Source organism: Pantoea alhagi (assembly GCF_002101395.1).
Classification (GTDB): Bacteria; Pseudomonadota; Gammaproteobacteria; order Enterobacterales; family Enterobacteriaceae; genus Mixta; species Mixta alhagi.
On sequence record NZ_CP019706.1, the window covers coordinates 2,527,977 to 2,640,088 of the forward strand.

The following is a 112,112-nucleotide window of genomic DNA, read 5'->3' on the forward strand; positions in this document are numbered from 1 at the left end:
ACCATATGCATAAAGGCGGTTACCGTGCCTTCGGGCGTACGATAGGTGGGGATTGCCGCATCGCTGAACGCCCGACGCGCTTCCAGTGAAGAGTATTCGCCGCACCAGTTGGTCAATAGCGTCAGGCTTTTGCCGCGCGGGTGCTGTTTAATCAGCTCTATCAGCCGAAGTGCGGTTTCGGTAGCGGGCGCGACAGCGCTGGGAGCATGAATAATCATCAGCGCATCCAGCTCATGACAGTCAAGCAGGGCGGCAACCGCCTGCAGATAGCGTTCCGGCGTGGCATCATCTTTCAAATCGAGCGGATTATCCGGGACGATTTCCACAGGAAGCTGAGCGCGTAGCGTTGCCTGCGTCGCGTCATCAAGCTGGGCCAGTTTGCCGCTGCGCAGCTGTAACGCATCCAGCGCCAGCGCAGCGGGTGCCGCACCATTGCTGACGATCATTAACCGCTCGCCGCGCAGCGGACGCATATGACTTAAGGTTTCCACCGCTGAGAACAGCTCATGCGTATCCTGCACCCGCAGCAGACCCGCTCGCTGAATAGCCGCATCCCAGGCGGCGTCCAGCCCGGCATGCGTTTTCAGTAACGCCTGCGCCTGCGGGCTACGGCCACTTTTAATCACCAGAATGGGTTTATTGCGCGAGGCGCTACGGGCGGCGGAAACAAACCGGCGCGCATCGCTGAGATGCTCCAGATAAAGCAGAATTGCGCTGGTTTTGCCGTCACGCGCCAGGAAGTCGAGCAGATCGTCAATATCGGTATCCAGGCTATCACCCAGGGCGATAAACCAGGAGAAGCCGAGCTGTCGCTGCTGCGCCCAGTCAAGAATGGTATTGGAAACGGCCGCCGACTGGGAAACAAAGGCCAGCTTGCCTTTTAAGATGGGAACCGGGGAGAAACTGGCATTCAGTCCCTGCCACGGGGCAAGCAGACCAAGACTGTTGGGGCCAAGCAGCCGAATTTGCCAGCGGCTGGCACAGGCTTTCAGTTCCGGCAGCTGGCTTTCCGGGGCGGAAAGAATAATACAGGCTTTACAGCCTTTTTCACCCAGCTGCTGTAGCAGAGCAAGATTACGGCTGGCATTGGTACAGATCACCGCCAGCTCAGGCGCAAAGGGCAAACTGGCAACATCTGGCCAGGCGAGCACACCCGATACAGCCTTATATTTTGGCGTAACGGGCAGAACCGGGCCGCTAAAACCGCCGGCCAGCAGGTTACGCATCATCAGATAACCTGCCCGCCCGGGTTTTATTGAGGCACCAATAACGGCAATAGATTTAGGGCGTAACAGCGCTTCCAGTCCACGTTGACTCATTTCCTGTCCCTCAGGCGATAGTTAAGCTGAGTCTAAACGCTTTCTGTTTCATCTGCCGTGAGATGAACCGGATGATGAGGTTTTCCTGCCAGATAGCGCTGGCGAAACAGCGTAAAGTGGGCGCTGAGCGCCTGAGCGGCCGCTTCATCGCCTGCCTGGCGCAGCAGTTCTGCCGCCACCTCGGCGGTACAGTGTTGTCCCGCACCGTGCGCCTCACGCAGCGTATAGCCGGAAGGCGTGGTCAGGCGTAACGACATCACCGGCAAGGCATCCAGCCACGGGCTTTTGCGAAACATTTTCCGCGCCTCAGTCCAGGTGCCGTCCAGCATAATAAACAGCGGCGGCTTGCCGCTTAACGGCGGACTATTTAACACCGGGCGATCGCTATCGGCATAGGATTCCGGAAACACCACCATCGGCTGATAGTCACTATTTGCTACAGCAGCCAGCAATGCCGGATCAGGTTCAGTGCGTGACCAGCCGAAAGCCTGTGTTTCAGGAAGAATATCGGCAATCAGACGGCCAGTATTGCTTGGCTTCATGGGTTCGGTATCAAACATGACCAGGCAGAAACGGCTGCGTGCGGACTGCACGGCAATTTCACTGCACAGGCAGAGCTTTTGCGGCAGCAGGCAGCCCTGGCAGCGTTGAACACGATTGCCACGAGCGAGAAAAGGACGGGTAGCGCGCGCCAGGCGCTCGGCGCGCAGGCGTAAAACGGCGTTATGGATCATTACATTGAACTGGCAAAAACGCCATTGTAGCGGGAAGTGGGCAGGAAGCGTAGCGCGGCTGACAGGGTCAGCCGCTATTATTACAGCGCTTCGTCCAGCCACTCATTAAATGGCGCTTTTGGCATCGCGCCGTTCAGCATATCGGCCAGTTCGCCCTGCCTGAACAACATAATGGTAGGAATGCTGCGAATGCGGAAACGGGCGCTGAGCGCGGGCTCGGCTTCGGTATTTACTTTTAAAAAGCGCACCTTACCGCTGCGTTCGCTGGCCACATCTTCATAAATGGGGGCGAAGTTAACGCAGGGACCGCACCACGGCGCCCAGAAATCAACCACTACCGGCAGGTCGTCCTGCAGATATTTATCCAGCGTGTTGGCGGTGGCATTGATGACTTCACCATCAAACAGCTCGTTACCGCAGCGACCACACCTGGCTCCATCGGCAATGCGCTCTTCCGGAACGCGGTTCGTTGCCTGACAGGATGCACATACCGTATTCATTTATCACCTCAGGGTTTAATCGTTAACAACGCATTAAACTGTTAATTTTATGCGTAAGCTTAATTATCAATCTGCTGCTATCAGGCAACAACATGGAATAGTCAATGAATATAATAGTTGGCGGCTTTTAGCGGAAGTTGATGGCATACAACCTGTGCTTCAGGTAATCTTCGCGCTTCGCGCTCAGCAGGTGGAGGAACAGATGAACGACGAATTCAAAGGTAAAAGCGGCAAAGTCAAAGTGATGTATGTTCGCGGTGATGATAACAATGATAAACGCGGACAAAATCCCCGTACGGGCAAAGGCAGCAGGCCCGGCGCAGACCGTCAGGAAGGAAGCCGTCGTCCATCGCGTCAGTCTGAAAGCCCGGCACGCGGCGGACGCGACGGTAAGTTCCGTGGTGACCGCGAGCGCGATCGTGAAGAGCTGCCCCGTGGCGAGTCGCCGTGGCGCACCGTTTCTCGCGCGCCGAATGAAGAGGCTAAACCCGATCATGGCGGCATCAGCGGCAAAAGTTTTATCGATCCGGGTCAGCTGCGTCGTCAGCGTCTGGAAGAGACCCGCGTCTATGGGGAAAACGCCTGTCAGGCGCTGTTTCTGAGCCGTCCGGAATGCATCGTGCGTGCCTGGTTCGTTCAGAGCGTTACGCCGCGTTTCCGCGAGGCGCTGCGTTGGCTGGCAGCTAACCGCAAAGCCTATCATGTAGTGGATGAAGCCGAACTGGAGAAAGCCTCCGGGACTGAGCATCATGGTGGCGTCTGCTTCCTGATTAAAAAACGCGTTGGCACACCGGTCAGCGACTGGCTGGCAACGGAACGTGAGCAGGATTGCGTACTGGCGCTGGAAAATGTCGGCAACCCGCACAATATCGGCGGCATTATGCGCAGCAGCGCGCATTTTGGCGTGAAAGGTTTGCTGGTGGATGATGCGGCAGTGCTGGAGTCGGGCGCGGCGGTACGTACCGCTGAAGGCGGCGCCGAGCATGTACAGGCATTGAGCGCGAAAAGCTTTGTTGCGGGTCTGGAAGCATTTCGCAATGCGGGTTACACCATTGTCACCACCTCCAGCCACAAAGGCAGCACGCCGTTAACGCAGGCAAAACTGCCGGCGAAAATGGTGCTGGTGCTGGGGCAGGAGAGCGATGGCCTGACTGAGTCTGCGCTGCAGCAGGGTGACCTGAGCGTGTCGATTGACGGTACCGGCAAAGTAGAAAGCCTGAACGTGTCGGTTGCGACCGGCATTCTGCTGGCGGAGTGGTGGCGTCAGAACCACTAAGCCGCACGCGGGCAGGTAATCAAGAAAAACGGACATCAGGCCCGTAATGCCAGACAGTTAAGGACCGGTTGAACGATCCCGGGGCTGTATATGAATCCGGAGACATTTCTGTTTCCGGATTTTTTTTTCAGAGTGCCAGGGCGATTTACGGTAGTGCTTTTATTACTCTCCCTAATAGCGTCCGCAGCCACTTCAGCGGCATATCGTTATCGGAACATTTATGCCACAGCAGCGAGAGCGTAATCTCCGGCGTCTCTACCGGAACGGGGCTACATCGTAATCCGTAATGAGAAACCCAGTCGGCAGCCAGCCCAGAGGGGACGGTCGCTAACGCGGGTATGCGTTTCAAAAGAGGTGGTAAAGAGGAAAAGTGCGGCGTAACGTAACGAACCCTTCGTGATTTTCCCTGCAATGCTAATTGCTCATCCACAGCGCTCCACGTTGATCCACGATACGAAACCAGTACGTGATCATGCTCCACATAATTTCCCACTGTCAGCGGCGCTTCCAGCGAAAGCTGTGCAGGGTGCCAGAGCGTACAAAAGTTGAGGGAGCGGATATTTTCACGCCTTAACGTGGCGGCAGTGCTCTGACCAACCGAAATAGCCAGATCTATCTCCCTTTGGAGAACGTGCTCACTGTCCCGGAAAGGATCGCTGGCCTTCACCTGCAGAGTTATTCCCGGAGCCTCACGTATTACACATGCCTGCAATTCTGGCATCAGCCAACGTTCAACCCAGTCGCTCATACCAAGACGAAAAACATGGGTTGCATTCGCAGGCGTAAATGAGGGTGGCTGAAACAGAATATGCTGCATCTGTTCCATTGATGGTCCGAGTGCAGCAATAAGCGCTTCGGCACGCGGCGTCGGTATCATCCCTCCTGCAGTGCGAACAAACAGAGGATCGTCAAACATTTCACGCAATCTGGCCAGCGCATTACTGACCGCCGGCTGCCCGAGATGCAGTTTTTCAGCTGTACGTGACACGCTGCCTTCCCGCTGCAGCACGAACAGCACCGTCAGCAAATTCAGATCGATACGATGAAAATCATTTTCTCTGATAGTGAACATTATATTAATCAATTTGAATGATAGTGACTTACTGAGGATACTGCCGATCACCTTCAAATGACATTTTAGTGGGGACTTTAATGAAAATTATACTGACGCTGATCGCGACACTTATCTTTTCCAGCCAGCTCCTGGCTGCCGAGCAGACCAGTGCACTGGATGAACAGGCTCCCGGTTACTATCGTATGAAACTGGGAAAACTGCGCATTACCGCCGTATCTGACGGCACGGTAACGATACCGTTGAATACATTGCTGACTAACATTTCACCGGAAAAATTACGTCAGGCGATGGCCAGAGATGCAATGACGCCGCAAGCAGAGACGTCGATTAACGCCTATGTAATAGACGATGGCAAAAAGCGCATTTTAGTGGATACAGGTGCAGGAGAGCTGTTCGGAAACAGGGGAGGGCATCTGCTGGCAAACCTTGCAGCAGCAGGTTATCCATCTGAATCCATAGATGCCGTCTTGCTTACTCATATTCACGCAGATCACTCCGCTGGCGTGTCACGCTCGGGCAAGCCCGCGTTCCCAAATGCTGACGTGTATGTGGATAAACGAGATGTAGACTTCTGGCTTAACCCCTCTAACGTAAATCAGGTTGAGGCGGGTGAGGCACACACTTTTGCTGAAAGTGAACGAACCCTTCGCCCGGTTATCAATGCCGGCCGGTTAAAAACATTTCTGGCCCCTGCAACACTGGTAAACGGAATACGTGCTGAGTCCGCTGCTGGTCATACGCCGGGAAGTGTGCTGTATCGTGTGGAAAGTGAAGGTCAGACACTGGTGTTATGGGGAGATATTATCCACGCCAAAGCGGTACAGATGTCAGATCCACACGTTGCAATCCATTTTGACGTAAACCGCCAGCAGGCAATTAAAACGCGGGAACGGGTACTCAAACAGGCTGCGGAACAGGGTTATTGGGTAGCTGCCGCACATATTTCGTTTCCGGGGCTTGGTCACGTAAAACGTGAGGGTAGCGGTTATCGCTGGGTGGAAAGTAATTATACGACCCAGCTAAGTCAATAGCGTTTCAGTTCCGTTTCGAATACTTACGCATTCTGAATACCTGCATCAAGCCGGGCCTCAACCACGGCGTCTGAATTTGCAGCGGTGCGGCTGTTACGAGAGTTATCAATGGCCGTAGTTATGCCTGCGTGAATATTTGAGTCAATTGAACTCTGAATGTATTAGGGCTGTAACAGCAGCCCTGTGCCAGCGGTGGGCATTCACACTTACCTGCTCTGTTGTCCGCTTCGTGCCAGAAGCGGGCATCTAACATTTTGTTGAATGAGTTAATGGGGAGCAGGTCAATGCCGCTGTAAGCCGCAGCATACGCCTGATAATGCGCATCTGTCCGGGCGCATACATAAATGAACGTGAATTTGAGCACAGCCATTCAGGTTAACAGTCACATTAAAGATAAAACCGGGTAGTAGCCCGGTTCGTCTCTCACTTAGCATTTCTCTGATCTTAGTGAAACTGAACGACATTCATCATACTTGTGTCATCCCACCATCCACACAGATTTCTGCTCCGGCTATATAACTGCTTTCATCACTTGCGAGGAATAGTGCAGCATTGGCAACTTCTTCAGGTCTGCCCATTCTTGATAACGGAATGGTGCTGATTATCCTATTACGTAGCTCTTCAGAGGCTGCAAGCATCATCTCCGTATCGACAGGGCCAGGGGCAACAACATTAATGCGAATGCCACGGGCGGAGAGTTCATGTGTCCATGTGCGGGCAAAAGAACGAAGCGCTGCTTTACTGGCGCCGTATACGCCATATCCCGGCGTGCCAATCACATCGGCAATCGAACCTATTAAAACGACGCTCGCTCCCTTCTTCATCAGGGGAAGCGCTGCCTGCATAGCAAAAAGCGGTGAGCGCACATTCAGGCCGAAAATAGAATCAAAATGTGCCGGAGTGACGTCATCAATCGTTGAGTATTCTGCCATGCCGGCGTTGATGACCAGCACATCTATCTGGCCGGACTCTGTCTTGATTAAATCAACTATCCGCGTCAGTTCGCTTATCTGACTGACATCAGCACGTATTGGCCTGGCGGTGCCCTTTATGGTGTGGCTGGCTGCTTCTAACTCTTCATTTCGGCGCGAGGTCAACCAGGTTGTTGCACCTTCACTGGCAAATCGCTGGCTGATAGCCAGACCAATGCCTTTTGCACCGCCGAGTATCAGGGCAACTTTATTCTCTAATCTACTCATCTGCTCACTCCTGTCAGGATGGAAAACAGATGATATAATTTCTATACTTAATAACAATTACGCACTTTGTTTATACCAGGTATCGAGGAATATATCGCCATGTCTCAAATTGATAGTAATGACCTGAGAGAAATAGGGAAAACCCGACCGGTCCTGGAGAACATAACCAATAAATGGTCAATTTTAATTCTCACCGTACTTTGTAGTGAACCCGTGCGCTTCAATGAACTCCGTCGCCGCCTGGATGGGATTACGCACAAAGCATTGTCTGATGCGCTTAAGCGGCTTGAGCGCAATGGGTTGGTGCATCGAAAAGTACTGCCTACTTCGCCGGTGAGTGTGGAGTACAGTCTTACATTACTGGCACAGACGCTTCAGGAGCCTTTTAGTGCGCTGTATGGATGGGCGTTAAAACATGGAGCGGAAATGGAACGGGCCCAGTTGATGTATGATACCAGGCATGCGGAAGAGATTTGCTGAATAATCGTAATTCAGCGTATTGTCACTGAAGGCGGCCATGTAGCCATTACGGGGCTTAATGAAGAAAGGCTGGAACATGCACGCAGCCTGCTTCCTGTGACATCGCTTATTGTGAAAAGCGATGCTACAGCTGGCAGCTCTCTCTAAATCACTAAATTCAGGCGCATCCGTTCTGGTTACTTCGTCCTCCTCTGTATATGAAGGTGCAGCCATGACAAGCCTGTATGCAGCGACGAAAGGCGCCCTTATCGCTATGGTTAAAAGCTGGGCATCTGCGCTGGCTGAACGCGGTATCCGCGCCAACACTTTGGTGCCAGGTCCGATTGAAACCAACTTCAGGCATTTTATGCCAGAGGAGTCGCGTCAGCAGTTTGAAGATTTTGTGGTAAGCCAGGTTCCTTAGGGTCGCGCAGGAATTGCAGAAGAGGCCGCTGCAGTTGCACTTTTCCTCCTTTCCGATGATGCATCCTATGTTACCGGCAGCCAGTATGCTGTAGACGGCGGGCTGGTACATTACTGATCGTTTACCAGGGCTCACGAAAGCAAATGAAATTAATCCAGTAAAGTCCGCTCCTCGCTCATAGCTAACCTTGCGCCCGCGTAAAACAGTTTTTTGCCAATAGCGGACCCTGGCCTGCACGCATGTCCGCTTTGTGCCAGAAGCGGACATTGAGAATGATTTTTTCGCCAGTCCGCGAGCGAAAGATAAATCCCGCGTTAGCAGGATTTATCTCAATAAAACGGCAATTTTTATTCAGCAAATTTCAGCAGTGCTTCACCATCGAGACGATAGCGAACCCATTCAGATTGCGGCAACGCGCCAATACTAAGGTAAAAATCAATCGCTGGCTGGTTCCAGTCAAGCACACTCCATTCAAGTCGGCCGCATTGTCGTTTGACTGCGGATTGCGCGATATTTTTCAACAGTGCCTTTCCCGCGCCATTTCCCCGATAATCAGGAGTAATGTATAAATCCTCCATGTAAATACCGTTACGTCCAAGCCACGTGGAATAGCTGGTGAAGAAAACAGCATACCCAATGGTTTTACCTTCACTTTCACAGATCAATGCTTCGGTTTTACTGCCTGCGCTAAACAGTGTTTCCCGGATCTCGTCTGGTGTGGTGATTACTTCTTCTGGCGCCTTTTCATACATAGCCAGCTCATAGATCATCTCGTAAATTGCCGTTGCGTCTTCCGGTCGGGCTGGGCGGATCGTGATACTCATTAGTTTTCCTGTGTTCTCTGGATAGTATCGATATTGATGGTGCCAAGCATAAGCGTTATTTTTAGAGGAATTAAGTGCAATGAAATCAGCCAATGATGAATATTATGCATTCGGCGCTAAGGCGTCTTGATTTAAATCTTCTGCCAATTTTTGACGCGATTTATCGCCACCGTTCTGTTCGTTTGGCGGCGGATGAATTGGCGATGAGCACATCGGCGATGAGCCATGCGCTTTCACGGCTACGCATCACTCTTAACGACCCATTATTTTTTCGGGAAGGTCATCGTATGTGTCCCAGCGTGTATGCTACCCAGCTGGCACCTTCTATTGCTTCAGCGCTGAACTACCTCAATCAAGAGCTGACTCCGCAGCCGAAGTTTGAAACTTCCACGAGTACGGAGCGTTTTCAGATTGCGATAACAGATTTTACTGCATTTTGTATTTTCCCTGCCCTGATGCATAAACTGCAGCAGGAAGCCCCCGGTTTACACTTCGAGTTACTTTATTTGCCACACAGTCCGGCGCTGACGGAATTGCTGGCGGGCGAAGTAGATTTGGCACTTGGATTCAGCACACCAGATGAGGCCCGACATCCTGAACTGGAAGAAATTACCTGGCTCGAAAATGAATATGTCGTTATCAGCAACCAAAACCGAACACAGCTAACACTAGAAGATTATCTCGCCGCCCGGCACCTGGTTGTGACACCCTGGAATGAAAAGCGAAGTGTCCTGGATCTACAACTTGAGTTGATGGGTTTTATACGGCAGATAGCGATCAAAACGCCGTCCATGCTTAGCGCGCCGTTTATTGTTGCGGAAAGCGACCTGCTGATGGCTATTCCCCGTCTTGCCGCAGAGAAATTGCTCCCGGCAATGAATATCAAAATTTTTGCGCTACCGTTCGAGATACCCTCCTTTGAAGTGAAGATTTATTCACATATACGGAGTGGTAAACGAGATGCAACTAACTGGCTGAAGTCGGTATTGCAACAACTGGCGAAAGAGATTAATTCAGAGCAATGAATGCGAAAAACCGAAATTGTGAGGTGTCTTATTTTTTAAGTGGAAGTACTTGCAGATTACAAAGTCTGAACTTCCGCTCTTCGCTCATAGCTAACCTTGCGCCCGCGTAAAACAGTTTTTTGCCAATAGCGGACCTGGCCTGCACACATGTCCGCTTTGTGTCAGGAGCAGACATTTCATTAATCGCATTGCCTGAAGTTTAGTAAGATGCCAAAAAAAACTTCATCATGAAATTAGCTAATGGGAAAAGTATGGAAGCGCTGATCAAAACGTATATAGAAATTCTTAAAAGTCTTAATGCTCAATCGTTTGCACTCATGGAAGATAAATATTCAGGTGTATTTCTTCCTGTTCCCTCTGAAGAGTACTGGCGCTCACCGGTAAAAATCATGTTGGTTGGGCGTGAAACGGCGGGATGGAATACCGGAAATCATAAAAATAAAATTGCCCGGGTTCTGGGCCTGATGCCCGATATTACTGTCGAACAGGTAGTTGAAGAAGCGGTAACTCGCTACAAAGAGCATCAGGATAAGTGGACTCCTAATACGAAATCACGAAGCCGTTTTACGCAGTATCATTTCTTGCTGGCGCGGAAGCTGGAATTACCCCCTAAGGCGATATGTAGTGGTTTACTGAATTTGGCCACCTGAACAGAGGTGATATGCTCGCCTCAGAACAATACAGGTGCCCCAATGAAAAAAAGAAATTTCAGTGCAGAGTTCAAACGCGAATCAGCCCAGCTTGTCGTCGATCAGAATTACACCGTTGCTGAAGCGGCTGAAGCGATGGATATAGGGCTTTCTACCATGACGCGCTGGGTTAAACAGTTGCGTGATGAACGTCAGGGCAAAACGCCAAAAGCCTCGCCGATAACGCCGGAACAAATTGAAATTCGTGAGCTGAAGAAAAAACTTCAACGTATTGAAATGGAAAATGACATATTAAAAAAGGCTACCGCGCTCTTGATGTCAGACTCCCTGAACAGTTCTCGTTAATCGGGAAGCTCAGAGCGCGTTATCCCGTGGCGATACTGTGCCATGTGTTTGGGGTTCACCGTAGCAGCTACAAATACTGGAAAAGTCGTCCTGATGAACCGGATATCAGGCGGACAGCGTTGCGTAGCCAGGTGCAGGAGTTACACAGCATCAGTCATGGCTCAGCGGGCGCAAGAAGCATTGCCACTATGGCAACACTTAAAGGCTTCCGTATGGGGCGCTGGCTTGCTGGCAAACTCATGAAAGAGCTGGGACTTGTAAGCTGCCAGCAGCCAACACACCGGTATAAGCGCGGTGGACAGGAACACATCGCTATACCGAACCACCTTGATCGTCAGTTCGCGGTCATCGAGCCCAACCAGGTATGGTGCGGCGACGTGACTTATATCTGGACAGGAAAACGTTGGGCATATCTTGCTGTTGTTCTCGACCTGTTCGCCAGAAAACCCGTGGGCTGGGCAATGTCATTCTCACCGGACAGCAAACTCACTATGAAAGCGCTGGAAATGGCCTGGGAGCGTCGGGGAAAGCCAGGCGGAGTGATGTTCCATAGCGATCAGGGTAGCCACTACACAAGCCGGCAGTTCAGGCAGTTACTGTGGCGTTGCAGGATAAAGCAGAGCATGAGTCGGCGGGGAAATTGCTGGGATAACAGCCCAATGGAGCGGTTCTTCCGGAGCCTGAAAAATGAATGGGTTCCCGTGATGGGATACATGAACTTCAGTGAAGCCTCTCATGCGATCACAGATTACATCGTGGGTTACTACAGCACGCTCAGGCCGCATGAATATAACGGTGGATTACCACCAAACGAATCGGAAAGTCGATACTGGAAAAACTCTAAAGCGGTGACCAGTTTTTGTTGACCACTACAATAGTGTATGCAAATTTATTTGCATGGGATTATGACCGAGAGAGCCCACTGCTCCGCCCTGAAAACGAACTTCAGGAAATAGCGTCTGTTTCATTAAGACTTTTGGCAACCCAGATAGGGCATTTAAAACCTGATTTTGTGATATTTGCATGTGGTTCACGAACTGACCGTTTTATAAAGTGTTTATCGAATAAATATTTGGGTGGCTCTAAAACTTTATCAGTCACTCCTAAAAAATTATGGAAGTTTGAGTCAGGGAATGCGACCTGTTTCAGGATTGCTCATCCCAGAGCAACCTATGGGCATCAGGAGTTCAGGGCTGAGGTGATCGAACAGATTAAACAAGCGGTTGTACGCTTATCCTGTCATCAGAAGCAACTTTGCGAGTCTGAATGAGCTTAGAGAACTGGAAAGCAGTCAGTCCTCATTTCTAATCCCGACATTTCATACCCGCTACAGGTAAATGTAAGCATTTCGCTCATGGCAGATATTGGCTTATGCGTTCGCTTTGTGCCAGAAGTTATCTGCTTTTTGCACAAAGCGAACCTGGCTTCACCCATGTCCGCTTTGTGCCAAAAGCGGACGCTTCAGGTTTAAACATGGGCAGGTAAGCGTCATTACTTATTAATCTGGTATACACACCCGTATGCGGTGCCCGTCAGGATCTAGCGCAACGAACGTCTTGCCAAAAACAGCCTGTCTGGGCTCCTGTTCTATCTGCACACCGCTGTCTGACCACTGCTGATAAAGTGTATCAACCTCCTGAGTATCTTTAACCATAAAACTCAACTCAGTTCGGTTACCTTCACCGCACGATACAAAGTCCTTCGCCGTTGTTGACCATAGTCCCAGGTTCAGGCCGTTATTGAAGGAAAAAGCCGCCCACGTCGGAAGCATCACGTCTGGTTCTGTATTGAATAGCTTCTGGTAAAATCTGCTGCTGGCAATCGGGTTATCAACATAAAGAATAATCAGGTTAGGTATCATGAGTCTTTCTCGTCAAAAAGAATGAGACTTCACTATCGCAGGGAGCATTGACAGAACATGTCAGCATCGGGACCGAAGCGTGCAGAGCGCTTACTTAATCTTCTGCAGATTTTATATCAGCATCGCTATCCGGTAAGCGGACACTGGCTTGCACAAGAACTTTCCGTCAGCCTTCGCACGCTTTACCGTGATATTTGCGCTCTGCGTGTTCAGGGGGCAGACATTCAGGGAGAAGCCGGCACGGGATTTATCCTCTCACGGAGCCATCATTTGCCGCCTGTGATGTTTACCCCTGAGCAGCTCGACGCACTGGCACTCGGCTTGCGCTGGGTAGCCGCATATGGTGATGCGGGTATTGCAAAAGCGGCTTCTGAGGTAACGGGTAAGATCCGGCAAGGTCTGCCCCCACAGTTAAAGACGCTGTTTGATGACTCGACACTATTAGTTGGAAAGACCCAGGTTGCCCATCACAATCCTGAAAATCTGAACTCTCTTCGAAGCGCCATCAGGCGGAGACAGAAAATCCGGACAGGTTATACAGACAGGTCAGGTAATGTGAGTGAAAGAACGATATGGCCTTTCGCTTTAGGTTATTTCTCAGGAGATATTGTGCTTGCGGCATGGTGTGAAAAACGTAATGCCTTCCGCCATTTCGACGTAACGCGACTAACATCACTTCAGCTTGTGCAGGAAGGATATCCCCATTCCCGGTATCGCTTACTCCGCATGTGGCGCAATGCGGGTCTGGATAACACAATCCCTGGGCGTAGCTGAACTGAATCTCAGTGTTCCAGAATATTCAGTCCTTCCCATATCTATTAATATGTCCGCTTCTCGCTCAAAGCGGACATTGACCTACGTATCAGTCCGCTTTGTGCCAGAAGCGGACGTTATTGACGTTGGTTTATGCCAATCAATAGAGGCAGGTCACTTCATCAGCGGGAAAAATACTCATTATCGGTTTCGGTTAGTGACGGATCTTTCAAAGAGTACTGTCGTGGCGAGCATCCAATGAGTCGTCGAAACGCCGTACTGAATGCAGCTTCTGATTCATAGCCTAGTGAGTGCGCGATTCTTGAGACAGGTTCAGTGCCACTGGTGAGCCGGTGGCATGCAATCATCATCCTCCATCGTGTCAGATACTCGATTGGCGACGCTCCGGATATGCTTTTAAACTTGAGAGCGAACTTGGATCGAGACATCTCGGCCTTCTGCGCAAGTTCCGGCAAGGTCCATCTTCTGCCCGGGCTTGCATGAATTGCGCCAATGGCAGCCGCGATCCGCTCATCACCAAGTGCAAACAGCCAGCCGACTTCTCTTCCCACGCCGTGAGCGAGATAAAGCCGCAGCGCCTGGACCAGCATCAAATGAGCGAGATGCTGCACTATAAGCCTGGCACCCGGCTGTGCTCCGAACAGTTCCTGGCGCATACGGTCGAGGGCCCATCGCAGACCTGTCTTGTCGTCTTCGTCGCGGAGCCGAATGATGGCAGGCATTGATCCGAGAAGGATATCGACATGTTCGCCGGCGAATCCGAAATGGCCGCCGAGCATTGTCGTTTCTCCGCCGCCGTTCACCGTCGCGATACCGCCGTTCCAGTCATCTTCAGGTAGGGTGGCAATGCCGACCGGTTTGAAGGCAAGGTCTCGTGCGATCAGGAACCGACGTCCGTTCGGTAACAGGACGCAATCACCCGTCTTAAGCTTTATCGGATCTTGCCCACCATCGACGGCGAGCCAGGCGCTCCCCGATACGAGCGCAAAATACTTGAGGCCAGAATGCTTCTCGAACTGAAGCGCCCATTTCCCCCCGAAATCAAATCCACCCGCGATGTAGGTTTTCGGCGTTAATAGCGTGAGAACATCGGATAAAGGATCAACCATCATGGGGACAATCTCGAAAGTAATATGGATATTCAAGCATAGTTTGTTTCGACTTTCATGGTTATCCTTATTTTAAAGCAGACGCACCGACTGCTCACTGCCAAAGGATATTTTCATGATCAAAGTCGTCATCAGCTTCAAGCGCCGGCAAGGTATGGGTATACAGGAATTCAGGGATTATCGTCGCGACGTTCATGCACCAATGCTTTTTGCCATTCCCGAAGCAAAGAAGATCCGCCGCTTTGTTATTTCATACCCCACGGATTATGCGTCTTCAGAGGAACCACGGTTCGACGCCATGGTAGAGGCATGGTTCGACAACAGTGACGACATGAACCAACTCTTCCTGTCAGACAACTTTGCAACCAAGGTGGATCCGGACCACGTAAACTTCATTGACTTGACTTCCGTAGTCCGGCTCGTGACCGAAGAACTCATCGTCATTGAATAACGAGCCCGCCGGGGGCGCAGGGCGAAGAGCATTGCCTGAAACGGCGAGCCCCGGCCTTCTTCAGGATAAATCCCGTTCGCTCGTAAAAGTCAGCCGCCTCTTTTCACCTGACCTCCCAATAGAAATTGAGACTCTATTCGGTCTTTAATTCATTGCTTATAGCCGCAATTGACAACTGTTCGGCTCTGGCGCTGTTTTACCAGCCCGGCGCCAGAGTCATAATGCCCGCTTCCCGCTCACAGCGGACTGTGTGTCGGTCCACTATGTGACAAAAGTGGTCGTTAATGACATTGCACCTATTAGCCAAAGAGCTGGTTAAAAAAGCCTGATGCTAAACGCTTCAATTCAGAAGCGTCAGATTTATGCCTGCAGGGGAGGCAGCAAGCCTGCCTGTGAATACCCCTCAATAAGCTCGTCAAAGAGGTGAATATCGTTTCGGCTCCTGGCCATTAACTGGGCACCGGCAATGGCAGAAAAAATAGCACGTGCCCGTTTTTCGCCATCTTCTGGACTGATTAAACCTGCGTCCTGAAGCTGCGTGTTCAGCCATGCAACATTTACGTCTAACAAACCCAGACGTTAATGCCATTGTGACGCTGGCAGATGATGCAATGAAACATGCCGTTGCGGCGGAAGCGGCAGTGATGAGAGGAGACGATCTCCGTCCTCTGCATGGTGTGCCCTTTACGGTAAAAGATTCGATAGATACCGCTGGCGTACTGACGCAGCGCGGCTCACCCATTTTCAAAAACCGTCTTCCTGCGGAGGACGCAACCAGCGTGGCGCGCCTCAAAAATGCAGGTGGCATTCTGCTGGCAAAAACTAACCTGCCGGAATTCTCATACTGGATTGAGAGCGATAACCTGCTTTCCGGGCGTTCCAATAATCCCTGGGATCTGACCCGCACGCCCGGCGGCTCCAGCGGTGGCGAATCAGCAGCTATTGCCGCGGGAATGTCTCCGCTTGGCCTGGGAACCGATCTGGCCATTTCAGTGCGCGGACCGGCTGCACAGACAGGTATCACCTCTATGAAAGCAACGCACGGCAGCGTGCCCATGACAGGAATCTGGCCACGCGCACCCCGCCGGTTCTGGCATGTGGGTCCTATGGCGCGTTCTGTACGCGACATTGCCCTGGCCTTCTCTCAGCTGTCAGGACCGGACGGGCACGATGCCTTTTCCAGCAGCGCGCCGGTTTACCCGGATGGACTGTCGTTCGCCTTATCGCGTCCGCTTCGCATTGGCTGGATGACCGGCCCGGGCTTTGGACCGGTTGACCCGGAGGTGGCAGCGGTAGTGAAGTCAGCGGCTGAGGCGCTGCAGGGTACCGGCGCTGTTGTGGAGCACGTAGGTATACCGGCGCTGGAGCAGGATTTTGCCCTGGATGTTTTCAACCGGATCCACGTTATGGAAATGAAGCCAGCATTTGCGGCAGCTACCGCAGGCAGGCGTCCTGATGAGCTCTATAAAATGGCCAGGACCATGCTGTCACTGCCGGACACCTCTGTGTCTGACTTTATTGATGCGGAGCAGGCAGCAGAAAGGCTGCGGGATGGTTTTGAAGAATATTTTTCGCAATATGATGCGCTTATTACGCATGTCCTTCCCATTCCGGCACACAAGCACGGCGTTGAACAGTTCGTCATTGATGGGCAGAAAGTGGATGCAACTTATCTTCAGGGGGCCACGGTCCCGCTGAACGTGACCGGGTTACCTGGCATAGCGCTTCCCTTTGGAAAAAGCCGTGAGGGAATGCCGGTAAACGTTCAGATTGTCGGCAAATGGCATGCAGAGAGCACTATTCTGCATATCGCTTCACTGCTTGAAGCTGCCAGCCCGGTAAAAGGGTTACATCCTTTGCTTTAAAATTGAAAAAGGCCTCGCACAGGGGCGTGAGGCCTAATCGGTTTTTAATGCCAAAAATGTGGCGTGCAACGGTTCTGTTTCAGACAGAATAATCGTCTTGCTGCAAAACACTGGTATTGCTGGTCAGTTTGAATGGATGCTCAGGAGATGGTTAAACGCTGAAGAATATCGGGCGTTGCGTTTCAACCAAAGTCATTTTTTTGTCATAACTGGCTCACCCTTATGTCAGAGCCCGTTTCATATCCTGTAGGCGAACCTTCCCAATCAGGAGCATTAAAATGAAATTAAACAAAGTCACCCTTGCAGTGGGTATTCTGCTGGCGACGGCAGGGGGCGCGGCGCAGGCTCAGGCGCAGCCGGTACAGAATATTGTACTGGTGCATGGCGCTTTCGTTGGCGGTGCGGGCTGGCGTCCGGTATACGATCAACTGACGCACGATGGCTATAACGTCACGCTGGTACAGGAACCGCTAACCAGCTTTTCGCAAGATGTAGCGGCGACGCGACGCGTTATTGAGCAGCAAAATGGCCCGGTGATTTTGGTCGGTCACAGCTACGGCGGCGCGATCATCAGTGAAGCCGGTAACGACAGTAAAGTCACTGGCCTGGTGTACATTGCCGCGCATGCGCTGGATAACGGCGAAACTGAAGCCAGTAATGGCAAAAAGTATCCCAATAGCGCGCATCCGTTTATAAAGTCGGGCGACGGCTATCTGACTATCGCGCCAGAATATTATCACAGCGATTTCGCTGCCGACTTGCCTGCTGCACAGGCCGATTTTGAAGCGCATGCGCAGATGCCGACTAACGCGGCGGTGTTCACCGCTAACATTCCCCATCCGGCGTGGAAAAGCAAGCCCAGCTGGTACATGGTGGCGAAAGCTGACAAAATTATCAGTCCCGATCTGGAGCGCATGTACGCCAGGCGCGCGCGCAGCCATATGGTGGAAATTGCCGGTGCCAGCCACTCCGTGTATCAGTCGCATCCTGATGATGTTGCGAAGTTGATCGAGCAAGCCGCACAAAACGCACAGCCTTAAAACCTATCCCGGGGAGATGCGCATGAAAATTTTGGTTATTGAAGATGAAGCCAAAGCACGCGATTACATGCGCAAAGGATTGACGGAAGCGGGATTCATCGTGGATGTGGCGGAAAATGGCCAGGATGGTTTGTTCTGTGCGCAGGAGCATTATTACGATTTGATTTTACTGGACGTTATGATGCCCGGCATGGATGGATGGCAAGTGATGGCGGCAATGGATAAACAGATTCACACGCCAGTGATCTTCCTTACCGCTAAAGGCACGGTGGAAGATCGCATTAAAGGGCTGGAACTGGGGGCAGATGATTATCTGGTCAAGCCATTTTCGTTCGCCGAACTGCTGGCGCGCGTCCGTACGCAATTACGACGCGGTGTCCAGCAGAAACTGCCTGATATTCTGACGCTTGCCGATTTACAGCTCGATATTCTTAAACGACGCGTAGAGCGCGGTGGTCAGCGAATCGATCTCACTAACAAAGAGTTCAATTTGCTGCATCTGTTCCTGCTACACCCAGGCGAAGTGCTGACGCGCACCGTGATTGCTTCACGCGTATGGGACATGAATTTTGATAGCGACACCAATGTGGTAGACGTGGCGGTTAAGCGCCTGCGGCAGAAAATTGATGCCCCATTTGCCCAACCGCTGATTCACACCGTGCACGGTGTGGGTTATCGCTGTGAAGCCGAATCGTGAAGAAATTTTCTCTCGCGGCGCGCCTGTCGCTAATGCTAAGCGCCACGGTGATCGTCATTTTCTCATTCAGTGGCATCGCGCTTTATCACTCTCTGGCAGTGCAGATTGGGCTGCGCGACGATGCAGCTCTGCTGACGCGCATCGATCAAATCCGCACGCTATTACGCGATGAAGATGCCATTACGCTGATTCAACAGAAACCGCGTTTGTTTGCCAATATGCTGGGCAATACCGAATCTTTGCTGGTGCTGCGTTTTCCCGGCCGGCCACCGCTGATTGTGGTCAATCCTGGCCAGCGTCCTCTCCCGGCCATTACCCCTGTTGCGGCTGACCAGCCACTAACGCTGTCGTCGGTACATCATCTCGCTATCAATGACGGCACACCGTTTATTTCGGCGGCGGCGCTCACGCCAACACGCGATGGCAGCGGGCAGATTGAGATCATCACAGGCCGCCTGATGAGCGAGCGCACGCAAACGATGAACAGCTATTGTAATCAAATCATCCTGGCTACATCGCTGGCCGCATTACTGGTGGCAGCGATGAGTGTTTGGCTGGTGCGACGAAGTTTATCCCCGCTACGCAGCCTGGCGACTGAAGCAAACTCAATTGATGTACGACATTTGTCACGCCGCATGCCCGATCAGGCTCCGGCTGAATTGCAGCCGCTGATCGCCGCCTTTAATCAGATGCTGAGCCGTCTTGAAATGGGTTATCAGCAGTTAAGTCAGGTTTCTGCGGATATGGCGCATGAATTACGTACACCCGTCGGGACGCTGCTCGGTCAGACTGAAGTAGCGCTGAGCCAGACGCGCAGCGTCAGCGATTATCAGGCGTTGCTGGGATCTAACTATGAAGAGCTGGAACGTCTCTCAAAGATGATCGACAACATGCTGTTTCTCGCCAGAGCGGAAGATGCCAGCCAGGCGATAGATATACAGTGCATCGATCTGGTGCAGCTCGGCGAGAAATTGCAGGACTATTTTGACAATATGGCGGAAGAAAAGGGGATGCGGCTGGAGATGGAGATGCACGGCGAACTGCACGCCGATCCGCAGTTGCTGCAGCGCGCGCTGGCGAATCTGATGGCTAACGCGCTGCGCTACGGCGATCGTGACACCACGATTCGTGTTTATAGCACGGCGCAGCCGCACGGCATCGAATTGGTAGTGGAAAACCACGGTCCCGTGCTGAGCGCCGAACAACAGACGCGCATTTTTGATCGTTTCTGGCGCGCTGATACGTCTCGCCATCAGGGCAGCAGTGGATTGGGACTGTCGATTGTGCGCGGTATTATGCGATTACATCAGGGAAGTTGTGAAGTGAAGAGCGAGCATGGCGTAAATCGGTTTACGCTGCGATTTCCATAAATTAGAGCGGCGGCTTTCGTTACCTGATTCCCACCCGGCTCGCATTGGTAGTATGAGTCAGAACAACGAACCTCCGCTTTTCGCTTAAAGCAGCCAGAAGCTTTGTAAACGAACGCATTCCACGTTCCAGTAAAAAAGGCTGCTATCTCAGATGAAATAGCAGCCTTGATCCATTGTTAATCTTAACTGACCAGCATCGGGCATTAGGCCCATTTTTTATGGCTGAATATCAGTGCGCGCCACCGCCGCCACCGCCAGAGGTGAAAGGCGGGCGGGCAAACCAAATCAGCGCCAGCAGGATCAGGAAGATCCCGGCAGAGGCCCAAAATATCTCGTTAGCAGAGATAATCAGCCCCTGATTAGTGATCTGCTGAGCGATATAGCCAGAGGCCTGCTGCTGGGTCATGCCCAACTGTTCCAGCTGGCGATAGGTTTCCTGCGCATTAGGGTTATAAGGATTAACCGACTCGGCGAAATAGCTGTGATGCATCGATTCGCGATTGGTCCACATAGTGGTGGTAATCGACGTACCAATCGAACCGGCCAGGGTACGCAAAAAGTTCGACAGGCTGGATGCAGCAGCCAGACGTTCCGGCGGCAGTCCCGATAGCGTAATGGTGGTCAGCGGCATAAAGAAACAGGCTACCGCCAGCCCCTGGATAAACTGCGGCCAGGCAGCTGCGCCGAAATCCATTCCCGGCTCGAAAGTGTAGGCGCGCCAGTAAAAACAGACGGCATACATAATAAAGCTGAAGGCAACCAGGCGGCGCATATCGATCTTATGGGCAAAACGGCCAATAATCGGCGACAGCAGCACCGGGAAAATGCCCACCGGCGCAGAAGCCAGTCCGGCCCAGGTTGCCGTATAGCCATACACTTCCTGCAGCAGCTGCGGCAGCAGCACGATAGAGCCAAAATAGAGCATATAGGCCAGGCTTATCGATAAACAGCCAATGGTGAAGTTACGCGATTTAAATAGCGTCAGATCCACCACAGGATGATCGTCAGTCATCTCCCAGACGAACAGCACCGCCAGCGCCACCACTGCCACTACCGTAAGCACGATAATTTCAGTAGAGCTAAACCAGTCCAGCTCACGCCCGCGATCCAGCATGATTTGCAGCGCACCGATACCCACCACCAGCAAAACCAGACCCACCGTATCGATTGGCCGAATTTCAGTTTTGGTTTCACGGTTACGCAGCGTTTGCAGCGTCAGGATCGTGACCACAATGCCGATGGGCACGTTAATAAAGAAGATCCATCCCCAGTGGTAGTTATCGCTGATCCAGCCGCCAAGGATTGGACCGCAGATCGGTGCCACCACCACCGTCATCGCCCACAACGACAGGGCGATACTGCGCTTAGCGGGCGGATAGTTGCTTAGCAACAAACTCTGCGATAATGGGATCAGCGGGCCGGCAACCAGCCCCTGAAGCACGCGGAACAGGATCAGCATCGTCAGGCTATCCGCCACTCCGCACAGAAAGGAGGCGGCGGCAAAGGCCACGGTTGACCAGAGAAACAGTTTTACCTCGCCGATGCGTTTCGCCAGCCAGCCGGTAATCGGAATGGAGATCGCATTCGCCACGCCAAACGAGGTGATGACCCAGGTTCCCTGGGAGTTCGACGCGCCGAGGTTACCGGCGATGGTTGGAATGGCAACGTTGGCGATGGTGGAATCCAGCACCTGCATAAAGGTCGCCAGCGACAGCGCGATGGTCATCAGAACCAGCGGAGCGCCTTCAAGCGGCTTTTGCGCCATAACTGCCTCCCGGATTATTCGCCCGCATTGGCGCGAATAATCTCGCTGATTAACTGATTCACCGGCGCCAGATCGATCGCCAGCGCGTCGCTCTGATAAGCGGGCGTCTGACGCACCTGGGAAGCCAGCATGCTGCCTTCTTTACTGGAGGTATCCACTTTCACCAGCGTGGAAAGACCAATGCGCAGCGGATGCTCGGCCACTTCGTTGGCATCCAGCTCAATACGTACCGGTAAACGCTGAACCACTTTAATCCAGTTACCGGTGGCGTTTTGCGCAGGCAGCAACGAGAAGGCGCTGCCGGTGCCCATATCCAGGCCGACCACTTTGCCGTGATAGACCACGTCGTCGCCATAAATATCGCTGACCACCGTAGCAGGCTGACCAATGCGCACGCCCGCGAGCTGTGTTTCCTTGAAGTTGGCATCAACCCAAATGCCGGTGGCCGGCACAACGGCCATCAATGGTGTAGAGGTGGAGATTTGTGCGCCGACCTGCACGCTGCGGCGAGAGACATAACCATCGATAGGGCTGCGGATTTCGGTGCGTTGTAAGGCCAGCCAGGCATCACGCAGCGCGGCGGCGTTCTGCTTCACCGCCGGCTGGTTTTCCAGCGAGGTATTCAGAATCGCGGCCTGGTTTGCATTATATTGCTGTACCGCCACATCCAGTTGCGCTTTCGCGGTAGCGACCGCATCGCGCGCATGTTGCAGCTCTTCACGACCAATCAGGTTAGAGGCACCCAGCGGCTCGCGGCGTTTCAGATCCGCTTCGGCCTGCGCCAGCGCGGTTTTTTGCAGCTCGATTGTTGCCTGATACTGTTTACTGTTGATCATCTGCTGATGCGTCTGACGCACGCTGGTGGCCAGAGCGGTCTGCGCTTTTTCAAACGCCTGTTCGGCATCGGTTTTATCCAGCGTTATCAGCACATCGCCTTTCTTCACAAAGTCGGTGTTATCAAAGCCAATTTTGTTCACGCTGCCAGCGACCTGAGCCATGATCTGCACCTGATTGCCTGCCACATAGGCATCATCGGTCTCTTCAAAATGGCGCAGCACCAGAGACCAGTAAATCAAATAAGCAACGCCAACCAGAACCAACAAAACAGCCAGAAAAATCAACGCACCTTTACGCTTTTTCTTTTTATTGGCTGGCTGTTGCGGTTGTTGCGTTTCCGCATTCGCACTCATGCTTCTCTCCACATTTTCCACGTATACACGTATTTCGGGGTGCGCCTTTCCATGTGTGCAGGGGCCCGAGCCTAAAATGCCAGCGTTAGCGCTGGCATGGATAAAAGGGGATCAAAATAACGGTTTCTGAGAGTGATTGTGTCGCAGGAATTGCTATTGGTGGGAGAGGGAAGAAATAACTTCCTCTTCATCCATCTGGTCAAGACGGTTCAATAATTTACGTGTCAGGCTTTCCAGCTGCGCTTTTTCACTGCTGCTCAGTGAGGACCACAGATATTGCAGGCTCTGGTGCTGCGGAGGAAGAACCTGACGCAGGAAAGCGTTGCCTTTTTCTGTCAGATGCAGATGCAGGCAGCGGCGATCGTTATCGCTTTCACGGCGTTCAATCCAGCCGCGTTTCTCCAGCTCATCGGCGATGCGCGTGGCATTGGTACGGGAAGAACCCAGCGCGGCGCTCAGTTCAGAAGGCTGAATACTGTGGTTTTCCTGCGCATCCAGCGTAATCAATGCCATAAACAGTGTCTCGTTAATCCCCTGAGCTTTCAGCATCTTGTTGCGATTATCCAGCAACTTGCTCTGCATGTGCATACACAGACGCGTCAGGACGATTTCCTGGAGCGGAAAATCTTTATGACGTGTAGCACGAATATTCAGCATCTGTTCAATGGGAGTAAACGAACTTTCCATCTTAAAGGAACCTCATTAGTTGCAACTGGTAGAGTAGTGGTGATGACGAAACAGACATGAACATCTTTACCAGTAGCGATGGCTCATACGATCGCAACGTCATCATCTAAAGTTTCGGCTCACTCCATAAACCGAAGGTTAGGCAGCATAGCTGTTCGGCAGATCGTACAGGAGTGCCGAACCAGCCGGGCAAAATAAACCTTAAACGCACCGCTTTTAACGACTAAACATGCTTGTTTCTAATGTAACAAGCGGGTGGCTGTCGCCAGTTTTGCGCACGCTTAATGCCATCTGACAGCGATATCCTTTCTCTGAGCTGAATAATTTCTTACGAAAAAATAACTAACATGAATAAATTTACTGCTAACCATACCAGAGTGGGTTACGGCTTTATACCCTGTCGGTACTGAAAAAAATGGCTCTTTACACTTTAATGGTTAATTATTGTGATCTTCGTAGCGGTAGCCTTGCCACCAGCTCAACAGATTAAGCAAAGTTAATAACACCCCGGCGATACAGACACCGTACCAGCCAGCAAAATGATAAGCGCTGGCAGAGATAAGCGAGCCGGCGGCACCGCCGATAAAATAGCTGGTCATGTAGCCAGCCGTGAGCCGGTTGCGCGCTTCGGGCATGCGCCGATAGATGACGCTCTGGTTAGTGATATGAACGCCCTGTACCGCCAGATCCAGCAGAATAATGCCAGCAATCAGGGCCAGCAGTGAATGCGCGCCCAGGGCGGTCAGGCCCCATGAAACCAGCATTATCAGCAGCCCCAGCGTGGTGGTCAGGCGAGCTTTGCCCTGATCCGCCAGTGAGCCAGCCTGACGCGCAGCCAGCGCACCCGCCGCGCCGGCCAGGCCCAACAGGCCGATTTCTCCTTCCGAATAGCCATAGGGCGGAGCAGCAAGTAAAAAGGCCATTGAGGTCCAGAGCACGCTGAAGTTGGCGAAGGAGAGACAACCAATAATGGCGCGCGTGCGGATAACGCGTGACTGAGCATAAAGACGAAAGATAGAACCAAGCAGCTGGGGATAGCCAAGCTCTACCGTTTGACGATAGCGTGGCAACCCGCGCCACAGCGCCAGCGCCATTAATACCATGAGCAGGCTGGCGACCCAGAATACGGCGCGCCAGCCGCCCAGTTGCGCCAGCGCACCGGCAACGGTACGTGCCAGCAGAATCCCAAGCAGCAGGCCGCTCATGACGGTACCTACCACTTTGCCACGCTTTTCCGGCGCAGCGAGCGTGGCGGCCAACGGCACCAGCAGCTGAGCAACAACCGAAAACAGGCCGGTCAGCGCGGTACCAAGCAGCATCATGCCGAGATTGTCAGAAAGAGCGGTTATCACCATGCCGCCCGCCGCCAGCAGACTCATGCCGACAATCAGTCCGCGTCGTTCCAGGCGATCGCCAAGCGGCACCAGTAGCAACAGACCGGCGGCATAGCCGAGCTGAGCGGTGGTGATAATGAAACCGGCCTGATTAACCGACAGATTAAAGCTGCGGGCAATAGTATCCAGCAGAGGCTGCGCGTAATAGTTACTGGCCACCGCCAGCCCCGTGGCGATAGACATCAGGGCCACCAGCGCCGGACTAAGTCCCTGAGATTTTGAATTCATAAGCAATAAGCATGGTTGATAAATCGTCGCCGCTAATAGTAACCCAAAAAACTATTTCATTGTTGGTTGTGTTTAACAGGACATACCAGTTTTGTTTACGTTAAACAGCGCTATCGTAACCTTTAACCGATGAAATGAAAGGATAAATAAAAAACGGGCAACATTTGTTGCCCGTCAGACAGCTGACTAACTGCCGGTGCCGGAAGCCGAAACAATCACGCTCGCGGACCGCACTGTTAACCAGATGTGCTCTTATTTTGCTGCAGCTTTTGCACTGTCTATCCAGCGATCGAACTGTGCCTGATGCGCTTTAATCCAGCCATCAACATGCGCGTTAATCGCCTGCTCAGAAGACTGCCCCTGATGCATACGCGAGTTTTGTGCGTTGATATCGGCAATCGGCAGTTTCATCTCAGCAAACAGCCGTGCCGCCGCCGGGTTTTTCCCGGCCCAGGCTTTATTGGCGACAATATGCATGGTGTTAACCGGGAAACCGTAGTTAGCGCCGTTTGGCAATTGGGTGTTCACCTCTTTCTGCGCGCCCGGCATTGAAGAGAAGGGCACCTGCAGCCAAACTACATCGCGTCCCGGTACCAGAACATCGCTGATCCAGTAAGGGGTCCAGGTATAATAAAGGATCGGTTTGCCTTGCTTATAGCGGGCGAGGGTATCAGCCATCATCGCAGCATAATTTCCCATATTGGGCTCAACGGTTTTGCTCAGGTCAAAGGCCTGGTTCTGATGCAGGATCACCGCCTCGCAACCCCAGCCAGGCGCGCAGCCGGTCATATCCGCTTTGCCGTCACCGTTGGTATCAAACAGCCGCGCCAGCTTCTCATCTTTTAGCTGATCGATGCGGGTAATATGATACTTCTCGGCGGTTTTCTTATCGATCAGGTAGCCCTGTGCGGCACCGGTAACGTAGGTTCCCTGACGATAAAAGACCTTATCGCCGCCAGCGGCGCGATACATATCGTCGTGCAGCGGTTGCCAGTTAACGGCGGTAAAGGTGGCATCGCCGGATGCGATCGAGGTATAGCCCACGTTGTAATCCACTTCGCTCGGCTTCTCAACGCGGTAACCCAGCTTTTCCAGCGCGCGGCTAACCAGCAGCGTTTGAAAGCTCTCTTCAGAAATGGTGCTTTGGATCGGTTTAACAGTGATCCCTTTACCCGGTAAATCGGCGGCGAAAGTCGGCAGGGCAGCCAGCGATGTCAAAGCGGCGGCCAGAAGGGCTATTTTGCGCATAGTGATTCCTTATTAATTGTTATCAGACAGTAACGTGACGGCGTACAGCGACGCCGCCAGCGCGTTACTTGATCAGGCGGGTCAGTAAACCCAGCGGACCGGTGGCGTACCAGCGTTGGTTGCCACGGCTTCGGCTGTTGCGACCAAAGGATTGCGTCAGGCGATCGAGGATAATAGCGAGAATAACAATACCGACGCCGCCTACGGTGGCCAGCCCCATATCAAGACGGCCAATGCCGCGTAGCACCATCTGCCCCAGGCCGCCGACCGCTATCATCGAAGCGATAACCACCATCGACAGCGCCAGCATCAGCGTCTGATTCACGCCAGCCATGATGGTTGGCATCGCCAGCGGCAGTTGAACTTTAAACAGCATTTGCCGTGGGTTCGCGCCAAACGACTCCGCCGCCTCGATCAGATCCGCCGGTACCTGCTTAATGCCAAGAACGGTCAGACGCACAATTGGCGGCAGGGCAAAGATAATGGTCACCACCACGCCCGGCACATTGCCGATACCAAACAGCATCACAATCGGTACCAGATAGACGAAGGCGGGCGTAGTTTGCATCGCATCCAGCAGCGGGCGAATAATACGCCCGGCGCGTTCGCTGCGCGCCAGCCAGATCCCCAGCGGCAGGCCGATAACAATACAGAACAGCAGGGCGGTTAAAACCAACGCCAGCGTAACCATCGCCTGCGACCAGGCACCGATAGCACCAATCAACACCAGGGAAATCAGGGTTGCGATGCCCATGCTGACGCTGGAGAGCTGCCAGGCGATAAGCGCAAACAGCACGATAGCAACCGGCGCAGGCATGCCCAGCAGCAGTTGCTGAAAAGCGCTCAGGATATAATCTACCGGAATACGGATCCCCTGAAACAGCGGCCGGAAATGGCTGACGATCCAGTCGATCCCATGCGTAACCCAGCTATCAAGCGGGATCAGGGTGTGATGAAAAGGATCCAGTATATTGAAGTGTTCCGCCTGCGGCGCGGGTGCGCTGTTCAGCCAGTCGCTGTTGCTGGCAACGGCGTCGTGGCCATCAGCCGCTCCGGAGGGCGAACCCCAGGCGTCGCCGCTGTTGGGCTGGGCTGCGCCGTTGTCAACAGATGTGCCGCCGCTGGGCTGGGCTGCGCCGTTATCAGCAGGCGTGCCGCCCCAGGGATCGCTGGCCGTATCGGTTGCCGCTGGCTGTGATGATGCATTTTCCCACGGATTGTTGTTTGGCTGACTCATTGCTGGCTCCCCTCGCGATCTAATGCCTGTAACAGCGTGCCTTTGGAAATAACCCCGATATACTGATCTTCGTCGCCGATAATCGGCACGGCGCACGGCGCCTGCGCCACATGCGACAGCAGCTCATTCAGGGACATATCGCCAGGCACTGCGGCGGGCGCAGAAAGGATTGCGGCGTCAATGCCTGCTCCAGCCGCCAGCGCTGCCTTCAGCGAATCGGTGGAAACCACGCCAACAAACTTTTGTTTTTCCAGCACGTAGCCATATTCCCGATCTTCATCCTGCAGCAGCTTGATTGCCGAGCGTGGACCAAAGCCGGGAGATTTGCGGATCAGCGCACTGGCGCCGCGACGGGCAATATCTTTGGCGCTAAACACATGGCTAATGTCAACGCCACGGAAAAAGGTGCGCACGTAGTCATTAGCGGGATTATTTAAAATTTCATCCGGCGTTCCGACCTGCACCACTTCACCGCCCTGCATAATGGCAATGCGATCGCCAATGCGCATCGCTTCATCAAGATCATGGGAAATAAAAATAATCGTGCGTTGATGTTTCGCCTGTAGCTTTACCAGCTCATCCTGCATTTCCGTGCGAATTAAGGGATCGAGCGCGGAAAAAGCCTCGTCCATTAATAAAATGTCGGGATTAATCGCCAGCGCGCGTGCTAATCCAACGCGCTGTCGCATACCGCCAGATAATTCATCGGGCCAGGCATGCGCATAATTTTCCAGTCCGACCTGACGCAGCGCTTCCAGCGCTTTTTCCTGACGCTCCTGCTGTGGAACGCCCGCTAATTCCATACCAAAGGCGGTGTTATTCAGCACATTCATATGCGGCATCAGGGCGAATGACTGAAATACCATACTGATTTTATTTCGCCGTACTTCACGCAGCTCACTGTCAGATATTTTGGCAATATCGACGCCATCAATAATGACCTGGCCGCGTGTCGGCTCTATCAGACGATTGAGAAGGCGAACCATAGTGGATTTTCCTGAACCGGAAAGCCCCATGATGACAAATATCTCGCCTTCTTCAATGGCCAGACTGGCATTCTTAACGCCTAAAGAGAGTCCGGTTTTTTCCAGTAACGCTTCTTTACTGATGCCCTTATCAATATATTTAAAAGCACGCTCGGGATTCTCGCCGAATACTTTATAAAGATTCTTTGCTTCTAATTTAATTGCCATGCAATTTGAATATCCTGGTTGGTTAATTATTTTCGCTAATACTTGTCCTGGTGAAATTAAAGCGGCCTATACCCTAACATACTCAGAATCTCAGGCAACCCTTTGCGTGGCGCTGAGTGTCATGCTTTGAGATGCTCATCTCGCGTCAGGTCAGAAGGGGCAGGGGCTACGGGGAAATAATTGCAGGCCAAAAAAAGATGAAATAAGTGAGCAGAGACGCGCTTTTTTACCACAATTTTCTGCTGGAAGCCGGTAGTAAATTGCAGGCGCAGAAATGGAAAATAGCCATTATTTATAGCGAAAGTTTGCAGGGAAATAAGCGTTATTTTAATGGCTGAAGCATTAAAGAAGAAAAGGGCGCGAAGGTGCGCCCAAACGTTATTTAAAAGTCCCAGTCTTCATCTTCGGTATCCACCGCTTTGCCCATTACATATGAGGAGCCGGAGCCGGAAAAGAAATCGTGATTCTCATCAGCATTTGGTGACAGCGCGCTTAAAATCGCCGGGTTAACCTGGGTCATTTCTGCCGGGAACAGCGCCTCATAACCCAAATTCATTAGCGCCTTATTGGCGTTATAGTGCAGGAAGGCTTTGACCTCCTCCAGCCACGGCGTTTCGCCATATAACGCCTCGGTGTAAGCCAGCTCGTTGTCATACAGCGCCATCAGCAGCTCAACGGCGAACTGCTGCAGCGCATCACGGCGGACCGGATCGACTTTTTCCAGTGCTTTCTGGTACTTATAGCCAATATAGTAGCCATGCACCGCTTCATCACGAATAATCAGGCGGATAAGGTCGGCGGTATTCGTGAGCTTGCCACGGCTTGACCAGTACATCGGCAGCCAGAAACCGGAATAGAAAAGAAACGACTCAAGAAAGACGCTGGCGATCTTCTTTTTCAGCGGATCGTCGGCGCAGTAGTGCTGGTGGATCAGATCGGCTTTATTCTGCAACGGGCCGCAGCTTTCGCTCCAGCTATAGGCGGCATCCACTTCGTTAACCGGACAAAGCGTAGAGAAAATCGAGCTGTAAGAGCGCGCATGTACCGCTTCCATAAAGCTGATATTGGACATCACCGCCTCTTCGTGCGGCGTTAGCGCATCAACCATCAACGCAGGCGCGCCGACGCTGTTTTGCAGGGTGTCCAGTAGCGTCAGGCCGGTAAAAACGCGGATAGTCAGCTGCTGCTCCGTTTTGCTCAGGCTATTCCATGCCTGTAAGTCGTTAGAAAGCGGCACCTTTTCCGGCAGCCAGAAATTGCTGGTCAGGCGGTTCCAGACCTCCAAATCTTTCTCATCTTCGATGCGGTTCCAGTTTATCGCCTGGATGCGCTTAAGGTTTTGCATAACTCGATCCATCAATTCAGTTTATAGCGAGCAGGAAACGCAACCCTGCACCTCAGTGCCTTCCAGCGCCATCTGCCGCAGGCGAATGTAATAAAGGGTTTTAATCCCTTTCTTCCATGCGTAGATCTGGGCGCGGTTAATATCGCGCGTGGTAACGTTATCGCGGAAGAACAGCGTCAGCGACAGCCCCTGATCGACATGGCGGGTCGCTTCCGCGTAGGTATCGATAATCGCCTCCGGGCCAATCTCATACGCATCCTGCCATTGCGCGAAATTTTCATTGGTCAGGAAGGGAGCCGGATAGTAAACGCGTCCGGTCTTGCCCTCCTTACGGATTTCGATGCGCGAGACGATGGGATGAATGCTCGACGTGGCGTGATTGATATAAGAGATCGATCCGGTTGGCGGGATCGCCTGCAGATTTTGGTTGTAGAGGCCGTCGCGCATCACCGCTTCCCGCAATGCTATCCAGTCCGCCTGGGTCGGCAGGGCGATGCCCGCCCCGGCAAACAGCCGGGCAATGCGCCCGGTACGCGGTAGCCAGGCCTGCTCAGTGTAGCGGGTAAAATAGTCGCCGCTGGCGTAGCGCGACTGTTCAAAACCGGCAAAGCGCTGCTTTCTCTCCCGCGCCAGCTGGTTTGACGTGCGCAACGCATGGTAAGTGATGCAGTAAAAATAGAGGTTGGTAAAATCCAGCGCCTCCGGCGAACCGTAAGCGATCCCTTCCCGCGCCAGATAACCGTGCAGGTTCATCTGTCCAAGGCCAATGGCATGTGATTGTGCGTTGCCATGCTCTATTGAAGGCACCGAGTGAATATGGCTCATATCGGATACGGCGCTCAGGCCGCGCACCGCGATCTCAACGGTACGCGCCAGATTGCCGGAATCCATCGCGTGGGCAATATTTAACGAGCCGAGATTACAGGAGATATCCTTCCCGATATGGCGATAGCTGAGATCGTCATGGTAGCTGGAAGGGCTATTCACCTGCAGGATCTCCGAGCAGAGATTGCTCATATTGATGCGGCCCTGCACCGGGTTGGCGCGGTTAACCGTATCCTCGAACATCAGATAGGGATAACCTGATTCGAACTGGATTTCCGCCAGCGTCTGAAAAAACTCGCGCGCATCGATAAAGGTTTTACGGATACGCTCGTCCGCCAGCATCTCATCATATTTCTCGCTGACGCTGATATCGGCAAACGCCTGACCATACAAGCGCTCCACGTCATACGGCGAGAAAAGGGCCATAGGTTGATTCTCTTTCGCCAGACGGAAGGTAACATCCGGGATCACCACGCCGAGCGACAACGTTTTGATACGGATCTTCTCATCCGCATTTTCCCGTTTGGTATCAAGAAAGCGCAAAATATCGGGATGATGGGCATGCAGATAAACTGCACCTGCACCCTGGCGCGCTCCCAGCTGATTGGCGTAGGAAAAGGCATCTTCCAGCATTTTCATTACCGGGATCACGCCGGAAGACTGATTTTCAATACGCTTGATCGGCGCGCCCGCTTCACGCAGGTTAGAGAGCAGGAAAGACACGCCGCCGCCGCGTTTTGACAGCTGCAGCGCGGAATTTACCGCGCGACCAATCGACTCCATATTGTCTTCGATGCGCAATAAAAAGCAGGAGACCAGCTCGCCGCGCTGCTGCTTGCCGCAGTTAAGAAACGTTGGCGTTGCCGGTTGAAAGCGGCCGGAAAGCATCTCTTCCATCAGCGCCGTGGCTAATTCGCTGTCGCCCTGCGCCAGCGTCAGCGCCACCATACAGACGCGATCGGGAAAATCTTCGAGGTAGCGTTTGCCGTCGAACGTTTTGAGCGCATAGCTGGTAAAAAATTTCCAGGCGCCTAAAAAGGTGTCAAAGCGAAAGCCCCAACCCGCCGCCCGCTCAAACAGCTGGCAGACAAATTCAAAGGGATAAGCGTTCAGCACGTCCGCTTCGTAGTAGCCTTCCGCCACCAGATACTGCAGCCGTGCCTTCAGCGAGTCAAAAGACACGCTGTTGGGGATCACCTGCTGCAGCCAGAACTGGCGCGCCGCCTCACGATCTTTATCAAACTGGATATTTCCCTGCTCATCATAAAGATTGAGCATGGCGTTCAGCGCATGATAATCGGGTGCTAGCTGTGGGCTGTCTGTTGTTGCCAAAATTGAGTCACTCCCGCTTTAACGTTGGCGATATCGTCAGGGGTTCCCATTAGCTCGAAGCGGTAAAGGTAGGGAACCTGACATTTTTGCGCAATGATGTCGCCGGCCAGGCAAAAGCCCGCGCCGAAGTTGCGGTTGCCTGCGGCAATCACGCCGCGCAACAGCCGACGATTGGCGGCATCATTAAGAAACTGAATAACCTGAGCGGGTACCGCGCCGCGCGCGCTGCCGCCGCCGTAGCTGGGCACCACCAGAATAAAAGGCCGATCTACCTGCAGGCGTTGCGCTTTATCTAACGGAATGCGGCGCGACGGCAGGCCAAGCCGGGTAACGAACCGGTGGGTGTTTTCCGACTGGCTGGAGAAGTAGACCAGCATGCGATCACCCCAGCGCCTGCTGCGGCTGCGCCAGCCGCATCAACTTATCGGGGCGGAAACCGCTCCAGTGTTCACCATCGGCCATCACAACCGGTAGTTGACGGTAGCCCAGCGCTTTCAGGTTCTCGATAGCGTTAGGCTCGTCGTCCAGATTAATCAACTGCCAGGTCAACCCCAGTTTATCCATCATGTTTTTGGTGGCGGTGCACTGCATGCAGTTGTTTTTGGTGTAAATAGTAATGAGCATGATTCGTATTTCCTTTATGCGTCCTGAAACCCTGTGCTACATTATGCGCCACACGACAAGCCTGCTGCGTCGCAATTACAAGGTATTGTGTTTATCTGGTGATCTGAATACTAGATGTAGCGTTTTTGATTTTCAACCATGGAGATTTCAGGCCTAACGGCAAATCGTGGCGCAGGGCGCGTCAGCGCTGGAAAAAAATTTTCAGACAAAAAAATCCCCGCACGTGGCGGGGAGAGAATGCAGAGCGGGGTGGTTAGCGACGGGAAGCCAGCAGCGCGCCGATAAAGATACCGATAGCCGCACCAACGCCTGCACCGTGCCAGGGCTTATCATGAATCCAGGTATCAACCTGCTGGCCTGCGTCGCGCGCAGCCTGACGTACGCGGCTACGCCCATGAATTTTAGCGCGGGTCTCTTTCAGCAGCGCTTCTGCTTTGCTACGCGCCTCCTCAATATCCTCTTTGGTTTTGCTGCCGTAGGATTTGAGTAAATCGTCCAGCGCATCCGCCAGTACAGAAACATCCTGATGCACGTCTAATTCGTCATTTTTTACCGTTTGTTTAGACATTTTTCCTCTCCCTTTGCTGAATAACGTAATACTTAGTGTAGACCATTCCCTGTAAGCGCAGCGCTAATGGTCTGCGGCAGCGGACTTTCTGGATAATTCTGAATGTCCCTGGCTGCTGCGCTGATGTAAGGTTGCGAAGCTTTATAAGATTGAGAGGATCAAGCATGTATTTACGACCAGATGAGGTGGCACGCGTTCTGGAAAAAGCTGGCTTTGAAATGGATACCGTGACGCCGAAAACCTATGGCTACCGTCGTGGCGAAAACTATGTTTACGTCAACCGCGAAGCGCGCCTGGGGCGAACCGCACTGGTCATTCATCCGACGCTGAAAGAAAAAAGCCTGAATTATGCGGACCCGGCGTCAGATATCAAGACCTGCGATCACTACACGCGCTTCCCGATGTACCTTGTGGGTGATACTCAGGATCACTACGGCATTCCGCACGGTTTTAGCTCGCGCGCCGCGCTGGAACGCTATTTACAGAGTATGTTCGATTAACGTCTTTCCGTCAGGGCGTTAAGCTATCGCGTTTGCTACGTTGCATTCTGCTGCATGGACAGGTATAAACTTTGCCACATTTAGAAGTTTAGACGTCCATATGGATAAGAGACCATGCAGTCAGAACAGCCGCAAGGCGGACAATTTAAACGCAGTATGAAAGCGCGCCATCTGGTGATGCTTTCCCTGGGCGGTGTGATTGGCACCGGTCTGTTTTTCAATACCGGCTATATCATTTCCACTACCGGTGCGGCAGGAACGCTACTGGCGTACCTGATCGGCGCGCTGGTGGTCTGGCTGGTGATGCAGTCGCTGGGCGAGCTCTCAGTGGCGATGCCGGAAACCGGCGCTTTCCACGTTTATGCTTCCCGCTACCTGAGTCCTGCTACCGGTTATACCGTCGCCTGGCTCTACTGGCTGACCTGGACCGTCGCGCTGGGTTCCAGCCTGACGGCGGCTGGCTTCTGTATGCAGTACTGGTTTCCACAAACGCCGGTCTGGCTCTGGTGCCTGGTTTTTTGTCTGGCGATCTTTCTGCTGAATGTCATTTCTACCCGCTTCTTCGCTGAAGGGGAGTTCTGGTTCTCGCTGATCAAAGTGATCACCATTCTGGCATTTATTGTTCTTGGCGGCGGCGCGGTATTTGGCCTGATCCCGCTAAAAGATGGTACGCCCGCGCCGTTTTTCCATAATCTCACCGCCTCCGGCTGGCTGCCGCACGGCGCGTTGCCGATCCTGATGACCATGGTGGCGGTTAATTTCGCCTTTTCCGGCACCGAGCTGATTGGCATTGCCGCCGGTGAAACGGAAAACCCGCAAAAAGTGCTGCCGCTGGCGATTCGCACTACCGTTGCGCGGCTGATTATTTTCTTTATCGGTACCGTACTGATTCTGGCAGCGCTGATCCCGATGGAGCAGGCGGGCATCGTGAAAAGCCCGTTTGTTCTGGTGTTTGAAAAGATTGGTCTCCCCTGGGCGGCGGATATTTTTAACTTTGTTATCCTGACGGCAATCCTCTCGGCGGCCAACTCCGGCCTCTATGCCTCAGGGCGCATGCTGTGGTCATTGTCTAATGAAGGCACGCTGCCGCGCTGTTTTTCGCGCCTGACGCGGCGGGGTATTCCGCTGGTAGCGATCAGCGCCAGTATGCTGGGCGGTCTGCTGGCGCTGTTCTCCAGCGTGGTAGCTGCCGATACCGTTTATGTGGCGCTTTCCGCTATCTCCGGCTTTGCCGTGGTAGCGGTCTGGCTCAGCATCTGTGCATCCCATTACGCTTTCCGGCGTCAATACCTGCGCGAAGGGCGACCGCTCTCCGGGCTGCAATTTCGCGCGCCCTGGTTTCCGCTGACGCCGATTCTGGGCTTTGCGCTCTGTCTGCTGGCCTGTGTCGGTCTGGCTTTCGATCCGGAACAGCGCATCGCGCTATGGTGTGGTTTGCCTTTTGTGGCGATCTGCTATGGTGCTTACTGGCTAACAAAACGTAACAAGCGGGAAAGCGCTAAGGAAACGGAACATGCTATTTGATCCCATTGCCGATCTTCTCCAGCGTCGCGATACGCTGATCCTGGATGGCGCGCTGGCAACGGAGCTGGAGGCGCGCGGATGCCAGCTGGCCGATGCGCTGTGGTCAGCCAAAGTGCTAATGGAAGATCCGCAGCTGATTTATCAGGTGCACTACGACTATTTTGCCGCCGGGGCGCAGTGCGCCATCACCGCCAGCTATCAGGCGACGCCGCAGGGCTTTGCCGCACGCGGCCTGAGCGAGCTACAGTCACGTGAGCTGATTATCCGCAGCGCTGAGCTGGCACTGCGCGCGCGCAACGATTACCTGGCGCAGCAACCGCAGGCGGCACCGCTGCTGGTGGCGGGGTCGGTAGGGCCTTACGGCGCTTTTCTCGCCAACGGCGCGGAATATCGCGGCGACTATGCGTTGCCGCAAGAAGAGATGATGGCGTTTCATCGTCCGCGCGTCGAGGCGTTGGCCGGTTCCGGCATCGATCTGCTGGCCTGTGAAACGCTGCCTTCTTACGCCGAGCTTGAGGCGCTGGTGGCGCTGCTGGCGGAATTCCCCACCATGCCCGCCTGGTTCTCATTTACCCTGCGCGACAGTGAACATCTGTCCGACGGTACGCCGTTAACGGCGGTGGCAGCATTACTCAATGATTGTCCGCAGGCGGTGGCGCTGGGCATTAACTGCATTGCGCTGGAAAAGGTGACGCCAGCGCTCGTTACGCTGCGCCGTTTAACCCCGAAGCCGCTACTGGTTTATCCCAATTCCGGCGAGCAGTACGATGCGGTCAGCAAAAGCTGGCACAGCGCCCCTGCAGGCTGTTCGTTGCAGGATAAGCTGAGCGAATGGCAGCACGCAGGCGCACAGATTATCGGCGGCTGTTGCCGTACCACGCCGCAGGATATCGCCGCGCTGGCGCGTGGCTGCTCACATCAATAACGCTCTTTGCCATTCTGGTGCCTGGAAAGGAATTCGGGCACTAAGGAAAAGTGACGCGTTGCCGATTAAACTAGTACCAAACCGTAAAATTCAGGAAAGCGTATGAAACGCCTGTTAATGGCGCTGGCGGCGGCAACGCTGCTCAGCGGCTGCGCCACTATTGTCGGCTCGGAAACGCAAAGCGTGCGAATCGATTCGATTCCGCAGGGGGCAACCTTTGTCGTACAGGATGAAACCGGACGTGCAGTGGCGGAGGGGGTGACCCCGAAAACCGTGGTGCTGGAGAAGTCTAACGGCCGCTATTTCGGTAAGAAGAGCTATCTGGTGATGATGGAGCGTCCCGGTTACGTTCCGCTAACGCTGCCGTTAAGAGAGAAGGCGAACCTGTGGTATATCCTGGGCAATATTCCGCTGGGCGGCTTCCCTGGCTGGCTGCTGGTAGATCCGTTTTACGGCGGCATGTATAACATTGTCCCCGACCAGATCCAGCCGGTGATCAACCCGGTCGGCGCACGCGCCGGCTGATAAATCGCTAACGGTTGCAGCGTGCAGGCTTAACCAGCACGCTGCTTATCTTTTACTGGGCGGTGGGTTTTACCATCGCACCGGGATGAGTTTTATGCCTTTCCAGATACTGATGCTGGAAAATACACATGCGAATAGTGTTGCGGTATTCACCATTAATAAAAAATTCGTGCCGTAGTACGCCTTCGATCTCAAAACCCAGCTTGCTGTAAATATGGATCGCCTTTTCATTCTCCTGATCAACAATCAGGTAGAGTTTATACAGATTCAGCACGGAAAAGCCGTAGTCCATTGCCAGCTTCGCCGCCTGGCTTGCCAGCCCTTTGCCCTGATGCAGGGGATCGATAATGATCTGGAACTCGGCGCGCCGATGCACATGATTGATCTCTACCAGCTCAACCAGTCCCACTTTTTCGCCGCCGTTTTCCACCACAAAGCGGCGCTCGCTCTGATCGTGAATATGTTTGTTATAGAGATCAGAGAGCTCAACAAACGCCTCGTACGGCTCCTCGAACCAGTAACGCATCACGCTGGCGTTGTTATCCAGCTGATGCACAAAGTGCAGATCCTCCCGCTCAAGCGGACGTAATTTCACGCTCATACCCACATCCTGGTAAAAAAGTTTTTTTATTTTAACGTCGCGGCACGGCGCTAAGAAGGCAGCCCGTTATCGTTCAGGCTGCCGGATAGTCAGCACACGCCGAAGTCGCCATCTTCATGATAAGGATTAACCGAACTGGCTGGGATCTCGATCTCTTTTTTATCCGCATCGTCAATGCGGGCGCACCAGAGCATTTCGCCTTCAACACGCATTACCTGCATTTTGGGGCCGCCGGTTTTCGCCTGGACAAAATCATCTTTCTGAAACATGTTATCCCTCCGTCATTCTTTGTTAGTTACATTTTTTCTGCCGTCCGTCAGGCCCGCTGCACGCGGGTTAGCACCGCATGGCAAGGCAGTAGCGCCGCCGTCAACAGGCGATACGCAGCGGGTTAACTATACTGATAGTACATTTCAGTAAAACCGGAGGAAAAATGACGATTCATAAGAAGGGTCAGGCACACTGGGAAGGCGATCTAAAACGCGGTAAAGGCACAGTCTCTACTGAAAGCGGCGCGCTGAGCCAGCAACCGTACGGTTTTAATACCCGCTTTGAAGATCAACCGGGCACTAACCCGGAAGAGCTGATTGGCGCAGCGCATGCCGCCTGCTTCTCAATGGCGCTCTCTATGATGCTGGGCCAGGCGGGCCATACGCCGCAGAGTATTGATACCACGGCGGATGTTTCGCTGGATAAGCAGGGCGAAGGCTTTGCCATCACCAAAATTGCTCTCGACAGCCATATTAAGCTACCAGGAATTGATAACGCCGCCTTTGATGACATCATCAATAAGGCCAAAGCGGGCTGCCCGGTTTCACAGGTGCTGAACGCCGAAATCACCCTGAACTACAAGCTGGAAAACTAATCCTTTTCCCTGGCCGCGCCTGTATCCGCAGGGCGGCTGTTTTACCCTGCCAGCCCGCACAAATCCCTGCTGTTACCCACGTTCTTTGAGAGCAAAAGCGTGTAGTTTTACTCGTCATCAGCGCAGAGATCGCTATACTGCCCGCTTTAAATGCCGCAAGGGTAAGGAATCATCGCGATGATAAATAATGACGTACTGCGTAGCCTGCGCTACATGCTAAAGCTCAACAATAATGACATGGTCGCGATCCTGGCGCTGGCCGATATGGCGATTCCCGTTGAGCAGATGGCCAGCTATATGCTGAAAGAGGAAGAAGAGGGCTTTGTTGTGTGTCCCGACGTGCTGATGAGCGGCTTCCTGAACGGTCTGATTTATCATAAGCGCGGCAAAGATGAGAGTATGACGCCGCTGAAAGTTGAGCGCCGCATGAATAACAACATTATTCTTAAAAAGCTGCGCATCGCCTTCGCATTGAAAACTGACGATATTCTGGACATTCTCACTTCTCAGCAGTTCCGCATCTCCATGCCGGAAATTACCGCCATGATGCGGACGCCGGATCACAAAAACTACCGCGAATGCGGCGATCAGTTTCTGCGTTATTTCCTGCGCGGCTTAACCGCACGCCAGCGTCCAGCTTCAGACGCCCGGTAAAAAGCGGTTTCAGCCCAGTCTAATAAGGTTTCCCCGGTGATTATCGGGGAACAACGTTTCCCCCACGAAATCCGCCCCCTTTACCTTTTGCTGTTACTAATCCGCTTCTCTCCAGACAATTCTGTAATACACATTTACATCCGTAATGAAAATGATTAAATTTCTCATTCTCATTGCTGGTGGTGAAATGATTTTTTACGTGTTCATTGGATCCGCTAAGCCAACAGGGATTGATATTGCGCCAGACATTTACTGGCTCAGGGAAAACTGCCTTAGCGTAGGCCTTATTCAGATTGAGAAAGCGCATACGGCCGGGCAAACGGAAAAAATAAAAACTCTCGAAGGTAAAAAATGTGTCTGATTTCAGTTAATAACGGGGAAAGCCGCCTTAGCGGAAACATGAAAGCCAAACGGGCTATCACTTTTCTGGCCGCGTTGATCGCTATCGCACTGCACGGTAACGCGGCGTATGCGGCTGCGCAGGAAGAGACGCTGGTGGTGGATGCCGCTGCCGAAAGCGAAGATAGCCCAACGCAAAGCGATTACAGCGTGCCGGTCACCCAGGCGGGCACCAAAATGACCTTAACCGCACGCGATATTCCGCAATCGGTTAGCATTGTCAGCAAACAGCGCATGCAGGATCAGCAACTACAGTCGCTGGGCGATGTGCTGAATAACACGACCGGCGTCACGGAAAAGGTCGCCGATCTCGATCGCAGCACCTTCTATTCGCGCGGATTTATGATCGATAACTACATGGTTGATGATATTCCAACCGTGTTTGAAGAGCGCTGGAACCTGGGCGATGCCATCTCGGATACGGCAATGTATGACCGTATCGAAGTGGTGCGTGGCGCGACCGGCCTGATGAGCGGCACCGGTAACCCGTCCGCCTCGGTGAATATGGTGCGTAAACACGCCGACAGCCGTGAGTTTGTCGGTAATGTCTCTGCCAGCTACGGCAGCTGGGATAAGCAACGTTATGTTCTCGATCTTTCTGCCCCGCTGACCGATTCAGGCAACGTACGCGGACGCGTGGTCGCCGGCTATCAGGACCGAAACAGCTATCTCGATCGCTACAGCAATGACAGAAAATTTATCTATGGCGTAGTGGATGCGGATCTGACCGATTCCACTACTTTATCAGTGGGCTACGACTACCAGGAAAATCATGCTGACAGCCCAACCTGGGGCGGTTTACCGCGCTGGTATACCGATGGCAGCCAGATCGGCTACGATCGCAGCGACAATACAGCGCCTGACTGGGCCTACAGCAATACGGAATCCAGGAGAGTGTTCGCCACGCTGAAACAGCGCTTCGATAACGGCTGGCAGTTCACCCTGAACGGCACCCACGCGGAAACCAAACTCGACAGCAAAATGCTTTATATCGACAGCTTCGTGGATAAAAACAGCGGACGGCTCATTGGCCCTTATGCAGGCTATCCGGATTTGATCGGCGGCACCGGCTATAACACCGGCACGCGCAAGGTGCATGCGCTCGACGCCTTTACCAGCGGGCCTTATCAGCTGTTTGGCCGTCAGCATGAGCTGATGACGGGCGTAAGCTACAGCCGTCAAAACAATCGCTATATGAACGCGTTCGGCAACCTCTCTCCGGAAGAGATCGGCAATTACAATAACTGGGACGGCAATATCCCTGAAACCAACTGGGGAGATCTCAGCCTGGCGCAGGCAGATACGGTTCATCAGAAATCAGCCTATCTGGCAACGCGTATTTCGCTGGCCGATCCGCTGAACCTGATTGTGGGCGCGCGCTATACCAAATGGAGCACCAGCACACTGACGCAGGAACTGGCGAAGAATCGCGTTACGCCTTACGCTGGTCTGGTTTATGACATCAATGATACCTGGTCCGCTTACGCCAGCTACACCTCGATCTTTAATCCGCAGACCAACCGCGATATTAACGGCAACTATCTGGCACCGGTGACCGGCAAAAACTACGAAACCGGGGTAAAAGCGGACTGGCTGAACAGCCGCCTGACCACCTCAGTGGCGCTGTTCCGCATTGAGCAGGATAACGTCGCGCAGACTACCGGCCTGATGATCCCGAACACTAACAATGAACAGGCTTATTACGCCGCGCAGGGCACCGTCAGTAAAGGCATTGAGTTTGAAGTTAACGGCGCGGTCACGGATAACCTGCAAATGACCTTCGGCGCAACGCGTTACGTGGCAGAAGATGGCGACGGCACAGCCGTTAATCCGATGCTGCCGCGCACCAGCCTGAAGCTGTTTGCCGCTTATAATGTGCCAGCCTTAAGAGAGCTAACGCTGGGCGGCGGTGTTAACTGGCAGACACACGTCTGGCAGGATGTTTCCGGGCCGCAGGGCAACGGCACCTGGCGGGCAGAGCAGGGCAGCTATGCGCTGGTGAATCTGTTTGGTCGCTATCAGGTCACTAAGCAGCTGTCAGTGCAGGCCAATCTGAACAATCTGTTCGATAAATCTTACGACACCTATGTGGGTCAATATCTGGTTTACGGCGCGCCGCGTAACTTCTCAGTAAGCGCTAACTACAGCTTCTGATGCAGACCACAATGGCTCCGTTCCGGAGCCATTGTTATTTAGCCTGCTGCTGCGTTAGCCTGCGCGCCCGGCAAATTGCTGCATGATTTTTATCCACCCATTCAACACGTTTCTGCATCGGCTCAGGGAAGAGTTACCCAGATCCGTTAAAACCGATACCCATATTTCGTTCACCGGCGAAGCATACTGCCTGCGCCTGCGGCACTCTGGATCACCAAACCAGAAGGAGTCGACCATGTTTGCTGTGATTTTTGAAGCCGAACCTTATCCATCCCAAAGACAGCGCTATCTTGATCTGGCAGCAGATCTTAAGCCGTTGCTCACGCATATCGATGGATTCATCGCTATCGAACGTTTTCAAAGCCTGACCCGGCCAGAGAAGATCTTATCTCTCTCCTGGTGGCGGGATGAGGAGGCAATTCTCGCCTGGCGGCGTCAGGAAGAGCACCGGGCGGCGCAGCAGGCGGGGCGCGTTGATATTTTCAACCATTACCGGCTACGGGTTGCAGCTGTAATGCGTGATTATGGTAAAAACGAGCGCGGGCAGGCACCGCATCCGGGGAAGGAACCGCATAATGGAGTTTAATTTCGCCACGCTGCTGCTGGCTGGTACAACCTTTCTGTTAGCGGGTCTGGTTAAGGGCGTAACCGGCATGGGCCTGCCGACGGTAGCGATGGGCGTGCTGGGATCGTTGCTTTCTCCGGCCACTGCCGCCGCGATGCTGCTGTTACCTTCATTTATTACCAATATTTTTCAGCTAAGCGGCGGCGATCATTGCGGCGCGCTTATCCGGCGGCTGTGGCCGATGCAGTTGGCGATCGTTAGCGCCACACTGTTGAGCAGCGGATGGCTGGCTAAAGGGCAGAGTGATTATACGCAACTGGCATTAGGCGTGGCGCTGGTGGTTTATGCGCTCTGGACGCTGACCGGGCGCAGCCTTACCGTTTCGCCGCGAGGTGAATATCTTTTTTCGCTGCCGGTGGGCATCATGACCGGTCTGTTGACCGGTGCCACCGGCGTTTTTGTTATGCCCGCCGTGCCCTGGCTACAGGCGCTGGGGCTGGAAAAAGATGAGCTGGTACAGGCGCTGGGGATCTCTTTCACCAGTTCGACGCTGGCTCTGGCCGCTGGGCTATGGTGGCATGGGGCATTGCCCTCTGCCTCTTTAGGTATATCAGGCTTAGCGGTGATCCCGGCGCTGGTCGGGCTGTTTGCCGGGCAGCGTTTGCGTCGCTTTATTTCTCCGGCAGTGTTTAAACGCTATTTTTTGATTTGCCTGCTGGCGTTGGGGTTTGAGATGGTGGTGCGGGCCCTCTGAAAGTAATGTATCAGCTCGCGTCACGGTAAAAGGTGAAAACAATATGGCATTACGCAGCGAAAAGAATGCGGACACGCAGGATCTCTGTCAGCCGGAAGATCTGTTGGCAGCAACGGCGGCCGTTATGGCAGATAAGTCGCGCGCCCGTATGCTGTGCGTATTGATGGATGGACGCGCCTGGACGGCAACTGAACTGAGCGCCGCGGCGGATATTTCCCCTTCAACGGCCAGCGCTCATCTGGCGAAACTCACCGCGCAACGGTTTGTGGTTTGCCTGGCACAGGGGAGGCATCGCTACTACCGCTTAAGCAGCGTGGCCGTTGCCGATCTGTTAGAAAGATTGATGGAAATCTCCTGGAGCGGCCAGGCCGCGCCGCGTATTACCACGCCTGATTACCTGCGCCGTGCCCGAACCTGTTATGACCATTTGGCCGGTGAGGTGGCGGTTAGTCTGTATCAGGGTCTAACCGAGCGCGGCTGGCTCACGGTAGATGGCAACAGACTCACCGGGACAGGGAATAGAGAGCTGACAACGTTGGGATTAGCGATGCCGCCCTCTGGTTTGCGCCGAAAATTCAGCTGTGCCTGTCTGGACTGGAGCGAACGCCGCTATCATCTCGGCGGAGCGCTGGGCGCTGCTTTGCTCAGCTGGTTTGAACAGCAGCGCTGGATAGAAAAGGATGTTGGCAGCCGCTGCGTACATATCACTGCCAAAGGTGCAGCGGGCTTAAAGCGACATTTCGGCGTCAATGCTGTTTAGCGCCGCAACCGCCGGCGCGCTCTGCTGAGCGTTATGCTAACGGCGCTCCACGGTTACTTGCCGGCAAGCTGGCATCCATGATCCTGAATCTCTTCCGCTGAGACCCCGGTCGTCTGGGTTCCTGCACTGCTATGGATTTAAAAAGATTTTTACTGCTTAGCTCATTCAGGGTTACTTTTCTGTAATAGTAAGAATAAGGCGGGATAGTTAACTTTTCACCTTATTCCATAAAGCATTTCTGTCAGCGTAGGCGGCATTGGTGGTGAGCAGTAACGCCATCAGCGAAACCGATAAAGATATTAAACGTTTCATTGATTATTCACTCTGTTTTTACTGACGTTAAGGTGGTCAGGCGGAACTACTCGCCTGCAATAACCCGCATTTAATAAATTAACAGTACGATATGGCAACTATTTTTTGAAAACACAGGGCGGTTCATTAGCGCGATGGATTCGCTGGCTGGCGGTATTTTACCGGTGTGGCCACTGGCCCCCAGCCAGAGCCATCAGCAAAAGCGCCATGCACCAGAACAATATTTTTTACCTGCTCAGCCAAAGCGTTCTGCGCGGAGACAGACAGAACAACACTTAATGCCAGAGCCGCATATGTTTTCTTCATCATAATCTTCTTCCTTAATCGCCTGATTTTTGAAAAAGGGTGGTGACAGCACTGGCCTGTTGATCAGCCTGTGCCGCAGAGTGGGCATTCAGCTGCCCGCATGTTTAATCAGCACGTCATAAAATCTGCTCTGACCGCTGCGGCAATTCTGTTTTAGGGCCGCGTAGTTCCTGCCCTGGGATGAAAGGGCAGGTGGCTCTCCCTTATGAACAGGGAGGACGCCTCAACTTCAGCAAAGAGGAACAAATGCAGAAAGCTGTCACAGCAATGATATTGTCGGTTAGCGAGTAAACTGCCCGATAAGCAGGGCAGCCGTCTCTGCTGAGGATGTTGGATTCTGGCCGGTAATCAGCAGGCCATCGCTGACCACATAAGAGCTCCAGTCTTCACCTTTAGAGTAAATACCGCCTTTAGCGATCAGCTCATCTTCAACCAGGAAAGGAACAACATTCGTCAGCCCTACCGCCTCTTCCTCAGTATTGGTAAAGCCTGTGACTTTTTTACCTTCGACCAGCGGCCTGCCAGCAGGCGTTTTCACATGACGCAGCACGCCTGGCGCATGACAGACAAGGGCAACCGGCTTGTTTGCGGCGATAAATGATTCAATCAGAGCGATTGAATGAGGATCCTCTGCCAGATCCCACAGCGGGCCGTGGCCTCCCGGATAAAAAACGGTGTCGTAATCCGCTTGCGATACGCTGTCAAGACGGATCGTCCCGGCCAGTTGGGCGGTAGCGGCTGCATCGGCTTCAAAGCGGCGGGTGAGTTCCGTCTGAAACATAGGCTCGTTGCTTTTTGGATCCAGCGGCGGGTTACCACCTTTTGGTGAAGCCAAAGTGATCTCGGCACCGGCCTCTTTAAAGGCGTAGTAAGGCGCCGCCAGCTCTTCCAGCCAGAAACCTGTTTTACGTCCGGTATTGCCCAGCTGGTCATGTGAAGTCAGTACGATTAATACTTTCATGATGTATCTCCTGATTTAGGATGGATAAGCTAACATTTTTAAGTAGACCGGTCGTCTTAAAGACTGGCCTGAAAAAACGCCACGAAGGCGCTTTTTATCTGCCTGCCCGGGTTAAAGGGCAGGGTGAAGTAATTTTTGCGTGGCTGACAGGGCTGCATCAAACGGCTGTACATCACGCATAATTTTTACCATGACGCTGGTCCCGAGCCAGAGTTGATAGAGGCTTTGGGCCAGCTCTGCAGGATCGCCTTTTGTATCAAGCGAACCGTCAGCAAGACCTGCTTTTATCGCTCCCGCCAGATGCTGCGTAATGGCAGCAGTACCGCGCCTGAGCGATTCGCGCATCGCTTCCGATAAATCGGCAACCTCGGCACCAAGCTTGACCGCCAGACACTTTCCCTGACAATCTTCAAATGACTGGTTGTTGCGCCACTGATGAAAATATTCCATTAACCGTTGCGCTGCTGTAAGGTCCTGTCGGGAAAAAAGCACGCTCATCTCCGACAAGTAGTCTTCAAAATAGTAGTCAAGCAACGCTTCACCAAAAGCTTCTTTTGAACTGAAATAGTTATAGAAAGAGCCTTTCGGGACAGAAGCCGCCGTCAGGATTTCATTCAGCCCTACGGCAGAAAAACCTTTTGCGGCCATAATACGGTAGCCGGCATCAAGAATGTTCTGTCGGGTGCCTGCATTTTTTTGTGCTGTGGTTTTGTTCATGAATTAACCTTAGACCTAATTAGACCGGTCGTCTACATAAATTTTACTTTTTTATTTTTAGCAGGCGAAAAGCTGGCGCGCCAGCATGAGTATCAGGTATTCCGGCGCGTTCGGTCAGGCTTTGATTACCGTAATGCCTTTCGCGATAAAGGGCGACAGCAAATGCTCTGCGGTATTCTCTTCCACCACCATGGTATTAATCAGCGAAATATCGCCGATAACCCAGGCAGAAGCACTGTTCAGTTTTTCCGGCGAGGCCAGCACGATGGTTTCCGCCGCCTTCTGTGAAAACGCGCGCTTGATGCATGACTCTTCATAGTCGCCGGTACTCAGTCCGGCATCGGCATGAATGCCGGTTACGCCCATAAAGAAAATATCCGCGCGCACGTTAGCGACATTTTCAATGGCTGCCGCGCCTACGGCAACCAGCGAATGTTTAAATAGCCGACCGCCGATCATAATGACATCAATGAGCGGATGATCCGCCAGGCCAAGCGCAATGCTGGGGCTATGGGTAACCACGGTAATTTGCAGGCTGTGCGGTAAAAAGGTAATCAGCTCGGCGGTGGTGGTACCGCCATCAATCATTACTACCTGTCCTGGCTCAATCAGCTCCGCTCCCCTTTTCGCAATAACACGCTTCGCATCCAGCCGCAGATTTTTACGTTCGGCAAAGGTCACGGTTGCGGCGGAGGCGGGCAGTGCCCCGCCGTGAACCCGCTGTAACAGGCCTTCGGCAGAAAGCTCGCGTAAATCGCGGCGGATGGTGTCCTCTGACACATTGAAGGCTTCGCTAAGATCTTTAGAGAGCACCTGCCCCTCAGCGGCGAGTTTTTGCAGGATAAGTTGTTTACGTTGTGACGTGAGCATCTGGCCTTTTTCCTGATTGCACGAATTAACTTGAATGTGCATGTTTGTGCACGCTAATATGCTGATCTTACCGACGGAGGAGCAATTATGCCAGCTAAACATGCAGAAGTGCGCATTCTTGACAGCAAAATCTTATCGGATGACTGGTATTTACTGAAAAAATATACCTTTGAGCTACAGCGCCGTGACGGCGAGTGGCAGCGGCAAAGCCGTGAGGTTTACGACCGGGGCAACGGGGCGGTGATCCTGCTTTATAACCGCAGCAGGCAAACCGTTATTTTGACGCGTCAGTTTCGTTTTCCCGTTTACGTTAACGATCATCCCGGCCTGCTGCTGGAAGCGCCAGCAGGATTACTGGATAACCTCGATCCTGAAAAGCGTATTAAAGCCGAAGCGGAAGAAGAGACCGGTTATAAAGTTGAACAGGTGCAAAAGGTATTTGAAGCCTTTATGAGTCCAGGGTCGGTCACGGAAAAACTTTATTTCTTTATCGCCGAGTATAACGCCGAACAGCTTTCCGGCGCAGGCGGCGGCATTAAAGAGGAGGGCGAAGATATTGAAGTGATCGAAATGAATTTTCAGCAGGCAATGGAAGCAATTGATAACGGTGAAATAGCAGATGCCAAAACCATTATGTTACTCCAGTACCTTGCCCTGAAGGGCATCATGTGAGGTAAGTATGGCTGCAGAATTAATCCTTATTGCCGGACCGTACCGTAGCGGAACGCAGGGCGATGAAACCCTGATCGCCAGGAATCTTCATCGGCTGGAAGCGGCAGCATTGCAGGTTTATCAACGTGGGCACGTTCCTGTTATTGGCGAATGGCTTGCGCTTCCTTTAGCCAAAGCGGCGGGTTCAAAATATCTGGGTGATGAAATTAGTGAATCAATGCTTTATCCGGTAGCTCACCGCTTAATTGCACAGTGCGATGCGATATATCGTATTGAGGGGGAGTCAAAGGGGGCGGATAAAGATATTGAAGTGGCAGAAAAACGGGGCTTAAAGATCTATCGCTCCCTTGCAGAAATAGAACCGGTATAAAAACGTGCGCTGTTACCAACAGATTTCTCAGCCTTGAGCCGGAAAGGTACGTTTTTAAAAAAGCCGGTCTGTCAGGAAAGACTTTTCTGCCTGGTTACCATCAGCCTCTATTTCTGATGCAAACAGGTTTTTTATTTGAAGAGGATGCCACGCATCCTCTTTTTCGCTTAGTGCGCCTGCAGGAACGCCAGCAGATCGTTGTTCAGCTGATCCTGGTGTGTTACCGCAAAGCCATGCGGTCCGTTCTCATAGACTTTCAGTTCGGCATTCGCGATCATCTCTGCCGCCACTTTACCGGTGGTTTCAAACGGCACCACCTGATCGTTGCTGCCGTGGATCACCAGTGTCGGCACATCAATTTTCGCCATATCTGGCCGGAAATCCGTTTCCGAGAAGGCGGTTACGCAGTCCAGCGTGCTTTTCAGCGATGCCAGCAGCGCAATATTTAATGTCTGTGTCAGCACGCCGTCAGAAACCGTTTGTCCGGCATTAATACCATAGAAAGTCGGTGAGAACTCGCTAATGAACTGGGCACGATCTTTTAGCAATGCGCCACGAATTTCGCTGAAAAGGCTTAGATCAACGCCTTGCGGATAATCCTCCGCTTTCCCGAAAATTGGCGTAACCGCGCCCAGCAGCACCAGACCCGCCACGCGTGACGTGCCGTAACGGCCGATATAACGCGCCACGTCGCCGCCGCCCATTGAAAAACCAACCAGCGTCACCTCTTGCAGATCAAGGCTGGTAATTAAGTCATTAATATCCGAGGCAAAGGTATCGTAATCGTAGCCCTGCCACGGCTGATCCGAGCGGCCAAAACCCCGACGGTCAAAGGCAATAACGCGATAGCCGCGTTCGGCAAGAAAATTGAGCTGGCTATCCCACATATCTGCATCCAGCGGCCAACCGTGACTGAACAGTACCGGTTTACCTGTACCCCAGTCTTTGTAATAGATCTGGGTGCCATCCTGGGTTCTGAAAGTACTCATAACAATCCTCATTTTGGTTATTTAACAAAAACGGGCTAATGATCGTTTGCCAGGCGCGACCAGATAACGGACAACGGGCAGCTTTCGCCGCGACAAGGCAGCTGGCTTACCTTCTGAATAGAGCCGGTAAAGGCGTGGGCGTCAACAGAATTGATGTAATAATCATCAATCCGGAATGGATAACTTATTGATTTTAGGTATTTACTTTACCGGGTTAGCCGCAAATTTTCAGGAAAATGCGAGATAAAAATGGGAGTAACGCAAAATTGATCGCCGCAGCTTATCCATTTTCATCATGAAACAGGTTTAATTGATCTGCCGCAAGTTCAGTCTTTTCTTACTCTGCCAAATTATGGCGCAGAGGATGTTAAAAACCTTAGCAAGGGTGAGAAAATATTATGACAATGAAAATGAGCTTAACTGGATTGTTGCTGGTGTGGTTGGTCTACGTAGGCTGGATGGTCAGTTATTACAGCAGCACCTTCAGCCTGTTCCAGTACTAAGGCAACAACGGCCTGCGTAGACAGGCCGTTTTGCTTCCCTTCTTTCCGGGCAGGCGCGCATGCACCTCTTCCTTCTGCTTCGGATCAAGAACAATCCGCAATACATTCAGCAAAAAATACCTGTACAGCTTTTGTTTTTTTGTATAGTTTAGCCTGCATCAACGCTAGCTTATTTTATAATCTGACCATGAGGCGCCAATGATGCAGCAGCAACGATGGACACCTGGAACCAACAAGGCACTTGCTCCGCGTTTTGAAATGGCAGATATGGATATCCCAACTCAGCAGGAAACGCTGGGACAGATCGTCGCTGATATTTTAAGAGCGGGACAGAGTGTCAATCGCAAAGCGATTTGCGCCAGGCTGCTAACGAAACTGGATGGCGTATCCAGCAAAGAAATGGAAAAGCACTATCATGGGCTGTTGGCTCTGGTGCTGGGGCGAGAGTAATGTTCCGACTTAGGCGCGCTCTCCGATCTGTTTTTTTGTATCAATAATCTGTTTTCACGCTATGCATAGCTGCACTAAAACTCTCCTGATTCTGGCGTAGTTGTTACCGTAAGGAACAGCTGGCGTCTGAAAAGCGCACCCGGTTATTCCGTATCGCCTGAATAACCGGTTTCCTTTAACATCAGCACAGGAGAGAGTTTGGATAAAGACGATTTTAAGAATGTGCATGTAGCCCTTGGCGAAGCGGTGATGTCGATTCTGGACAACCAGAGTGCTTTAAGTAATCACGCCATTATGGATAAATTACAGCAGCTTGCCGAAAGCGAGACTGATGAAGAAAAAGTCATGTCTTACCGGGAGGCAAGAAAAGCATTCAGACACATCCCGCGGTCAGTGACGGGGCTCCGTCGAAAAGACGCCGGTAACGCTGACGCAAAAATGGTTAAAATTCCGCAGAACCGCCTCGTGCTCCGAAGAGCGCGTGGTGAGAATCGCGAGGATAGAGACTAAATAAAATACCGGCAGGCTGCATAGTAGCCTGCCGGTATTTTTTATTAACCGATTGGCTTTTTCCCTGCTGCCATCGGCACCACTGAATTTTCTGACAAAGATTTCCTGCTGGCGAAAAAATGGATAAGGTGAATACCGGACCTGGCACTCAGCCAGACGATTTAATCCTCCTGGCGGAATGAAAAATGCCAAAATCCGTAAACAGCGACTGGATAAATTTGCAGCGGGAGCCTGAAACCGGCATCGAAAGCGTACATGCGCATTTCTATGGTCATGCTTACGATCCGCACGATCATGATGAGATGCTGGTGGGCGTGACGCAAACGGGGCTGCAGCGCTTTAACTGCCATCGTACGCTGCATACCAGCAGTCCCGGTCGGGTGATCCTGATTGAGCCGGGCGCGGTGCATGACGGCCACGCGCCAAATGCAGAAGGCTTTGCTTATACCATGCTCTATCTGCCGCAGGCGTGGCTGGCTGCCATGCTGCAACGCCGTGGGCTGGGCGATATTTCCACGCTTCAGGCCGCTTTTCGCCATACGCTTACTGACGATCCCTTACTGAATAATGCCATACAACAAGCCTTCCATGCCGTTCACTATAACGAAGGCAGGCTGGCGCGCGATCAAAGCCTGGATCGCTTGATCGATCTGCTCTCCCGTCATCTTTCTCTGCGTCCTTCGCTGGCGTCGGGAGAGGCGTTTCAGCAGATGTGTCGGGTCAGGGATTACATGCATGACGGAATGGCGCAGGATATGGGGCTGGATGAGCTGGCCCGCTATGCCGGTATCGATCGTTTTCGTCTGACGCGCCAGTTTCAGAAGGCATTTGGCCAGTCGCCCCATGCTTATCTGGTGCGGCTGCGGCTACGTACCGCCCGCATGCTGTTAACGCAGGGATTCAATCCGGCAGAGGCTGCGGCGCAGGTAGGCTTCGCCGATCAAAGCCACTTTGGCCGCTGGTTCCGGCGCGCCTACCGCATTACCCCAGCCCAGTATCAGCATCAGTGCACAAACGTTCTATACGCGCGAACACCACTTCTCTGATGATGGCTTCTGTTGTTAATCACCGGAGAGCCTGATTGATGTTTGATACCAAAGTCGCACTTATTGTTCGTCACGATCTGGCGATATGGCAGCGCCTGAACGTGGTGGCATTCCTTGCCAGCGGCGTGGCTTCCGCCGCGCCGGAAATGATGGGTGAACCCTATATTGATGCGCACGGCAATCGCTACGGCAATATGCTGGGTCAGCCGATGCTGATTTTTGAAGCCGATCTTAACGGCCTGCAGAGTGCTCATCGTAAAGGGCTGGAAAGAGAGCTAACGCTGATCCCCTATGTACACGCGATGTTTTCCACCGGGCATGATCATGCTAACCGCGAGGTTTTTCTGGCGGAGGATGCGGATAACCTGGATCTGGTTGGCCTGGCGCTACGCGGCCCTAAAAAGGCAGTAGATAAAGCGATAAAAGGGCTGGCGCTGCATAAGTAAGCGCGCAGGCGGGTTAAGGCATCGTGGCGTTATCGCTGTTGGCAAACACTTATCGGCAGCAGCCTGTGTTATTCCGAACAGCAAAAGCAGATGGATAATGGAGCCTCAGGCAGAGGCCTGAAGATTAAAAGGCCGCAAAGGCGGCCTTTTATTAACAGGGTGCCGGGCGTTATTCGCTGACTTTATTTTTCAGATCGCTGGCGCCTTCTTTGGTCTTATTCCAGCCTTTCTCGGTGCCTTCTTTTGTGGCATTCCAGCCTTTTTCGCTACCTTCTTTGGTTTTATCCCATGCTTTCTGGGTGCCTTCGCTGGCTTTGCTGCTCAGGTTATCGCTTTTCCCTTCTGCCGCATGCTCTGACTTCAGCTTCATCTCTTCGCCCTGATGCTGCGTCTGATGCAGCTTTTCTTTTGCGGTATGCGCGCCTTCGTGCGCGGTAGCAACGGTGTCATCCGTTGCGTGGGTGGTTGCCGCGAAAACCGGAGAAGCCAGCAGCAGTGCAGATAGTGCCATGATTGTTTTTTTCATCTTTCCCTCACCAAATAAAAGTTATCAATCTAAAATTATAGTTAACAATGGCACGATAAAACGGTTTTCGCCTTCAGAATAACCTGTAAAAAACAGATCGCTATTTCTTTGACGGTCATAAAAACAGGCACTGTTTACGCTGATAATCGCTTGCTGCTGGCCTCTTCTTACCGTCCGGCATCGCTTTGTTCACCCGGACACGCAACCAGCAGTTCCCGCAGCAGCGTTTCCAGCGCTTTTTGCTGCTCAGGGCTTAACGGAGCGAGCAGCGCCTGTTGCGTGGCGGTGTGTACGTAAAGCGCCTGCTCAATCTGCTCTGCGCCACGCACAGTAAGGCCCACCAGCAGGCTTCGGCCATCGGCCGGATCGGCGATGCGCTCGATCAATCCATCCTGTTCCAGCCTGCTCAACCTGTTGGTCATGGTGCCAGAGGTTACCAGCAATGATTTATACAGCTGGGTTGGTGAAAGGCGGTAAGGTTCTCCGGCTCGCCTGAGCGTAGCCAGCACGTCAAATTCGCCTTCGTGGAAGCCGAATGACTCCAGTGCGTTGGCCCGTGCCTTGCCGAGATGTTTTAACAGGCGCAGCATCCGGCCAAAAATTTTCATGGAAGAGATGTCCAGCTCCGGCATTTTTTCTTCCCACTGCTTAGTCACAAAATCAATGTGGTCCTGCATTTTTCACCTGCTGATCGTTGGGGCTATTTGTTGACGAATGCGGCACGGCTTTTATTATCCAGGCATTTATCTTAACGTTAAGATAAATCTTCGGCGCGTTTTCTGCCGGGTCGGTACCTACCCATGAGCCCTGTTGAGAGGCCACTAATGAAAACTTCTTCACCGCTTCCCGTTATATTTGCTTTAACCGCTTTTCTTGTCGGGCTGAATTTAAGACCCGTACTTTCCGCCGTTGGTCCGCTTTTCCCTCAGCTAAAGAGCGAGTTCGGGCTGTCGGGCATCCAGTTTAGTTTACTTACCACCTTACCCGTTATCATGATGGGGCTGGCGGCGCTTGGCGGCCCTGTACTGCAGCGCCGAACCGGTAGCGTACGTGGTGTTGTCGTCGGGTTAGCGCTAATGGCGCTGGCCTGTCTGTTGAGAAAGTTCAGTCTCTCTTCATCATGGCTGATCGCTACCGCCTTACTCGCCGGAACCGGTATTGGCATGGTTCAGGCGTTACTGCCTGCGCTGATTAAGCAAGATTATGCCAGGTATTCCGCTACGTTAATGTCTTTATTTTCGACCGGCATTATGGCCGGTGCCGCCGTCGCTGCTGCGACCGCCGTGCCGCTATCTAGCGCAATCGGTATCGAAAATACGTTTGCCGTCGCCGGTCTGCCGGCGCTGCTGGCATTAGGCGTTTGGGGAGTGCAAATCAGACGTTCCGCCGCACAGCCGATGAGGCAACATCGTGCCGCCCGTCTGTCGGGACACGCATGGTTGTTAATGCTGTTTTTTGGCATCGGGACCGGTGCCTATACGCTGGTGCTGGCATGGCTACCGCCTCTTTATATTCAGGCTGGCTGGAGCGCCCGCAGTAGCGGTTATATCCTGGCGGGATTAACGCTGACGGAAGTTGTGGCGGGTTTTATGGTGACGGCGCTTGTCCATCGTTTCCCGGATCGGCGCGGGCTGCTGATTATGGTTCTGATGTTACTGCTAGCCGGGCTGGTCAGTTTGATCGTTGCGCCTGGCACCACGCCGATTCTTTCAACATTACTTCTTGGCGCAGGTATTGGCGCACTGTTTCCACTTTCGTTAACAGTTACGCTGGACCATGCCGCTACTCCGTCGGAAGCGGGACGTTTGCTGGCCTTCGTGCAGGGCGGCGGCTATCTGCTGGCTGCTCTGATGCCTTTTATCGCGGGTGTAGTGCAGGACCAGACTGATTCTTTATCTACCGCATGGGGAATCATGAGCGTCGGCGTTATCGTGCTGATCGCTATCGCGTTACGCCTCCGGCCCTTAAATAAATAGTGCTCAGAAAGTAAGGCATTGGCGTACGACTCAGGGCTGCAGGGGAGATAATAAGGGGGGCGTCAATTTTCAGAAGAGAGGTCAAACTATTGCATCCCGTTCCGGCTTACTATTTGCGGTTCCATGGCATCGGACGGAAAGCATTCACTGGCGGACCCCACTGGAAGCTTTTATCTGCTATCCCTGTCATATTGCTTTTTTAAATTCAGAGGCGTCTTTTAATGTTCTCCCGCTTTTTTATTTATCGCCCGGTATTCGCCTGGGTTATTGCCATTTTGATTATGCTTCTTGGGGCGCTCTCTATCACTCAGCTACCGGTGGAGCAGTATCCCGATGTCGCTCCGCCCTCCGTCAATATCAGCGCCACCTATACCGGCGCATCGGCCGAGACGCTGGAAAACAGCGTGACGCAGGTTATTGAGCAGCAGTTAACTGGCCTGGATAATTTGCTCTATTTCACCTCCAGCAGCAGCTCGCGCGGGAGCGTCACCGTCACGGTCACCTTCAGCCAGGGAACCGATCCCGATACTGCTCAGGTGCAGGTGCAGAATAAGGTGCAACAGGCGCTGTCGCGTTTGCCCAGCGAAGTGCAACAGCTTGGCGTAACCGTCACTAAATCGCAGTCCAACTTTCTGTTGGTCATGGGGCTGTATGACACCAGCAATAAGAGCAGCAGTAATGATATTGGTGACTGGCTGGTCAGTAACATGCAGGAGCCGCTCGCCCGTACGGAAGGAGTAGGAAATATTCAGGTATTTGGCGGCCAGTATGCCATGCGCATCTGGCTTGACCCTTACAAGCTGGCCTCTTTTTCACTACAGCCTTCGGATGTCTCCGCCGCGATTCAGTCGCAAAATATTCAAATTTCCGCAGGTAAAATCGGCGGGCTTCCTTCGCCGGATAATCAGCAGCTGACCGCGACCGTACGCGCGCAGTCACGCCTGCAAACGCCGGAGCAGTTTCGCAATATCATTGTAAAAAGCGATCGGAACGGTGCGATTGTGCGCGTGGGAGATGTGGCGCGGGTTGAGTTGGGCAGTGAATCTTATGATATGTCCACCCGCCTGAATGGTTATCCCGCTGCGGGTATTGGCGTGATGCTGGCGCCGGGCGCTAACGCGCTTGATACTGCCACGCTGGTCAAACAGAAGGTGGAAGAGTATCGGCATTCGATGCCAGCCGGTTATGAAGTAGCTTACGCGCTGGACAGTACCGACTTTATTAAAATCTCTGTTAAGGATGTGGTGGTTACCCTGATTGAAGCGATCGTGCTGGTGATCGTGGTGATGTATCTGTTTTTGCAGAATATCCGGGCAACCATTATTCCTGCGCTGGCGGTGCCGGTGGTGCTGTTGGGGACGTTCGGCGTACTGGCGATTTCTGGCTATACCATCAATACCCTGACGCTGTTTGCTATGGTGCTGGCTATCGGGTTGCTGGTGGACGATGCCATTGTGGTGGTAGAAAACGTCGAGCGTATTATGCATGACGAAGGGCTACCGGCGCGGGAAGCCACTGAAAAGTCGATGGGAGAGATCTCCGGCGCGCTGGTTGCCATCGCGTTGGTGCTTTCTGCCGTGTTTCTGCCGATGGCGTTTTTTGCCGGTTCGACCGGTGTTATCTACCGTCAGTTTTCTGTCACCATTATTGCCGCCATGACCCTTTCCGTGGTGGTAGCGCTGACGCTGACGCCTGCGCTTTGCGGCATGCTGCTCAAGCCGGTAAAACCGCACCGGCGAGGCTTTTTTGGCGGATTTAACCGTTTTTATCAGGCTACCGAACGTAAATATCGCCATAAAATTCTGGGGACGTTACGTCGTCCGCTTATCATGATGGCGCTGTATGGTGCGATGGGGCTGGTGCTCTTTGTGCTGTTTACCCGCCTGCCGGGAAGCTTCCTGCCCACGGAGGATCAGGGCAGCATTATGTTGCAGGCAACGTTGCCGGCTGGCGCAACCTCGAACCGTACTGAAGCAGTTAATCAGCAGATTATCGACTGGTTCCTCAAGGAAGAAAAAGAGAATGTTGATGTGATATTTACCATTAACGGCTTTAACTTCAGCGGCGCGGCGCAAAATGCCGGAATGGCTTTTATCAAATTAAAAAACTGGGAAGAGCGAGAAGGGGCGGCTAACTCCGCCGAGGCGATTGCCGGCCGCGCCACGGCAGCACTCTCATCGATTCGTGATGCTCAGGTGTTTGCCCTGACTCCGCCTTCCGTACCGGGGATGGGGCAAAACAACGGTTTCACCTATGAGCTGCTGGCCAGCGGTGGAACCACCCGCAGTGAACTGGAATCGCTACGCGACCAGCTACTGCAAAAAGCGGCACAAAGCCCGGAGCTGATTGCCGTCAGGGCGAATATTCTGCCGCAGACGCCGCAGTTGCAGATTGATATTGATACCAGTAAAGCGGTGGCGCTGGGCCTGCAACTGGATGATGTGACCAGCACCCTTACCAGCGCCTGGGGCGGCGCCTATATCAATGACTTTATTGACCGGGGACGGGTAAAGCGGGTTTACCTGCAGGCCGACGCGCCTTATCGCTCTTCGCCTTCCGATTTAAACAACTGGTATATCCGCAATGCGGATAACGGTATGACACCTTTCTCCGCTATCGCTTCGACGCGCTGGACCATGGGGCCGGAAGCCCTTAATCGTTATAACGGTTCCGCCTCGTTTGAAATCCAGGGGCAGAACGCCGAAGGTTACAGTTCCGGTGATGCGATGGATACCATGGAGCGGCTGGCACGTGAGCTGCCTTCTGGCACCACAGGCGCCTGGAGCGGCCTTTCGCTGCAGGAGAAGCAGGCGGGCGGGCAATCAACCGCGCTGTACGCTATCTCTGTTCTGGTGGTATTCCTTTGCCTTGCGGCGCTGTATGAGAGCTGGTCTATTCCGTTTTCTGTGCTGCTGGCGGTGCCGCTGGGCGTTCTGGGCACTTTGCTGGCCGTGTCGCTGCGCGGGCTGAGCAACGATATCTATTTTCAGGTTGCGCTGTTGACCACGGTTGGCCTTACCTCCAAAAACGCAATTTTGATCATCGAGTTTGCTGAAGATGCGGTAAAACAGGGACGCTCGCTGAGCGCGGCGGCGTTGCAGGCGGCACGCACCCGTCTGCGCCCGATTATCATGACTTCACTGGCCTTTATTGCAGGCGTGACGCCGCTGGCGGTTGCGACCGGAGCAGGGGCCAACAGCCGTATCGCGATTGGTACCGGTATTATCGGCGGCACGCTGGCAGGCACGGTGCTGGCGCTGTTTTTTGTACCGTTGTTTTTCGTGCTGGTGAAGCGGTATCTGACAAGTCATCGTTCTGCGAATAAGCAGAGCACCAAATCCTCTTCCCGTCATTAAGCTGTTTTCACTGCCCGTGGCCTGGCGCCCGGGCGGTAACAAGCGCGTAAGGTTAAGGCTGCGTCGGGTTGGTATGGACTGAGCAAGAAAAAAGGCTACGCTTTGGCGTAGCCTGAATCACTAATCCTAACCACTATCAAAGCGTTTTAATGATCCTGCGTTTATTCTTCATCGCGCTCTTTGGTTGCTCTTTGACGCGCATAAAACTCATCTTCTGCCGCAATAATTTCGTCCATCAGTGAGTCCACATCTACTGTATGCGTTTCTTCAACGAAGAGACCGGTTAGCGGCGTATCTGGTGTCAATTTACCGTCTTCATATAACATCCAGATCTCTTTTGCATAACGTGTTTGCAGGAGATGTGGAGCAAACTGACCGTAGTAAGCGGTTATATTATTAACGTCACGTTCAAACATCGATTGAGCATGATTGTTTGCGGCGGCGTCTACTGCTTGCGGCAGGTCAATAATTACTGGCCCCTGGGCATCAAGCAAGACATTAAACTCTGATAAATCACCATGAACGATGCCTGCACATAACATGCGGACAATATTGCGGATCATGGTATTAAAATCAGCAATCGCATTTTCTTCTGTCAGCCTTACATCGCTAAGACGTGGAGCAACCCTTCCGTCATCATCCGTGATCAGTTCCATCAGTAACACACCGTCAATACAAATATGGGGTTGTGGTACACGTACCCCAGCATTAGCAAGACGGAACAACGCATCGACCTCTGCCGTTTGCCAGGTCTCTTCCTGTTGCTTACGTCCGAACTTTGACCCTTTTTGCATTGCACGGGTATTACGTGTATTACGGACTTTGCGCCCTTCCTGGTATTGCACGGCCTGCTTAAAACTACGTTGCGTTGCTTCTTTGTACACTTTGGCGCAATGGATCTTGCCGCCACATAAGACCGTGTAAACGTCTGCTTCCTTGCCGCTTTTCAGCCGTTGGAGCACTTCGTCTATGAGTCCATCATCAACCAGGGGTTGGATTCTGTTTGGGATTTTCATGCGGCTTTATACCTTATTTCAGCCTTTTTCGTATCAATAACACCGACGGCAATACTGGGAAAAATGGGCAGAGTTTGAATAAATGTTTGAATTTTAGCGGAAAAACCTTCCTGAGTTATCTTTCATGCTGTTCACTTTTCCTGTTTGACACGTAGTACAGCCGGTTAATCGGTGAAGGGCAGGTATAAGGTTAAGTATAACATTCATCGTCGGCGAAGCGTGGCCGTTAAATGAAGCGCGGTATCAGCTGACGCGCAATAATGACCAGTATCGGGAGGCGGATGTTCGATAAAATGAACTAAAGGCTGCTTATGTGTCCGCGTCCGGAACCTGACAGTAAAATAGAGAAACGGACCTTTAATTTGAAGCGAAGAATATCGAAGTCAGTTGTTGGATGTCAGTTCCGGAGTTATCGGTTAGAAACTAAGGGTGATAAAAAGCCCGGAAAATTTCCAGGCTGCACCTAACTCATTTATAAATGCTGCGGTAAAGATTACTCGACGATCACGACGATTTTGCCTACCTGACCATTTGCTTCCATATGGCGCTGTGCGTCTGCAATCTCTTCGAGCGGGAACGTTTTATCGATGACCGGCTTCAGTTTTCCGGCTCGTAAACCTTCAGTGACGAAGGATTTTGCGCGCGCCATTTTTTCAGAGTCCGTCGTGATTTCAAACAGCTCATACCCACGCAGAGTGAGATGCTTACCGAGAATATCAAATACAGGCACAAGCATGTCACGGCTGTCGAGCGCGCCATACTGGAAGAACATGCCCTGCGGTGCCATCACCTGAGTCAGTTTTGCCACGTCCGGGCCGCCGACGGGGTCAAAAACAATATGAGCGCCCGCGCCATCTGTTGCACGATTGATTTCAGCAACCATATCCTGCTCCGCAGTAGCAATGACGGCGGCTGCACCGGCTTTCAGGAGCATTTCGCTTTTTTCAGCGGTGCGCGTAAGCGCGATGGGTTTTGCACCCAGCATGTTAGCTATCTGTATGGCAGCCAGGCCCACGCTGCTTGATGCTGCACGGATCACGACATTCTGACCAGCCTGAAGGTTGCCATATTCAACCAGCGCACCATAAGCGGTGACATACATCATCCAGCTTGCGGCAGCTTCCTCGAAAGAAAGGTTTTCAGGATGCTTCACGACAGCGTGCACCGGTGCGTTGACCAGTTCGCCATACATGCCATATTCATTAAACATAAATGAAGGTATCACGCTTACCAGATCTCCACTGGCAAACTCTTCAACATCCTCACCTACAGCCTGAACAACGCCAGCCGCTTCATAACCAAGACGTGCCGGAAATTCCGGCTCAATAACATACTGGCCGTTGCGGTACATGATTTCTGCACGGTTGAGACCAATCGCATGTACGCGAATCTGCACTTCACCCGCTGCCGGCGCGGGCACCTGTATATCAACAATTTCCAGCACTTCCGGACCACCGGTGCGGTTAAAGGTAACAACTTTAGACATATTCAGCTCTCGTCAGTTAACGGCACTCCTTCAGAATAATGTCGAAGGGACGCCCGAATCATTTGTGAATAATCTACGTTGTTATCAACGCATCAGAAATAGCCGACAGGGAACTTCAGTATTAATTATCCATTAACAATCCGTCTGCTTCAGCGGAGTTGCGTGGCCAGAACCTCACTGAACCAGTCGATAAAGACACGCACTTTTGGAGAAAGGTAGCGCCTGTCCGGATACATCACTGACACCGGCTTTGATACCGATGGGTATTGCGTCAGAATCTCTTCAAGAGCGCCGGAAGCAATATGGGGCGCAACGGCATCAAAGGTGGCCTGGATAATGCCTAAACCAGCCAGGCCACAGGAAAGCAGAATATCGGAATTATCAACCAGCAGGCTGCTCGCAGGACGCAGCGAAACAATGCTCCCGTCTTCGATAAACTTCCATTCCATGACGTCACGACTGTGGTCGCTAAAAAAGTTGATTGCCCGATGCTTATCCAGATCCGCAAGTGTTTCCGGCTGACCGTGCTGCTGCAGATAAGACGGGGCTGCACAGGTAACCATTCTGATGTTACCAAGACGTTTGGATATAAAACTTGAATCCTGAAGCGCGCCCAGGCGGACAAGGCAATCTACGCCTTCCGTAATCAAATCAGTTTTTTTATCCGATGAAACCAGCACGACCTCAATACCTGGGTACAGTGCCTGAAAATGCCTGAGATTAGGGATCAATATGGCATGCGCCAGCGCCAGGGGCACATCAAGTCTCAGACGTCCTTGCGGTGGAAGAGTCGGTGAAAAACTGGCCATCATATCATCAACTTCGGCCAGAACATGCCTGGCATGATGATAGAACTCATCCCCTTCAGCAGTAACGCTCAGCTTTCGGGTTGTGCGATGAATGAGTTTTACACCCAGATCATTCTCTATCTGCTGTATGGCTTTGCTCACGGTGGGGCGATGGATCTGAAGTACATCAGCGGCTTTTGTGAAGCTACCCTGCTCAACAACCTGTATGAAAATATTAAGGTATTCAATCATGTTGCTATGCACGTGGTCACCTGTTTTTTAGGCTGTTTAAAACTGGCATTGTAAAGTAAACCATAGCTCTGTTTGGTTCGCTGCTTTGTCGGAGGCCGATAGTAACGGAACTGCCAAAGTTTACTACCGCTGGATTTGATTAGCAGAGTAAGCCCGTCACTATCATACAGTTGGTAATCACCGATGGAGAATTTTGGTGGCTGGCGGAGTCTGAATTATCTATTTGGTTAATTTTATTTGTTTTTATCTAATTCATATTTTATTGATATACCTGAGCGTATACCAATAACGTAACGCGTTACCTTTATTTTGATGATGCTGGAATGGGGCCTGCCATGATTGTCATATAGGTTTTTAAGCCTGATGTTCTCTTAACACCGCGTGGATCTGAGAAGAAGGGAAGGCGTAAACGCGGTGAATCGGCAACCTTTATCGTCCAGACTGCATCACCAATAAAGCGAAAGTGAACGCTTTCACGGCTTGTACTGAGCTTTTCAAAAACACCGGAGGAATATTCGTTTCCTAACTGCAAAGATTCAAGAACGCCATCATTGAGGCTAATCAGCGTTACAGTAAGGAATTCTTCATAAATCACATCGTCTGTAGTGAAAATAAGGTAGCGGTCATCATCAACCTGAACTGCCGCCTCCAGTACATGGCCGGAAACAATAACGCCGGTTGCTTTTCCTGCAACAATCACTTCTGACTTCGCTTGTTTAAATTCAGTCGCCGGACTGTTTTCAATCAAAGCCACCGTATTAACCGGCTGCATATTTATCTCCATATACGTCCCATCTCTCACGCGGCGAGTGCGCCTCCCACGTTCCGGGCAGGGGGTGTTATTTAAACTCGAATTCATCTGTGAACTTAACTATATCGCCGTTTTTTTGTAGCTGATATTTTCCATCATATGTTGTGAAGATTACACCCAAATTCTTGCTATTGCTGACAGAGAAAACAGCATCTTTATCGATACAGTTTAGCGGTGGCGGCATATCATCAAAGCATAGTCTGTCATAACCATCAGTTTCTTTATATCCCTCACCAAATAGCCAAAAAATAATAGTAAAAGAACCAGAGGATGATGGTTTAGGGATATTATATTTCTTTTTCAGGATAGAGTTATTTTCAAGCCACCAGTTAATTTTTCCTTTATCTGTTGGCGGGAAACTCCTGACTAAAACATAGCTATGATTACCATTGTCATGAACTGCGACGATCTCCACCGGACGTAGTGATAGCCAAAGCCAGTAACCAGCCAATACGCAGCCAGCCAACATGATAAAAGCAATAATTTTCTTAGTTTTTGCTTTCATTACGACCTCCGATAATCTCTACAGTGGCTTCCATATTGGTCATAAAAGGTTTAAAACCAAACTGATTGTAACGCTGGAGGACAAACCAGATACGGAAAAATCGGAACTGGTTAAACTTAAACTTTGAAATATCATCAACAATTGCATTTTGTCGCGCTGGGATCGGACTGGAAAAGTTTGGGTGCTACGTTTTGCTACCTTTTTTAGCGGGTGTAACCGGACGCCGTCCGAAAGATGTTGAGACTGGCAACGCCCCTTCCCGGTAATGCTCAGATCCAACATTTTCCTGTGTGCATTTTGCACCTCAACATTTTGGTATGGCACAATGCGCGATTGCGCTGGGATGTGGAAGACGGCAAATCGAAGATTTTAAAGGGAATAGCGTTACCAAAAGATGTTAGGCAGGGGATAAGGCATCGTCGCTTTTCTCCCTGTTAGGATTCCCTCTTTGGCATCTTGCTACTTCCGCCTTCCACCTAGTTGGGCAAGTCGTGGAAGCGGATGATTTTGTTGCTGTTTCTACGCGAGAGGAACAATTATTTATATCTGGTTTTTACCATCTCGCCACTTTTTTTTACTCGATATATTCCATCATCGACCCAAAAAGCCATTCCGGTATTTTTACCGTTTTTAACAAACATGAAAGAGTTTTTATCAATACAGTTTTTTGGTGGTTTCATATCTTTAAAACAAAGCCTGTCGTAACCATCAGTTTCTTTGTAGCCATCTCCGAAATCCCAAAAAATGACAGTAAAAGATCCATCTGAATCTGGTCTAGGGATACCATATTTTTCTTTTAACATATCCTTGTTTTTGAGCCACCAGTCTATTTTCCTTTTATCAGTGAAAGGAAACGTTTTAACTAAAACAGAACTAAAATTTCCTTCTTCATGAACCGCAACGATTTCCACTGGGCGTAGATATATCCGGATAACGTAAGCGAGCAGAGCACAGCCAACCAGAAGAAGGACGAAGAGCTTCTTTTTATTTCTGATCATCATTACGTTCCCCGGAAATTTCAATTGTGGCTTCAATATTTGTCATGAAGGGCTTGAAACTAAACTGATTGAATCGCTGGAGTACAAACCAGATACGGAAAAAACGGAACTGGTTGAACTTGAATTTTGAAATGTCGTCAACATCAAGGCCAAAATGATCCTGAACTTTGTAATGTAAAACTGCATGGTAGCGATTATTATCAATCTGTAAGGACTTTATGGTGATATGCGTCGCCCAGGTATCGTGAACGGTTATCCCCATACCGTTAAAGTTATCCTGGAATCTATCGAATTTTGGTAATTTACCTTGGAGGATAGCCGCTCTTAGAGCATCTTTTTTATCCGTTGGAATGTATTGTTGTTCCCAGTTAATGCTGTTTTTAAGTACATTTTCCAGCAAAAGACGTGTGCTGTTTCTCGAACTGTCATAGAGAATATGATCTTTTAAAGCCCTGTCCAGCGATATATTCCGGAAGGGCTTACCGTTGCCATTCTGCATATGGCCGATCATCTTCTCGATCAGATGGTTGTAAGGTCCATATACCGAGAACAGGCGGGAGAGCAGGCGGAACTCATCAAACAGGATAGCCGCGCACTGCTGACGGGTAATTTTTTCCCCCTCTCCACGGGAGCCGTAAAACATAGACTGTGGCTGATTAAACGGAGTGATTTTCGTCAGGGTATAAGGATTGGCCCTTGTGGAAACATCTACCAGATGATAATGCGTTTTCAGTTGTGCTTCGGTCAGATCGCCACAGCGCATATCTTTAGCGCTGTAGTCGTCCATACGATTTTGGGTAGTGAATATGGTGCAGGGAAACTGTAGTGCGGCCATCGTGACACATTCCTTGTGTTGTCGTCCGTGGAGGTCTTCACAGGGAATAATATGTGATGACAGGTTGGGGTGTAAATCCTGCCCGTAAAATTTTACATATTGCGGGCAGGGGGTTGGGCACTTTACGCTCAATACATTGTTTTACGAACAAAAACAGACAAAATGGTAAGTAAAATTTAATCAGGCACTACGATACCAGCCCATCAATTTGATAAATGCGTTGACTACAGTAAATGCTGCGTTTGAGCCAGCGTTTGCCGTAGTTCCTGAAACAGAGTGCGTATGCGCGCCAATGGCTGTTGTATGTGTATGCGCCCCATTACTATTAGATGTTTTCGTACCATAATTAAACGAACTGGTATTGGCCGAACACGTATGGTTATGTATGAGTAAATTTCCTGTAGTCAGCATGACTATGTTGGAGCCACCTGTGGTCATAACATCGCCGCCCTTGGCGCTGGCCAGTTTTAGTTGACCACTACAGTATTGGTAATGGGCGTGTAGTCCTTGCCATGCCTGTGTTTCCTGCCTGAATTGGTATACGTTGTAGGCATAGATTCTAACGTATACCAATTATCACTGGATTTAGGTGGATTTACTCGGACGATTACAGACACAAAAAAGCCCGCAGGGCTTGCGCCGTGCGGGCTTTCAGGACTTCATCGAATGGTTCTGGTAGCCATCGACCAAGAATTTGGTGGAGCTGGCGGGAGTTGAACCCGCGTCCGAAATTCCTACATCCTCGGTACTACATGCTTAGTCCAGTCTTTACATTCGCTTGTTAGCTGCGGACGGACACGCCACTAACAAACTAGCCTGATTAGTTTTAACGCTTCAACCCCAGGCAGGGTATCCACGCGATCTCTTTTAGGTTTGACCTCTCTTGATCCCCGTCCTAAGAGCGGAGGCTAGGGAGAGAGGGCTCTAAGCAGGTTATTAAGCTGCTAGTGCGTAGTTTTCGTCGTTTGCGACTATTTTTTTGCGGCTTTTAACGAGGCCAACCGCCCCTCGGCATGCACCTTGGGTTTCGCGAATCCCGTCGAATCCAGAATCAGCCCCAAGAATTAAAGAGTATAGCAAAAAAGGTTTGGTCAATCCAGCGCTTAGCGATGGGCATTCTTCATAATGCGTGCTTTATCCAGCTGCCATTCGCGGCTTTTCACATCTTCACGCTTGTCATGCTGTTTCTTACCGCGCGCAACGCCAATTTTAATCTTGCACCAGGCATTTTTCCAGTAGAGCGACAGCGCAACAACCGTATAGCCTTCGCGATTAACGCGGCCGTACAAGCTGTCCAGCTCGCGCTGGTTCAGCAGCAGCTTACGGTTACGCGTAGGATCGCAGACAACATGGCTGGATGCGACCGACAACGGCTGGAAGGTGGCACCGAACAGATAAGCTTCACCGTCACGCAGCAGAATATAGCTGTCGCTGATGTTGGCCTTACCGGCGCGTAGCGATTTAACTTCCCATCCTTGTAGCGCCATTCCCGCTTCGAACTCCTCTTCAATGAAGTATTCATGGCGGGCGCGTTTGTTAAGGGCAATAGTGGCAGAACCGGGTTTATGTGCTTTTTTCTTTGTCATAGTGCAACTTAGTTTACATCAGACCAGTGTTAATCGCATCCCCGGTCCCAAATTCGCCGGGAAAAAAAGCTATTCTAGCACGCCTTGCGATTTAGAGAATTTCTGTTTGACTGTTGAAAATGCTATTATTTGTACGTTTTAGGAATCACAGGAAACGATATGGCCCAGATTAGCCGTTCTGCACTCGTGCCTTACAGTGCTGAACAAATGTACCAGTTAGTTAACGATGTCGATGCCTATCCGGAATTTTTGCCTGGTTGTTCGGGAAGCCGTGTGCTGTCCGCTTCCGAACAGGAGATGACGGCGTCGGTAGATGTTTCTAAAGCTGGTATCAGCAAAACGTTCGTGACGCATAATATGCTCACCAGTAATCAAAGCATCCGCATGCAGCTGGTGGATGGTCCGTTCCGTAAGCTAACCGGCGGCTGGACTTTTACCTCACTGGGTGACGATGCCTGTAAAGTTGAGCTCAATCTGGAGTTCGAATTTACTAACATGCTGGTTGAGCTGGCGTTTGGCCGTATCTTTAAAGAGCTGGCAAACAGTATGGTTCAGGCCTTTACCCAGCGTGCAAAAGAGGTTTACCGTGCCTGAGATCACTGTTGAGGTAGTCTATGCGCTGCCGGAAAAACAGTATGTGCGCCAGGTAACGCTGGTGGAAGGCAGCAGCGTTGAACAGGCGATCCGCGCGTCCGGCTTACTGGAGCTGCGTCATGATATTGACCTGACGCAGAATAAAATCGGCATCTATAGCCGCCCAGTAAAATTGCAGGACGAGGTTAGCGATGGCGATCGCGTGGAAATTTATCGTCCGCTTATCGCCGATCCGAAAGAGCTGCGACGGCAGCGTGCTGAACGTTCGGCAAAAAAATAAAGGCGCTTTCAGCGCCTTTTTTTATGCCCGACAACAGGTTAGTTGTTAGCGTTGTTGCCGCTCAGGTTCGGTTTATTATCGATATTGGTCAGAACGCCGCTGCTGTCGAAAGTCAGCGTCAGCGTTTGCTGGGTTACTTTTTCATGGCCAGGCTGCTGGCGGAATACGTAATACCAGGTATTGTTGCTGAATGGATCGCTCATCATCGGCGTACCCAGCGTATAGGCAACCTGCTGTTTGTTCATGCCCACGCGCAGCTTGGCAACATCAGTGGTCGTGAGATAGTTACCCTGATTGATATCAGGACGGTAAACCACGCGCTCCAGAGTGGAACAGCCAGCAGTCATCATGAGAAGTAACACTGCAGCAGCAGTCAGCGTTTTACAGCGCATTTATACATTCCTTTTTTAGGCTCAACGCCTTTTAAACAGGCGAGTTTGGTGCCAGCACGGTCTGAACACAGCCTGCGATCAATGTGTTTCATTCAGGCGACAAGCTGTCGATGATAATAAACCTGACCGCAGTTGGAAACCTTTACAGAGCAAGCATATGACCGCAGGAATGTAAAAAAGTGCATATCAGGCCGCTAAAAGCTCTTTCGCATTCGCCAGCGTATTCCGCGTCACTTCACTACCGCCCAGCAAACGCGCCAGTTCCTGCAGGCGTGCACGCTTATCCAGCGGCTGCATATGGGTTTCAGTCATCGCGCCGTCAGTCTCTTTGCTGACAAAGAAATGATGATGACCACAACCCGCCACCTGCGGCAGGTGCGTGACGCACATGACCTGCGTTGATTCGCCTAGCTGACGCAACAGCTTGCCAACCACTGCTGCCGTCGGCCCGCTGATACCCACATCCACTTCATCAAAAATCAACGCTGGCGTATCCATCTTACGGGCGGTAATGACCTGAATCGCCAGAGCAATACGTGACAGCTCACCACCGGAAGCCACTTTAGCCAACGGCTGTAATGGCTGCCCCGGGTTGGTGCTGACTCGGAAATCGATGCGATCCGCGCCTTCAGCGGTCAGTTGCTCAGGGTTGAACTGTACGGCAATGGTAAACTGACCGTGCGGCATTGAGAGCGCATGCATGCTCTCGGTAATCAGCTGAGTTAACTCCTGTGCGTAATGCACGCGTTGCTCATGCAGCTTCTGTGCGCTGGCAAGTGCCGCCTGATGATGCTGCGTCACCGCCATGCTCAGCGTTTCCTGATCGCTCTCCTGCTGCGACAGTAGCTGCTCTTCATCCAGCAGCTGCTGATGGAAGGCCGGTAACGCCTCTGGCGCAACGTGATGCTTACGCGCCAGGCTTATCTGACGTGACAGGCGCTGCTCCAGCTCATACAGCCGGTTGGGATCGAGATCGAGACGATCGCAGTAATGACGAAGCTCATCGCTTGCTTCACTAATCTGGATGGAGGCTTCTTCCAGCATGTTCAGCACGCCGCCCAGTTTTTCATCCATCGTGACCAGTTCGCCCATCATCTGACGTGCGGTATAGAGCAGGCTTTGCAAATTACTGTCGTCGCCATCGGCCAGCAAGTGAAGCGCCTGCTGGCTGGTGGAAAGCAGCTGACCGCTGTTAGCGAGGCGTTTGTATTCCTCGTCAATTTGTTCGAACTCACCAACGACTGGGGCAAACTCATTCAGCTCTTTTAGCTGATATTGCAGCAGTTCGCGTCTTGCTTCGCGTTCCTGCATCTGCTGTTGATGTTGCGCCAGTGCGCGGCAGCTCTGGTGCCACTGACGATAGTTGGCCGCCATGCTCTGCATCAGCAGCGGCTGATCGGCATAGGCGTCCAGCAGAGATTTTTGATGTTCCGGCTTTAACAGCAGCTGATGCGCATGCTGACCATGAATCTGAATTAGCAGCTGGCCTAAATCGCGCAGCTGAGAGAGCGGCACTGCGGTGCCATTGATAAAACCACGGGAGCGACCATCGCTGCTGATTACGCGGCGCAGCAGGCACTCCTGGCCGTCGTCCAGCTGATTTTCTTCCAGCCAACGCAGGGCAGAAGGTGTATCTTTCAGATTAAAGCGGGCGCAGAGATCGGCACGATTAGCGCCCTGGCGCACCATATCCACTTCAGCACGGCCGCCCAGACAGAGGCCCAGCGCATCGATAGCAATGGATTTACCAGCACCGGTCTCCCCGGTAATCGCGGTCATGCCACGTTGAAAATCAATTTCCAGCTCGCGAACAATTGCAAAATTACTGATGGTAAGTTGGGCCAGCATATGTGCCTTCCTGTACATAAACACAGACATGGTTTTTCGTACAGTATAATCTGGTTTTATATACAGTAAAGCGGCACGTTGCGCTTTTTAAAATAATTTTTTCGACCAGCCGAGTTTGGAACTTAGCGTATTGAAATAGCTGTAATTTTTTGGGTGAATCAGGTTGAGGTGATAGTCGCTGCGGCGTACCAGCACATCTTCGCCCTCCTGGATAGGCAGCGCGATTTGACTGTCACAGCTGATCTCCAGATCGTTGCGCAGGTCGGAAAAACGCAGGCGAATAGTGCTGCTGCTGTTGATGACCAGCGGGCGAGCAGAAAGGGTATGCGGAAACATTGGCACCAGTGCGATGGCATCCAGCGATGGCGTTAAAATTGGGCCGCCAGCCGAAAGAGAGTAGGCGGTAGAGCCGGTAGGCGTAGAGATAATCAGACCGTCAGAGCGCTGCGAGAATGCGAAATTCTCATCGATATAAACCTCAAACTCAATCATATGCGCCACTTTGCCCGGATGCAGCACCACCTCATTAATCGCGGTGCCAATACGCGGCGCGCCTTCGCCACGGCACACGCGCGCTTCCAGCAGAAAACGTTTTTCCGTGATGTATTCGCCGCGCAGCACATCATCCAGCTGCTGTTGCGCATTATCCGGATCCAGATCGGTGAGAAAGCCCAGATTGCCGCGGTTGATGCCGATAACTTTTATATCGTAACGTGCCAGTACACGTGCCGCGCCCAGCATATTGCCATCGCCGCCGACCACTACCGCCAGATCGGCGCGTTGACCAATTTCCGCCAGCGAGCCAGTTTGCACATGCTCCAGCGACAGTTCGCGCGCAATTTGTTGTTCAACAATAACTTCGTAGCCTTTCTCGCTAAGCCAGCGCCAGAGCATTTCGTGAGTGGTCAGGGCGGTAGGATGACGCGGATGTCCGACGATGCCGATGCACTGGAAATGTTTGTTCATTATGCTGGTTTTCCTCATGGGGCAATTCTGCCCTGACATTGTGACTGGTTCCCTTGAAACCATTAATCTGATCCCCATAATAAGCGAACCAGCGAGATGAATGTGCAAAACGCGGAGAAATTCATGAGTAGTAAAGATCAGAAAGCACCAAACGAGCAAGTCTCAGACGAGATTGAAATGGAACAGCAGCAAAACGAGAGCGTGGAGACGGCAGAGTCTGAAGCAGACGTGGTGGATCCGCGTGATGAACGTATTGCTCAGCTTGAAGAGCAGCTGGCCGGATTACAGAACGGCGTACGTGATGCTCAGCTGCGTGCGCAGGCAGAGATTGAAAATATCCGCCGCCGTACCGAGCTGGATGTGGAAAAAGCGCATAAGTTTGCGCTGGAAAAATTCGCTAATGAGCTGCTTCCGGTGATCGATAGCCTGGAACGTGCGCTGGAAGTGGCGGATAAAACCAATCCGGAACTGAATGCGATGATCGAAGGTATCGAGCTGACGCTGAAGTCTCTGCTGGCTGCGGTACGTAAATTCGGCGTTGAGGTGGTAGGTGAAACCAATGTGCCGTTTAATCCCGATGTTCATCAGGCGATGTCGATGATGGAATCGGACGACGTTGCGCCGAACCACGTTATGATGGTGATGCAGCGCGGTTATACCCTGAATGGTCGTTTGCTGCGCCCGGCGATGGTTGCCGTGGCGAAAGCCAAAGGCTAATTCTGCTCGCGCCGTGGCTCAGTCACGGCGCGGTTGCTTCAGGGAAGATGCGGTGTCCAGTCAATTGGCTTATCGCCCTGCTGCGTCAGAATCTCATTGGTGCGGGAAAAGTGCCTACAGCCAAAAAATCCCCGATGGGCAGAAAGCGGGGAGGGATGCGGTGCCTTCAGTACATGATGTCGTTGCGTATCAATAATGCTGCCTTTCTTCTGCGCATGTGAGCCCCAGAGTAAAAACACCACGTTTTCACGCGTCTCGTTAATAACGGCAATCACCCGATCGGTAAAAGTTTCCCAGCCAAAACGCGCATGGGAATGCGCTTTGCCCGCCTCGACAGTTAAAACCGTATTCAACAGCAGCACGCCTTGTTTTGCCCAGCTTTCTAAAAAACCATGATTCGGACGCGTAAAGCCGGGAATATCCTGCTCCAGTTCTTTATACATATTCATTAACGAAGGCGGAACCGCAACGCCAGGCCTGACGCTAAATGCCAGACCGTGCGCCTGGTTAGGACCGTGATAGGGATCCTGCCCTAAAATAACAACTTTTACATCGTTCAGTTCGGTCAGACGAAACGCGTTAAACACATCTTCTTTCGGCGGATAAACCGTAACGCCTGCCGCGCGTTCTTGCGCCACCATCTTCAGCGTTTCAATAAAATAGGGCTGCTCTTTTTCCGTTGCCAGCACATCATGCCAGGTTGTTGCTTTATCCATGACGTTCTTCCTTCTTAAAGTAAAACATCAGAGTAGCGACTCTGCGCGCATGAGCAACCCCCAAAATAAATTGAGAATTTACAAAAATAATTTATCCGGGAAAGTTGATTCAAAACAAAAGTTTAGCTTTATTCCAATTCTGGCCCCAGGCATTTAATTGATTTGTATCAAAGTTGGTCAGGCAATGCATTGGTATATAAACAGACGGATGTTTTTTAAACGCAAATCTGACGCCGTCATGGCGTTGGCGTCATTACGCCTGGGAGGCAAATATGATTACAGGTATTCAAATTACAAAAACCAATAACAATGCACTGCTTAACTCGTTCTGGCTGCTGGATGATGAAAAGTCTGAAGCACGTTGCGTCTGTGCAAAAGGCGATTACACCGAAGATCAAATTGTGCCGGTAAGCGATCTCGGACAATTCGAGTATCGCGAAGTCCCGCTGGAAATGAAACCGCAGGTACGCGTGGAAGGCGGTCAGCATCTGAACGTTAACGTGCTGCGTCGTGAAACGCTGGAAGATGCGGTTAAACATCCGGAAAAATATCCGCAGCTGACCATCCGTGTGTCAGGCTATGCCGTGCGTTTTAACTCACTGACCCCCGAACAGCAACGTGATGTAATTACACGTACTTTTACTGAGAGCCTGTAAGCTAAAAAGGTTCTGAAGGTTGCAGGCGCGTTGAAAAAAGCAGCGCGCCAGAAAGGGGAAAAGAGATTCAGAAACAATAGCCTGTAAACGCTTATCGTTTACCGTCTGACAATCTTTAAGTTTTTTAACGGGTTGGCGTCAAAACTTGCGTACAGGTCCTGATTTCCTCATTCAGCCTGAAAAAAAAACCGCCCATTATTGGCGGTTTTTTGTTGCCCGGTGCAATTATTCAGCACCATCTTTATTCGTATCGCTACCGTTAGCGGCGGCAGGTTTGCGTCGCTTACCGATATTTTTGCGGTCGCGGTGACGTACTTTAACGCGTGGCTTGTTCTCTTCTTCTTTTTTCTTCTCTTTCTCTTTACGCTTCGCCAGTACTTTCTTCGACGGCTTGCCTTTTAATTTCTGGCTGGGCGCGCGCGTAGCGGGGCGCAGCTCATCAATAGTGCGCGCTTTCAGCGGCTCACTGATGTAGCGGCTGATTTTCTCCAGCAGCAGATAATCGTGCGCTTCGACCAGCGACAGCGCCGTACCTTTACGACCCGCGCGACCGGTGCGACCAATACGGTGCAAATAGACATCCGCCGTGCGAGGCAGATCGAAGTTAAACACATGGCTGACATCATCCACATCGATGCCGCGTGCGGCCACATCGGTGGCCACCAGCACATTAACCCGACCATCCATCAGACGCTTCAGCGCTTCGTTACGCTTTGCCTGCACCATCTCGCCTTCCAGATAGCTGGTCTGAATACCGGCTTCACGCAGCCAGCCGACCAGTTCATGCACACGCTCGCGCTTACGCACAAAGACGATAGAGCGGGTGGCTTCCGGCTGTTTCAGCAGATGTACCAGCAATTTGGTCTTATGGGCGACATCATCTGCGCGGTAATACCATTGTTGGATCTTTTTACGTTCACGACGTGAAGGATCGGAATCGATTTCCACCGGCTCTTTAAGCAGACGTTCGGCAAAATCTTTAATGCCGTCGCCTTCCAGCGTGGCAGAAAAGAGCATGGTTTGCTTGCGCCAGCGCGTTTCCGCCGCGATAGTCTCGATGTCCTGCGCAAAACCCATGTCCAGCATGCGGTCCGCTTCGTCGAGGATCAGGATCTCTACTGCCCGACAGTCGAAGTTTTCTTCTTTGATGTATTGCAGCAGGCGTCCCGTGGTGGCTACCACGATATCCTGGTTTTCGCTGAACACTTCAGCGTGGTTCATATAGGCCACGCCGCCGGTAATGGTGGCGATGTCCAGCTGAGTATGCTTAGCCAGCTCCTGCGCCTGATCGGCAACCTGCATCGCCAGTTCGCGCGTCGGCGTCAGGATTAATACCCGTGGCGGACCAGATTTTTTACGCGGGAAATCCAGCAGATGTTGCAGCGCAGGCAAAAGATAAGCCGCCGTTTTCCCGGTCCCGGTTGGTGCTGAACCCAACACGTCGCGACCATCCAGCGCAGGGGGAATCGCTTCTGCCTGAATAGCGGTAGGGCGGGAAAAGCCTTTGTCCTGCAGGGCATCCAGCAGGCTTTCGTCAAGTTCGAGTTCGGAGAATGTGGTTGCGGTCATGTTCTACCTCAGTTTGGGGCGCTGATTATAGACAGATTGGCGACGATCTTCATCTGTTTGTCGGCAGTTTATCGCTTTTAACCCTTTCTTATTTCCCCTATGCTGGCACCGTTTTTGTCTTTGGTCCTGATTATGTCGCAATCAAAACGCCAGTTACGTGGCAACGGCTTTACTTTTAAACGTTTTTTTATCGCACACGATCGCTGTGCGATGAAAGTTGGCACCGACAGCATTTTGCTGGGCGCGTGGGCACCGGTGGCGCAGGCTGCGCGTGTTCTGGATATCGGCAGCGGCAGCGGTCTGTTGGCATTAATGCTGGCGCAGCGCACCGCCGAAGCGGTAGCGATTGATGCTGTAGAGCTGGATGAAGAGGCGGCAGCGCAGGCAGCCGAAAATGCTGCGCGTTCGCCCTGGGCGCAGCGTATTCATATCCATCAGGCTGATATTACTGATTGGGCAAAACGTCAGGAACAACGTTATTCGCTGATTGTCAGCAATCCGCCCTATTTTACGCCGGGGCCAGCCTGTGCTTCATCCGCACGGGATAAGGCGCGCGCCACGCATACCCTGAACCATGAAAGTTTATTGCAGTGCGCGGAAACGCTGATTGACGAAGAGGGCTTCTTTTGCCTGGTATTGCCGGAAGAAGAGGGCAAGCGGTTCGTCAGCATGGCGCTGGCGCGTGGCTGGCATCTGCGTTTCCGTAATGATGTGGCGGAAAACAGCACGCGACTGCCGCATCGCGTGCTGCTGGGGCTTTCGCCGGTTGCGGGAGAGCTGTTACAGGAGCGCATGGTAATTCGCGGGCCAGACCAGCATTACTCCCCGGCTTTCTGCAGCCTGACGCAGGACTTTTATCTGTTTATGTAACCCGGCGGCGTCAGGATCGTTGGGCCTGAATCCGGCAGCATTGCAGGATAGTCGAGCGTAAAGTGCAGGCCCCGGCTCTCTTTACGCAGCATGGCGCTCTGGATAATCAGTTCGGCAACCTGCGCCAGGTTCCTTAGCTCCAACAGGTTGTTCGAGATACGGAAATGGCGGTAATACTCTTCTATTTCCTGCTGGAGCAGAGCAATGCGGCGGCTGGCGCGCTCCAGGCGTTTGGTGGTGCGCACAATGCCGACGTAATCCCACATAAACAGCCGCAGCTCATGCCAGTTGTGCTGGATCACTACCCGTTCGTCCGAATCGTCCACCTGGCTCTCATCCCAGGCCGGTAGCCTGTCGATACGCGCAATATGCGACAGCGTACGCTCCATCTCTTCTGCGGCAGACCAGCCATATACCAGACACTCCAGCAGTGAGTTCGACGCCATACGGTTAGCGCCATGTAAACCGGTATAGCTCACTTCTCCGATGGCGTAGAGGCCCGCTACATCGGTACAACCATGATGATCAACCATAACGCCGCCACAGGTGTAATGGGCCGCCGGCACAATCGGTATCGGCTCGCGGGTTAAATCGAAACCCAGCGAGCGTAGCTTCTCATCAATCATCGGAAAGTGAGCGCGAATAAAATCAGCGGGCTGATGGCTGATATCCAGATACATACATTCGGCACCAAGCCGTTTCATCTCATGATCGATCGCGCGCGCGACAATATCGCGCGGCGCCAGCTCGGCGCGCTCATCAAAATCAGGCATAAAACGACTGCCGTCAGGACGACGTAAATAAGCGCCTTCGCCGCGCAACGCCTCGGTTAATAAGAAATTGCGCGCCTGAGGATGATAGAGACAGGTCGGATGAAACTGGTTGAATTCCATATTGGCCACGCGGCAGCCGGCACGCCAGGCCATAGCAACCCCATCGCCGGAGGCGACGTCAGGATTGGTGGTGTACTGGTAAACCTTAGCCGCGCCGCCGGTGGCCAGCACCACGGCGCGTGCGCTACAGGTTTCCACCTGCTCCCGATTACGATTCCAAATCCAGGCACCCAGCACACGGCGTGGCCCGGACATGCCCAGCCGGTCAGAGAGAATAAGATCAACGGCATTCGTACGTTCCAGAATGCGAATATTGGGATGACTTAGCGCCTGGCTCACCAGCGTGGTCACTACTTCGCGCCCGGTAGCGTCCGCGCTGTGTAAAATGCGACGATGGCTGTGACCGCCTTCGCGTGTCAGGTGATAGCGTTCCTCGCCGTCAGGCTGGGTTTCTTTATCGAAGGCGACGCCATGTTTTATGAGCCACTCAACGCAGTGGCGCGCATTGCTGGCGATAAAATCCACCGCATCGCGCTCACACAGCCCAGCTCCGGCAATCAGCGTATCCTCTACGTGAGATTCGATGCTGTCCATCTCATCAAAAACGGCGGCAATACCACCCTGCGCATAGAGACTTGAACCTTCGCTGACCGGCCCTTTACTTAACACAGTGACCTGTTGCGTCTCTGCCAGCCGCAGCGCCAATGACAAACCGGCCGCGCCGCTGCCAATAATCAAAACATCGCACTGGTAATCGGAAAAATCGCTCATGGTGTTTATTTTACTAAACAAGTGGTCATGCGAGCATAAGCGGAAAAAGCGGATTAAAAAAGAGATTAAACGTGATGAAAGCAAGATCTAAAGCAAAGTAACGTTTGTTTTGGCGCTGGCATCACCGCTTTTTGCTTTAAAAAGTCTGAGAAATGGCTGTTTTAACGGTAATTTGTTTATTATGGCGAACAAGGTGCAATAATTACGCGTTAGTGATGAAAATGTCATGCGCATCGGGTACTCTGCGGCTTACGTCAGATAGCCGGTTAATGATGAAAAACAGGTCGGCGCCGTACGTTTCCTCAGCATATTTAAATGTTTTGTTAGGTAAAACTACCCGGTGACGCAACAAAAAGGTGGCTTAACTGAACTATTGTCTTATGACCGGCTCTAACGAAGGCTTGCTCATAAAGTTGAGTGATTGCTGGTGGTTCATTTATGCGTGGAGAATGATTTGAGGAGACATTACCTCGGATGAGCGAGCAATTAACGGATCAGATTCTCGTTGAACGGGTACAGAAAGGAGATCAGAAGTCATTCAATTTACTGGTTGTACGTTACCAGCATAAAGTGGCGAGCCTGGTTTCGCGCTACGTACCGTCAGGCGATGTACCCGATGTGGTACAAGAATCTTTTATTAAGGCTTATCGTGCGCTTGATTCATTTCGCGGCGATAGCGCGTTTTATACCTGGTTATACCGTATTGCCGTTAACACCGCGAAAAACTATCTGGTTGCTCAGGGGAGACGCCCGCCATCCAGCGATGTGGATGCGATGGAGGCTGAAAATTTTGAAAGCGCCGGGGCGCTGAAAGAAATTTCGAACCCTGAGAATCTAATGTTGTCTGATGAACTGAAACAGGTAGTGTTCCGTACCATTGAATCGCTCCCGGAAGATCTGCGTATGGCGATCACGCTGCGGGAGTTGGATGGTCTAAGCTATGAAGAGATAGCTGCCATCATGGATTGTCCGGTAGGCACCGTCCGCTCGCGTATTTTTCGCGCACGAGAGGCCATCGATAACAAAGTTCAACCACTTATCCAACGTTAGAAATAACGGATACAGGAAGGGTACTAAGGCATGCAGAAAGAAAAACTTTCCGCTTTAATGGATGGCGAAACTTTGGACAACGAAGTGATTTCCGCATTGTCTAAAGACGCTACGCTGCAACAAAGATGGGAAAGCTATCATCTTATCCGCGATACGTTGCGTGGTGACGTGGGCGAAACCGTGCATTTCGATATTGCCGCGCGCGTTGCCGCCGCTATCGAACAGGAACCGGTGCGTAATATCACTACGCTTATCCCGGAAGCACAGCCAGAACCCGCGCGCTGGGAAAAAATGCCTTTCTGGAAAAAAATGCGCCCATGGGCTGCGCAAATTACCCAGGTTGGCGTGGCGGCCTGCGTTTCTCTGGCGGTTATTGTTGGCGTACAGCACTATAACCAGCCGCAGGATGCCAGTCAGGGCTCAGAAGCGCCCGTATTCAATACGCTTCCAATGATGGGCAAGGCTTCACCGGTTAGCCTGGGCGTGCCTTCTGAAAGCTTTGACACCAACAGCGCCAGCCAGCAAGTGCAGGAGCAGCGTCGTCGGGTAAATGCCATGCTGCAGGATTACGAACTACAGCGTCGCTTACATACCGAACAGATGCAGTTTGATGCGAACGGCCCACAACAGGCGCAGGTTCAGGTTCCAGGAAATCAGTCGTTAGGAATACAGCAGCAGTAATGAAGCAGCTCTGGTGTGCCGTTAGCCTTTTGGCTGGCGGCCTGTTTTATCCGTCTATCGCCCCGGCGCAGGAAACTGCATCCGGGGCGTTGTTACAACAGATGGAACAGGCCAGCCAATCTCTCAATTATGAACTCGCCTACATCACTGTCTCCCGGCTGGGTATTGAATCGTTACGCTATCGCCATGCGGTAATTGATAACAAGATTTATGCCCAGCTGTTGCAGATGGATGGGCCGCGTCGGGAAGTGATTCAGCGTGGCAAAGATATCAGCTACTTTGAACCAGGGCTGGAGCCTTTCTCGCTGCCAGGCTCGCATATCGTTGATGCGCTTCCCTCGGTGGTTTATGCCGATTTCAAACACTTAACCACCAGCTATGATTTTGTGCCCGTAGGGCGTACGCGTATTGCCGATCAGCTGTGCGAAGTGGTGCGCATTGTGGCGCGCGACGGTACGCGTTACAGCTATATTGTGTGGCTGGATAGCGAAACCCGGCTGCCGTTGCGTATCGATCTGCTTGATCGTGATGGCGAAACGCTGGAACAGTATCGCGTGGTCAGCTTTGCCGTTGATGAAGGCGTGCGTAATTTAATGCAGGGGCTGGAGAAGGCAAATTTGCCGCCGTCGCTCTCGGTGCCTGAAGCGCAAAAAGTCTCTTTCAACTGGCAGCCCGCCTGGTTGCCTGCAGGTATGAAAGAGGTGGCGCAAAGCCGACGTTCGCTGCCATCTATCAATAAGCCTGTAGAATCAAGGTTCTATTCAGACGGGCTGTTTAGTTTTTCAATTAACGTCAGCCCGGCGGATAAAAACAGCACGACGCAGCTATTGCGTACTGGCCGTCGCACGGTGCAAACTGCCACCCGCAACAATACTGAAATTACCATTGTTGGCGAATTGCCGCCCTCTACGGCGAAGCGTATCGCCGACAGTATCAACTTAGGTACACAACGATGATGAGAGAATGGGCCACCGTAGTTGCGTGGCAGGATGGCATCGCCACGCTCCACTCGGAAGTGAAAACCACATGTAACAGTTGCTCAGCGCGCAAAGGCTGCGGCAGCGCGATGCTGAACAAGCTGGGACCAAAAAACGCGCACGTGATGCAGATTGCCAGCGAACAGCCGCTGCAGCCCGGTCAACGGGTTGAGTTAGGCATTCGTGAAAGCAGCCTGTTAAGTTCTGCGCTATTAGTTTATATGACGCCGCTGTTAGGGCTGTTTTTGCTGGCCGGGCTGTTTCAGATGCTGTTTCATACCGATCTGGCCGCAGCCTGTGGTGCGCTGTTAGGCGGAATCGGCGGCTTTATCGTAGCCAAAGGCGTTTCGATGCGCTTTGGCGAGGGCGAAGCTTTCCAGCCGGTGATCCTGAATATTATGCTGCCGCCCGATGCGCTTCGGGTTGAGCAAGAATCCCACTAAATATCAGCCGGACGATGCGTCTCGTTCGGCTAATGATTTGCGCTTTTTTACACCTCCCTTACAGCAAATAGGCTATCATCCCGTTTTCCTTGCTTATCTCCCGGCGCGATGATTCCACCACCCTGATATGTCGTGTACAATGCGCCATTCGGGCTGTCTCCGCCTGTGATATTCCACGCTCTCCTGAGGTTGCATCGCGAGAGTTTCAGCATTTGTAAGGCAGAATAACCTCCATAATGAAGCATATAAGAAACTTTTCGATCATCGCGCACATTGACCACGGTAAATCGACCTTATCAGATCGTTTGATCCAGATTTGCGGCGGCCTGGCCGATCGTGAAATGGCTGCGCAGGTTCTGGACTCAATGGATCTGGAGCGGGAACGCGGCATCACTATTAAAGCGCAGAGCGTGACGCTCGATTACAAAGCGCAAAACGGTGAAACTTACCAGCTCAATTTTATCGACACGCCAGGCCACGTTGACTTCTCCTATGAGGTATCGCGTTCTCTTGCTGCCTGTGAAGGTGCGCTGCTGGTGGTTGATGCAGGGCAGGGCGTAGAAGCGCAAACGCTGGCTAACTGCTATACCGCCATCGAAATGGATCTGGAAGTGGTGCCGGTACTGAACAAAATTGATCTGCCAGCGGCCGACCCCGATCGTGCGGCGCAGGAAATTGAGGATATTGTTGGCATCGACGCCACGGATGCGGTGCGTTGCTCGGCCAAAACCGGCGTGGGCGTGCCGGAAGTGCTGGAGCGTCTGGTACGTGATATTCCACCGCCGGAAGGCGACCCGAGTGCGCCACTGCAGGCGCTGATCATCGACTCCTGGTTTGATAACTATCTTGGCGTTGTGTCGCTGGTGCGTATTAAAAACGGCACCCTGCGCAAGGGCGAGAAAATCAAGGTGATGAGTACCGGGCAGGTCTACAACGCTGACCGTCTGGGGATCTTTACGCCGAAGCAGGTGGATCGTGATGTGCTGAACTGCGGCGAAGTAGGCTGGTTGGTCTGCGCGATTAAAGATATCCTCGGCGCGCCGGTAGGCGATACCTTAACCGGTGCGAAACATACCGCGGAAAAAGCGCTGCCGGGCTTTAAGAAAGTGAAGCCGCAGGTTTATGCCGGTCTGTTCCCGATCAGCTCAGACGATTATGAAGCCTTCCGCGATGCGCTGGGCAAACTGAGCCTGAACGATGCCTCGCTGTTTTATGAGCCGGAAAGCTCAACGGCGCTCGGTTTTGGTTTCCGTTGCGGCTTCCTTGGCCTGCTGCATATGGAGATCATTCAGGAGCGTCTGGAGCGTGAATACGATCTTGACCTGATTACCACCGCGCCGACCGTGGTGTATGAAGTAGAAACCACCGGTGGTGAAATCGTTTATGTCGACAGCCCTTCCAAGCTGCCACCGTTGAATAATATTAGCGAGCTGCGCGAGCCGATCGCCGAATGTCACATGCTGATGCCGCAGGAGTATCTGGGCAACGTCATTACGCTATGCGTTGAAAAGCGCGGCGTACAAACCAATATGGTCTATCACGGTAATCAGGTTGCGCTGACCTATGAGATTCCGATGGCGGAAGTGGTGCTGGACTTCTTTGATCGTCTGAAATCCACTTCGCGCGGTTATGCGTCACTGGATTATAACTTCAAACGATTCCAGGCCTCTGACATGGTGCGTGTAGACGTGTTAATCAACGCCGAACGCGTTGATGCGCTGGCGCTGATTACCCACCGTGACAACTCGCAGTATCGTGGTCGTGAGCTGGTAGAAAAGATGAAAGATCTGATCCCGCGTCAGCAGTTTGATATTGCGATTCAGGCGGCGATCGGTAACCACATTATTGCCCGTTCGACAGTGAAACAGCTGCGTAAAAACGTTATCGCTAAATGCTACGGCGGCGACGTAAGTCGTAAGAAAAAGCTGTTGCAGAAGCAGAAAGAAGGTAAGAAACGCATGAAGCAGGTCGGTAACGTTGAGCTGCCGCAGGAAGCGTTCCTGGCCATTCTGCACGTGGGCAAAGACAGTAAATAAGGATATCTGATGGCTAATATGTTTGCCCTGATTCTGGCGATTGCGACGCTGGTTACCGGCATTATCTGGTGTATCGACAGATTTAAGTGGGCGCCGGCCCGCCGCGCGCAGCAGGCTCAGGCCCAGGCGCAGACCGGCAGTTCGCTGGATGATAAAACGCTGGCGAAAGTAGCGAAGCAGCCTGGCTGGGTGGAAACGGCAGCATCGGTATTCCCGGTGCTGGCGGTGGTATTCGTGGTGCGCTCGTTTATTTACGAGCCGTTCCAGATCCCTTCTGGTTCAATGATGCCGACGCTGCTGATTGGCGATTTTATCGTGGTAGAGAAATTTGCCTACGGCATCAAAGATCCTATTACCCAAACCACTCTGATCCCGACCGGGCATCCAAAACGCGGTGATATCGCCGTGTTTAAATACCCGAAAGATCCGAGCCTGGATTACATCAAGCGTGTTATCGGCCTGCCTGGCGATCGCGTGACGTATGACGCTCTGAATAAAACGCTGACAGTGAACCCGGCTTGTGACAGCGGTAAATCGTGCGATAAAGCGCTGCCGGTTACCTACTCGGACGTAGCGCCCAGCAACTTTATCCAGACCTTCAGTGGCTTTGATGGAAATGAATCCGGTAACGGTTTCTGGCAAGTGCCGCAGGGCGAAACCATGCCCGGCGGCCTGCGTCTGGCGGCCCGTAAAGAGACATTGGGTGACGTAACCCATAATATTTTACTGGTAACAGAAGCGCAAAGTCAGGCCAGCATGTATTATCAGCAGCCGGGACAGCCGCAGGCGAGCTGGGTTGTGCCGGCAGGCCACTATTTTATGATGGGCGATAACCGTGATAACAGCGCTGACAGCCGTTACTGGGGGTTCGTACCGGAGAAAAACCTGGTTGGCAAAGCGACCGCGATCTGGATGAGCTTTGAAAAACAGGAAGGTGAATGGCCAACCGGCGTTCGCCTGAGTCGTATTGGCGGCATCCACTAAGGTTGTCGTGAGTAAAACGGATGGCTTCCCGCCTGCGGGAAGCCACTGCAAACGAAACTGTTTAGCGTTGACCGCTGTCAGCCCTGTTTCGTATGCAGCATAATTGACGCATTATTGAAATTGGTATCGCATGAATCCCATCCTCATTAACAAGCTCCAGCGAAAGCTGGGCTACACTTTTACTCATCAGGATCTGCTGCAACAGGCATTAACCCACCGGAGTGCCAGCAGTAAGCACAACGAGCGTCTTGAGTTTCTTGGCGATTCCATCCTGAGCTTTGTTATTGCTAATGCGCTTTATCACCGCTTTCCCCGCGTGGATGAGGGCGATATGAGCCGCATGCGCGCAACGCTGGTAAGGGGAAATACCCTGGCGGAGATGGCGCGCGAATTTGATTTAGGCGAATGCCTGCGTCTGGGGCCTGGCGAGCTGAAGAGCGGCGGATTCCGTCGTGAATCGATCCTTGCCGATACCGTTGAAGCATTAATCGGCGGTGTGTTTCTCGACAGCGACATTCAGACTGTTGAGCAGCTGATTCTGAACTGGTATCAAAGCCGTCTGGATCAGATTAGCCCCGGCGACAAACAGAAAGATCCAAAAACGCGTCTGCAGGAGTATCTGCAGGGTCGTCATCTGCCGCTGCCCTCCTATCTGGTGGTGCAGGTGCGTGGCGAAGCGCACGATCAGGAATTTACCATTCACTGTCAGGTGAGCGGCATGGCGGATCCGGTGGTAGGCACCGGTTCCAGCCGTCGTAAAGCTGAACAGGCAGCGGCCGAACAGGCGCTGATTAAGTTAGGACTCGAATGAGCGAACAACAGATGCACTGCGGCTTTATTGCGATTGTCGGCCGCCCCAACGTTGGAAAATCCACGCTGCTGAACCAGTTACTGGGGCAGAAGGTTTCCATTACCTCGCGTAAACCGCAAACCACGCGCCATCGTATTATGGGCATCCATACCGAAGGCGCGTATCAGGCGATTTATGTCGATACGCCCGGCCTGCACATTGAAGAGAAGCGGGCGATCAACCGCCTGATGAACCGCGCCGCCAGTAGCTCAATTGGCGACGTAGAGCTAATCATCTTTGTGGTGGAAGGCACCCGCTGGACGGCGGATGATGAAATGGTTCTCAACAAGCTGAAAGAGAACAAAGTGCCGGTGCTGCTGGCCATCAATAAAGTCGATAACATTACCGATAAATCTATCCTGCTGCCGCACCTGAAATTCCTGAGCGAGCAGATGGAATTTATGGATATGGTGCCGATCTCTGCAGAAAGCGGTAAAAATGTCGATACCATTGCCAGTATCGTGCGCAAACGCCTGCCGGTAGCCGATCATCACTTCCCGGAAGATTACATTACCGACCGCTCACAGCGTTTTATGGCGTCGGAAATTATCCGTGAAAAACTGATGCGTTTCCTGGGGGCCGAGCTGCCCTATTCGGTCACGGTTGAGATTGAGCGCTTTATCACCAACGAACGCGGCGGTTATGATATCAACGGCCTGATTCTGGTGGAGCGTGAAGGCCAGAAAAAGATGGTAATCGGTAATAAAGGCGCCAAAATCAAAACCATCGGTATTGAAGCTCGTAAGGATATGGAAGAGCTGTTCGAGATGAAAGTGCATCTTGAACTGTGGGTTAAAGTGAAGTCTGGCTGGGCAGATGACGAACGTGCGCTGCGTAGTCTGGGCTATGTTGACGATCTTTAATCACTGAATGGAAGGCTGGCAACGCGCTTTTGTCCTGCATGGGCGGCCCTGGAGCGAAACCAGCCTGATGCTGGATCTGTTTACCGAAAATCATGGTCGGGTGCGCGTTATTTCCAAAGGCGCGCGTTCCAAGCGCTCCCATCTCAAAGGCGCGCTACAGCCTTTCACGCCGCTGCTGGTTCGCTGGGGCGGTCGTGGTGAAGTCAAAACGCTGCGCAATGTAGAGGCGGTCTCACTGGCTTTGCCCTTAAGCGGCACTACCCTGTACTGCGGCCTGTATGTTAACGAGCTGGTTGCGCGCGTGCTGGAGCATGAAACCCCCTTTCCCGAACTCTTCTTTGATTATCTTCACTGTATCCAGTCGCTGGCACAGGCCAACGGCAGCCCGGAACCGGCATTGCGTCAGTTTGAACTGGCGCTGCTCGGTCATTTAGGTTATGGCGTCGATTTTTTGCACTGTGCTGGCACAGGAGAAGAGATTGAAGATGGCATGACCTATAGCTATCGTGAAGAAAAAGGCTTTATCGCCAGCCTGGTCATTAATCAGCGCAGCTTTACCGGACGGCAGCTGCGCGCGCTCGCCGAGCGAGATTTTCCTGATGGCGATACGTTGCGAGCCGCAAAACGCTTTACGCGAATGGCGTTAAAACCCTGGCTGGGCGGCAAGCCATTAAAAAGCCAGGAACTGTTCCGCCAGTTTATTCCCAAAAAGCGTGCTGAAACACCGGATCGCCAGGAGTAAATACAGCGAGCGCCAGCGCGTTTCGCTGCCTGAATAACCGCAACATTCTGAGGATTGTCATGGCTGAGTTGTTATTAGGCGTCAATATTGATCATATCGCTACCGTGCGTAACGCCCGCGGCACCCAATATCCCGATCCGGTTCAGGCGGCTTTTGTTGCCGAGCAGGCAGGTGCCGACGGCATTACTGTGCATCTGCGTGAAGACCGCCGCCATATTACCGATCGTGACGTGCGTCTGCTGCGACAGACCATTGAAACGCGCATGAACCTGGAGATGGCGGTCACGGAAGAGATGTTAGCCATCGCCTGTGAGCTAAAACCGCATTTCTGCTGTCTGGTGCCGGAAAAGCGTCAGGAAGTGACCACCGAAGGTGGTCTGGACGTGGCAGGCCAGCTGGCGAACGTTAGCGCGGCGGTAGAGCGTCTGAGCGCGGCGGGCATTCTGGTTTCCCTGTTTATTGATGCCGACGAGCGACAGATTGATGCCGCTGTGGCGGCAGGCGCGCCTTATATCGAAATCCACACCGGCGCTTACGCCGAAGCGGAAGAGGGCAGCGCGCGTGATGCAGAACTGGCGCGGATTCGTCACGCGGCCAGCTATGCGGCGTCGAAAGGGTTGAAAGTCAACGCAGGCCATGGCTTAACCTACCATAACGTGCAGCCGATCGCCGCGCTGCCGGAAATGCATGAGTTGAATATTGGCCACGCTATTATTGGCCGTGCGCTGATGAGCGGCCTGGCGGATGCGGTAAAAGAGATGAAACAGCTGATGCGGGAAGCGCGCCGCTAATGGCTATTCTTGGACTGGGCACCGATATTGTTGAGATTGAGCGCATCGAAGGGGTCATCAGCCGTTCGGGCGATCGCCTTGCGCGCCGCGTGCTGAGTGAAAACGAGTGGCAGCAGTATCAGACGCACCAGCAGCCGGTGCGTTTTCTGGCTAAACGCTTTGCGGTAAAAGAAGCGGCGGCAAAAGCATTCGGCACCGGTATTCGCGGCGGCCTGGCGTTTAATCAGTTTGAAGTTTATAACGATGCGCTGGGTAAGCCGGAGCTACGCTTTTTTCAGCAGGCGGCCGAGCTGGCAACCCGGCTGGGGGTGCAAAATGTTCACGTCACGCTGGCTGATGAACGTCACTACGCCTGTGCAACGGTGATTATTGAAGGTTGAGGCGGCAACGCCTCATACTGCGTGGTGGATCAGCACAAATTTTTCCCACAGCTGCTCACGATTTTCCTGATGTGCCGGATCGCTCACGATAGTGTTATCGATCGGGCACACGCTCATGCAGGTCGGCGTATCGTAATGTCCTACGCACTCTGTGCAGAGCCAGGGATCAATCACGTAAATTTCATCGCCCATCGAAATCGCCTGGTTAGGACACTCCGGTTCGCACATATCGCAATTGATGCATTTTTTAGTAATCAGTAACGCCATGATGCTCCCGGTCCTGCCTGAATAACGTAAAGCGTGGTCATTATACGCTCGCTAACAGCTCATACCAGTTTTTTTACCAGCGACTCGCTGTGACGAATATAGTCAGAGGCGCGTTCGGCGTCCTGCTGTACCAGCGCCATAAACAGCAGATCGGTCAGCGCCAGCTGGGCCGAGGTAGAGGAGATTGCGGCACTGCGCGTGCTCTGCTCCTCAGCCACGGTATATAAACAGTGGGTAGCGCACTGCTGCAGCGTATTTGGCGTAAAACCGGTAAAGGCCAGCACGTAAGCGCCCACGCGCACCGCCTCCTGCGCGGCGAGATTGATCTCACGTCGCTCTCCGCTATAAGAGATAGCCAACAGCAAATCCCCGGCGCGTAGCGCCTGTACGCTGGCCAGCAGAGCATGCATATCCTGTTCTGCTACCGCGCTGATGCCGATTTTCATTAACTTCCATGAAAAATCTTTCGCCACCAGGCCTGATGCGCCCATGCCGACCAGCACAATGCGATCGGCGCGCTTGATAAGCGCCAGCGTTTCCAGCAGCTTATCTTCACTGTTGATATCCAGCGTAGCGCGAATAGCGGAAACCTTTTCCGTAAACAGCTTTTCACCCACAACCTTCAGCGGATCGCCGCTCAGAATATGGTTATGTACCGTAATTGACTCTTTGGCCTGTAGCGATGCGCTTAGCGCCAGCTTAAGCGCCGGAAAACCTTTATAGCCCAGCTTTTGCGCAAATTTAACTACGCTGGACTGACTCACACCCGCTTCCTGCGCCAGACGTGGCGAGCTGAGTTGACAGGCATGTGCGGGCTGCGCCAGAAGATAATCGGCCAGCCGACGCTCATTCAACGCCAGCCCGGAATAGAGTTGACGGATGCGTAACAGGGCACTCATGGCAGACTCCTTCAGATTGATATTGCCAGCTAACAGAAGCAGGCCTGCACGCTGCCTTAGCTACTTACTTGCTGAAGAATAAGCATAAAGCATTGTTTATGTAATTTTATAACGCGGATCAAAGCTGAAGCCAAATTACATTGCAATAGCGCTGCCGTTAGTCAGCGATGGCTGCTACTGTCTACACTAATGAATGCTGAAGCAAAAGGTTTATCGAAGGAGAGCGGTGTAATGGCGGATTCGCAACGACGGGTGGTATTTTTCGATCTGGATGGCACCTTACATCAACAGGATATGTTTGGCACCTTTATGCGTTATCTGCTGTGGCGGCAACCGCTTAATTTGCTGTTGGTGGTACCGCTGCTGCCAGTGGTAGGTGCCGGTATGTTGCTAAAAGGACGTGCGGCGCGCTGGCCAATGAGCCTGCTGCTGTGGTCTATCACTTTTGGACACAGCGAGGCAGCGTTACAGCGTCGTGAGGAGAGTTTTGCCCGCTGGTTCCGTCAGCGGGTAGTGGCGTTTCCGGTGGTGCAGCAGCGATTGACCGATTATCTCAGCAGTGAGGATGCCGATGTCTGGCTGATCACCGGGTCGCCGCAGCCGCTGGTGGAAAAAGTTTATTATGACTCTGCCTTTCTGCCGCGCGTAAAGCTAATCGCCAGTCAAATGAAGCGAGGCTGGGGCGGACGTATCCTCAGCCTGCGCTGCCTGGGGCATGAGAAAGTTGTGCAGCTGGAAGAGCAGATCGGCACGCCATTGCAGCTTTACAGCGGCTATAGCGACAGCAAGCAGGATAACCCGCTGCTCTATTTTTGCCAGCACCGCTGGCGCGTGACGCCGCATGGCGAACTGCAACAGCTGGAATAATTTGGTCTGCTAACAGGTTTGGTTATAATGCCAGCCGCATTTTTCCGCTGGAGAGTACTGTGAGCGAAACAAGTGATGAATACTGGATGCGCTATGCGTTACAGCTGGCGCATCGGGCGCGTGAGCAGGGCGAAGTTCCGGTGGGAGCGGTGCTGGTACAGCATGATCAGGTGATTGGCGAAGGCTGGAACCGACCAATCGAACAGCACGATCCTACAGCGCACGCTGAAATGATGGCGTTGCGTCAGGGAGGTAAAGTGCTGGAAAACTATCGCCTGCTGGATACCACGCTATACGTCACGCTGGAGCCATGCATCATGTGTGCGGGCGCGATTGTTCATAGCCGCATTGGCCGACTGGTCTTTGGTGCCAGAGATGAAAAAACCGGCGCGGCCGGGTCGCTGGTAGATATATTGGGGCATCCGGGCATGAACCACCAGGTCAGGGTGGAGCATGGCGTGCTGGCAGAGGAATGTGCCGCCACGCTCAGCGATTTTTTCCGCATGCGCCGTGCACAAAAACGTGCGCAGCGGCAGGCGCTACGGGCGGCGCAGGCGAATCAGCCCTGAGACCGCTCTAATTCATGGCGATATCGGGCGCAACGGCTGGATAACCTTCACCCAAAGCTGCTTCCGCCGCTTTACGCTGGGCCAGCTTTTTCTCCTGCTCCTGCAGATAGCCCACCAGGCTAAGCTGATACTTGCGGATATTTTCCACATAGTTATATGCTTCGTGACCGCGTGCATAGCCGTAGGTGGTCTGACTGTAGTAGCGTTTCTGGCTCAGCATTGGCAGCCGTAGCTTAACGTCTGCCCAGCTGTCAGGATTGCCGCCCTGTTTTTCCGTCAGCTTGCGCACATCCAGCATATGCGCGTAACCCATATTATAGGCGGCCAGCGCAAACCAGATACGCTCATCCTCCGGCACGGTAGAGGGAACCTTTTCCATCATGCGTTGCAGATATTCACTGCCGCCGCGAATACTCTGTTCCGGATCGAGACGATCGTTCACCGCCAGGCTATCAGCGGTGTTGCGGGTCAGCATCATCAGGCCGCGCACGCCGGTTGGCGAGGTCGCCTGCGGATTCCAGTGCGACTCCTGATAAGAGATTGCCGCCAGCAGCTGCCAGTCTATTTCTTTCGCATAGCGTTCAAACAACGGGCGGATACCGGGCAGGGTATCGTCAATCGCGCGCAGGAAGGTACGGGTATCCACATAGTCAAAAGCACCAACGTGCCCAAGATATTTCTCTTCCAGCCGCGCCATTGCGCCTTCCTCTTCCATCTGGCTAAAGAAGTCGAGCATCGCCGCATAGAGGCTGTCATCTTCTTCACGCTGCATATACCAGGTGACAGGCTCTTCATCAGTAATATCAAACGCCACCGCCAGCTGCGGATGAATACGTTGCAGCAGGCCGATAGTTACGGAATCGCCGATGGTATAATCCAGCTCGCCATCCGCTACCGCCTCCAGTAGCGCTTTCGGTCCCTGATCGGTGGAGATCGCCCAGTCCAGATCGGGATACTGGTTCTCTTTGATATTGCGCAGCGTGGACATATAGGCGGAGCCGGAAGCGACCGTGAGCCGCCCCTTCAGGTTGCCAGGGTTTTTTGGGCGCGGCGTGCCGATGCGGTAAACCAGCTGCTGCGAGACGGAATAATAGCTGGGGCCGGTACGAAAGCGTGCCAGCCGTTCGCTGTTATAAATCAGCCCCGCAGCCAGCATATCGGCATCCCCGTCATCAAGGTCATCGAACAGGTCGTTCAGGTTTTGCCGAACGGTAACCTGCAACGTCACCCCCAGATAATCGGCGAATCGCTTCGCCAGCTCATAATCCATTCCGGCCGGTGCGTTATTGACGGTGTAGTAAGTCAGCGGAGAATTAATGGTACTAATTCGTAACACTCCCCGCGATTTTATCTGCGCAATTTTATCCTGCGTCCCGCCGTACCACGGGATGGTTGGCCAAAGCGCTACTGCCAGCAGCACGGTGATCAACCCGATAAGCAGATAATTAATTTTCAGGCGTTTCAAATAGTTATCTCTCGGTGGCTCTAAGGCCTCTGTCTCTTTGGGCAGCGTTTGTTATCTATTAAATCCCAGAGCGTGGGGCATTTTGCGCAACAAAGCTGCACAGAGCAACTTTAATAGCAGGGATCGTGCAATTTTCAGGCTATTTCGCAGCGCGGAAATTTCAACGCAAACGGTTTCGTTACCGGCCCCGTTTCTTTATAATATCGCCCGTTTTCCCTGTTGCGCCCAAAGAAGCGCCCTCCGGCACTTCGAAGACGAGAGATCTTAATGATGGAAATTCTGCGTGGTTCGCCCGCTCTGTCGGCATTTCGTGTAAACAAACTGCTGACCCGTTTTCAGGACGCTCACCTGCCGGTGAGTGATATTTACGCCGAGTATGTCCATTTTGCCGATGTCAGCGCACCGCTGAACGCAGAAGAAAAATCCCGCCTGCAACGTCTGCTGAAATACGGTCCCTCTCTCGCCGAACATGCGCCACAAGGGCGTCTGCTGCTGGTAACGCCCCGTCCGGGCACCATTTCTCCCTGGTCTTCCAAAGCCACCGATATTGCCCACAATTGTGATTTACCGCAGGTGCGCCGTCTTGAGCGCGGGCTGGCCTTTTATGTGCAGGCACCGCAGCTAACGGAAGCGCAGTGGCCGCAGCTGGCCGCGCTGTTGCATGATCGCATGATGGAAACGGTGTTTAGCGAGCTACAGGAAGCGGAAAAACTCTTTGTGCAGCAACAGCCGCAGCCGCTGCAAAGCGTTGATATTCTGACGCAAGGGCGTGCCGCGCTGGAGACAGCTAATCAGAAGCTGGGCCTGGCGTTAGCCGATGATGAAATCGATTATCTGCTGGCCGCGTTTAAAAAACTGGGGCGCAACCCGAACGATATCGAGCTTTATATGTTTGCTCAGGCTAACTCTGAACATTGCCGCCATAAAATTTTCAATGCGGACTGGGTGATCGATGGCGTATCGCAGCCGAAATCCCTGTTCAGGATGATCAAAAACACCTTCGCCGCCACGCCAGACTATGTGCTGTCAGCCTATAAAGATAACGCGGCAGTGATGGAAGGCTCGGCGGTAGGGCGCTTCTATGCGGATGCGCAGCAGGGCGTTTACGATTTCCATCAGGAGCCGACCCATATTCTGATGAAGGTCGAGACCCATAACCATCCCACGGCGATCTCGCCATGGCCGGGCGCGGCAACCGGCTCCGGCGGCGAAATTCGCGACGAAGGTGCCACCGGCCGGGGCGCTAAGCCAAAAGCGGGGCTGGTGGGCTTCTCGGTTTCTAACCTGCGTATTCCCGGCTTTGAACAGCCGTGGGAAGAAGATTTCGGTAAGCCGGATCGCATCGTTAGCGCGCTGGATATTATGACCGAAGGCCCGTTGGGCGGCGCGGCGTTCAATAATGAATTTGGTCGTCCGGCGCTGAACGGTTATTTCCGTACCTATGAAGAGCGCGTAAACAGCCATAACGGCACCGAGCTGCGCGGCTACCATAAGCCAGTTATGTTGGCGGGCGGTATCGGTAATATCCGCGCCGATCACGTGCAGAAAGGCGAAATCACGGTTGGCGCGAAGCTGATCGTGCTGGGCGGGCCAGCGATGAATATTGGTCTGGGAGGCGGCGCGGCCTCATCGATGACTTCCGGCCAGTCCGACGCCGATCTCGATTTTGCATCAGTACAGCGCGATAACCCGGAGATGGAGCGTCGCTGCCAGGAAGTTATTGACCGCTGCTGGCAGCTGGGCGAAGAAAACCCGATTCTGTTTATTCATGATGTCGGCGCGGGCGGCCTGTCGAACGCCATGCCGGAGCTGGTCAGCGACGGTGGCCGCGGCGGGCGTTTCAACCTGCGTGATATTCTCAATGATGAGCCAGGCATGAGTCCGCTTGAAGTCTGGTGTAATGAATCGCAGGAGCGCTATGTGCTGGCGGTGGCGCCAGACAAACTGGCGCTGTTCGATCGGTTGTGTCAGCGTGAACGCGCTCCTTACGCGGTGATTGGCGAAGCGACGGAAGAGCAGCATTTAACCCTTTCCGATAGCCACTTCGACAATCAGCCGATCGACATGCCGCTGGACGTCCTGCTGGGCAAAACGCCGAAGATGACGCGCGACGTCAGCCGTCTGCAGGCGCAGGGAGAAGCGCTGTTACGCAATGGCATTACGCTGGAAGAGGCGGTTAAACGTGTTTTACATCTGCCGACCGTAGCGGAAAAAACCTTCCTGATTACCATTGGCGATCGCAGCGTGACCGGCATGGTGGCGCGCGATCAGATGGTAGGGCCGTGGCAGATCCCGGTCGCTAACTGTGCGGTTACTACTGCCAGCCTCGACAGCTATCATGGTGAAGCTTTCTCTATTGGCGAACGTGCGCCGGTGGCACTGCTGGACTTTGCCGCCTCGGCCCGTCTGGCGGTGGGTGAGGCGTTGACTAACCTGGCGGCAACGGACATCGGCGCGCTGAAACGCGTGAAGCTCTCGGCTAACTGGATGGCCGCAGCCGGGCATCCGGGCGAAGATGCTGGCCTCTACGATGCGGTAAAAGCTATCGGCGAAGAGCTTTGTCCGGCGCTGGAGCTGACGATCCCGGTAGGGAAAGACTCAATGTCGATGAAAACCCGCTGGCAGCAGGAAAATGAACAGCGTGAAATGACCGCGCCGCTGTCGCTGGTGATCACCGCTTTTGCCCGCGTGGAAGATGTGCGCCGCACGGTAACGCCGCAGCTGCAGACGGCGGAAGATAACGCGCTGCTGCTTATTGATTTGGGTAAAGGGCAAAATGCGCTGGGCGCAACCGCTCTGGCGCAGGTGTATCGTCAGCTGGGCGATAAACCGGCCGACGTGCGCGATGTTCAGCAGCTGGCTGGCTTTTTCAGTGCCATACAGGCGCTGGTGCAGGCGGGGAAACTGTTGGCTTATCATGACCGCTCTGACGGCGGCCTGCTGGTCACGCTGGCAGAGATGGCGTTTGCTGGCCACTGCGGGATCGAAGCGGATATTGCCACGCTGGGTGCGGATGCGCTGGCGGCGCTGTTTAATGAAGAGCTGGGCGCTGTGATTCAGGTCAGCGCGCAGGATCGCGCAGCGGTAGAAGCGCTGCTGAGCGAGCATGGCCTGAGCGATTGCGTTCACTATCTTGGCAAGGCGCTGCCGGGCGATCGTTTCGTGATCCACGCGGGCGATAAAGTGGTCTACAGCGAAAGCCGCTCCACGCTACGCGTCTGGTGGGCAGAAACCACCTGGCAGATGCAGCGCCTGCGTGATAACCCTAACTGTGCCGATCAGGAACATGAAGCGAAAAAGGATGATAACGATCCGGGCCTGAATGTTCATCTCACCTTTAAGCCACAGGAAGATATCGCGGCTCCCTTTATTGCTCGCGGTGCTCGGCCAAAAGTGGCCGTGCTGCGTGAGCAGGGCGTCAACTCGCATGTTGAGATGGCGGCAGCTTTCCATCGCGCCGGCTTTGATGCGGTGGATGTGCATATGAGCGATCTGCTGGCTGGCCGTACCGGCCTGGAAGAGATGCAGGCGCTGGTTGCCTGTGGCGGTTTCTCCTATGGCGACGTGCTGGGCGCTGGCGAAGGCTGGGCGAAATCAATTCTGTTCAACAGCCGCGTTCGCGATCAGTTCGAAACCTTCTTCCATCGCCCGCAAACGCTGGCGCTGGGGGTTTGTAACGGCTGTCAGATGATGTCTAACCTGCGTGAGCTGATCCCTGGCAGCGATCTCTGGCCGCGTTTTGTACGCAACCAGTCCGAACGTTTTGAAGCGCGCTTCAGCCTGGTTGAAGTCACGGCCAGCCCGTCGCTGTTGCTGGAAGGTATGACCGGCTCGCGTATGCCGATTGCCGTATCGCACGGTGAAGGTTTTGTTGAAGTGCGTGACGGTTCCCATCTTGCCGCGCTGGAGGCAAAAGGCATCGTGGCGCTGCGTTTTGTCGATAACTATGGCAAGGTAACCGAAAATTATCCTGCTAACCCTAACGGCTCGCCAAACGGCATAACCGCAGTAACCAGTGAAAACGGTCGCGTCACCATTATGATGCCGCATCCGGAGCGCGTGTTCCGTACCGTGAGCAACTCCTGGCATCCAGCCGAATGGGGTGAAGATGGCCCGTGGATGCGCATTTTCCGCAATGCGCGTAAACAGCTGGGGTAATTTCGCATTCTGCTATCAACCGCACCGTTTTCGGTGCGGTTTTTTTATTTTTAAGGGAGCGTTGCTAATCTGCGACAGTGCAGGGAGTAGGGTGTCTCTAAAAGGAGACATTTAATTAATTGATATTTATGGGGTTTTAATAATAACATTCACAATGTTGCCAATAAGCGACAGGATCGAGGGTCGCTGTTTAGGTTAAGTCACTTTTCAGCAATGTTCGCCACTGCAATGCCTTAATAATTAACCAGTTATATAATTATTTTAAAGTTGGCACATAGTTTGCTAATATATCCGCAGTGGCTCATTCACCTCCTTATGACAGCCCTGCTAACGCGGTCAAGCGCTTCATAAAACGCCGAATGACGCACAAAACGGTGCCTGCCGTCCACGTACCGATAATAGTTCGCTTGCGACTTTATCAAACACCGGGCGCAACGTTGAGTTAGGCACCACCTAATTTTAATGCGGTGAATATTCATCGCATCTGGAACGGCAGGGCTTCGGCTCTGCCGTTTTTATTTCTGCGGCCACTACCGCGTTTCCGCTGGCTACTTTTTGCTTCAGACTTTCCTCCCGCCGCGTTGTTGGTTAGCATCATTCTTCCTTCAATAAGGATAATGCATGTGAAAACCTGGCGACTGTTTCCGCGTTCCCTGCGTCAGCTGGTGCTGATGGCGTTTTTACTGGTCTTGCTGCCGTTGCTGGTACTGGCATGGCAAGCCTGGGAAAGCCTTTCGGCGCTCAGCCAGCAGGCTGCCGATACCAATCGCACCACGCTAACCGACATTCGGCGCAGTGAGGCTATGGCGCGCACCGCGCTGGAGCTGGAGCGCAGCTATCGTCAATATTGCGTTCTTGGCGATCCAATGCTGGCACGGCTCTATCAAACCCAGCGCGTACGCTATTCTCAGATGCTGGATGCCCACGCTCAGGTGCTGCCCGACCTGCGCGCCTGGCACAGCCTGCGTCAGGCATTGTCCCGGCTGGAGCAATTGCACTGTCTGAACAGTAACCCGATCAGCGCTGCCACGGAGAGCCTGACAAGCTTTTCCAGCGCGAATGCGCAAATGGTACAGGCCACGCGTGAAACCGCCTTTTCGCGTGGCTTACAGCTGCAACGGGAGATCGCCGAGCGCGGACAGTTCTTTGGCTGGCAGGCGCTGCTGCTGTTTATGGTAACGCTGGGGCTGGTACTGTTGTTTACCCGCATGATTATCGGACCGGTAAAAAGAGTTGAAAGGATGATCAACCGGCTGGGCGAAGGCCGGCCGCTGGGCAATATGGTTGGCTTTAAAGGCCCGCGAGAGATCCGGGCGCTGGGCCAGCGCATCATGTGGCTGAGCGAACGGCTGGCATGGCTGGAATCACAGCGCCATGAGTTTTTACGCCATATCTCCCATGAGCTAAAAACGCCTCTGGCCAGCATGCGCGAAGGCACCGAGCTGTTAGCGGATGAGGTAGCGGGACCGCTGACCGCCGATCAGAAAGAGGTGGTCGCCATTCTGGACGGCAGCAGCCGTCATTTGCAGCGCTTGATCGAACAGCTGCTTGACTACAACCGCAAGCTGGCAGACAGTCCGCAGCCGCTGGAAACGGTAAACCTGGCGGAAATTATTCATAGCGTGGTTGACGCGCACGCGCTTCCGGCGCGCAGTAAACTGATGCAAACCGAGGTAGACCTGCAGGTTGCCACCTGTCGCGCGGAACCGATGCTGCTGATGCGGGTGATCGATAATCTCTATTCTAACGCTGTATATTACGGCAGTGAATCCGGTACCATTTGGCTGCGCAGCCAGAAGCACGGCAACCGGGTATGGATTGATGTAGCTAACACCGGCACGCCGATTCCTGTTGCAGAACAGGCAATGATCTTTGAGCCTTTTTTCCAGGGAAGCCAGCAGCGTAAGGGCGCGGTTAAAGGCAGTGGTTTGGGGTTGAGCATTGCCAAAGATTGCCTGCGGCGTATGCAGGGCGATCTGCAGCTAATCACCACGGATCAGGCTGATATTTGCTTCCGTATTGAACTTAATTTGAGCGCCGGGAAATGATAGCCAATGACCATATTTACATTCTCTGCCGCACAAAGTTTTGGCCGTCCTCTGCTGTTGATGTCGGCCTTACTGGTTGCTGCCTGTCAGCAGCCCACTCACAGCGTTTTACCTAATCAGGCTGCGACGCCGCCTGAACCGAAAATCAATATCGTTGATTATCTGGCGGTCGATTGCGCTCGCGTCTGGCACATTGATGACAGCAGCAGTATTAAAAATCCGCTCTACTGGATACGCGCCATTGATTGCGCAGCCAGGCTGTCGCCGGTACAGGCGCGGGCGGAGGCGCACGGCTGGCCTGCCACTAACTGGCAAAACAGCTTTAAACAGGGGATCCTGCTGGATAACGGCAACGTTACGCCGGTTGAACGGCGTCAGTACGTAGAGCAGCTGGACAGTTTCAGCGTGGCTTATCCCGCCTCGGTACGCCCGCTACTGCAGCTGTGGCGTAATAATCAGGCGTCCCAGCTGGATTTATCAGAAAGCCGGACGCGCTACCATCATCTGCAGCAGAGCAGCGACAGTCAGCTTGATGCGCTGCGACAAAAGCAGCGCAGCCTGAATCGGGAGTTGATGGAGACGCGTCGCAAGCTGGAGACGCTGACCGATATTGAACGGCAGCTCTCGTCGCGTAAGTCGCCTGATGTCTCAGATAATAATCATTCTGATGAGAGCGTGACATCCGCGCCGTCAGGTGAAAACAGCCATGAAAAAGAGGCGCAATAATGCCACGTAACTCTGCCCGTTTGCTGCTGGTTGATGACGATCCCGCGCTGCTGAAGCTATTGGGGATGCGTCTGACCAGCGAAGGTTTTCTGGTCACGACGGCCAGCAGCGGGCCAGACGCGCTGCGTCAGCTGAATAAAGAGAAGGTCGATCTGGTGATCAGCGACCTGCGTATGGATGAAATGGATGGCCTGGCGCTGTTTGGCGAAATTCAGAAGCTCCATCCTGGCCTGCCGGTAATTATCCTGACGGCGCACGGCTCGATACCTGAAGCGGTTTCAGCCACGCGCCAGGGCGTTTTTAGCTTTCTTACCAAGCCTGTGGATCGGGATGCGCTCTATAAGGCGATTGATGAAGCAATGTCCCATAGCGCGCCAGCCAGCAATGATGCCTGGCGCGAAGCGATTGTTACCCGCAGCCCGCTGATGCAGCGCCTGCTGGAACAGGCGCATATGGTGGCGCAATCTGACGTCAGCGTACTGATTAACGGGCAAAGCGGTACCGGCAAAGAGGTGCTGGCGAAGGCGATTCATGCCGCCAGCCCGCGAGCCGGTAAGCCTTTTATTGCCATTAACTGCGGCGCTTTGCCGGAACAGTTGCTGGAATCGGAGCTGTTTGGTCATGCCCGGGGTGCCTTTACCGGAGCGGTAAGCGCGCGTGAAGGACTTTTCCAGGCGGCTGAAGGCGGCACGCTATTTTTAGATGAAATCGGCGATATGCCGCAAACGTTGCAGGTTAAACTGCTGCGCGTGCTGCAGGAACGGAAAGTACGACCTTTGGGCAGCAACCGCGACCTGGACATTAACGTGCGCATCCTTTCCGCCACCCATCGTGATTTGCCGAAAGCGATGGAGAAGCAGGAGTTTCGCGAGGATCTGTTTTATCGCCTGAATGTGGTAAGCCTGAAAATTCCGGCGTTGCATGAGCGTGCCGAGGATATTCCGCTACTGGCGAATCATCTGTTGCGCCAGGCGGCAGAACGGCATAAACCCTTTGTCCGCAGCTTCTCAACCGATGCCATGAAGCGTCTGATGAGCGCCAGCTGGCCCGGCAACGTGCGTCAGCTGGTTAACGTTATTGAGCAGTGCGTGGCGTTGACCTCCGCGCCGGTAATTAGCGAGGCGCTGGTGGAGCAGGCGCTGGCGGGCGAAAACACGGTGCTGCCGACCTTTGTCGAGGCGCGTAATCAGTTTGAACTGAACTATCTGCGTAAGCTGCTGCAGATGACCAGGGGCAACGTTACCAACGCGGCGAGGCTGGCAGGACGCAATCGCACTGAATTTTATAAGCTGCTGGCACGTCACGAGCTGGACGCTAACGACTTCAAAGAGTTGTAGTTTTTAGTGCCGTTCACGCGGTCAGATATGTTAGCTTAGCCTGCGAAAACAGAGAGCGTATCTACCGCACACAATCTGAGTATTACCCGTCCGGCCACGGAGGGAGAGAAAAAGGGTCCGTTATGAAAAAGATTGATGCAATTATCAAACCGTTCAAGCTCGACGATGTTCGCGAGGCGCTGGCTGAAGTGGGCATTACCGGGATGACCGTGACTGAAGTAAAAGGCTTTGGTCGCCAGAAAGGGCATACGGAGCTTTACCGCGGCGCGGAGTATATGGTCGACTTTCTGCCGAAGGTAAAAATTGAAATCGTAGTGGCTGACGACATTGTTGATACCTGCGTCGATACCATTATGCAGACGGCGCAAACGGGCAAAATCGGTGACGGCAAAATCTTTGTCTACGATGTGGCGCGCGTGGTGCGTATTCGTACCGGTGAAGAAGATGAAGAGGCGATCTGATCCCACTGGCTGCTAACGTCCGGGCGAGCTGATTGCTTTCGCGCCTGGACGCCAGTGGGTTTAAATCCGATCGCAGTTTTTGCCAGCGCCCGGTCGGGGCTGGCTTTTCATCAGGCTAATGCCAGCGCGACGGCCGCTTCAGCATGAATTTGCGTGGTGTCGAACAGCGGAACCGTCGCATCCTGTTGATCGATAAGCAGCGTAATTTCCGTACAGCCCATAATAATGGCTTCCGCTCCCTGCGCGACCAGCTCTTCCATCACCGCGCGATATTTCTCTCGGGAAGCGGCATTAATATGGCCCAGGCACAGCTCCTGATAAATAACCTGATGCACGGTTTCGCGTCCGGCTTCATCCGGGATCACTACTTCAATGCCATAGTCATTCTGCAGCCGCTGTTTATAAAATGCCTGTTCCATCGTAAAGCGGGTGCCTAACAGGCCGATTTTGCCCATCCCGGCCGTTTTAATCGCTTCCGCCGTGGCGTCGGCAATATGCAGCAGCGGAAGATCGCACGCCGAGGCGATCGCAGGTGCCACTTTATGCATGGTATTGGTACAGAGCACGATAAAATCAGCGCCCGCCGCCTGCAAAGCGCGGGCTGCCGCCGCAAGCTTTTCTCCTGCTTCCTGCCAGTTACCGGCCGCCTGCAGCTGCTCTATTTCATAAAAATCAACGCTATACATCACCAGCCTGGCAGAATGCAAACCGCCAAGCTGCGCGTTGATGCCTTCGTTGATAATTTTGTAATAGAGCGCCGTTGACTCCCAGCTCATCCCGCCCAACAAACCGATCGTTTTCATGCCTCACCTGCTTAAATACCCGGAATCAGCAATGAGCTTAAACCACTTTGTGCGGGCCAAACACCTCATAATGGATATGCTGATGGGGAACGCCGGCATCCAGCAGTTGACGTGCAACAAATTGCATGAAGCTTACCGGACCGCAAAGATAGTAGTGGCGACCTGTTTCAGCCAGCTCGGCGGCAACGGCAGACAGATCTATTTTGCCCTGCGCGCTAAAGCGTCCGGCATCTTCCTCACGCGGCTTGCTGTACCAGACATAGCTGTTGAAATGCGGAAGCTGCGCGCCGGTTTGCGCGACTTCATCAGCAAACGCATGGCGGGCACCGTTCTCTGCCGCATGAAGCCAGCTTACCGGTGCCTGGTGAGGCTGCCTGGCAAGGGCATGCAGCATCGCCAGCATCGGCGTTAAGCCGACGCCAGCTGAAATCAGGGCCACAGGCGTTGTCGCCTCGACCTGCAGGAAAAAGTCGCCAGCCGGCGCCGCCAGATTAACCACGTCGCCAACTTTTGCTTTCGCATGCAGCCAGCCGGAAACCGTACCCAGCGCTTCATGTTTGACGGCGATGCGATAGTCACGACCATTTGGCGCATGGGTCAGAGAGTATTGCCGGATTTCATGGTTAGCGAAGTCAGGATCCTGCACATGCACGCCCAGATACTGCCCTGGGTTAAAATCCGCCACCGGTTCGCCATCTACCGGCGTCAGGGTAAAGCTTTTAATGACTTCGCTCTGCTGCTGAATAGCGCTGATACGGAAAGGACGTGTGCCGCGCCAGCCGCCCGGTTTTTCCTCGTGCTCATGATAAATCTCTTCTTCGCGCTGGATAAACACATTGGCCAGCACGCCATAGGCTTTGGCCCAGGCGTCCAGCACTTCCGGGCCAGGGTTGAGCATTTCATCAATGGTGGCCAGCAGGTGTTTGCCCACAATCTGATACTGTTCCGGCTTAACGGAAAAACTGGTGTGTTTTTGCGCGATACGCTCTACGGCAGGCAGCAGAGCCGCCAGATTTTCAAGGTTAGCGCCATAAGCACAGATAGCGTCAAAAAGGGCCTGACGTTGATCGCCATTGCGCTGATTGCTCATATTAAACACATCTTTCAGTTCCGGGTTATGGGTAAACATCCGGTCATAAAAGTAAGCAGTTAGCGCGGGACCCGTTGCTGCCACAGCGGGCAGGGTGGATTTAACGGTGGTGATGGTTTGGGCATCAAGCATAATCACTCTCCAGTGAGATTTATAAGTTGCATTTTAAATGCATGTTAATTGCTTTTGTCGTTATTTGTAAATAATGCTGGAAAAATAAAGGATGCTAACGTTAGCAATAATGAAAAACAGACAAGCGGCGGCTGAATAACTGTCATGATAAAAGTGGGAAGGCGATCGGGCTGCAAACCTTGCCAGTGCTCAAGCCAATCGTTTGCGTAAAAAGCCGTTCACGAGGCTATGCTTCTACCTGCAAAACGGTTTACACTGTTGGCCTTCGCCCGTCAGGGCCATATAGTGCCGTTAAAAGTTAGCTGAGTCAGGAGATGCGGATGTTAAAGCGTGATATGAACATTGCCGATTACGATGCCGAGTTGTGGCAAGCAATGGAGCAAGAAAAGGTTCGTCAGGAAGAGCATATTGAACTGATTGCTTCAGAAAACTACACCAGCCCGCGCGTGATGCAGGCGCAAGGTTCACAGCTGACCAATAAATATGCCGAAGGCTATCCGGGCAAACGCTACTACGGCGGTTGTGAATATGTAGATATCGTTGAGCAACTGGCCATCGATCGCGCCAAGGCGCTGTTCGGCGCAGATTATGCCAACGTCCAGCCGCATTCTGGTTCACAGGCAAACTTTGCAGTCTATACCGCGCTGCTGCAGCCGGGCGATACCATTTTAGGTATGAACCTTGCTCACGGCGGTCACCTGACGCACGGCTCTCCGGTAAACCTCTCTGGCAAACTGTATAACGTTGTACCTTACGGTATCGACGAAACGGGCAAAATCAATTATGACGAGCTGGCTTCGCTGGCACAGCAGCATAAGCCGAAGATGATCATTGGCGGCTTCTCCGCCTACTCTGGCGTATGCGACTGGGCAAAAATGCGTGAAATCGCCGACAGCGTTGGCGCTTACCTGTTTGTTGATATGGCACACGTTGCGGGTCTGATTGCCGCAGACGTTTATCCGAACCCGGTTCCGCATGCGCATATCGTTACCACCACCACCCATAAAACGCTGGCGGGTCCGCGCGGCGGCCTGATTCTGGCGAAGGGCGGCGACGAAGATCTGTATAAAAAGCTTAACTCTGCCGTTTTCCCGGGCGGACAGGGCGGCCCGCTGATGCACGTTATCGCGGGTAAAGCGGTGGCGCTGAAAGAAGCGATGGAGCCGGAGTTCCGGGTTTATCAGCAGCAGGTGGCGAAGAACGCCAAGGCGATGGTCGAAGTCTTCCTGGAACGTGGCTACAACGTGGTTTCCGGCGGCACCTATAACCATCTGTTCCTGCTGGATCTGGTGGATAAAAACCTTACCGGTAAAGAAGCAGATGCCGCGCTGGGCCGTGCGAACATCACCGTGAACAAAAACAGCGTGCCGAACGATCCCAAAAGCCCGTTTGTCACCTCTGGTATCCGTATCGGTACGCCGGCGGTCACCCGTCGCGGCTTTAAAGAAGCTGAAGTTCGCGAGCTGGCTGGCTGGATTGTGGATGTGCTCGATAACATCAACGATGAAGCGACCATCGAGCGCGTGAAGCAGAAAGTGCTGGAAGTTTGCGCTCGCTTCCCGGTGTATGCCTGATAGTTTTCCTCTCGCTTTAGCTAAAAGCCCCGTCCTGTTGGCCGGGGCTTTTTTATCACCGCAGAAACCCTTAATTGCTTATCCTTCCACGATTTGCCAAAGTAAACGCCTTATTGTCGGGGGATATATGACGGTCCGTTCAACATACTGGTTAGCACTCGGTTACTTCACCTACTTTTTTTGTTATGGCATCTATCTGCCTTTTTGGGCCGTATGGTTAAAAGGCAGCGGGCTGGATGCGGAAAAAATCGGTCTGCTGCTGGGGGCCGGAATGATTGCCCGCTTTGTTGGTAGCCTGCTTATCGCCTCACGAGTGCGCGATCCCTCACAGCTGGTGCTGGCGCTGCGTCTGCTGGCGCTGTTAACGCTATTGTGCGCCGCCGGGTTCTGGCTGGGACAGCAGTGGCTGTGGCTGCTGCTGGTAATGATCGGCTTCAATCTGTTTTTCTCGCCGCTGGTGCCGCTCAGCGATGCGCTGGCCGCTACCTGGACGCGCCAAATCGCGCTGCCTTACGGGCCGGTAAGACTGTGGGGATCGCTGGCGTTTGTCATCAGCTCGGCGCTGACCGGCGTACTGATTACCGCCTGGAACAGCCAGGCGATCCTGGCGCTGTTAAGCGTGGGCATTGTGATGATGCTGGGCGGGATGCTACTGCGACCGGCAATAATGCCAGTGGGAGAAACTCGCGCCGCACAGAGCGCCGGGTGGACCGAATGGATATCGTTGCTGCAGGAAAACAGCGTATGGCGTTTTCTGCTCTGCGTGACGCTGATGCAGGGCGCGCACGCCGCCTATTACGGCTTTAGCGCTATCTGGTGGCAGGAGGCGGGCTATTCCGCCAGCGTGGTTGGCTATTTGTGGTCGCTGGGCGTGGTAGCGGAAATTATCATTTTTGCGCTGAGCAATCGTCTGTTCCGCCGCTGGAGCGCGCGCGATCTGCTGCTGCTCTCCGGCATCTGCGCTCTGGTGCGCTGGAGCCTGATGGCCACGACCACCCAGCTGCCGTGGTTGATTGTCGCCCAGATCCTGCACTGCGGCAGTTTTACCGTTTGCCATCTGGCGGCAATGCGTTTTATCGCGGCGCGTCAGGGCGGGGAAGTGATCCGTCTGCAGTCGGTTTATTCGGCGCTGGCGATGGGCGGCGGCATTGCGGTGATGACCATGGTGTGCGGCGTGCTGTTCCGCCACCTGCACGGCAATATCTTTTGGTTAATGGCATTGCTGGTGCTGCCGGCGCTGTTTCTGCGTCCGCGTGTACAGGCCTCAGGACTCCAGCAATAGACGGATCCGCTGCTGCTGGTGAGCGGTTAACGGCAGCTCAGCATGAATGAAGGGCGGCGAATAGAGCGGTAGCGGGGCGGCATAAGGCGAGACCACCAGTGTCACGCCTTTCGGCGCTCCGTAACGCTGAAAGTCGCACGTTGATAAATATTTAATATTCAACGGCAACAGCGTCAGTTCCCGCAGCTGTTGCTCTAACTCCTTTTCCAGCGCAGCCTCATCACCCGTTAACAGCAGCACCTGCTTCTCCTGCAAAGCGTTCTCCTGCATCAGCCAGGAACCGAAAATAACGGCGATCAGCCCCATCTCTTCTGCGGAAAAGCGGATGCCATAATGATTTTCAAAGGTTTCAACAGCGCTTTGTGTGGTACGCAGCAGGCGTGGATAGAGGCGAATAACCTCCTCAGAGAGGCTGTTATCAATACCGATCAAAAAATGGCAGCGGTCCAGCGCCTGTGCCAGATGCGTGTAGAGCTGGCTGCACAGCCCCTGTTCATTGCTGAAGCGCATACCGGAAAGAGACTGAAAGCGCGCCATCAGTCGTTGGGTTTGCTCCATGAGTTCCAGTTCGCCCTGATGCGATAACCGCCCGGGAGAGGGCGCGTGGATCATACTGAACAGCAATGTATAGAAGTCGATTTCGCTGGCGTCAGGCGCAAAGCGACAGCGCCGCTGCCAGTGCTGAATCACCTCCTGAGCCGCCAGCCGCTCGGCTTTATTTTCCAGCCAAAGCTGTTGACGGGCTGAAAAATTAGCCTGACGCGTATGGCACAGCGAATATTGCATAAACAGCTGAAGAAACAGCCGATCGCGTGGGCTAAAGTTACGCTGCAGGCGACCTGCACAGTGTTCAATCAGGGCCTGCAGGTTGCGCTCGTTATACAAAAGTTTTTCAATCTGACGCGCCTGCAGATGCTGACGCAGTGCGGGAGTAAAATGACCTTCGATAAACACCGGAGAAACGCGCAGCGCCCGACGCAGCCAGTGCAGCAGGCAGAGGCGTCTGTCCAGCTCGTCGCCCTGCAGCAAAAATGTGCCGTCCTGCTGCTGTAAGATGGCGAGGCGGTGATAACGCTGGATCTCTTCATCAACCTCCGCTATATCTTGCCGGGCAAGCGAGGGGTCTACGCAATTGAGTTGGCACAGGCTATCCAGGGTCAGCAAGGGCTCGGGCAAATAAAGCATCAGCAGGAGATGACAACGACGCTGGGAACTGGAGAAGAGTGGTGCTGTAGTTGTAGCAGAACTCATCATGAATTTTCCGGTCAGTCATACCAAAAATAAGCATAGACAACCGGCGTGACAACAGATGCGCGCCGACATATTTTTATCCAGACGTTAACCTGGCTCACAGAATTGCCGTACAGGAAGATGAATGACAGCGACCACTCTGACTAAACGCGCCGGTATTGGCTGCCTGGCGCTACTCCTTTCGCCTTTAGCCTGGTCTCATCCGCACAGTTTTATTGCCATGCAAACCACGCCGGTGGTCAGTAATGATGCGCTGACCGGTTTAAAGATGGTCTGGACAATGGATGAGATCACCTCTGCGGATCTGCTGTATGATGCCGGCGACGCCGGGCCCGGTTCACCGGTATGGAAAAAACTGGCGGCGGAAGTAATGGCTAACGTACTGGCGCAGCACTATTTCACTGAGTTCTGGCATCGGGGCAAAGCGGTAAAGTTTGATAATCTGCCGCCGTCTTACTCGCTGGCACGCAACGGGGCGCAGGCGGTGCTGACATTTGTTTTGCCGCTGGCGCAGGCGCAGCCGTTGAAAGGCCAGACCTATACTTTTAGCTCTTTTGACCCCACCTATTTTGTTGATATGACCTGGAAGAATGCCCAGGCGTTAAGCCTGCCGGAACCGCTGGCGTCCCGCTGCAAAATGACGCTGCAAACGCCACAGCCGGACGCTGCGTTGAAAAATTTCGCCCTGTCGCTGGATAAAGCCGATGCGCCGCCGGAAAGCATGGACCTGGGGCGTCAGTTCGCTCAAACGGTAACGCTCACATGTCTTTGATTCTGCAACGCAATAACGCGCGCTGGCGCAGCCTGTGGCCGCTGTGGGGCGTACTGATGCTGGCGCTGCTGTGCGCGCTGGCCGCCTGGTGGTATTGGCCGCAGCTGCTGTGGCAAAGCGTTATCTGGCAAAAGGGGCTGCATCAGCAGATGATTGCTCTGTTGCAGCGAACAGCAGCGCATCCGCATCAGGCTGGGCTGGCCCTGCTGGGCTTTAGCCTGCTGTATGGCATTCTCCGTGCACTGGGTCCGGGACACGGTAAAGTGGTGATCGCCACCTTTCTCGCCACGCATCCTGTGCGCCTGAAAACCAGCCTGCGCCTGACGCTGGCCGCTGCGCTAGTACAGGGTTTCGTGGCGGTAGCGCTGGTGACGCTGGTGTTGGCTATTCTGCAGGCCTCTTCCCGCCAGCTTCATCTCAGCAGCTACTGGCTGGAGAAGGGCAGCTATCTGCTGGTGGTCGGGCTTGGCGTCTGGCTGTGCTGGCGCGCACTGCGTCAGCTGCGGCGTAACGGCGCGCTGCGCATTCAGCAACTCCGTCCGCTTGATCATCAGCACGATGCGCACTGCGGCTGCGGTCACCAGCATCTGCCTGATGATCAGCAGCTGGCCCAGGCAACCAGCTGGAAAACGTCACTGTTGGTGGTGCTGTCGATGGGGCTGCGCCCCTGTTCCGGTGCGATTATGATGCTGCTGTTTGCCCGGGTGATCGGCGTCTATGCCTGGGGCGTGTTTAGCGCGCTGGCGATGGCGCTGGGCACAGCGCTGACGGTCTCAATGATGGCGCTTTTGGTACACAGCTCGCGTGCGCTGGCGATCCGGCTGAACCGGCGCGCTGCGCCTGCGCCCTGGCAGCGCGTGGCGTTACAGAGCCTGGCGCTGGCAGGCGGTTTGCTGTTGATTACTGGCGGCATCGTACTGTGGCTCAGCGCGCAACCGGCGATTTCAGGCGGTCTGCGCGCACTGCGCTGAAAAAAGATAAAAAAAATGCCGCACCTTCCAGAGAAGCGTGCGGCATTTTTCGCCAGCGTGATATTAACGCTTCAGCGCATCGCTCAGCTCATCGCGCATGGAAGCCAGCATCGCTTTCACTACGCGTGGATTACCGGCAACGATATTACCAGAGGTCATAAAGCCATGATTGCCGGTAAAGTCAGTTACCAGCGCGCCCGCTTCACGAGCAATCAGTTCGCCACCGGCGAAATCCCACGGCTTCAGGCCAATTTCAAAATAACCGTCAACGCGGCCGGCAGCAACATAGCAGAGATCCAGCGCCGCTGAGCCGGTACGACGGAAGTCCGCGCACTGGGTAAACAGCTTGCCAACCAGTTTCATATAGGTTGCAGCATGCTGCTTCTGTTTGAACGGGAAGCCGGTTGCCAGAATGGTGCCGTCCAGATCGCGTGCATTACTGCCACGCAGACGATAGCCGTTCAGCTGAGCGCCCTGGCCACGTACGGCAGAGAAGAGTTCGTTACGCATCGGATCGTAAACCACAGCCACTTCGGTGCGGCCTTTGATGCGCACAGCGATAGAGACCGCAAAATGCGGTAAGCGTTTAATAAAGTTGGTGGTGCCATCCAGCGGATCGATAATCCATTGTACATCCTGATCTTCTGCCGTCAGTTCACCACTCTCTTCACCGATAATAGTGTGCTGCGGATAAGATTTGCGAATCACCTCAATAATCAGGCGCTCGGCGTCGCGGTCAACATTGGTCACGAAATCGTTGCTGCCTTTCTGGCTAGCTTCAACGGCGTCCGGAGTTTCGTAATTTTTGGCGATTAAATTGCCGGCCTTGCGCGCAGCGCGCACGGCGATGTTGAGCATCGGATGCATCAGTATCTCTCACTGGATGTTAAAGAACGAGGAAAACGGCGCGGAGTATAGCAGGGAGATCGGAAAATGTCCTGCATTTATGTTAGCATCAACAAATTATCTCACCGACCTCCTTGAGTTATATGCTGCAAAATATTCGTATTGTGCTGGTGGAAACCTCTCACACTGGCAATATGGGTTCCGTCGCTCGCGCGATGAAAACCATGGGGCTGACTAACCTTTATCTGGTTAATCCGCTGGTTAAGCCTGATTCGCAGGCCATCTCGCTCGCCGCAGGGGCCAGCGATGTGATTGGCGATGCGGTAATTGTCGAGTCGCTGGATGAAGCGATTGCCGGCTGTAGTCTGGTGGTCGGCACCAGCGCCCGTTCGCGTACGCTGCCCTGGCCGATGCTGGATGCGCGCGAATGCGGCGTCAAATGTGTAGAAGAGGGCGCGCAGGCGCCGGTTGCCATCGTATTTGGCCGTGAACGCGTCGGCCTGACCAATGATGAACTGCAAAAATGTCACTATCACGTAGCGATCCCGGCTAACCCTGACTACAGCTCACTGAATCTGGCGATGGCCGTGCAGATCCTGGCGTATGAAGTGCGCATGGCTTTTCTGCAAAGCGATCGTGTAGAGCAGCCGCAGTATGAAGAGAGCCCCTATCCGCTTGTCGACGATCTGGAGCGCTTTTATCAGCATATGGAGCAGATGATGGTTACCAGCGGCTTTATTCGCCCGTCGAATCCGGGGCAGGTAATGAGCAAGCTGCGCCGCCTTTATACGCGTGCCCGCCCGGAGCGTGACGAGCTAAATATTCTGCGCGGCATGCTTGCCTCTTTTGAAAAAAAGCGCGGCGAAAATTAAGCATTGCCAGAGTACAAAAGCAGCGGCTAATACTTGAGTGTTTTACCAGGTTAAATAGTTGACCAAAACACTCGGGAATGTCAGACTTGCGACCATCATATATCACTCCGAAACAGGGTATAACTGAGGGTCGCCAAGCTATGAGACTGACATCAAAAGGCCGTTACGCCGTTACTGCGATGCTTGACGTTGCACTGCACTCACATGAAGGGCCGGTGCCGCTGGCCGATATTTCAGAGCGACAGGGGATCTCTCTCTCTTACCTTGAGCAGCTCTTTTCGCGCCTGCGTAAAAATGGCCTGGTGGCCAGCGTACGCGGACCGGGCGGTGGATATCTGCTGGGCAAAAGCGCAGCTGAAATCGCCGTTGGCGCAGTGATCACCGCTGTCGATGAGTCGGTTGACGCGACGCGCTGTCAGGGGAAAGAGGGCTGCCAGGGCGGCGAGCGCTGCCTGACCCACGTCCTGTGGCACGATTTAAGCGAGCGTATCAGCGATTTTCTCAACAACATTACGCTGGCTGAGCTGGTGAATAATAAAGAGATCCTGGATGTAGCCGATCGTCAGAATAACGAAACGCGCCGTATGGCGAATGGCCGCACGCAGGAGACCATTAATATAAATCTGCGGGCCTGATAATTTTTGATTTGAAGCGATGTACGGAGCTTAAGAGCAATGAAATTACCGATTTACCTGGATTATTCCGCTACCACGCCAGCCGATCCGCGTGTGGCGGAAAAGATGATGCAGTATCTGACTCTGGACGGCACCTTCGGTAACCCGGCCTCCCGTTCCCACCGTTTTGGCTGGCAGTCGGAAGAGGCGGTTGATATTGCGCGCAACCAGGTCGCCGAGCTGGTAGGGGCTGACCCGCGTGAAATCGTGTTTACCTCTGGCGCGACCGAGTCTGACAACCTGGCTATCAAAGGCGCTGCCCAGTTTTATCAGAAAAAAGGCAAGCACATCATTACCAGCAAAACCGAACATAAAGCGGTGCTGGATACCTGTCGCCAGTTAGAGCGCGAAGGCTTTGAAGTAACTTATCTCGCGCCGCAGAGCAACGGCATTATCGATCTGCAGGAACTGGAAGCGGCGATGCGTGACGATACCGTTCTGGTTTCCATCATGCATGTTAATAACGAAATCGGCGTGGTGCAGGATATCGCGACCATCGGTGAAATGTGCCGCGCGCGCGGGATCATTTACCACGTTGATGCCACGCAAAGCGTTGGCAAACTGCCAATCGACCTCAGCCAGCTGAAAGTGGATCTGATGTCGTTCTCCGCGCATAAAATCTACGGTCCGAAAGGCATCGGCGCGCTTTACGTACGTCGCAAGCCGCGTATTCGTCTGGAAGCGCAGATCCACGGCGGCGGTCACGAACGCGGTATGCGTTCCGGTACTCTGCCGGTGCATCAGATTGTCGGCATGGGCGAAGCTTACCGTATCGCGAAAGAAGAGATGGAAAGCGAAATGGCGCGCCTGCGCACGCTGCGTAACCGTCTGTGGGATGGCCTGAAGGATATCGAAGAAGTCTATCTTAACGGCGATCTGGAGCAGGGCGCACCGAACATTCTGAACGTCAGCTTCAACTATGTAGAAGGTGAGTCGCTGATCATGGCGCTGAAAGATCTGGCGGTTTCCTCTGGCTCCGCCTGTACTTCCGCCAGCCTGGAACCTTCTTACGTGCTGCGCGCGCTCGGTATGAGCGACGAGCTGGCACACAGTTCAATCCGTTTCTCCCTTGGCCGCTTCACGACTGAAGAAGAGATTGATTACACCATTGCGCTGGTGCGCAAATCCATTGGCCGACTGCGCGAGCTTTCTCCACTGTGGGAAATGTTTAAAGCGGGCGTGGATTTGAACAGCATCGAATGGGCGCATCATTAATTTCAGGTTTCAGGAGAACAGATCATGGCTTACAGCGAAAAAGTAATCGATCACTACGAAAATCCACGCAACGTGGGATCTTTTGACAACAGCGATCCCACTATCGGCAGCGGCATGGTCGGCGCACCGGCGTGCGGCGACGTCATGAAGCTGCAAATCAAGGTAAGCGACAGTGGCATTATTGAAGATGCACGTTTCAAAACCTACGGCTGCGGTTCCGCTATCGCTTCCAGCTCGCTGATTACCGAATGGGTAAAAGGCAAGTCGCTTGATGAAGCCGCTGCGATTAAAAATACTCAGATCGCCGAAGAGCTGGAACTGCCACCGGTGAAAATTCACTGCTCAATCCTGGCTGAAGACGCCATCAAGGCCGCCATCGCGGATTACAAGAGCAAGAAAGACGCACAGTAAGGGGAAATTATGTCTATTACCCTGAGCGACAGCGCGGCTTCCCGCGTAAGCAACTTTTTGCATAACCGTGGTAAAGGCTTTGGCTTACGTCTTGGCGTACGTACCTCTGGCTGTTCCGGCATGGCCTACGTGCTGGAGTTTGTCGATGCGCCCCAGCCCGAAGATACCGTTTTCGAAGATAAAGGCGTTAACGTGGTTATCGATGCGAAAAGCCTGGTTTATCTCGACGGGACCGAGCTTGATTTCGTGAAGGAAGGCCTGAACGAAGGGTTCAGGTTCAATAACCCGAACATGAAAGATGAATGCGGCTGCGGAGAAAGCTTCAACGTTTAGCGTTGGCGCAGCAGCAGGATAAATCGCTCCGGGAACGGGGCGATTCTTTTTATGCATCCCTCTGTTATCAACTGAGTCTGCTATGGATTACTTCACTCTTTTTGGCCTGCCGCCCTCTTTTGAGATTGACGCGGCAGAGCTCACCGCTCGTTTTCAGGCGCTGCAACGTCAGTTCCACCCCGATCGCTTCGCATCACAGCCGGAGCGTGAACGCCTTCAGGCCTTACAGCAGGCCGCCACCATCAATCAAGGCTATCAGGCTCTGCGCCAGCCGCTGCCGCGCGCGGAATATCTGCTGTCGCTGCACGGTTTCGATATCAATAATGAACAGCATACGATGCGCGATACTGCCTTTCTGATGGAGCAGCTGGCGTTGCGGGAAGAGCTGGACGCGATAGAACAGGCGCCCGACGCCGAAGCGAAACTGCAAGCCTTTATGCAGCGGCTGGCAGCAATGATGCAGCAGCGCAGTCAGCAAATGCAGCAGGAACTGGCCGCTGCCCAGTGGGATGCGGCGGCAGATACGGTGCGCAAGCTGCGTTTTCTCGCTAAACTGCGCAGCCAGACAGAACAGCTGGAAGAGAAGCTGCTCGATTTCTAACCGGGAAAACTAACATGGCGTTATTACAAATTAGCGAGCCGGGTCTGAGTGCTGCCCCGCACCAGCGTCGTCTGGCCGTGGGAATCGATCTGGGCACCACTAACTCTTTGGTCGCCACCGTGCGCAGCGGACAGGCAGAAACCCTGCCCGATGCGCAGGGTCGTCACCTTTTGCCTTCGGTGGTGTGGTATCAGGCGCAGCAAAATTGCGTAGGATGGGAAGCGCGCCAGCAGGCGGCAACCGATCCGGTGAATACCATTAGTTCGGTTAAGCGCTTGATGGGCCGTTCGCTGGCCGATATT

Annotated in this window: 113 protein-coding genes, 1 other RNA gene and 5 pseudogenes (2 of these 119 cut by a window edge); 66 read left to right on the plus strand and 53 right to left on the minus strand. The window is 53.1% G+C overall.

The genetic code is table 11. The features are described 5' to 3' along the window. From B1H58_RS11800 to trxC, 3 genes are all read right to left on the minus strand, one after another. A protein-coding gene (locus tag B1H58_RS11800) for a bifunctional acetate--CoA ligase family protein/GNAT family N-acetyltransferase (protein WP_085070515.1) crosses the window boundary here: on the minus strand, positions 1-1,319 show its 5' portion. 1,345 nt of this gene lie to the left of the window's left edge; the window shows 1,319 of its 2,664 coding nt (coding positions 1-1,319); its start codon is at positions 1,317-1,319; the stop codon falls past the left edge of the window. A 32-nt stretch (positions 1,320-1,351) separates the two neighbouring features. After that, the gene (locus B1H58_RS11805) at positions 1,352-2,053 is read right to left on the minus strand and encodes a tRNA-uridine aminocarboxypropyltransferase (protein WP_085070517.1); all 702 of its coding nucleotides are present in this window, start codon (positions 2,051-2,053) and stop codon (positions 1,352-1,354) included. A gap of 80 nt (positions 2,054-2,133) precedes the next feature. Further along, the gene (gene trxC / locus B1H58_RS11810) at positions 2,134-2,553 is read right to left on the minus strand and encodes a thioredoxin TrxC (RefSeq protein ID WP_085070519.1); all 420 of its coding nucleotides are present in this window, start codon (positions 2,551-2,553) and stop codon (positions 2,134-2,136) included. A gap of 202 nt (positions 2,554-2,755) precedes the next feature. Between trxC and B1H58_RS11815 the strand changes: the two genes are divergently transcribed. After that, a complete protein-coding gene (locus B1H58_RS11815; RefSeq protein WP_085072296.1) occupies positions 2,756-3,829 on the plus strand; it encodes a tRNA/rRNA methyltransferase in 1,074 nt (357 codons plus the stop codon). A 145-nt stretch (positions 3,830-3,974) separates the two neighbouring features. On the opposite strand, the gene B1H58_RS11820 is transcribed toward B1H58_RS11815, so the two are convergent. Then, on the minus strand, positions 3,975-4,901 hold the full coding sequence (locus B1H58_RS11820) for a LysR family transcriptional regulator (RefSeq protein ID WP_085070521.1): 927 nt from the start codon (positions 4,899-4,901) through the stop codon (positions 3,975-3,977). Positions 4,902-4,981: 80 nt separating this feature from the next. Between B1H58_RS11820 and B1H58_RS11825 the strand changes: the two genes are divergently transcribed. Then, entirely contained in the window at positions 4,982-5,935 is a 954-nt protein-coding gene (locus tag B1H58_RS11825) for an MBL fold metallo-hydrolase (protein ID WP_085070523.1), read from the plus strand. A gap of 467 nt (positions 5,936-6,402) precedes the next feature. On the opposite strand, the gene B1H58_RS11830 is transcribed toward B1H58_RS11825, so the two are convergent. After that, positions 6,403-7,134: an SDR family NAD(P)-dependent oxidoreductase gene (locus B1H58_RS11830; RefSeq protein WP_085070525.1), complete on the minus strand. Its 732-nt coding sequence runs from the start codon at positions 7,132-7,134 to the stop codon at positions 6,403-6,405. Between the two features lie 99 nt (positions 7,135-7,233). On the opposite strand from B1H58_RS11830, the gene B1H58_RS11835 reads away from it, so the two are divergent. Together B1H58_RS11835 and B1H58_RS11840 are read left to right on the plus strand one after the other, a co-directional pair. Beyond that, the gene (locus tag B1H58_RS11835) at positions 7,234-7,614 is read left to right on the plus strand and encodes a winged helix-turn-helix transcriptional regulator (protein WP_085070527.1); all 381 of its coding nucleotides are present in this window, start codon (positions 7,234-7,236) and stop codon (positions 7,612-7,614) included. Continuing rightward, positions 7,615-8,134: pseudogene (locus B1H58_RS11840) on the plus strand (SDR family NAD(P)-dependent oxidoreductase). Between the two features lie 230 nt (positions 8,135-8,364). Here B1H58_RS11840 and B1H58_RS11845 read toward each other — a convergent pair. After that, positions 8,365-8,841, minus strand: coding sequence for a GNAT family N-acetyltransferase (locus B1H58_RS11845; RefSeq protein WP_085070529.1), 477 nt, complete (start codon positions 8,839-8,841; stop codon positions 8,365-8,367). 92 nt (positions 8,842-8,933) lie between these two features. Here B1H58_RS11845 and B1H58_RS11850 point away from each other — a divergent pair, with 92 nt between their 5' ends. The 4 genes and pseudogenes from B1H58_RS11850 to B1H58_RS21035 form a co-directional block, all read left to right on the plus strand. Then, the gene (locus B1H58_RS11850; RefSeq protein WP_085070531.1) at positions 8,934-9,866 is read left to right on the plus strand and encodes a LysR family transcriptional regulator; all 933 of its coding nucleotides are present in this window, start codon (positions 8,934-8,936) and stop codon (positions 9,864-9,866) included. Positions 9,867-10,117: 251 nt separating this feature from the next. Further along, positions 10,118-10,486: pseudogene (locus B1H58_RS11855) on the plus strand (hypothetical protein); the annotation flags it as partial. Between the two features lie 72 nt (positions 10,487-10,558). Next, positions 10,559-11,727, plus strand: a protein-coding gene (locus B1H58_RS11860; RefSeq protein ID WP_157130170.1) for an IS3 family transposase whose coding sequence is annotated in 2 segments (ribosomal slippage) — positions 10,559-10,808 and positions 10,808-11,727 — 1,170 coding nt in all. Because the reading frame shifts where the segments join, the coding sequence is not laid out codon by codon here. A gap of 8 nt (positions 11,728-11,735) precedes the next feature. Beyond that, positions 11,736-12,131: pseudogene (locus B1H58_RS21035) on the plus strand (hypothetical protein); the annotation flags it as partial. Between the two features lie 228 nt (positions 12,132-12,359). Here the strand turns inward: B1H58_RS21035 and B1H58_RS11865 are convergent. Then, positions 12,360-12,722 carry a VOC family protein gene (locus B1H58_RS11865; protein ID WP_085070533.1) on the minus strand — a complete coding sequence of 121 codons (363 nt, stop codon included), beginning with the start codon at positions 12,720-12,722 and terminating at the stop codon, positions 12,360-12,362. Between the two features lie 57 nt (positions 12,723-12,779). On the opposite strand from B1H58_RS11865, the gene B1H58_RS11870 reads away from it, so the two are divergent. Continuing rightward, entirely contained in the window at positions 12,780-13,496 is a 717-nt protein-coding gene (locus tag B1H58_RS11870) for a helix-turn-helix transcriptional regulator (protein WP_085070535.1), read from the plus strand. A gap of 161 nt (positions 13,497-13,657) precedes the next feature. Here B1H58_RS11870 and B1H58_RS11875 read toward each other — a convergent pair whose 3' ends face one another. After that, positions 13,658-14,608 carry an AraC family transcriptional regulator gene (locus B1H58_RS11875; RefSeq protein ID WP_085072297.1) on the minus strand — a complete coding sequence of 317 codons (951 nt, stop codon included), beginning with the start codon at positions 14,606-14,608 and terminating at the stop codon, positions 13,658-13,660. Positions 14,609-14,720: 112 nt separating this feature from the next. Here B1H58_RS11875 and B1H58_RS11880 point away from each other — a divergent pair, with 112 nt between their 5' ends. The 5 genes from B1H58_RS11880 to B1H58_RS11905 all read left to right on the plus strand — a co-directional run bounded on the left by B1H58_RS11880 (position 14,721) and on the right by B1H58_RS11905 (position 20,028). Then, positions 14,721-15,056, plus strand: a complete 336-nt coding sequence (locus B1H58_RS11880; protein WP_085070537.1) for an EthD domain-containing protein — start codon at positions 14,721-14,723, stop codon at positions 15,054-15,056. Between the two features lie 548 nt (positions 15,057-15,604). Then, on the plus strand, positions 15,605-16,921 hold the full coding sequence (locus B1H58_RS11890; RefSeq protein WP_085070539.1) for an amidase: 1,317 nt from the start codon (positions 15,605-15,607) through the stop codon (positions 16,919-16,921). A 278-nt stretch (positions 16,922-17,199) separates the two neighbouring features. Then, a complete protein-coding gene (locus B1H58_RS11895; protein WP_085070541.1) occupies positions 17,200-17,961 on the plus strand; it encodes an alpha/beta hydrolase in 762 nt (253 codons plus the stop codon). A gap of 22 nt (positions 17,962-17,983) precedes the next feature. Further along, positions 17,984-18,658 (plus strand): heavy metal response regulator transcription factor, encoded by a 675-nt coding sequence (locus tag B1H58_RS11900; RefSeq protein ID WP_085070543.1) that lies wholly within the window; start codon positions 17,984-17,986, stop codon positions 18,656-18,658. After that, entirely contained in the window at positions 18,655-20,028 is a 1,374-nt protein-coding gene (locus tag B1H58_RS11905; RefSeq protein WP_085070545.1) for a heavy metal sensor histidine kinase, read from the plus strand. The genes B1H58_RS11900 and B1H58_RS11905 overlap by 4 nt, the downstream gene beginning before the upstream one ends. A 229-nt stretch (positions 20,029-20,257) precedes the next feature. Here B1H58_RS11905 and emrB read toward each other — a convergent pair whose 3' ends face one another. From emrB to B1H58_RS11965, 12 genes are all read right to left on the minus strand, one after another. Then, entirely contained in the window at positions 20,258-21,793 is a 1,536-nt protein-coding gene (emrB, locus tag B1H58_RS11910; protein ID WP_085070547.1) for a multidrug efflux MFS transporter permease subunit EmrB, read from the minus strand. A gap of 14 nt (positions 21,794-21,807) precedes the next feature. Continuing rightward, a complete protein-coding gene (gene emrA / locus B1H58_RS11915) occupies positions 21,808-22,983 on the minus strand; it encodes a multidrug efflux MFS transporter periplasmic adaptor subunit EmrA (RefSeq protein ID WP_085070549.1) in 1,176 nt (391 codons plus the stop codon). Between the two features lie 153 nt (positions 22,984-23,136). Continuing rightward, positions 23,137-23,670 carry a transcriptional repressor MprA gene (gene mprA / locus B1H58_RS11920; RefSeq protein WP_085070551.1) on the minus strand — a complete coding sequence of 178 codons (534 nt, stop codon included), beginning with the start codon at positions 23,668-23,670 and terminating at the stop codon, positions 23,137-23,139. A 437-nt stretch (positions 23,671-24,107) separates the two neighbouring features. Beyond that, the gene (locus tag B1H58_RS11925; RefSeq protein ID WP_085070553.1) at positions 24,108-25,292 is read right to left on the minus strand and encodes an MFS transporter; all 1,185 of its coding nucleotides are present in this window, start codon (positions 25,290-25,292) and stop codon (positions 24,108-24,110) included. A 252-nt stretch (positions 25,293-25,544) separates the two neighbouring features. Beyond that, complete coding sequence (gene proX, locus B1H58_RS11930) at positions 25,545-26,540, minus strand: glycine betaine/L-proline ABC transporter substrate-binding protein ProX (RefSeq protein WP_085070555.1); 996 nt, start codon at positions 26,538-26,540, stop codon at positions 25,545-25,547. Positions 26,541-26,604: 64 nt separating this feature from the next. Next, positions 26,605-27,777 (minus strand): glycine betaine/L-proline ABC transporter permease ProW, encoded by a 1,173-nt coding sequence (gene proW / locus B1H58_RS11935; protein WP_085070557.1) that lies wholly within the window; start codon positions 27,775-27,777, stop codon positions 26,605-26,607. Then, on the minus strand, positions 27,774-28,970 hold the full coding sequence (gene proV, locus B1H58_RS11940; protein WP_085070559.1) for a glycine betaine/L-proline ABC transporter ATP-binding protein ProV: 1,197 nt from the start codon (positions 28,968-28,970) through the stop codon (positions 27,774-27,776). The genes proW and proV overlap by 4 nt, the downstream gene beginning before the upstream one ends. 382 nt (positions 28,971-29,352) lie before the next feature. Next, on the minus strand, positions 29,353-30,315 hold the full coding sequence (gene nrdF / locus B1H58_RS11945) for a class 1b ribonucleoside-diphosphate reductase subunit beta (protein WP_157130171.1): 963 nt from the start codon (positions 30,313-30,315) through the stop codon (positions 29,353-29,355). A gap of 21 nt (positions 30,316-30,336) precedes the next feature. After that, the gene (nrdE, locus tag B1H58_RS11950; RefSeq protein WP_085070562.1) at positions 30,337-32,472 is read right to left on the minus strand and encodes a class 1b ribonucleoside-diphosphate reductase subunit alpha; all 2,136 of its coding nucleotides are present in this window, start codon (positions 32,470-32,472) and stop codon (positions 30,337-30,339) included. Next, entirely contained in the window at positions 32,445-32,849 is a 405-nt protein-coding gene (nrdI, locus tag B1H58_RS11955) for a class Ib ribonucleoside-diphosphate reductase assembly flavoprotein NrdI (RefSeq protein WP_085070564.1), read from the minus strand. Before nrdI ends, nrdE begins: the two co-directional genes overlap by 28 nt. Before the next feature lie 4 nt (positions 32,850-32,853). Further along, positions 32,854-33,096 carry a glutaredoxin-like protein NrdH gene (nrdH, locus tag B1H58_RS11960; protein ID WP_085070565.1) on the minus strand — a complete coding sequence of 81 codons (243 nt, stop codon included), beginning with the start codon at positions 33,094-33,096 and terminating at the stop codon, positions 32,854-32,856. A gap of 253 nt (positions 33,097-33,349) precedes the next feature. Beyond that, positions 33,350-33,664, minus strand: a complete 315-nt coding sequence (locus B1H58_RS11965; RefSeq protein ID WP_085070566.1) for a DUF883 family protein — start codon at positions 33,662-33,664, stop codon at positions 33,350-33,352. A gap of 164 nt (positions 33,665-33,828) precedes the next feature. Here B1H58_RS11965 and B1H58_RS11970 point away from each other — a divergent pair, with 164 nt between their 5' ends. The 4 genes from B1H58_RS11970 to B1H58_RS11985 all read left to right on the plus strand — a co-directional run bounded on the left by B1H58_RS11970 (position 33,829) and on the right by B1H58_RS11985 (position 37,138). Continuing rightward, complete coding sequence (locus tag B1H58_RS11970; RefSeq protein WP_085070567.1) at positions 33,829-34,164, plus strand: DUF2002 family protein; 336 nt, start codon at positions 33,829-33,831, stop codon at positions 34,162-34,164. Positions 34,165-34,278: 114 nt separating this feature from the next. Next, positions 34,279-35,688 carry an S-methylmethionine permease gene (gene mmuP / locus B1H58_RS11975; protein ID WP_085070568.1) on the plus strand — a complete coding sequence of 470 codons (1,410 nt, stop codon included), beginning with the start codon at positions 34,279-34,281 and terminating at the stop codon, positions 35,686-35,688. Next, positions 35,678-36,613 (plus strand): homocysteine S-methyltransferase, encoded by a 936-nt coding sequence (mmuM, locus tag B1H58_RS11980; RefSeq protein WP_085070570.1) that lies wholly within the window; start codon positions 35,678-35,680, stop codon positions 36,611-36,613. The genes mmuP and mmuM overlap by 11 nt, the downstream gene beginning before the upstream one ends. Positions 36,614-36,715: 102 nt before the next feature. After that, a complete protein-coding gene (locus B1H58_RS11985; protein ID WP_085070572.1) occupies positions 36,716-37,138 on the plus strand; it encodes a hypothetical protein in 423 nt (140 codons plus the stop codon). A 52-nt stretch (positions 37,139-37,190) separates the two neighbouring features. On the opposite strand, the gene speG is transcribed toward B1H58_RS11985, so the two are convergent. Together speG and B1H58_RS11995 are read right to left on the minus strand one after the other, a co-directional pair. Then, positions 37,191-37,739: a spermidine N1-acetyltransferase gene (gene speG / locus B1H58_RS11990; RefSeq protein WP_085070574.1), complete on the minus strand. Its 549-nt coding sequence runs from the start codon at positions 37,737-37,739 to the stop codon at positions 37,191-37,193. An 89-nt stretch (positions 37,740-37,828) separates the two neighbouring features. After that, the gene (locus tag B1H58_RS11995) at positions 37,829-38,008 is read right to left on the minus strand and encodes a DUF2158 domain-containing protein (RefSeq protein WP_085070576.1); all 180 of its coding nucleotides are present in this window, start codon (positions 38,006-38,008) and stop codon (positions 37,829-37,831) included. 164 nt (positions 38,009-38,172) lie between these two features. On the opposite strand from B1H58_RS11995, the gene B1H58_RS12000 reads away from it, so the two are divergent. From B1H58_RS12000 to B1H58_RS12030, 6 genes are all read left to right on the plus strand, one after another. Continuing rightward, positions 38,173-38,604 carry an OsmC family protein gene (locus B1H58_RS12000; RefSeq protein ID WP_085070578.1) on the plus strand — a complete coding sequence of 144 codons (432 nt, stop codon included), beginning with the start codon at positions 38,173-38,175 and terminating at the stop codon, positions 38,602-38,604. Positions 38,605-38,781: 177 nt separating this feature from the next. Continuing rightward, a complete protein-coding gene (locus B1H58_RS12005) occupies positions 38,782-39,258 on the plus strand; it encodes a YehS family protein (protein ID WP_085070580.1) in 477 nt (158 codons plus the stop codon). Between the two features lie 399 nt (positions 39,259-39,657). Continuing rightward, positions 39,658-41,811 carry a ferric-rhodotorulic acid/ferric-coprogen receptor FhuE gene (gene fhuE, locus B1H58_RS12015; protein WP_237172371.1) on the plus strand — a complete coding sequence of 718 codons (2,154 nt, stop codon included), beginning with the start codon at positions 39,658-39,660 and terminating at the stop codon, positions 41,809-41,811. Positions 41,812-42,046: 235 nt separating this feature from the next. Continuing rightward, positions 42,047-42,397 carry an antibiotic biosynthesis monooxygenase family protein gene (locus tag B1H58_RS12020; RefSeq protein WP_085070586.1) on the plus strand — a complete coding sequence of 117 codons (351 nt, stop codon included), beginning with the start codon at positions 42,047-42,049 and terminating at the stop codon, positions 42,395-42,397. Continuing rightward, a complete protein-coding gene (locus B1H58_RS12025; RefSeq protein ID WP_085070588.1) occupies positions 42,387-43,130 on the plus strand; it encodes a sulfite exporter TauE/SafE family protein in 744 nt (247 codons plus the stop codon). Before B1H58_RS12020 ends, B1H58_RS12025 begins: the two co-directional genes overlap by 11 nt. Positions 43,131-43,173: 43 nt before the next feature. After that, entirely contained in the window at positions 43,174-43,890 is a 717-nt protein-coding gene (locus B1H58_RS12030) for an ArsR/SmtB family transcription factor (protein WP_085070589.1), read from the plus strand. A gap of 438 nt (positions 43,891-44,328) precedes the next feature. On the opposite strand, the gene B1H58_RS12035 is transcribed toward B1H58_RS12030, so the two are convergent. The 4 genes from B1H58_RS12035 to B1H58_RS12050 all read right to left on the minus strand — a co-directional run bounded on the left by B1H58_RS12035 (position 44,329) and on the right by B1H58_RS12050 (position 47,056). Next, positions 44,329-44,511 carry a hypothetical protein gene (locus B1H58_RS12035; RefSeq protein ID WP_237172374.1) on the minus strand — a complete coding sequence of 61 codons (183 nt, stop codon included), beginning with the start codon at positions 44,509-44,511 and terminating at the stop codon, positions 44,329-44,331. A gap of 277 nt (positions 44,512-44,788) precedes the next feature. Further along, positions 44,789-45,469, minus strand: a complete 681-nt coding sequence (locus B1H58_RS12040) for a type 1 glutamine amidotransferase domain-containing protein (RefSeq protein ID WP_085070591.1) — start codon at positions 45,467-45,469, stop codon at positions 44,789-44,791. 111 nt (positions 45,470-45,580) lie between these two features. Beyond that, positions 45,581-46,186, minus strand: a complete 606-nt coding sequence (locus B1H58_RS12045) for a TetR/AcrR family transcriptional regulator (RefSeq protein WP_085070593.1) — start codon at positions 46,184-46,186, stop codon at positions 45,581-45,583. Between the two features lie 114 nt (positions 46,187-46,300). Beyond that, on the minus strand, positions 46,301-47,056 hold the full coding sequence (locus B1H58_RS12050; RefSeq protein WP_085070595.1) for a DeoR/GlpR family DNA-binding transcription regulator: 756 nt from the start codon (positions 47,054-47,056) through the stop codon (positions 46,301-46,303). An 87-nt stretch (positions 47,057-47,143) separates the two neighbouring features. Here B1H58_RS12050 and B1H58_RS12055 point away from each other — a divergent pair, with 87 nt between their 5' ends. Both B1H58_RS12055 and B1H58_RS12060 read left to right on the plus strand, forming a co-directional pair. Then, positions 47,144-47,728, plus strand: a complete 585-nt coding sequence (locus B1H58_RS12055) for an NUDIX domain-containing protein (protein WP_085070597.1) — start codon at positions 47,144-47,146, stop codon at positions 47,726-47,728. Positions 47,729-47,735: 7 nt separating this feature from the next. Then, positions 47,736-48,098, plus strand: coding sequence for a TIR domain-containing protein (locus B1H58_RS12060; protein WP_085070599.1), 363 nt, complete (start codon positions 47,736-47,738; stop codon positions 48,096-48,098). A gap of 167 nt (positions 48,099-48,265) precedes the next feature. Here the strand turns inward: B1H58_RS12060 and B1H58_RS12065 are convergent, their stop codons facing one another. Beyond that, a complete protein-coding gene (locus B1H58_RS12065) occupies positions 48,266-49,087 on the minus strand; it encodes an alpha/beta fold hydrolase (RefSeq protein WP_085070600.1) in 822 nt (273 codons plus the stop codon). Between the two features lie 701 nt (positions 49,088-49,788). Between B1H58_RS12065 and ycgZ the strand changes: the two genes are divergently transcribed. The 4 genes from ycgZ to B1H58_RS12085 all read left to right on the plus strand — a co-directional run bounded on the left by ycgZ (position 49,789) and on the right by B1H58_RS12085 (position 52,042). Then, the gene (gene ycgZ, locus B1H58_RS12070) at positions 49,789-50,040 is read left to right on the plus strand and encodes a regulatory protein YcgZ (protein ID WP_237172376.1); all 252 of its coding nucleotides are present in this window, start codon (positions 49,789-49,791) and stop codon (positions 50,038-50,040) included. 198 nt (positions 50,041-50,238) lie between these two features. Then, positions 50,239-50,550 (plus strand): hypothetical protein, encoded by a 312-nt coding sequence (locus B1H58_RS12075; protein ID WP_085070601.1) that lies wholly within the window; start codon positions 50,239-50,241, stop codon positions 50,548-50,550. Between the two features lie 185 nt (positions 50,551-50,735). Next, positions 50,736-51,596: an AraC family transcriptional regulator gene (locus tag B1H58_RS12080; RefSeq protein ID WP_085070603.1), complete on the plus strand. Its 861-nt coding sequence runs from the start codon at positions 50,736-50,738 to the stop codon at positions 51,594-51,596. A 38-nt stretch (positions 51,597-51,634) separates the two neighbouring features. Beyond that, positions 51,635-52,042 carry a DUF2000 domain-containing protein gene (locus B1H58_RS12085; protein WP_085070605.1) on the plus strand — a complete coding sequence of 136 codons (408 nt, stop codon included), beginning with the start codon at positions 51,635-51,637 and terminating at the stop codon, positions 52,040-52,042. 169 nt (positions 52,043-52,211) lie between these two features. On the opposite strand, the gene B1H58_RS12090 is transcribed toward B1H58_RS12085, so the two are convergent. After that, positions 52,212-52,568 carry a hypothetical protein gene (locus tag B1H58_RS12090; RefSeq protein ID WP_085070606.1) on the minus strand — a complete coding sequence of 119 codons (357 nt, stop codon included), beginning with the start codon at positions 52,566-52,568 and terminating at the stop codon, positions 52,212-52,214. 167 nt (positions 52,569-52,735) lie between these two features. Continuing rightward, complete coding sequence (locus tag B1H58_RS12095) at positions 52,736-53,245, minus strand: MarR family winged helix-turn-helix transcriptional regulator (RefSeq protein WP_085070608.1); 510 nt, start codon at positions 53,243-53,245, stop codon at positions 52,736-52,738. A 147-nt stretch (positions 53,246-53,392) separates the two neighbouring features. Between B1H58_RS12095 and B1H58_RS12100 the strand changes: the two genes are divergently transcribed. Both B1H58_RS12100 and B1H58_RS12105 read left to right on the plus strand, forming a co-directional pair. Beyond that, on the plus strand, positions 53,393-54,544 hold the full coding sequence (locus B1H58_RS12100; RefSeq protein WP_085070610.1) for an MFS transporter: 1,152 nt from the start codon (positions 53,393-53,395) through the stop codon (positions 54,542-54,544). A 221-nt stretch (positions 54,545-54,765) separates the two neighbouring features. After that, positions 54,766-57,900 carry an efflux RND transporter permease subunit gene (locus B1H58_RS12105; RefSeq protein WP_085070612.1) on the plus strand — a complete coding sequence of 1,045 codons (3,135 nt, stop codon included), beginning with the start codon at positions 54,766-54,768 and terminating at the stop codon, positions 57,898-57,900. Positions 57,901-58,061: 161 nt separating this feature from the next. Here the strand turns inward: B1H58_RS12105 and B1H58_RS12110 are convergent, their stop codons facing one another. From B1H58_RS12110 to smpB, 11 genes and pseudogenes are all read right to left on the minus strand, one after another. Continuing rightward, on the minus strand, positions 58,062-58,916 hold the full coding sequence (locus B1H58_RS12110) for a PA4780 family RIO1-like protein kinase (protein ID WP_085070614.1): 855 nt from the start codon (positions 58,914-58,916) through the stop codon (positions 58,062-58,064). Between the two features lie 493 nt (positions 58,917-59,409). Beyond that, on the minus strand, positions 59,410-60,402 hold the full coding sequence (locus B1H58_RS12115; RefSeq protein WP_085070616.1) for a zinc-dependent alcohol dehydrogenase family protein: 993 nt from the start codon (positions 60,400-60,402) through the stop codon (positions 59,410-59,412). A 149-nt stretch (positions 60,403-60,551) separates the two neighbouring features. Further along, on the minus strand, positions 60,552-61,442 hold the full coding sequence (locus B1H58_RS12120; RefSeq protein WP_085070618.1) for a LysR family transcriptional regulator: 891 nt from the start codon (positions 61,440-61,442) through the stop codon (positions 60,552-60,554). Between the two features lie 23 nt (positions 61,443-61,465). After that, positions 61,466-61,621, minus strand: a pseudogene (locus tag B1H58_RS12125) (integrase arm-type DNA-binding domain-containing protein); the annotation flags it as partial. Positions 61,622-61,746: 125 nt separating this feature from the next. Then, the gene (locus B1H58_RS12130; RefSeq protein ID WP_085070620.1) at positions 61,747-62,214 is read right to left on the minus strand and encodes a hypothetical protein; all 468 of its coding nucleotides are present in this window, start codon (positions 62,212-62,214) and stop codon (positions 61,747-61,749) included. 67 nt (positions 62,215-62,281) lie between these two features. Further along, a complete protein-coding gene (locus B1H58_RS12135; protein WP_085070622.1) occupies positions 62,282-62,758 on the minus strand; it encodes a DUF943 family protein in 477 nt (158 codons plus the stop codon). Next, positions 62,742-62,894: pseudogene (locus B1H58_RS12140) on the minus strand (DUF3289 family protein); the annotation flags it as partial. The pseudogene B1H58_RS12140 and the gene B1H58_RS12135, both read right to left, overlap by 17 nt. Before the next feature lie 400 nt (positions 62,895-63,294). Continuing rightward, a complete protein-coding gene (locus tag B1H58_RS12145; RefSeq protein ID WP_085070624.1) occupies positions 63,295-63,759 on the minus strand; it encodes a DUF943 family protein in 465 nt (154 codons plus the stop codon). Then, positions 63,743-64,591, minus strand: coding sequence for a YPO3983 family protein (locus B1H58_RS12150; protein WP_085070626.1), 849 nt, complete (start codon positions 64,589-64,591; stop codon positions 63,743-63,745). The genes B1H58_RS12145 and B1H58_RS12150 overlap by 17 nt, the downstream gene beginning before the upstream one ends. Before the next feature lie 695 nt (positions 64,592-65,286). Further along, positions 65,287-65,650: a transfer-messenger RNA gene (ssrA, locus tag B1H58_RS12155) on the minus strand. 44 nt (positions 65,651-65,694) lie between these two features. Next, positions 65,695-66,177: an SsrA-binding protein SmpB gene (smpB, locus tag B1H58_RS12160; RefSeq protein ID WP_085070628.1), complete on the minus strand. Its 483-nt coding sequence runs from the start codon at positions 66,175-66,177 to the stop codon at positions 65,695-65,697. Positions 66,178-66,336: 159 nt separating this feature from the next. Here smpB and B1H58_RS12165 point away from each other — a divergent pair, with 159 nt between their 5' ends. Both B1H58_RS12165 and B1H58_RS12170 read left to right on the plus strand, forming a co-directional pair. Next, positions 66,337-66,771: a type II toxin-antitoxin system RatA family toxin gene (locus tag B1H58_RS12165; RefSeq protein WP_085070630.1), complete on the plus strand. Its 435-nt coding sequence runs from the start codon at positions 66,337-66,339 to the stop codon at positions 66,769-66,771. Beyond that, the gene (locus tag B1H58_RS12170) at positions 66,764-67,051 is read left to right on the plus strand and encodes an RnfH family protein (RefSeq protein ID WP_085070632.1); all 288 of its coding nucleotides are present in this window, start codon (positions 66,764-66,766) and stop codon (positions 67,049-67,051) included. Before B1H58_RS12165 ends, B1H58_RS12170 begins: the two co-directional genes overlap by 8 nt. Before the next feature lie 38 nt (positions 67,052-67,089). Here the strand turns inward: B1H58_RS12170 and bamE are convergent, their stop codons facing one another. The 3 genes from bamE to nadK form a co-directional block, all read right to left on the minus strand. Continuing rightward, positions 67,090-67,443, minus strand: a complete 354-nt coding sequence (bamE, locus tag B1H58_RS12175; protein WP_085070634.1) for an outer membrane protein assembly factor BamE — start codon at positions 67,441-67,443, stop codon at positions 67,090-67,092. Positions 67,444-67,629: 186 nt separating this feature from the next. Then, positions 67,630-69,291, minus strand: coding sequence for a DNA repair protein RecN (gene recN, locus B1H58_RS12180; protein ID WP_085070636.1), 1,662 nt, complete (start codon positions 69,289-69,291; stop codon positions 67,630-67,632). An 87-nt stretch (positions 69,292-69,378) separates the two neighbouring features. Beyond that, entirely contained in the window at positions 69,379-70,257 is an 879-nt protein-coding gene (gene nadK, locus B1H58_RS12185; RefSeq protein WP_085070638.1) for an NAD(+) kinase, read from the minus strand. A gap of 123 nt (positions 70,258-70,380) precedes the next feature. On the opposite strand from nadK, the gene grpE reads away from it, so the two are divergent. Further along, positions 70,381-70,974, plus strand: coding sequence for a nucleotide exchange factor GrpE (gene grpE, locus B1H58_RS12190; RefSeq protein WP_085070640.1), 594 nt, complete (start codon positions 70,381-70,383; stop codon positions 70,972-70,974). Positions 70,975-71,012: 38 nt separating this feature from the next. On the opposite strand, the gene ung is transcribed toward grpE, so the two are convergent. Beyond that, a complete protein-coding gene (ung, locus tag B1H58_RS12195) occupies positions 71,013-71,690 on the minus strand; it encodes a uracil-DNA glycosylase (RefSeq protein ID WP_085070642.1) in 678 nt (225 codons plus the stop codon). A gap of 272 nt (positions 71,691-71,962) precedes the next feature. On the opposite strand from ung, the gene grcA reads away from it, so the two are divergent. Next, positions 71,963-72,346: an autonomous glycyl radical cofactor GrcA gene (gene grcA / locus B1H58_RS12200; RefSeq protein ID WP_085070644.1), complete on the plus strand. Its 384-nt coding sequence runs from the start codon at positions 71,963-71,965 to the stop codon at positions 72,344-72,346. 225 nt (positions 72,347-72,571) lie between these two features. Here the strand turns inward: grcA and srmB are convergent, their stop codons facing one another. Beyond that, on the minus strand, positions 72,572-73,915 hold the full coding sequence (gene srmB, locus B1H58_RS12205) for an ATP-dependent RNA helicase SrmB (RefSeq protein WP_085070646.1): 1,344 nt from the start codon (positions 73,913-73,915) through the stop codon (positions 72,572-72,574). A 132-nt stretch (positions 73,916-74,047) separates the two neighbouring features. Between srmB and trmN the strand changes: the two genes are divergently transcribed. Further along, positions 74,048-74,785: a tRNA(1)(Val) (adenine(37)-N(6))-methyltransferase TrmN gene (gene trmN / locus B1H58_RS12210; protein WP_085072300.1), complete on the plus strand. Its 738-nt coding sequence runs from the start codon at positions 74,048-74,050 to the stop codon at positions 74,783-74,785. Here trmN and nadB read toward each other — a convergent pair. Beyond that, positions 74,770-76,389: an L-aspartate oxidase gene (gene nadB / locus B1H58_RS12215; protein ID WP_085070648.1), complete on the minus strand. Its 1,620-nt coding sequence runs from the start codon at positions 76,387-76,389 to the stop codon at positions 74,770-74,772. The two genes, trmN and nadB, sit on opposite strands and share 16 nt — an antisense overlap. A gap of 474 nt (positions 76,390-76,863) precedes the next feature. On the opposite strand from nadB, the gene rpoE reads away from it, so the two are divergent. The 11 genes from rpoE to acpS all read left to right on the plus strand — a co-directional run bounded on the left by rpoE (position 76,864) and on the right by acpS (position 86,186). Then, on the plus strand, positions 76,864-77,439 hold the full coding sequence (rpoE, locus tag B1H58_RS12220) for an RNA polymerase sigma factor RpoE (protein ID WP_085070649.1): 576 nt from the start codon (positions 76,864-76,866) through the stop codon (positions 77,437-77,439). 30 nt (positions 77,440-77,469) lie between these two features. Beyond that, positions 77,470-78,120 carry an anti-sigma-E factor RseA gene (rseA, locus tag B1H58_RS12225; RefSeq protein WP_085070651.1) on the plus strand — a complete coding sequence of 217 codons (651 nt, stop codon included), beginning with the start codon at positions 77,470-77,472 and terminating at the stop codon, positions 78,118-78,120. Further along, positions 78,120-79,076 (plus strand): sigma-E factor regulatory protein RseB, encoded by a 957-nt coding sequence (rseB, locus tag B1H58_RS12230; protein ID WP_085070653.1) that lies wholly within the window; start codon positions 78,120-78,122, stop codon positions 79,074-79,076. The genes rseA and rseB overlap by 1 nt, the downstream gene beginning before the upstream one ends. After that, positions 79,073-79,540, plus strand: a complete 468-nt coding sequence (gene rseC, locus B1H58_RS12235) for a SoxR-reducing system protein RseC (RefSeq protein ID WP_085070655.1) — start codon at positions 79,073-79,075, stop codon at positions 79,538-79,540. Before rseB ends, rseC begins: the two co-directional genes overlap by 4 nt. A 236-nt stretch (positions 79,541-79,776) precedes the next feature. Then, positions 79,777-81,576, plus strand: a complete 1,800-nt coding sequence (lepA, locus tag B1H58_RS12240) for a translation elongation factor 4 (RefSeq protein WP_085070656.1) — start codon at positions 79,777-79,779, stop codon at positions 81,574-81,576. A gap of 9 nt (positions 81,577-81,585) precedes the next feature. After that, complete coding sequence (lepB, locus tag B1H58_RS12245; protein ID WP_085070657.1) at positions 81,586-82,560, plus strand: signal peptidase I; 975 nt, start codon at positions 81,586-81,588, stop codon at positions 82,558-82,560. Positions 82,561-82,690: 130 nt separating this feature from the next. Beyond that, entirely contained in the window at positions 82,691-83,371 is a 681-nt protein-coding gene (rnc, locus tag B1H58_RS12250) for a ribonuclease III (protein WP_085070659.1), read from the plus strand. Then, positions 83,368-84,273 carry a GTPase Era gene (gene era / locus B1H58_RS12255; RefSeq protein WP_085070661.1) on the plus strand — a complete coding sequence of 302 codons (906 nt, stop codon included), beginning with the start codon at positions 83,368-83,370 and terminating at the stop codon, positions 84,271-84,273. Before rnc ends, era begins: the two co-directional genes overlap by 4 nt. Positions 84,274-84,280: 7 nt before the next feature. Further along, complete coding sequence (gene recO / locus B1H58_RS12260) at positions 84,281-85,015, plus strand: DNA repair protein RecO (protein ID WP_085070663.1); 735 nt, start codon at positions 84,281-84,283, stop codon at positions 85,013-85,015. Between the two features lie 59 nt (positions 85,016-85,074). Further along, positions 85,075-85,806, plus strand: coding sequence for a pyridoxine 5'-phosphate synthase (pdxJ, locus tag B1H58_RS12265; protein ID WP_085070665.1), 732 nt, complete (start codon positions 85,075-85,077; stop codon positions 85,804-85,806). Continuing rightward, the gene (gene acpS / locus B1H58_RS12270) at positions 85,806-86,186 is read left to right on the plus strand and encodes a holo-ACP synthase (RefSeq protein WP_085070666.1); all 381 of its coding nucleotides are present in this window, start codon (positions 85,806-85,808) and stop codon (positions 86,184-86,186) included. The genes pdxJ and acpS overlap by 1 nt, the downstream gene beginning before the upstream one ends. Positions 86,187-86,198: 12 nt before the next feature. Here acpS and B1H58_RS12275 read toward each other — a convergent pair whose 3' ends face one another. Further along, the gene (locus tag B1H58_RS12275) at positions 86,199-86,453 is read right to left on the minus strand and encodes a YfhL family 4Fe-4S dicluster ferredoxin (protein WP_085070668.1); all 255 of its coding nucleotides are present in this window, start codon (positions 86,451-86,453) and stop codon (positions 86,199-86,201) included. Between the two features lie 59 nt (positions 86,454-86,512). After that, positions 86,513-87,352 carry a MurR/RpiR family transcriptional regulator gene (locus B1H58_RS12280; protein ID WP_085070670.1) on the minus strand — a complete coding sequence of 280 codons (840 nt, stop codon included), beginning with the start codon at positions 87,350-87,352 and terminating at the stop codon, positions 86,513-86,515. 231 nt (positions 87,353-87,583) lie between these two features. Here B1H58_RS12280 and yfhb point away from each other — a divergent pair, with 231 nt between their 5' ends. Then, positions 87,584-88,219: a phosphatidylglycerophosphatase C gene (gene yfhb, locus B1H58_RS12285; protein ID WP_085070672.1), complete on the plus strand. Its 636-nt coding sequence runs from the start codon at positions 87,584-87,586 to the stop codon at positions 88,217-88,219. 59 nt (positions 88,220-88,278) lie between these two features. Next, positions 88,279-88,788 carry a tRNA adenosine(34) deaminase TadA gene (gene tadA / locus B1H58_RS12290; RefSeq protein WP_085070674.1) on the plus strand — a complete coding sequence of 170 codons (510 nt, stop codon included), beginning with the start codon at positions 88,279-88,281 and terminating at the stop codon, positions 88,786-88,788. A gap of 7 nt (positions 88,789-88,795) precedes the next feature. Here the strand turns inward: tadA and mltF are convergent, their stop codons facing one another. After that, a complete protein-coding gene (gene mltF, locus B1H58_RS12295; protein WP_085070675.1) occupies positions 88,796-90,253 on the minus strand; it encodes a membrane-bound lytic murein transglycosylase MltF in 1,458 nt (485 codons plus the stop codon). A 267-nt stretch (positions 90,254-90,520) separates the two neighbouring features. On the opposite strand from mltF, the gene purL reads away from it, so the two are divergent. The 5 genes from purL to glnB all read left to right on the plus strand — a co-directional run bounded on the left by purL (position 90,521) and on the right by glnB (position 98,983). Next, entirely contained in the window at positions 90,521-94,411 is a 3,891-nt protein-coding gene (gene purL, locus B1H58_RS12300) for a phosphoribosylformylglycinamidine synthase (protein WP_085070676.1), read from the plus strand. A gap of 623 nt (positions 94,412-95,034) precedes the next feature. Beyond that, positions 95,035-96,459, plus strand: a complete 1,425-nt coding sequence (locus tag B1H58_RS12305; RefSeq protein ID WP_085072301.1) for a sensor histidine kinase — start codon at positions 95,035-95,037, stop codon at positions 96,457-96,459. A 6-nt stretch (positions 96,460-96,465) separates the two neighbouring features. Further along, the gene (gene qseG / locus B1H58_RS12310; RefSeq protein WP_085070678.1) at positions 96,466-97,185 is read left to right on the plus strand and encodes a two-component system QseEF-associated lipoprotein QseG; all 720 of its coding nucleotides are present in this window, start codon (positions 96,466-96,468) and stop codon (positions 97,183-97,185) included. Next, positions 97,185-98,522 (plus strand): two-component system response regulator GlrR, encoded by a 1,338-nt coding sequence (glrR, locus tag B1H58_RS12315; protein WP_085070680.1) that lies wholly within the window; start codon positions 97,185-97,187, stop codon positions 98,520-98,522. Before qseG ends, glrR begins: the two co-directional genes overlap by 1 nt. 122 nt (positions 98,523-98,644) lie before the next feature. Further along, the gene (gene glnB / locus B1H58_RS12320) at positions 98,645-98,983 is read left to right on the plus strand and encodes a nitrogen regulatory protein P-II (RefSeq protein ID WP_038624670.1); all 339 of its coding nucleotides are present in this window, start codon (positions 98,645-98,647) and stop codon (positions 98,981-98,983) included. Positions 98,984-99,093: 110 nt separating this feature from the next. Here the strand turns inward: glnB and B1H58_RS12325 are convergent, their stop codons facing one another. Both B1H58_RS12325 and hmpA read right to left on the minus strand, forming a co-directional pair. Next, positions 99,094-99,786, minus strand: coding sequence for an aspartate/glutamate racemase family protein (locus B1H58_RS12325; protein ID WP_085070682.1), 693 nt, complete (start codon positions 99,784-99,786; stop codon positions 99,094-99,096). A 37-nt stretch (positions 99,787-99,823) separates the two neighbouring features. Beyond that, positions 99,824-101,008 (minus strand): NO-inducible flavohemoprotein, encoded by a 1,185-nt coding sequence (gene hmpA / locus B1H58_RS12330; RefSeq protein WP_085070684.1) that lies wholly within the window; start codon positions 101,006-101,008, stop codon positions 99,824-99,826. Between the two features lie 320 nt (positions 101,009-101,328). Between hmpA and glyA the strand changes: the two genes are divergently transcribed. After that, positions 101,329-102,582: a serine hydroxymethyltransferase gene (gene glyA / locus B1H58_RS12335; protein WP_085070685.1), complete on the plus strand. Its 1,254-nt coding sequence runs from the start codon at positions 101,329-101,331 to the stop codon at positions 102,580-102,582. A gap of 127 nt (positions 102,583-102,709) precedes the next feature. After that, a complete protein-coding gene (locus B1H58_RS12340; protein ID WP_085070686.1) occupies positions 102,710-103,864 on the plus strand; it encodes a 3-phenylpropionate MFS transporter in 1,155 nt (384 codons plus the stop codon). Here B1H58_RS12340 and csiE read toward each other — a convergent pair. Further along, positions 103,847-105,115 carry a stationary phase inducible protein CsiE gene (csiE, locus tag B1H58_RS12345; protein ID WP_085072302.1) on the minus strand — a complete coding sequence of 423 codons (1,269 nt, stop codon included), beginning with the start codon at positions 105,113-105,115 and terminating at the stop codon, positions 103,847-103,849. The genes B1H58_RS12340 and csiE overlap by 18 nt on opposite strands. 124 nt (positions 105,116-105,239) lie before the next feature. Here csiE and B1H58_RS12350 point away from each other — a divergent pair, with 124 nt between their 5' ends. Together B1H58_RS12350 and B1H58_RS12355 are read left to right on the plus strand one after the other, a co-directional pair. Then, positions 105,240-105,887, plus strand: coding sequence for a DUF1007 family protein (locus tag B1H58_RS12350; RefSeq protein ID WP_085070687.1), 648 nt, complete (start codon positions 105,240-105,242; stop codon positions 105,885-105,887). Further along, complete coding sequence (locus B1H58_RS12355) at positions 105,878-106,858, plus strand: nickel/cobalt transporter (RefSeq protein ID WP_085070689.1); 981 nt, start codon at positions 105,878-105,880, stop codon at positions 106,856-106,858. The genes B1H58_RS12350 and B1H58_RS12355 overlap by 10 nt, the downstream gene beginning before the upstream one ends. A 63-nt stretch (positions 106,859-106,921) precedes the next feature. Here B1H58_RS12355 and suhB read toward each other — a convergent pair whose 3' ends face one another. Beyond that, positions 106,922-107,725 carry an inositol-1-monophosphatase gene (gene suhB, locus B1H58_RS12360; protein ID WP_085070691.1) on the minus strand — a complete coding sequence of 268 codons (804 nt, stop codon included), beginning with the start codon at positions 107,723-107,725 and terminating at the stop codon, positions 106,922-106,924. A gap of 122 nt (positions 107,726-107,847) precedes the next feature. Between suhB and trmJ the strand changes: the two genes are divergently transcribed. From trmJ to hscA, 7 genes are all read left to right on the plus strand, one after another. Beyond that, a complete protein-coding gene (gene trmJ, locus B1H58_RS12365; RefSeq protein ID WP_085070692.1) occupies positions 107,848-108,576 on the plus strand; it encodes a tRNA (cytosine(32)/uridine(32)-2'-O)-methyltransferase TrmJ in 729 nt (242 codons plus the stop codon). 140 nt (positions 108,577-108,716) lie between these two features. Further along, positions 108,717-109,211: a Fe-S cluster assembly transcriptional regulator IscR gene (iscR, locus tag B1H58_RS12370; RefSeq protein WP_085070694.1), complete on the plus strand. Its 495-nt coding sequence runs from the start codon at positions 108,717-108,719 to the stop codon at positions 109,209-109,211. Positions 109,212-109,250: 39 nt separating this feature from the next. Next, positions 109,251-110,465 carry an IscS subfamily cysteine desulfurase gene (locus tag B1H58_RS12375; RefSeq protein ID WP_085070696.1) on the plus strand — a complete coding sequence of 405 codons (1,215 nt, stop codon included), beginning with the start codon at positions 109,251-109,253 and terminating at the stop codon, positions 110,463-110,465. A 24-nt stretch (positions 110,466-110,489) separates the two neighbouring features. After that, on the plus strand, positions 110,490-110,876 hold the full coding sequence (iscU, locus tag B1H58_RS12380) for a Fe-S cluster assembly scaffold IscU (RefSeq protein ID WP_085070698.1): 387 nt from the start codon (positions 110,490-110,492) through the stop codon (positions 110,874-110,876). A gap of 9 nt (positions 110,877-110,885) precedes the next feature. Continuing rightward, the gene (iscA, locus tag B1H58_RS12385; protein WP_085070700.1) at positions 110,886-111,209 is read left to right on the plus strand and encodes an iron-sulfur cluster assembly protein IscA; all 324 of its coding nucleotides are present in this window, start codon (positions 110,886-110,888) and stop codon (positions 111,207-111,209) included. Between the two features lie 82 nt (positions 111,210-111,291). After that, a complete protein-coding gene (hscB, locus tag B1H58_RS12390; protein WP_085070702.1) occupies positions 111,292-111,810 on the plus strand; it encodes a co-chaperone HscB in 519 nt (172 codons plus the stop codon). 14 nt (positions 111,811-111,824) lie between these two features. Continuing rightward, positions 111,825-112,112, plus strand: the 5' portion of a protein-coding gene (hscA, locus tag B1H58_RS12395; protein ID WP_085070704.1) for a Fe-S protein assembly chaperone HscA. Its footprint extends 1,563 nt past the window's final position; 288 of the gene's 1,851 nt are visible here — the first part of the coding sequence; its start codon is at positions 111,825-111,827; the stop codon falls past the right edge of the window.

Excerpts from the sequence above, each read along its gene's own strand:
- B1H58_RS11805 (WP_085070517.1), bottom strand. The coding sequence starts at position 2,053 with ATGATCCATAACGCCGTTTTACGCCTGCGCGCCGAGCGCCTGGCGCGC.
- trxC (WP_085070519.1), bottom strand. The coding sequence starts at position 2,553 with ATGAATACGGTATGTGCATCCTGTCAGGCAACGAACCGCGTTCCGGAA.
- B1H58_RS11815 (WP_085072296.1), top strand. The coding sequence starts at position 2,756 with ATGAACGACGAATTCAAAGGTAAAAGCGGCAAAGTCAAAGTGATGTAT.
- B1H58_RS11820 (WP_085070521.1), bottom strand. The coding sequence starts at position 4,901 with ATGTTCACTATCAGAGAAAATGATTTTCATCGTATCGATCTGAATTTG.
- B1H58_RS11825 (WP_085070523.1), top strand. The coding sequence starts at position 4,982 with ATGAAAATTATACTGACGCTGATCGCGACACTTATCTTTTCCAGCCAG.
- B1H58_RS11830 (WP_085070525.1), bottom strand. The coding sequence starts at position 7,134 with ATGAGTAGATTAGAGAATAAAGTTGCCCTGATACTCGGCGGTGCAAAA.
- B1H58_RS11835 (WP_085070527.1), top strand. The coding sequence starts at position 7,234 with ATGTCTCAAATTGATAGTAATGACCTGAGAGAAATAGGGAAAACCCGA.
- B1H58_RS11845 (WP_085070529.1), bottom strand. The coding sequence starts at position 8,841 with ATGAGTATCACGATCCGCCCAGCCCGACCGGAAGACGCAACGGCAATT.
- B1H58_RS11850 (WP_085070531.1), top strand. The coding sequence starts at position 8,934 with ATGATGAATATTATGCATTCGGCGCTAAGGCGTCTTGATTTAAATCTT.
- B1H58_RS11865 (WP_085070533.1), bottom strand. The coding sequence starts at position 12,722 with ATGATACCTAACCTGATTATTCTTTATGTTGATAACCCGATTGCCAGC.
- B1H58_RS11870 (WP_085070535.1), top strand. The coding sequence starts at position 12,780 with ATGTCAGCATCGGGACCGAAGCGTGCAGAGCGCTTACTTAATCTTCTG.
- B1H58_RS11875 (WP_085072297.1), bottom strand. The coding sequence starts at position 14,608 with ATGATGGTTGATCCTTTATCCGATGTTCTCACGCTATTAACGCCGAAA.
- B1H58_RS11880 (WP_085070537.1), top strand. The coding sequence starts at position 14,721 with ATGATCAAAGTCGTCATCAGCTTCAAGCGCCGGCAAGGTATGGGTATA.
- B1H58_RS11890 (WP_085070539.1), top strand. The coding sequence starts at position 15,605 with ATGCAACATTTACGTCTAACAAACCCAGACGTTAATGCCATTGTGACG.
- B1H58_RS11895 (WP_085070541.1), top strand. The coding sequence starts at position 17,200 with ATGAAATTAAACAAAGTCACCCTTGCAGTGGGTATTCTGCTGGCGACG.
- B1H58_RS11900 (WP_085070543.1), top strand. The coding sequence starts at position 17,984 with ATGAAAATTTTGGTTATTGAAGATGAAGCCAAAGCACGCGATTACATG.
- emrB (WP_085070547.1), bottom strand. The coding sequence starts at position 21,793 with ATGGCGCAAAAGCCGCTTGAAGGCGCTCCGCTGGTTCTGATGACCATC.
- emrA (WP_085070549.1), bottom strand. The coding sequence starts at position 22,983 with ATGAGTGCGAATGCGGAAACGCAACAACCGCAACAGCCAGCCAATAAA.
- mprA (WP_085070551.1), bottom strand. The coding sequence starts at position 23,670 with ATGGAAAGTTCGTTTACTCCCATTGAACAGATGCTGAATATTCGTGCT.
- B1H58_RS11925 (WP_085070553.1), bottom strand. The coding sequence starts at position 25,292 with ATGAATTCAAAATCTCAGGGACTTAGTCCGGCGCTGGTGGCCCTGATG.
- proX (WP_085070555.1), bottom strand. The coding sequence starts at position 26,540 with ATGCGCAAAATAGCCCTTCTGGCCGCCGCTTTGACATCGCTGGCTGCC.
- proW (WP_085070557.1), bottom strand. The coding sequence starts at position 27,777 with ATGAGTCAGCCAAACAACAATCCGTGGGAAAATGCATCATCACAGCCA.
- proV (WP_085070559.1), bottom strand. The coding sequence starts at position 28,970 with ATGGCAATTAAATTAGAAGCAAAGAATCTTTATAAAGTATTCGGCGAG.
- nrdF (WP_157130171.1), bottom strand. The coding sequence starts at position 30,315 with ATGCAAAACCTTAAGCGCATCCAGGCGATAAACTGGAACCGCATCGAA.
- nrdI (WP_085070564.1), bottom strand. The coding sequence starts at position 32,849 with ATGCTGGTCTACTTCTCCAGCCAGTCGGAAAACACCCACCGGTTCGTT.
- nrdH (WP_085070565.1), bottom strand. The coding sequence starts at position 33,096 with ATGCTCATTACTATTTACACCAAAAACAACTGCATGCAGTGCACCGCC.
- B1H58_RS11965 (WP_085070566.1), bottom strand. The coding sequence starts at position 33,664 with ATGTCTAAACAAACGGTAAAAAATGACGAATTAGACGTGCATCAGGAT.
- B1H58_RS11970 (WP_085070567.1), top strand. The coding sequence starts at position 33,829 with ATGTATTTACGACCAGATGAGGTGGCACGCGTTCTGGAAAAAGCTGGC.
- mmuP (WP_085070568.1), top strand. The coding sequence starts at position 34,279 with ATGCAGTCAGAACAGCCGCAAGGCGGACAATTTAAACGCAGTATGAAA.
- mmuM (WP_085070570.1), top strand. The coding sequence starts at position 35,678 with ATGCTATTTGATCCCATTGCCGATCTTCTCCAGCGTCGCGATACGCTG.
- B1H58_RS11985 (WP_085070572.1), top strand. The coding sequence starts at position 36,716 with ATGAAACGCCTGTTAATGGCGCTGGCGGCGGCAACGCTGCTCAGCGGC.
- speG (WP_085070574.1), bottom strand. The coding sequence starts at position 37,739 with ATGAGCGTGAAATTACGTCCGCTTGAGCGGGAGGATCTGCACTTTGTG.
- B1H58_RS11995 (WP_085070576.1), bottom strand. The coding sequence starts at position 38,008 with ATGTTTCAGAAAGATGATTTTGTCCAGGCGAAAACCGGCGGCCCCAAA.
- B1H58_RS12000 (WP_085070578.1), top strand. The coding sequence starts at position 38,173 with ATGACGATTCATAAGAAGGGTCAGGCACACTGGGAAGGCGATCTAAAA.
- B1H58_RS12005 (WP_085070580.1), top strand. The coding sequence starts at position 38,782 with ATGATAAATAATGACGTACTGCGTAGCCTGCGCTACATGCTAAAGCTC.
- fhuE (WP_237172371.1), top strand. The coding sequence starts at position 39,658 with ATGAAAGCCAAACGGGCTATCACTTTTCTGGCCGCGTTGATCGCTATC.
- B1H58_RS12020 (WP_085070586.1), top strand. The coding sequence starts at position 42,047 with ATGTTTGCTGTGATTTTTGAAGCCGAACCTTATCCATCCCAAAGACAG.
- B1H58_RS12025 (WP_085070588.1), top strand. The coding sequence starts at position 42,387 with ATGGAGTTTAATTTCGCCACGCTGCTGCTGGCTGGTACAACCTTTCTG.
- B1H58_RS12030 (WP_085070589.1), top strand. The coding sequence starts at position 43,174 with ATGGCATTACGCAGCGAAAAGAATGCGGACACGCAGGATCTCTGTCAG.
- B1H58_RS12035 (WP_237172374.1), bottom strand. The coding sequence starts at position 44,511 with ATGATGAAGAAAACATATGCGGCTCTGGCATTAAGTGTTGTTCTGTCT.
- B1H58_RS12040 (WP_085070591.1), bottom strand. The coding sequence starts at position 45,469 with ATGAAAGTATTAATCGTACTGACTTCACATGACCAGCTGGGCAATACC.
- B1H58_RS12045 (WP_085070593.1), bottom strand. The coding sequence starts at position 46,186 with ATGAACAAAACCACAGCACAAAAAAATGCAGGCACCCGACAGAACATT.
- B1H58_RS12050 (WP_085070595.1), bottom strand. The coding sequence starts at position 47,056 with ATGCTCACGTCACAACGTAAACAACTTATCCTGCAAAAACTCGCCGCT.
- B1H58_RS12055 (WP_085070597.1), top strand. The coding sequence starts at position 47,144 with ATGCCAGCTAAACATGCAGAAGTGCGCATTCTTGACAGCAAAATCTTA.
- B1H58_RS12060 (WP_085070599.1), top strand. The coding sequence starts at position 47,736 with ATGGCTGCAGAATTAATCCTTATTGCCGGACCGTACCGTAGCGGAACG.
- B1H58_RS12065 (WP_085070600.1), bottom strand. The coding sequence starts at position 49,087 with ATGAGTACTTTCAGAACCCAGGATGGCACCCAGATCTATTACAAAGAC.
- ycgZ (WP_237172376.1), top strand. The coding sequence starts at position 49,789 with ATGATGCAGCAGCAACGATGGACACCTGGAACCAACAAGGCACTTGCT.
- B1H58_RS12080 (WP_085070603.1), top strand. The coding sequence starts at position 50,736 with ATGCCAAAATCCGTAAACAGCGACTGGATAAATTTGCAGCGGGAGCCT.
- B1H58_RS12085 (WP_085070605.1), top strand. The coding sequence starts at position 51,635 with ATGTTTGATACCAAAGTCGCACTTATTGTTCGTCACGATCTGGCGATA.
- B1H58_RS12090 (WP_085070606.1), bottom strand. The coding sequence starts at position 52,568 with ATGAAAAAAACAATCATGGCACTATCTGCACTGCTGCTGGCTTCTCCG.
- B1H58_RS12095 (WP_085070608.1), bottom strand. The coding sequence starts at position 53,245 with ATGCAGGACCACATTGATTTTGTGACTAAGCAGTGGGAAGAAAAAATG.
- B1H58_RS12100 (WP_085070610.1), top strand. The coding sequence starts at position 53,393 with ATGAAAACTTCTTCACCGCTTCCCGTTATATTTGCTTTAACCGCTTTT.
- B1H58_RS12105 (WP_085070612.1), top strand. The coding sequence starts at position 54,766 with ATGTTCTCCCGCTTTTTTATTTATCGCCCGGTATTCGCCTGGGTTATT.
- B1H58_RS12110 (WP_085070614.1), bottom strand. The coding sequence starts at position 58,916 with ATGAAAATCCCAAACAGAATCCAACCCCTGGTTGATGATGGACTCATA.
- B1H58_RS12115 (WP_085070616.1), bottom strand. The coding sequence starts at position 60,402 with ATGTCTAAAGTTGTTACCTTTAACCGCACCGGTGGTCCGGAAGTGCTG.
- B1H58_RS12120 (WP_085070618.1), bottom strand. The coding sequence starts at position 61,442 with ATGATTGAATACCTTAATATTTTCATACAGGTTGTTGAGCAGGGTAGC.
- B1H58_RS12130 (WP_085070620.1), bottom strand. The coding sequence starts at position 62,214 with ATGCAGCCGGTTAATACGGTGGCTTTGATTGAAAACAGTCCGGCGACT.
- B1H58_RS12135 (WP_085070622.1), bottom strand. The coding sequence starts at position 62,758 with ATGAAAGCAAAAACTAAGAAAATTATTGCTTTTATCATGTTGGCTGGC.
- B1H58_RS12145 (WP_085070624.1), bottom strand. The coding sequence starts at position 63,759 with ATGATGATCAGAAATAAAAAGAAGCTCTTCGTCCTTCTTCTGGTTGGC.
- B1H58_RS12150 (WP_085070626.1), bottom strand. The coding sequence starts at position 64,591 with ATGGCCGCACTACAGTTTCCCTGCACCATATTCACTACCCAAAATCGT.
- smpB (WP_085070628.1), bottom strand. The coding sequence starts at position 66,177 with ATGACAAAGAAAAAAGCACATAAACCCGGTTCTGCCACTATTGCCCTT.
- B1H58_RS12165 (WP_085070630.1), top strand. The coding sequence starts at position 66,337 with ATGGCCCAGATTAGCCGTTCTGCACTCGTGCCTTACAGTGCTGAACAA.
- bamE (WP_085070634.1), bottom strand. The coding sequence starts at position 67,443 with ATGCGCTGTAAAACGCTGACTGCTGCTGCAGTGTTACTTCTCATGATG.
- recN (WP_085070636.1), bottom strand. The coding sequence starts at position 69,291 with ATGCTGGCCCAACTTACCATCAGTAATTTTGCAATTGTTCGCGAGCTG.
- nadK (WP_085070638.1), bottom strand. The coding sequence starts at position 70,257 with ATGAACAAACATTTCCAGTGCATCGGCATCGTCGGACATCCGCGTCAT.
- grpE (WP_085070640.1), top strand. The coding sequence starts at position 70,381 with ATGAGTAGTAAAGATCAGAAAGCACCAAACGAGCAAGTCTCAGACGAG.
- ung (WP_085070642.1), bottom strand. The coding sequence starts at position 71,690 with ATGGATAAAGCAACAACCTGGCATGATGTGCTGGCAACGGAAAAAGAG.
- grcA (WP_085070644.1), top strand. The coding sequence starts at position 71,963 with ATGATTACAGGTATTCAAATTACAAAAACCAATAACAATGCACTGCTT.
- srmB (WP_085070646.1), bottom strand. The coding sequence starts at position 73,915 with ATGACCGCAACCACATTCTCCGAACTCGAACTTGACGAAAGCCTGCTG.
- trmN (WP_085072300.1), top strand. The coding sequence starts at position 74,048 with ATGTCGCAATCAAAACGCCAGTTACGTGGCAACGGCTTTACTTTTAAA.
- nadB (WP_085070648.1), bottom strand. The coding sequence starts at position 76,389 with ATGAGCGATTTTTCCGATTACCAGTGCGATGTTTTGATTATTGGCAGC.
- rpoE (WP_085070649.1), top strand. The coding sequence starts at position 76,864 with ATGAGCGAGCAATTAACGGATCAGATTCTCGTTGAACGGGTACAGAAA.
- rseA (WP_085070651.1), top strand. The coding sequence starts at position 77,470 with ATGCAGAAAGAAAAACTTTCCGCTTTAATGGATGGCGAAACTTTGGAC.
- rseB (WP_085070653.1), top strand. The coding sequence starts at position 78,120 with ATGAAGCAGCTCTGGTGTGCCGTTAGCCTTTTGGCTGGCGGCCTGTTT.
- rseC (WP_085070655.1), top strand. The coding sequence starts at position 79,073 with ATGATGAGAGAATGGGCCACCGTAGTTGCGTGGCAGGATGGCATCGCC.
- lepA (WP_085070656.1), top strand. The coding sequence starts at position 79,777 with ATGAAGCATATAAGAAACTTTTCGATCATCGCGCACATTGACCACGGT.
- lepB (WP_085070657.1), top strand. The coding sequence starts at position 81,586 with ATGGCTAATATGTTTGCCCTGATTCTGGCGATTGCGACGCTGGTTACC.
- rnc (WP_085070659.1), top strand. The coding sequence starts at position 82,691 with ATGAATCCCATCCTCATTAACAAGCTCCAGCGAAAGCTGGGCTACACT.
- era (WP_085070661.1), top strand. The coding sequence starts at position 83,368 with ATGAGCGAACAACAGATGCACTGCGGCTTTATTGCGATTGTCGGCCGC.
- recO (WP_085070663.1), top strand. The coding sequence starts at position 84,281 with ATGGAAGGCTGGCAACGCGCTTTTGTCCTGCATGGGCGGCCCTGGAGC.
- pdxJ (WP_085070665.1), top strand. The coding sequence starts at position 85,075 with ATGGCTGAGTTGTTATTAGGCGTCAATATTGATCATATCGCTACCGTG.
- acpS (WP_085070666.1), top strand. The coding sequence starts at position 85,806 with ATGGCTATTCTTGGACTGGGCACCGATATTGTTGAGATTGAGCGCATC.
- B1H58_RS12275 (WP_085070668.1), bottom strand. The coding sequence starts at position 86,453 with ATGGCGTTACTGATTACTAAAAAATGCATCAATTGCGATATGTGCGAA.
- B1H58_RS12280 (WP_085070670.1), bottom strand. The coding sequence starts at position 87,352 with ATGAGTGCCCTGTTACGCATCCGTCAACTCTATTCCGGGCTGGCGTTG.
- yfhb (WP_085070672.1), top strand. The coding sequence starts at position 87,584 with ATGGCGGATTCGCAACGACGGGTGGTATTTTTCGATCTGGATGGCACC.
- purL (WP_085070676.1), top strand. The coding sequence starts at position 90,521 with ATGATGGAAATTCTGCGTGGTTCGCCCGCTCTGTCGGCATTTCGTGTA.
- qseG (WP_085070678.1), top strand. The coding sequence starts at position 96,466 with ATGACCATATTTACATTCTCTGCCGCACAAAGTTTTGGCCGTCCTCTG.
- glrR (WP_085070680.1), top strand. The coding sequence starts at position 97,185 with ATGCCACGTAACTCTGCCCGTTTGCTGCTGGTTGATGACGATCCCGCG.
- glnB (WP_038624670.1), top strand. The coding sequence starts at position 98,645 with ATGAAAAAGATTGATGCAATTATCAAACCGTTCAAGCTCGACGATGTT.
- B1H58_RS12325 (WP_085070682.1), bottom strand. The coding sequence starts at position 99,786 with ATGAAAACGATCGGTTTGTTGGGCGGGATGAGCTGGGAGTCAACGGCG.
- hmpA (WP_085070684.1), bottom strand. The coding sequence starts at position 101,008 with ATGCTTGATGCCCAAACCATCACCACCGTTAAATCCACCCTGCCCGCT.
- glyA (WP_085070685.1), top strand. The coding sequence starts at position 101,329 with ATGTTAAAGCGTGATATGAACATTGCCGATTACGATGCCGAGTTGTGG.
- B1H58_RS12340 (WP_085070686.1), top strand. The coding sequence starts at position 102,710 with ATGACGGTCCGTTCAACATACTGGTTAGCACTCGGTTACTTCACCTAC.
- csiE (WP_085072302.1), bottom strand. The coding sequence starts at position 105,115 with ATGAGTTCTGCTACAACTACAGCACCACTCTTCTCCAGTTCCCAGCGT.
- B1H58_RS12350 (WP_085070687.1), top strand. The coding sequence starts at position 105,240 with ATGACAGCGACCACTCTGACTAAACGCGCCGGTATTGGCTGCCTGGCG.
- B1H58_RS12355 (WP_085070689.1), top strand. The coding sequence starts at position 105,878 with ATGTCTTTGATTCTGCAACGCAATAACGCGCGCTGGCGCAGCCTGTGG.
- suhB (WP_085070691.1), bottom strand. The coding sequence starts at position 107,725 with ATGCATCCGATGCTCAACATCGCCGTGCGCGCTGCGCGCAAGGCCGGC.
- trmJ (WP_085070692.1), top strand. The coding sequence starts at position 107,848 with ATGCTGCAAAATATTCGTATTGTGCTGGTGGAAACCTCTCACACTGGC.
- iscR (WP_085070694.1), top strand. The coding sequence starts at position 108,717 with ATGAGACTGACATCAAAAGGCCGTTACGCCGTTACTGCGATGCTTGAC.
- B1H58_RS12375 (WP_085070696.1), top strand. The coding sequence starts at position 109,251 with ATGAAATTACCGATTTACCTGGATTATTCCGCTACCACGCCAGCCGAT.
- iscU (WP_085070698.1), top strand. The coding sequence starts at position 110,490 with ATGGCTTACAGCGAAAAAGTAATCGATCACTACGAAAATCCACGCAAC.
- iscA (WP_085070700.1), top strand. The coding sequence starts at position 110,886 with ATGTCTATTACCCTGAGCGACAGCGCGGCTTCCCGCGTAAGCAACTTT.
- hscB (WP_085070702.1), top strand. The coding sequence starts at position 111,292 with ATGGATTACTTCACTCTTTTTGGCCTGCCGCCCTCTTTTGAGATTGAC.